Origin of the sequence: Streptomyces sp. NPDC048481 (assembly GCF_043200075.1) — a bacterium.
Taxonomy (GTDB): Bacteria; Actinomycetota; Actinomycetes; order Streptomycetales; family Streptomycetaceae; genus Streptomyces.
Genome location: NZ_JBICXC010000004.1, coordinates 452,036 through 562,839, shown reverse-complemented (window position 1 = coordinate 562,839; position 110,804 = coordinate 452,036). Strand labels below are relative to the sequence as shown.

The 110,804-nt window shown below is 74.4% G+C and carries 107 protein-coding genes, 1 pseudogene and 1 riboswitch (1 of these 109 cut by a window edge); of the genes and pseudogenes, 52 read left to right on the top strand and 56 right to left on the bottom strand.

Annotated elements, in window-relative coordinates; all coding sequences use genetic code 11:
* Nucleotides 1-66: 66 nt before the first annotated feature.
* The gene (locus ACGFSH_RS16600) at nucleotides 67-924 is read right to left on the bottom strand and encodes an EamA family transporter (protein ID WP_393349022.1); all 858 of its coding nucleotides are present in this window, start codon (nucleotides 922-924) and stop codon (nucleotides 67-69) included.
* 136 nt (nucleotides 925-1,060) lie between these two features.
* On the opposite strand from ACGFSH_RS16600, the gene ACGFSH_RS16595 reads away from it, so the two are divergent.
* Nucleotides 1,061-1,645, top strand: a complete 585-nt coding sequence (locus ACGFSH_RS16595; protein WP_393349020.1) for a helix-turn-helix domain-containing protein — start codon at nucleotides 1,061-1,063, stop codon at nucleotides 1,643-1,645.
* Nucleotides 1,646-1,657: 12 nt separating this feature from the next.
* Here the strand turns inward: ACGFSH_RS16595 and ACGFSH_RS16590 are convergent, their stop codons facing one another.
* Nucleotides 1,658-2,941 (bottom strand): cation diffusion facilitator family transporter, encoded by a 1,284-nt coding sequence (locus ACGFSH_RS16590; protein ID WP_393349019.1) that lies wholly within the window; start codon nucleotides 2,939-2,941, stop codon nucleotides 1,658-1,660.
* Between the two features lie 73 nt (nucleotides 2,942-3,014).
* Between ACGFSH_RS16590 and ACGFSH_RS16585 the strand changes: the two genes are divergently transcribed.
* On the top strand, nucleotides 3,015-3,362 hold the full coding sequence (locus tag ACGFSH_RS16585) for an ArsR/SmtB family transcription factor (protein WP_393349017.1): 348 nt from the start codon (nucleotides 3,015-3,017) through the stop codon (nucleotides 3,360-3,362).
* 48 nt (nucleotides 3,363-3,410) lie between these two features.
* Here the strand turns inward: ACGFSH_RS16585 and ACGFSH_RS16580 are convergent, their stop codons facing one another.
* Nucleotides 3,411-4,619, bottom strand: coding sequence for a 4-hydroxybenzoate 3-monooxygenase (locus ACGFSH_RS16580; RefSeq protein ID WP_393349015.1), 1,209 nt, complete (start codon nucleotides 4,617-4,619; stop codon nucleotides 3,411-3,413).
* A 47-nt stretch (nucleotides 4,620-4,666) separates the two neighbouring features.
* Complete coding sequence (locus ACGFSH_RS16575; RefSeq protein WP_393349013.1) at nucleotides 4,667-5,074, bottom strand: CoA-binding protein; 408 nt, start codon at nucleotides 5,072-5,074, stop codon at nucleotides 4,667-4,669.
* Between the two features lie 195 nt (nucleotides 5,075-5,269).
* Between ACGFSH_RS16575 and ACGFSH_RS16570 the strand changes: the two genes are divergently transcribed.
* The 5 genes from ACGFSH_RS16570 to ACGFSH_RS16550 all read left to right on the top strand — a co-directional run bounded on the left by ACGFSH_RS16570 (nucleotide 5,270) and on the right by ACGFSH_RS16550 (nucleotide 11,701).
* A complete protein-coding gene (locus ACGFSH_RS16570) occupies nucleotides 5,270-6,016 on the top strand; it encodes a hypothetical protein (RefSeq protein WP_393349011.1) in 747 nt (248 codons plus the stop codon).
* Complete coding sequence (locus tag ACGFSH_RS16565; RefSeq protein WP_393349009.1) at nucleotides 6,013-6,576, top strand: SixA phosphatase family protein; 564 nt, start codon at nucleotides 6,013-6,015, stop codon at nucleotides 6,574-6,576. The genes ACGFSH_RS16570 and ACGFSH_RS16565 overlap by 4 nt, the downstream gene beginning before the upstream one ends.
* A 133-nt stretch (nucleotides 6,577-6,709) precedes the next feature.
* Complete coding sequence (locus tag ACGFSH_RS16560; RefSeq protein ID WP_393349007.1) at nucleotides 6,710-7,336, top strand: YigZ family protein; 627 nt, start codon at nucleotides 6,710-6,712, stop codon at nucleotides 7,334-7,336.
* Between the two features lie 181 nt (nucleotides 7,337-7,517).
* Nucleotides 7,518-8,681, top strand: coding sequence for an exonuclease SbcCD subunit D (locus ACGFSH_RS16555; protein ID WP_393349005.1), 1,164 nt, complete (start codon nucleotides 7,518-7,520; stop codon nucleotides 8,679-8,681).
* Nucleotides 8,678-11,701, top strand: a complete 3,024-nt coding sequence (locus tag ACGFSH_RS16550) for an AAA family ATPase (RefSeq protein WP_393349003.1) — start codon at nucleotides 8,678-8,680, stop codon at nucleotides 11,699-11,701. The genes ACGFSH_RS16555 and ACGFSH_RS16550 overlap by 4 nt, the downstream gene beginning before the upstream one ends.
* Here the strand turns inward: ACGFSH_RS16550 and ACGFSH_RS16545 are convergent.
* Complete coding sequence (locus tag ACGFSH_RS16545; RefSeq protein ID WP_329407623.1) at nucleotides 11,662-12,108, bottom strand: Lrp/AsnC family transcriptional regulator; 447 nt, start codon at nucleotides 12,106-12,108, stop codon at nucleotides 11,662-11,664. The genes ACGFSH_RS16550 and ACGFSH_RS16545 overlap by 40 nt on opposite strands.
* Nucleotides 12,109-12,237: 129 nt before the next feature.
* Here ACGFSH_RS16545 and ACGFSH_RS16540 point away from each other — a divergent pair, with 129 nt between their 5' ends.
* Nucleotides 12,238-12,726 carry a rhodanese-like domain-containing protein gene (locus ACGFSH_RS16540; RefSeq protein ID WP_393349001.1) on the top strand — a complete coding sequence of 163 codons (489 nt, stop codon included), beginning with the start codon at nucleotides 12,238-12,240 and terminating at the stop codon, nucleotides 12,724-12,726.
* Between the two features lie 32 nt (nucleotides 12,727-12,758).
* On the opposite strand, the gene ACGFSH_RS16535 is transcribed toward ACGFSH_RS16540, so the two are convergent.
* The 3 genes from ACGFSH_RS16535 to ACGFSH_RS16525 form a co-directional block, all read right to left on the bottom strand.
* A complete protein-coding gene (locus ACGFSH_RS16535) occupies nucleotides 12,759-13,553 on the bottom strand; it encodes an ATP-grasp domain-containing protein (protein ID WP_393348999.1) in 795 nt (264 codons plus the stop codon).
* Nucleotides 13,554-13,626: 73 nt separating this feature from the next.
* Nucleotides 13,627-15,318, bottom strand: coding sequence for a DUF885 domain-containing protein (locus ACGFSH_RS16530; protein ID WP_393348997.1), 1,692 nt, complete (start codon nucleotides 15,316-15,318; stop codon nucleotides 13,627-13,629).
* Nucleotides 15,319-15,387: 69 nt separating this feature from the next.
* Nucleotides 15,388-15,879 carry an Lrp/AsnC family transcriptional regulator gene (locus ACGFSH_RS16525; protein WP_393348995.1) on the bottom strand — a complete coding sequence of 164 codons (492 nt, stop codon included), beginning with the start codon at nucleotides 15,877-15,879 and terminating at the stop codon, nucleotides 15,388-15,390.
* Nucleotides 15,880-15,939: 60 nt separating this feature from the next.
* Between ACGFSH_RS16525 and ACGFSH_RS16520 the strand changes: the two genes are divergently transcribed.
* On the top strand, nucleotides 15,940-17,229 hold the full coding sequence (locus ACGFSH_RS16520; protein WP_393348994.1) for a trans-sulfuration enzyme family protein: 1,290 nt from the start codon (nucleotides 15,940-15,942) through the stop codon (nucleotides 17,227-17,229).
* 168 nt (nucleotides 17,230-17,397) lie between these two features.
* Here ACGFSH_RS16520 and ACGFSH_RS16515 read toward each other — a convergent pair whose 3' ends face one another.
* Nucleotides 17,398-18,837 carry a GNAT family N-acetyltransferase gene (locus ACGFSH_RS16515; protein WP_393348992.1) on the bottom strand — a complete coding sequence of 480 codons (1,440 nt, stop codon included), beginning with the start codon at nucleotides 18,835-18,837 and terminating at the stop codon, nucleotides 17,398-17,400.
* Nucleotides 18,838-19,148: 311 nt separating this feature from the next.
* Entirely contained in the window at nucleotides 19,149-20,591 is a 1,443-nt protein-coding gene (locus ACGFSH_RS16510; RefSeq protein ID WP_393348990.1) for a PLP-dependent aminotransferase family protein, read from the bottom strand.
* Between ACGFSH_RS16510 and ACGFSH_RS16505 the strand changes: the two are divergent.
* A pseudogene (locus ACGFSH_RS16505) lies at nucleotides 20,582-21,475 on the top strand (EamA family transporter); the annotation flags it as partial. The gene ACGFSH_RS16510 and the pseudogene ACGFSH_RS16505 sit on opposite strands and share 10 nt — an antisense overlap.
* A gap of 66 nt (nucleotides 21,476-21,541) precedes the next feature.
* On the opposite strand, the gene ACGFSH_RS16500 reads toward ACGFSH_RS16505, so the two are convergent.
* Nucleotides 21,542-22,372: an alpha/beta fold hydrolase gene (locus ACGFSH_RS16500; RefSeq protein ID WP_393348988.1), complete on the bottom strand. Its 831-nt coding sequence runs from the start codon at nucleotides 22,370-22,372 to the stop codon at nucleotides 21,542-21,544.
* A 133-nt stretch (nucleotides 22,373-22,505) separates the two neighbouring features.
* The gene (locus ACGFSH_RS16495) at nucleotides 22,506-23,159 is read right to left on the bottom strand and encodes an NADPH-dependent F420 reductase (RefSeq protein WP_393348986.1); all 654 of its coding nucleotides are present in this window, start codon (nucleotides 23,157-23,159) and stop codon (nucleotides 22,506-22,508) included.
* Nucleotides 23,160-23,452: 293 nt separating this feature from the next.
* Here ACGFSH_RS16495 and ACGFSH_RS16490 point away from each other — a divergent pair, with 293 nt between their 5' ends.
* Nucleotides 23,453-24,205 carry a GntR family transcriptional regulator gene (locus ACGFSH_RS16490; RefSeq protein WP_393348984.1) on the top strand — a complete coding sequence of 251 codons (753 nt, stop codon included), beginning with the start codon at nucleotides 23,453-23,455 and terminating at the stop codon, nucleotides 24,203-24,205.
* Nucleotides 24,206-24,373: 168 nt separating this feature from the next.
* On the opposite strand, the gene ACGFSH_RS16485 is transcribed toward ACGFSH_RS16490, so the two are convergent.
* The 3 genes from ACGFSH_RS16485 to ACGFSH_RS16475 form a co-directional block, all read right to left on the bottom strand.
* The gene (locus ACGFSH_RS16485) at nucleotides 24,374-25,531 is read right to left on the bottom strand and encodes an ROK family transcriptional regulator (RefSeq protein ID WP_393348982.1); all 1,158 of its coding nucleotides are present in this window, start codon (nucleotides 25,529-25,531) and stop codon (nucleotides 24,374-24,376) included.
* A 99-nt stretch (nucleotides 25,532-25,630) separates the two neighbouring features.
* Complete coding sequence (locus ACGFSH_RS16480; RefSeq protein ID WP_393348981.1) at nucleotides 25,631-26,299, bottom strand: response regulator; 669 nt, start codon at nucleotides 26,297-26,299, stop codon at nucleotides 25,631-25,633.
* A gap of 32 nt (nucleotides 26,300-26,331) precedes the next feature.
* Nucleotides 26,332-27,501 (bottom strand): sensor histidine kinase, encoded by a 1,170-nt coding sequence (locus ACGFSH_RS16475; RefSeq protein ID WP_393348979.1) that lies wholly within the window; start codon nucleotides 27,499-27,501, stop codon nucleotides 26,332-26,334.
* A 108-nt stretch (nucleotides 27,502-27,609) separates the two neighbouring features.
* Between ACGFSH_RS16475 and ACGFSH_RS16470 the strand changes: the two genes are divergently transcribed.
* The 3 genes from ACGFSH_RS16470 to ACGFSH_RS16460 are packed head-to-tail and all read left to right on the top strand — an operon-like array spanning nucleotide 27,610 to nucleotide 29,730.
* Nucleotides 27,610-28,539: an ABC transporter ATP-binding protein gene (locus tag ACGFSH_RS16470; RefSeq protein WP_393348977.1), complete on the top strand. Its 930-nt coding sequence runs from the start codon at nucleotides 27,610-27,612 to the stop codon at nucleotides 28,537-28,539.
* Complete coding sequence (locus tag ACGFSH_RS16465; protein ID WP_393348976.1) at nucleotides 28,536-29,261, top strand: ABC transporter permease; 726 nt, start codon at nucleotides 28,536-28,538, stop codon at nucleotides 29,259-29,261. Before ACGFSH_RS16470 ends, ACGFSH_RS16465 begins: the two co-directional genes overlap by 4 nt.
* Before the next feature lie 58 nt (nucleotides 29,262-29,319).
* Entirely contained in the window at nucleotides 29,320-29,730 is a 411-nt protein-coding gene (locus ACGFSH_RS16460) for a hypothetical protein (RefSeq protein WP_393348974.1), read from the top strand.
* 82 nt (nucleotides 29,731-29,812) lie between these two features.
* On the opposite strand, the gene mug is transcribed toward ACGFSH_RS16460, so the two are convergent.
* The 8 genes from mug to ACGFSH_RS16420 form a co-directional block, all read right to left on the bottom strand.
* Nucleotides 29,813-30,358 carry a G/U mismatch-specific DNA glycosylase gene (gene mug / locus ACGFSH_RS16455; protein ID WP_393349179.1) on the bottom strand — a complete coding sequence of 182 codons (546 nt, stop codon included), beginning with the start codon at nucleotides 30,356-30,358 and terminating at the stop codon, nucleotides 29,813-29,815.
* Nucleotides 30,355-31,797: an adenylosuccinate lyase gene (gene purB / locus ACGFSH_RS16450; protein WP_393348972.1), complete on the bottom strand. Its 1,443-nt coding sequence runs from the start codon at nucleotides 31,795-31,797 to the stop codon at nucleotides 30,355-30,357. Before purB ends, mug begins: the two co-directional genes overlap by 4 nt.
* A gap of 163 nt (nucleotides 31,798-31,960) precedes the next feature.
* On the bottom strand, nucleotides 31,961-32,752 hold the full coding sequence (locus tag ACGFSH_RS16445) for an SGNH/GDSL hydrolase family protein (RefSeq protein WP_393348970.1): 792 nt from the start codon (nucleotides 32,750-32,752) through the stop codon (nucleotides 31,961-31,963).
* A 107-nt stretch (nucleotides 32,753-32,859) separates the two neighbouring features.
* Nucleotides 32,860-33,873, bottom strand: coding sequence for a hemolysin family protein (locus ACGFSH_RS16440; RefSeq protein WP_393348968.1), 1,014 nt, complete (start codon nucleotides 33,871-33,873; stop codon nucleotides 32,860-32,862).
* Nucleotides 33,870-35,204 (bottom strand): hemolysin family protein, encoded by a 1,335-nt coding sequence (locus tag ACGFSH_RS16435; protein WP_393348967.1) that lies wholly within the window; start codon nucleotides 35,202-35,204, stop codon nucleotides 33,870-33,872. The genes ACGFSH_RS16440 and ACGFSH_RS16435 overlap by 4 nt, the downstream gene beginning before the upstream one ends.
* 186 nt (nucleotides 35,205-35,390) lie before the next feature.
* Nucleotides 35,391-35,816, bottom strand: coding sequence for a GNAT family N-acetyltransferase (locus ACGFSH_RS16430; RefSeq protein WP_393348965.1), 426 nt, complete (start codon nucleotides 35,814-35,816; stop codon nucleotides 35,391-35,393).
* An 87-nt stretch (nucleotides 35,817-35,903) separates the two neighbouring features.
* A complete protein-coding gene (locus ACGFSH_RS16425) occupies nucleotides 35,904-38,471 on the bottom strand; it encodes an ABC transporter permease (protein ID WP_393348963.1) in 2,568 nt (855 codons plus the stop codon).
* Between the two features lie 4 nt (nucleotides 38,472-38,475).
* Complete coding sequence (locus ACGFSH_RS16420) at nucleotides 38,476-39,321, bottom strand: ABC transporter ATP-binding protein (RefSeq protein WP_393348961.1); 846 nt, start codon at nucleotides 39,319-39,321, stop codon at nucleotides 38,476-38,478.
* 143 nt (nucleotides 39,322-39,464) lie between these two features.
* On the opposite strand from ACGFSH_RS16420, the gene ACGFSH_RS16415 reads away from it, so the two are divergent.
* Nucleotides 39,465-39,731: an antitoxin gene (locus ACGFSH_RS16415; protein ID WP_393348959.1), complete on the top strand. Its 267-nt coding sequence runs from the start codon at nucleotides 39,465-39,467 to the stop codon at nucleotides 39,729-39,731.
* Between the two features lie 4 nt (nucleotides 39,732-39,735).
* Nucleotides 39,736-40,110, top strand: coding sequence for a fic family toxin-antitoxin system, toxin component (locus tag ACGFSH_RS16410; protein WP_393348957.1), 375 nt, complete (start codon nucleotides 39,736-39,738; stop codon nucleotides 40,108-40,110).
* 22 nt (nucleotides 40,111-40,132) lie between these two features.
* Here the strand turns inward: ACGFSH_RS16410 and ACGFSH_RS16405 are convergent, their stop codons facing one another.
* Nucleotides 40,133-40,912, bottom strand: a complete 780-nt coding sequence (locus tag ACGFSH_RS16405) for a class I SAM-dependent methyltransferase (RefSeq protein ID WP_393348955.1) — start codon at nucleotides 40,910-40,912, stop codon at nucleotides 40,133-40,135.
* A 111-nt stretch (nucleotides 40,913-41,023) separates the two neighbouring features.
* Complete coding sequence (locus ACGFSH_RS16400; RefSeq protein WP_393348953.1) at nucleotides 41,024-41,710, bottom strand: esterase/lipase family protein; 687 nt, start codon at nucleotides 41,708-41,710, stop codon at nucleotides 41,024-41,026.
* Between the two features lie 118 nt (nucleotides 41,711-41,828).
* Here ACGFSH_RS16400 and ACGFSH_RS16395 point away from each other — a divergent pair, with 118 nt between their 5' ends.
* Nucleotides 41,829-44,045, top strand: a complete 2,217-nt coding sequence (locus ACGFSH_RS16395; RefSeq protein ID WP_393349177.1) for a LuxR C-terminal-related transcriptional regulator — start codon at nucleotides 41,829-41,831, stop codon at nucleotides 44,043-44,045.
* A 491-nt stretch (nucleotides 44,046-44,536) separates the two neighbouring features.
* On the opposite strand, the gene bioD is transcribed toward ACGFSH_RS16395, so the two are convergent.
* The 3 genes from bioD to bioB are packed head-to-tail and all read right to left on the bottom strand — an operon-like array spanning nucleotide 44,537 to nucleotide 47,794.
* Nucleotides 44,537-45,259, bottom strand: a complete 723-nt coding sequence (gene bioD / locus ACGFSH_RS16390; RefSeq protein WP_393349176.1) for a dethiobiotin synthase — start codon at nucleotides 45,257-45,259, stop codon at nucleotides 44,537-44,539.
* 2 nt (nucleotides 45,260-45,261) lie between these two features.
* Entirely contained in the window at nucleotides 45,262-46,551 is a 1,290-nt protein-coding gene (locus tag ACGFSH_RS16385; protein WP_393348951.1) for an adenosylmethionine--8-amino-7-oxononanoate transaminase, read from the bottom strand.
* Complete coding sequence (gene bioB, locus ACGFSH_RS16380) at nucleotides 46,544-47,794, bottom strand: biotin synthase BioB (RefSeq protein ID WP_393348949.1); 1,251 nt, start codon at nucleotides 47,792-47,794, stop codon at nucleotides 46,544-46,546. Before bioB ends, ACGFSH_RS16385 begins: the two co-directional genes overlap by 8 nt.
* Nucleotides 47,795-47,942: 148 nt before the next feature.
* Between bioB and ACGFSH_RS16375 the strand changes: the two genes are divergently transcribed.
* A complete protein-coding gene (locus ACGFSH_RS16375) occupies nucleotides 47,943-49,070 on the top strand; it encodes an 8-amino-7-oxononanoate synthase (RefSeq protein WP_393348947.1) in 1,128 nt (375 codons plus the stop codon).
* Between the two features lie 96 nt (nucleotides 49,071-49,166).
* On the opposite strand, the gene ACGFSH_RS16370 is transcribed toward ACGFSH_RS16375, so the two are convergent.
* The gene (locus ACGFSH_RS16370) at nucleotides 49,167-49,400 is read right to left on the bottom strand and encodes a DUF397 domain-containing protein (RefSeq protein WP_393348946.1); all 234 of its coding nucleotides are present in this window, start codon (nucleotides 49,398-49,400) and stop codon (nucleotides 49,167-49,169) included.
* Between the two features lie 9 nt (nucleotides 49,401-49,409).
* Nucleotides 49,410-50,270: a helix-turn-helix domain-containing protein gene (locus ACGFSH_RS16365; protein WP_393348944.1), complete on the bottom strand. Its 861-nt coding sequence runs from the start codon at nucleotides 50,268-50,270 to the stop codon at nucleotides 49,410-49,412.
* Between the two features lie 225 nt (nucleotides 50,271-50,495).
* On the opposite strand from ACGFSH_RS16365, the gene ACGFSH_RS16360 reads away from it, so the two are divergent.
* Complete coding sequence (locus ACGFSH_RS16360) at nucleotides 50,496-50,978, top strand: ATP-binding protein (protein WP_393348942.1); 483 nt, start codon at nucleotides 50,496-50,498, stop codon at nucleotides 50,976-50,978.
* Nucleotides 50,979-51,030: 52 nt separating this feature from the next.
* Here ACGFSH_RS16360 and ACGFSH_RS16355 read toward each other — a convergent pair whose 3' ends face one another.
* A complete protein-coding gene (locus ACGFSH_RS16355) occupies nucleotides 51,031-51,504 on the bottom strand; it encodes a C40 family peptidase (RefSeq protein WP_393348940.1) in 474 nt (157 codons plus the stop codon).
* Between the two features lie 3 nt (nucleotides 51,505-51,507).
* Nucleotides 51,508-51,684, bottom strand: a riboswitch (cyclic di-AMP (ydaO/yuaA leader).
* 391 nt (nucleotides 51,685-52,075) lie between these two features.
* The gene (locus ACGFSH_RS16350; RefSeq protein WP_393348938.1) at nucleotides 52,076-52,381 is read right to left on the bottom strand and encodes a hypothetical protein; all 306 of its coding nucleotides are present in this window, start codon (nucleotides 52,379-52,381) and stop codon (nucleotides 52,076-52,078) included.
* A gap of 245 nt (nucleotides 52,382-52,626) precedes the next feature.
* Here ACGFSH_RS16350 and ACGFSH_RS16345 point away from each other — a divergent pair, with 245 nt between their 5' ends.
* From ACGFSH_RS16345 to ACGFSH_RS16310, 8 genes are all read left to right on the top strand, one after another.
* Nucleotides 52,627-52,905, top strand: a complete 279-nt coding sequence (locus ACGFSH_RS16345) for a type II toxin-antitoxin system Phd/YefM family antitoxin (RefSeq protein WP_393348936.1) — start codon at nucleotides 52,627-52,629, stop codon at nucleotides 52,903-52,905.
* A gap of 263 nt (nucleotides 52,906-53,168) precedes the next feature.
* On the top strand, nucleotides 53,169-53,471 hold the full coding sequence (locus ACGFSH_RS16340) for an urease subunit gamma (RefSeq protein ID WP_393348934.1): 303 nt from the start codon (nucleotides 53,169-53,171) through the stop codon (nucleotides 53,469-53,471).
* A gap of 14 nt (nucleotides 53,472-53,485) precedes the next feature.
* On the top strand, nucleotides 53,486-53,797 hold the full coding sequence (locus ACGFSH_RS16335; RefSeq protein ID WP_393348933.1) for an urease subunit beta: 312 nt from the start codon (nucleotides 53,486-53,488) through the stop codon (nucleotides 53,795-53,797).
* Nucleotides 53,790-55,511 (top strand): urease subunit alpha, encoded by a 1,722-nt coding sequence (locus ACGFSH_RS16330; RefSeq protein ID WP_393348931.1) that lies wholly within the window; start codon nucleotides 53,790-53,792, stop codon nucleotides 55,509-55,511. Before ACGFSH_RS16335 ends, ACGFSH_RS16330 begins: the two co-directional genes overlap by 8 nt.
* Nucleotides 55,512-55,536: 25 nt before the next feature.
* The gene (locus tag ACGFSH_RS16325; protein ID WP_393348929.1) at nucleotides 55,537-56,211 is read left to right on the top strand and encodes an urease accessory protein UreF; all 675 of its coding nucleotides are present in this window, start codon (nucleotides 55,537-55,539) and stop codon (nucleotides 56,209-56,211) included.
* A gap of 166 nt (nucleotides 56,212-56,377) precedes the next feature.
* Nucleotides 56,378-57,055, top strand: a complete 678-nt coding sequence (gene ureG / locus ACGFSH_RS16320; protein ID WP_393348928.1) for an urease accessory protein UreG — start codon at nucleotides 56,378-56,380, stop codon at nucleotides 57,053-57,055.
* Nucleotide 57,056: 1 nt separating this feature from the next.
* Nucleotides 57,057-57,815: an urease accessory protein UreD gene (locus ACGFSH_RS16315; protein WP_393348926.1), complete on the top strand. Its 759-nt coding sequence runs from the start codon at nucleotides 57,057-57,059 to the stop codon at nucleotides 57,813-57,815.
* A 116-nt stretch (nucleotides 57,816-57,931) separates the two neighbouring features.
* Nucleotides 57,932-59,530, top strand: coding sequence for an alpha/beta hydrolase (locus ACGFSH_RS16310; RefSeq protein WP_393348924.1), 1,599 nt, complete (start codon nucleotides 57,932-57,934; stop codon nucleotides 59,528-59,530).
* Between the two features lie 82 nt (nucleotides 59,531-59,612).
* Here the strand turns inward: ACGFSH_RS16310 and ACGFSH_RS16305 are convergent, their stop codons facing one another.
* The 6 genes from ACGFSH_RS16305 to ACGFSH_RS16280 form a co-directional block, all read right to left on the bottom strand.
* The gene (locus ACGFSH_RS16305; protein ID WP_393348922.1) at nucleotides 59,613-60,347 is read right to left on the bottom strand and encodes a lysophospholipid acyltransferase family protein; all 735 of its coding nucleotides are present in this window, start codon (nucleotides 60,345-60,347) and stop codon (nucleotides 59,613-59,615) included.
* A gap of 139 nt (nucleotides 60,348-60,486) precedes the next feature.
* The gene (locus tag ACGFSH_RS16300; protein ID WP_393348920.1) at nucleotides 60,487-61,746 is read right to left on the bottom strand and encodes a PP2C family protein-serine/threonine phosphatase; all 1,260 of its coding nucleotides are present in this window, start codon (nucleotides 61,744-61,746) and stop codon (nucleotides 60,487-60,489) included.
* A gap of 77 nt (nucleotides 61,747-61,823) precedes the next feature.
* Nucleotides 61,824-64,511, bottom strand: a complete 2,688-nt coding sequence (locus tag ACGFSH_RS16295) for a SpoIIE family protein phosphatase (RefSeq protein WP_393348918.1) — start codon at nucleotides 64,509-64,511, stop codon at nucleotides 61,824-61,826.
* A gap of 109 nt (nucleotides 64,512-64,620) precedes the next feature.
* On the bottom strand, nucleotides 64,621-65,850 hold the full coding sequence (gene rocD, locus ACGFSH_RS16290; RefSeq protein WP_393348916.1) for an ornithine--oxo-acid transaminase: 1,230 nt from the start codon (nucleotides 65,848-65,850) through the stop codon (nucleotides 64,621-64,623).
* Nucleotides 65,847-66,668, bottom strand: a complete 822-nt coding sequence (gene ddaH, locus ACGFSH_RS16285) for a dimethylargininase (protein ID WP_393348914.1) — start codon at nucleotides 66,666-66,668, stop codon at nucleotides 65,847-65,849. The genes rocD and ddaH overlap by 4 nt, the downstream gene beginning before the upstream one ends.
* A gap of 156 nt (nucleotides 66,669-66,824) precedes the next feature.
* A complete protein-coding gene (locus tag ACGFSH_RS16280; RefSeq protein WP_393348912.1) occupies nucleotides 66,825-67,310 on the bottom strand; it encodes an Lrp/AsnC family transcriptional regulator in 486 nt (161 codons plus the stop codon).
* A 79-nt stretch (nucleotides 67,311-67,389) separates the two neighbouring features.
* Between ACGFSH_RS16280 and ACGFSH_RS16275 the strand changes: the two genes are divergently transcribed.
* Genes ACGFSH_RS16275 through ACGFSH_RS16260 form a run of 4 tightly spaced genes read left to right on the top strand, consistent with a single transcriptional unit; the run spans nucleotide 67,390 to nucleotide 71,484 of the window.
* Nucleotides 67,390-68,154: a LytR/AlgR family response regulator transcription factor gene (locus ACGFSH_RS16275; RefSeq protein ID WP_393348910.1), complete on the top strand. Its 765-nt coding sequence runs from the start codon at nucleotides 67,390-67,392 to the stop codon at nucleotides 68,152-68,154.
* A 2-nt stretch (nucleotides 68,155-68,156) separates the two neighbouring features.
* Nucleotides 68,157-68,555, top strand: a complete 399-nt coding sequence (locus ACGFSH_RS16270; RefSeq protein ID WP_393348908.1) for a hypothetical protein — start codon at nucleotides 68,157-68,159, stop codon at nucleotides 68,553-68,555.
* Entirely contained in the window at nucleotides 68,552-70,282 is a 1,731-nt protein-coding gene (locus tag ACGFSH_RS16265) for a cation acetate symporter (protein WP_393348906.1), read from the top strand. The genes ACGFSH_RS16270 and ACGFSH_RS16265 overlap by 4 nt, the downstream gene beginning before the upstream one ends.
* Complete coding sequence (locus tag ACGFSH_RS16260) at nucleotides 70,279-71,484, top strand: sensor histidine kinase (RefSeq protein ID WP_393348904.1); 1,206 nt, start codon at nucleotides 70,279-70,281, stop codon at nucleotides 71,482-71,484. The genes ACGFSH_RS16265 and ACGFSH_RS16260 overlap by 4 nt, the downstream gene beginning before the upstream one ends.
* Here ACGFSH_RS16260 and ACGFSH_RS16255 read toward each other — a convergent pair whose 3' ends face one another.
* The 5 genes from ACGFSH_RS16255 to ACGFSH_RS16235 all read right to left on the bottom strand — a co-directional run bounded on the left by ACGFSH_RS16255 (nucleotide 71,485) and on the right by ACGFSH_RS16235 (nucleotide 75,987).
* Nucleotides 71,485-71,655 carry a hypothetical protein gene (locus tag ACGFSH_RS16255; protein WP_329407527.1) on the bottom strand — a complete coding sequence of 57 codons (171 nt, stop codon included), beginning with the start codon at nucleotides 71,653-71,655 and terminating at the stop codon, nucleotides 71,485-71,487. It lies immediately after the preceding gene.
* 62 nt (nucleotides 71,656-71,717) lie between these two features.
* Nucleotides 71,718-72,668 (bottom strand): cytochrome c oxidase assembly protein, encoded by a 951-nt coding sequence (locus tag ACGFSH_RS16250; protein ID WP_393348902.1) that lies wholly within the window; start codon nucleotides 72,666-72,668, stop codon nucleotides 71,718-71,720.
* A 113-nt stretch (nucleotides 72,669-72,781) separates the two neighbouring features.
* Nucleotides 72,782-73,807, bottom strand: coding sequence for a 6-phosphofructokinase (locus tag ACGFSH_RS16245; RefSeq protein WP_393348900.1), 1,026 nt, complete (start codon nucleotides 73,805-73,807; stop codon nucleotides 72,782-72,784).
* Nucleotides 73,808-73,997: 190 nt separating this feature from the next.
* Nucleotides 73,998-74,726, bottom strand: a complete 729-nt coding sequence (locus ACGFSH_RS16240) for a type 1 glutamine amidotransferase (RefSeq protein WP_393348898.1) — start codon at nucleotides 74,724-74,726, stop codon at nucleotides 73,998-74,000.
* 22 nt (nucleotides 74,727-74,748) lie between these two features.
* Nucleotides 74,749-75,987: a MurT ligase domain-containing protein gene (locus ACGFSH_RS16235; protein ID WP_069772720.1), complete on the bottom strand. Its 1,239-nt coding sequence runs from the start codon at nucleotides 75,985-75,987 to the stop codon at nucleotides 74,749-74,751.
* Nucleotides 75,988-76,145: 158 nt separating this feature from the next.
* Here ACGFSH_RS16235 and def point away from each other — a divergent pair, with 158 nt between their 5' ends.
* Nucleotides 76,146-76,685 carry a peptide deformylase gene (gene def / locus ACGFSH_RS16230; RefSeq protein WP_393348896.1) on the top strand — a complete coding sequence of 180 codons (540 nt, stop codon included), beginning with the start codon at nucleotides 76,146-76,148 and terminating at the stop codon, nucleotides 76,683-76,685.
* A gap of 34 nt (nucleotides 76,686-76,719) precedes the next feature.
* On the opposite strand, the gene ACGFSH_RS16225 is transcribed toward def, so the two are convergent.
* Nucleotides 76,720-77,361, bottom strand: coding sequence for a TetR family transcriptional regulator (locus tag ACGFSH_RS16225; RefSeq protein ID WP_393348894.1), 642 nt, complete (start codon nucleotides 77,359-77,361; stop codon nucleotides 76,720-76,722).
* 179 nt (nucleotides 77,362-77,540) lie between these two features.
* Here ACGFSH_RS16225 and ACGFSH_RS16220 point away from each other — a divergent pair, with 179 nt between their 5' ends.
* The gene (locus ACGFSH_RS16220; protein WP_393348892.1) at nucleotides 77,541-78,767 is read left to right on the top strand and encodes an acyl-CoA dehydrogenase family protein; all 1,227 of its coding nucleotides are present in this window, start codon (nucleotides 77,541-77,543) and stop codon (nucleotides 78,765-78,767) included.
* A 62-nt stretch (nucleotides 78,768-78,829) separates the two neighbouring features.
* Here ACGFSH_RS16220 and ACGFSH_RS16215 read toward each other — a convergent pair whose 3' ends face one another.
* From ACGFSH_RS16215 to ACGFSH_RS16195, 5 genes are all read right to left on the bottom strand, one after another.
* On the bottom strand, nucleotides 78,830-79,066 hold the full coding sequence (locus ACGFSH_RS16215; RefSeq protein ID WP_028807142.1) for a DUF6213 family protein: 237 nt from the start codon (nucleotides 79,064-79,066) through the stop codon (nucleotides 78,830-78,832).
* 25 nt (nucleotides 79,067-79,091) lie between these two features.
* Complete coding sequence (locus tag ACGFSH_RS16210; protein WP_393348890.1) at nucleotides 79,092-80,477, bottom strand: NADP-dependent succinic semialdehyde dehydrogenase; 1,386 nt, start codon at nucleotides 80,475-80,477, stop codon at nucleotides 79,092-79,094.
* A 76-nt stretch (nucleotides 80,478-80,553) separates the two neighbouring features.
* Nucleotides 80,554-81,027, bottom strand: coding sequence for an NUDIX domain-containing protein (locus ACGFSH_RS16205; RefSeq protein WP_393348888.1), 474 nt, complete (start codon nucleotides 81,025-81,027; stop codon nucleotides 80,554-80,556).
* Nucleotides 81,024-82,562, bottom strand: coding sequence for an ATP-dependent DNA ligase (locus tag ACGFSH_RS16200; RefSeq protein ID WP_393348886.1), 1,539 nt, complete (start codon nucleotides 82,560-82,562; stop codon nucleotides 81,024-81,026). The genes ACGFSH_RS16205 and ACGFSH_RS16200 overlap by 4 nt, the downstream gene beginning before the upstream one ends.
* Nucleotides 82,563-82,677: 115 nt before the next feature.
* Entirely contained in the window at nucleotides 82,678-83,760 is a 1,083-nt protein-coding gene (locus ACGFSH_RS16195; protein WP_393348884.1) for an NAD(P)/FAD-dependent oxidoreductase, read from the bottom strand.
* 70 nt (nucleotides 83,761-83,830) lie between these two features.
* Between ACGFSH_RS16195 and ACGFSH_RS16190 the strand changes: the two genes are divergently transcribed.
* The 5 genes from ACGFSH_RS16190 to ACGFSH_RS16170 all read left to right on the top strand — a co-directional run bounded on the left by ACGFSH_RS16190 (nucleotide 83,831) and on the right by ACGFSH_RS16170 (nucleotide 88,373).
* Nucleotides 83,831-84,403, top strand: coding sequence for a helix-turn-helix domain-containing protein (locus tag ACGFSH_RS16190; protein WP_393348882.1), 573 nt, complete (start codon nucleotides 83,831-83,833; stop codon nucleotides 84,401-84,403).
* Nucleotides 84,404-84,489: 86 nt separating this feature from the next.
* Nucleotides 84,490-85,461 (top strand): NADPH:quinone oxidoreductase family protein, encoded by a 972-nt coding sequence (locus tag ACGFSH_RS16185; RefSeq protein ID WP_393348880.1) that lies wholly within the window; start codon nucleotides 84,490-84,492, stop codon nucleotides 85,459-85,461.
* Complete coding sequence (locus ACGFSH_RS16180) at nucleotides 85,458-86,642, top strand: acyl-CoA dehydrogenase family protein (protein ID WP_393348878.1); 1,185 nt, start codon at nucleotides 85,458-85,460, stop codon at nucleotides 86,640-86,642. Before ACGFSH_RS16185 ends, ACGFSH_RS16180 begins: the two co-directional genes overlap by 4 nt.
* On the top strand, nucleotides 86,621-87,730 hold the full coding sequence (locus ACGFSH_RS16175) for an acyl-CoA dehydrogenase family protein (protein ID WP_393348876.1): 1,110 nt from the start codon (nucleotides 86,621-86,623) through the stop codon (nucleotides 87,728-87,730). Before ACGFSH_RS16180 ends, ACGFSH_RS16175 begins: the two co-directional genes overlap by 22 nt.
* Before the next feature lie 448 nt (nucleotides 87,731-88,178).
* Entirely contained in the window at nucleotides 88,179-88,373 is a 195-nt protein-coding gene (locus ACGFSH_RS16170; protein WP_256909477.1) for a hypothetical protein, read from the top strand.
* A 21-nt stretch (nucleotides 88,374-88,394) separates the two neighbouring features.
* Here the strand turns inward: ACGFSH_RS16170 and ACGFSH_RS16165 are convergent, their stop codons facing one another.
* The 4 genes from ACGFSH_RS16165 to ACGFSH_RS16150 form a co-directional block, all read right to left on the bottom strand.
* Entirely contained in the window at nucleotides 88,395-89,636 is a 1,242-nt protein-coding gene (locus ACGFSH_RS16165) for a phosphodiester glycosidase family protein (protein WP_393348874.1), read from the bottom strand.
* A gap of 222 nt (nucleotides 89,637-89,858) precedes the next feature.
* A complete protein-coding gene (locus ACGFSH_RS16160; protein WP_393348872.1) occupies nucleotides 89,859-90,404 on the bottom strand; it encodes a GNAT family N-acetyltransferase in 546 nt (181 codons plus the stop codon).
* Nucleotides 90,397-91,587, bottom strand: a complete 1,191-nt coding sequence (locus ACGFSH_RS16155; RefSeq protein ID WP_393348870.1) for an NUDIX domain-containing protein — start codon at nucleotides 91,585-91,587, stop codon at nucleotides 90,397-90,399. Before ACGFSH_RS16155 ends, ACGFSH_RS16160 begins: the two co-directional genes overlap by 8 nt.
* Before the next feature lie 111 nt (nucleotides 91,588-91,698).
* Nucleotides 91,699-92,910, bottom strand: a complete 1,212-nt coding sequence (locus ACGFSH_RS16150) for a globin domain-containing protein (RefSeq protein ID WP_393348868.1) — start codon at nucleotides 92,908-92,910, stop codon at nucleotides 91,699-91,701.
* 258 nt (nucleotides 92,911-93,168) lie between these two features.
* Here ACGFSH_RS16150 and ACGFSH_RS16145 point away from each other — a divergent pair, with 258 nt between their 5' ends.
* Nucleotides 93,169-94,116: a UTP--glucose-1-phosphate uridylyltransferase gene (locus ACGFSH_RS16145; RefSeq protein WP_393348866.1), complete on the top strand. Its 948-nt coding sequence runs from the start codon at nucleotides 93,169-93,171 to the stop codon at nucleotides 94,114-94,116.
* A gap of 15 nt (nucleotides 94,117-94,131) precedes the next feature.
* Here ACGFSH_RS16145 and ACGFSH_RS16140 read toward each other — a convergent pair whose 3' ends face one another.
* The gene (locus ACGFSH_RS16140) at nucleotides 94,132-94,599 is read right to left on the bottom strand and encodes an RrF2 family transcriptional regulator (protein ID WP_393348864.1); all 468 of its coding nucleotides are present in this window, start codon (nucleotides 94,597-94,599) and stop codon (nucleotides 94,132-94,134) included.
* 278 nt (nucleotides 94,600-94,877) lie between these two features.
* On the opposite strand from ACGFSH_RS16140, the gene ACGFSH_RS16135 reads away from it, so the two are divergent.
* The 5 genes from ACGFSH_RS16135 to ACGFSH_RS16115 all read left to right on the top strand — a co-directional run bounded on the left by ACGFSH_RS16135 (nucleotide 94,878) and on the right by ACGFSH_RS16115 (nucleotide 101,106).
* On the top strand, nucleotides 94,878-96,083 hold the full coding sequence (locus ACGFSH_RS16135; RefSeq protein ID WP_393348862.1) for an NAD(P)/FAD-dependent oxidoreductase: 1,206 nt from the start codon (nucleotides 94,878-94,880) through the stop codon (nucleotides 96,081-96,083).
* Nucleotides 96,084-96,265: 182 nt separating this feature from the next.
* Nucleotides 96,266-96,709, top strand: coding sequence for a hypothetical protein (locus ACGFSH_RS16130; protein WP_393348860.1), 444 nt, complete (start codon nucleotides 96,266-96,268; stop codon nucleotides 96,707-96,709).
* A gap of 313 nt (nucleotides 96,710-97,022) precedes the next feature.
* The gene (locus ACGFSH_RS16125; protein WP_393348858.1) at nucleotides 97,023-99,230 is read left to right on the top strand and encodes an RICIN domain-containing protein; all 2,208 of its coding nucleotides are present in this window, start codon (nucleotides 97,023-97,025) and stop codon (nucleotides 99,228-99,230) included.
* 47 nt (nucleotides 99,231-99,277) lie between these two features.
* A complete protein-coding gene (locus ACGFSH_RS16120; RefSeq protein ID WP_393349174.1) occupies nucleotides 99,278-100,519 on the top strand; it encodes an RICIN domain-containing protein in 1,242 nt (413 codons plus the stop codon).
* Between the two features lie 29 nt (nucleotides 100,520-100,548).
* Nucleotides 100,549-101,106, top strand: coding sequence for a hypothetical protein (locus ACGFSH_RS16115; RefSeq protein WP_393348857.1), 558 nt, complete (start codon nucleotides 100,549-100,551; stop codon nucleotides 101,104-101,106).
* Here the strand turns inward: ACGFSH_RS16115 and ACGFSH_RS16110 are convergent.
* Nucleotides 101,087-101,728 carry a DUF6629 family protein gene (locus ACGFSH_RS16110; protein ID WP_393348855.1) on the bottom strand — a complete coding sequence of 214 codons (642 nt, stop codon included), beginning with the start codon at nucleotides 101,726-101,728 and terminating at the stop codon, nucleotides 101,087-101,089. The genes ACGFSH_RS16115 and ACGFSH_RS16110 overlap by 20 nt on opposite strands.
* Before the next feature lie 264 nt (nucleotides 101,729-101,992).
* On the opposite strand from ACGFSH_RS16110, the gene ACGFSH_RS16105 reads away from it, so the two are divergent.
* Both ACGFSH_RS16105 and ACGFSH_RS16100 read left to right on the top strand, forming a co-directional pair.
* Nucleotides 101,993-102,349, top strand: a complete 357-nt coding sequence (locus ACGFSH_RS16105) for an STAS domain-containing protein (protein ID WP_393348853.1) — start codon at nucleotides 101,993-101,995, stop codon at nucleotides 102,347-102,349.
* A complete protein-coding gene (locus ACGFSH_RS16100; RefSeq protein ID WP_393348851.1) occupies nucleotides 102,346-103,275 on the top strand; it encodes an anti-sigma factor RsbA family regulatory protein in 930 nt (309 codons plus the stop codon). Before ACGFSH_RS16105 ends, ACGFSH_RS16100 begins: the two co-directional genes overlap by 4 nt.
* A gap of 30 nt (nucleotides 103,276-103,305) precedes the next feature.
* On the opposite strand, the gene ACGFSH_RS16095 is transcribed toward ACGFSH_RS16100, so the two are convergent.
* Nucleotides 103,306-105,120 carry a protein kinase gene (locus ACGFSH_RS16095; RefSeq protein ID WP_393348849.1) on the bottom strand — a complete coding sequence of 605 codons (1,815 nt, stop codon included), beginning with the start codon at nucleotides 105,118-105,120 and terminating at the stop codon, nucleotides 103,306-103,308.
* 247 nt (nucleotides 105,121-105,367) lie between these two features.
* Here ACGFSH_RS16095 and ACGFSH_RS16090 point away from each other — a divergent pair, with 247 nt between their 5' ends.
* The 6 genes from ACGFSH_RS16090 to ACGFSH_RS16065 all read left to right on the top strand — a co-directional run.
* Complete coding sequence (locus ACGFSH_RS16090; RefSeq protein WP_393349172.1) at nucleotides 105,368-107,026, top strand: FAD-dependent oxidoreductase; 1,659 nt, start codon at nucleotides 105,368-105,370, stop codon at nucleotides 107,024-107,026.
* Between the two features lie 145 nt (nucleotides 107,027-107,171).
* Nucleotides 107,172-107,516 (top strand): hypothetical protein, encoded by a 345-nt coding sequence (locus tag ACGFSH_RS16085; protein ID WP_393348848.1) that lies wholly within the window; start codon nucleotides 107,172-107,174, stop codon nucleotides 107,514-107,516.
* Between the two features lie 211 nt (nucleotides 107,517-107,727).
* Nucleotides 107,728-108,378, top strand: a complete 651-nt coding sequence (locus ACGFSH_RS16080; RefSeq protein ID WP_393349170.1) for a class F sortase — start codon at nucleotides 107,728-107,730, stop codon at nucleotides 108,376-108,378.
* A 136-nt stretch (nucleotides 108,379-108,514) separates the two neighbouring features.
* Nucleotides 108,515-109,669 carry a SchA/CurD-like domain-containing protein gene (locus ACGFSH_RS16075; protein WP_393348846.1) on the top strand — a complete coding sequence of 385 codons (1,155 nt, stop codon included), beginning with the start codon at nucleotides 108,515-108,517 and terminating at the stop codon, nucleotides 109,667-109,669.
* Between the two features lie 73 nt (nucleotides 109,670-109,742).
* Nucleotides 109,743-110,186, top strand: a complete 444-nt coding sequence (locus ACGFSH_RS16070; RefSeq protein WP_329407474.1) for a cupin domain-containing protein — start codon at nucleotides 109,743-109,745, stop codon at nucleotides 110,184-110,186.
* Nucleotides 110,183-110,804 carry the 5' end (the start) of a beta-ketoacyl-[acyl-carrier-protein] synthase family protein gene (locus ACGFSH_RS16065; protein WP_393348844.1) on the top strand. It continues 647 nt past the right edge of the window, so 622 of the gene's 1,269 nt are visible here — the first part of the coding sequence; it begins with the start codon at nucleotides 110,183-110,185; its stop codon lies beyond the right edge, outside the window. The genes ACGFSH_RS16070 and ACGFSH_RS16065 overlap by 4 nt, the downstream gene beginning before the upstream one ends.

Sequence of the window (110,804 nt, the reverse complement as noted above, 5' to 3'; positions counted from 1 at the left end):
GGCTCCCCGGCGGGCATGCCGGCCGCGGTGGCGTGCGGCGGGCGGCCCCCGGGCGGGACAACCCGGCTAGCCGGTGGCCAGCAGCAGGGTGCCGAGCAGGGCCAGTCCCGCGCCCGCCGCCTGGACCGCGCGCAGCCGTTCGCGCAGGAAACCGCGCGCCGCCAGAGCCGTCACCACCGGATACAGCGAGGCCAGCACGGCGGCCACCGTGACCGGCCCGTGCTGGGCGGCGACGGCGTAGGTGCCGTTCGCGGCGACGTCGGCGAGACCGACCAGCCCGTACGCGGGCAGCGAGGCCAGGGGCAGACCGCCCTCCGGCAGCGCGGGCGCCCCGCGCCGGACGGCGACGTACAGCGCGGCGCCGCCTGCCGCCACGTTGGTCACGCGCTGCACGAACAGGGCGAGGAACAGCCCGGTGACGGTCGTGGAGGCCTCGGTGATCAGCACGAACACCGTGCCGAAGCCGAGCGCCGCGACCAGCGTGAGCAGCACGGCCCGCCGCTGCACCGGCGCGCCCCGCAGCTGCGGACCGCCCGCGAGGACGACCCCGACGACGGCGACCGCGATGCCCGCGACCTGGACGAGGCCCGGCCGTTCGCCGAGGACCAGCCCGACCGAGACCGGCACGGCGACGCCGAGCGCGGCGAGCGGGGACACGACCCCCATGGGACCGAGCGCGAGCGCCTTGTAGAAGGAGAGCAGGGCGACCGGCCCGACCAGCCCGGCGGCGACCGCGAACCACAGCCTCGGGCCGGCCTCGCTCCAGCCGCCGGTGACGACCACGACGCCGCCGAGGACCAGGGCCGCGATCGACTGCGAGACGACCACCACGGTGAGGGCCGGGGCGCGCCGGGTCAGCAGACCGCCGCCGAAGTCGGCCAGGCCCCACAGGAGGCTGGTGGCCAGGGCGAAGAGTGCTGTCACGGGTCCCTCGCAGTACAGTTCGGTGCACGATCGGGTGCACCACACCGTAGTTCAGGAAAGTGAACTCTGTCATCCATCATGTTGGACTCCGGGTTCCTGGCGGAACCGGATGGAAAAGGGCGGAACAGGAAGCCACGTGTCGGACCTCGACCTGCTGACCCAGTCCCTGGCGCGCAACGTCAAACGGTGGCGCACCGAGCGCGGCTTCACCCTCGACGCGCTCGCGGCGCGCGCCGGGGTCAGCCGCGGCATGCTGATCCAGATCGAGCAGGCCCGCACCAATCCCAGCCTCGGCACGGTCGTCAAGATCGGCGACGCGCTCGGCGTCAGCATCACCACCCTGCTCGACTACGAGCGCGGCCCGAAGGTCCGCATCGTCCCCGCCGACCAGGCGGTGCGGCTGTGGCACACCGACGCGGGCAGCTACAGCAGGCTCCTCGCGGGGGCGGAGGCGCCGGGTCCGCTGGAGATGTGGGACTGGCTGCTGATGCCCGGGGAAAGCAGCGGTTCGGACCCGCATCCGCTCGGCACCGTCGAGATCGCCCATGTCACCGCCGGCGAGCTGACCCTCACCGTCGACGGCACCGAGCATCACGTCCCGGCCGGCGCGAGCGTCACGTTCGAGGCCAACGCCGCGCACCGGTACGCCAATCTGGGCGAGACCCCCATGCGGATGGTCCTGACGGTCTCGGTGCCGCCGCCGGCGCCCGCCCCGCACTAGACGCCCGAGCGTTCACCCTCGCGTCCGCGCGGCCGGCTCTCCTGGGCGCGCGTCCGCCTGCCGTCCCCGCGTCCGCGCCGGGCCGTGGTGGGCGAGGAGGAGGTGTGGGTCGCCCTCGCCCGGCGCCGGCGCCGGGTCCGCGTGGACCAGTGCGGCCGTCAGGCGCGGCACGGCGTGCAGAAGCGCGTGCTCGGCCGCGACGGCGATCCCGTGCGCCTGACGCACCGTCGCCTCCCCGTCGACGACGACCGCAACCTCGGCCCGCAACCGGTGCCCGATCCAGCGCAGCCGCAACTCGCCCACTCCGCGCACCCCTTCGACCTCCCGCACCGCACGCTCGGCCCGGTCCACCAGGGCGGGGTCGACGGCGTCCAGCACCCGCCGGAACACCTCCCGCGCCGCGTCCCGCAGCACCAGCGCGATCAGCGCGGTGATCGCCAGCCCCACGACGGGGTCCGCGAGTCGCCATCCCAGTGCCGATCCGCCCGCGCCCAGCAGCACCGCCAGCGAGGTGAACCCGTCGGTGCGCGCGTGCAGCCCGTCCGCGAGCAGTGCGGCCGAACCGATCGAACGGCCCACCCGGATCCGGTGCCGTGCGACCCACTCGTTGCCCGCGAAGCCCACCAGCGCCGCCACGGCGACGGCGCCGACATGGTCGACGGGGCGCGGATGCAGCAGCCGTGCGACGGCCGCCCACCCCGCGAAGAGCGCCGACGCCGCGATCGTCAGCACGATCACCAGCCCGGCGAGGTCCTCGGCACGGCCGAAGCCGTAGGTGAAGCGGCGGGTGGCCGCCCGGCGGCCCAGCACGAAGGCGATCCCGAGCGGCACGGCCGTCAGCGCGTCCGCCGCGTTGTGCACCGTGTCGCCGAGCAGCGCCACCGACCCGGACAGCACGACCACCACCGCCTGCGCGACGGCCGTCGCCCCCAGCACCGCCAGCGACACCCACAGCGCGCGCATGCCACGGGCCGACGACTCCAGGGCCGCGTCCAGCTTGTCGGCGCTCTCGTGGGAGTGCGGGGTGAGCACGTGGGCGAGGCGGTGGCGCAGACCGCCGGGGGAGAGGGGGGAACGCGGGTGCGGGTGCGGGTGCGGATGCGGATGCGAGGGGTCGGGACGGTCGTGCGCGGGGGCGTCCGCCGGGGTGCCGCCGTGCCCTCCCGCGTGCGCGTGGCCGTACGCGTGCGGGCGCCCGGGATCGGGCGGGCCCGGATGCCCGTACGCGTGCGTGTGCCCGTGGCCGGGCGGGCTCGTGCGGTCGTGTCCCGGTGCGTGGTCGTGCCGGTCGCCCACGTCGGTCCCCTTCCGTGCGCGCAGGTGGACGCGGCCGCGCCCGGACGGCCATTATGTGCATATGAGCGCACGCATGCACCTCTCAACTGCGCACCATGCGCATCCGCGCACGCCCGGCGAGGAGCAGTTCGCGCTCGCCGCCGAGCTGCTCGCCCTGCTCGGCGACCGCACCCGGCTCACCCTGCTGCACGCTCTCGCCTCCGGTGAGGCCGACGTGAGCACCCTGACCGAGCGCTGCGAAGCGGCACGCCCGGCGGTCAGCCAGCATCTCGCGCGGCTGCGGCTGGCCGGGCTGGTGAACACCCGCAAGGAGGGCCGCCGGGTGATCTACTCGCTCTCCGACGGCCATCTGCGCCGCCTCGTCGACGAGGCGCTGAACGTGGCGGACCACCGGCTCGCCGACCGCCCGGCGCACGACTGACCTGCTGCACGCGTGCGCGGCGTGCGGCGGGGCCGGGGTGGTCGCGCGTCAGTAGCGTTCAGCGGCGCCGAGGTACTGCTCCGCGAACGCGGCCGCGGCGGCCGGGGACGTGAACAGGCGGCGCAGCCGGGCGAACGTCGTGCCCGCGCGGAACGGGTCCGCGGCCGCGCTCCCGTGGAAGACCTCGGACAGCCACTGCGAGAACTCCTGGTAGTCCCACACCCGGCGCAGACAGGCCTCCGAGTAGCCGTCCAGGCCGCTCCCGTCGCCGTGCTCCAGACGGGCGACGAGGGCGTCGCCCAGCAGGAACGCGTCGTGCAGGGCGAGGTTCATGCCCTTCGCCGCTATGGGCGCCACGAGGTGGGCCGAGTCGCCGGCCAGGAAGAGCCTTCCGTAGGTCATCGGCTCGACCACGTAGTCGTGCAGGTCGAGCACGCGCTTCTCGATCAGGGGGCCCTCCGTGAGCGGAGGCGCGTCCGCCGCCTCCAGCCGTCGGCGCAGCTCGGACCAGACCCGGTCGTGGGGCCAGTCGTCCGGGTCGTCACCGGGCGGGCACTGGAGGTAGTAGCGGGTGACCTCGGGGCTGCGGGCCATGTGCCCGGCGAACCCGTCCGGATGGACGCCGAACAGCACGCAGTCGCCGGAGGGCGGGGCCTCGGCGAGCAGCGCCAGCCAGCCTATGCCGTAGTCGTGACGGGCGATCCGTGCCTGTCCGGGTGGCAGCGCGGCCCGCGACGCACCGCGCGGGCCGTCCGCGCCGACGACGAAGTCGCAGGTCAGCGAGTGCCGTTGGCCCGTCTCGGGGCAGGTGTACGTGACGGACGGGCGAGCGGTCTCGAGGTCGTGCAGGGCGACGTCGCGCACCGAGAAGCGGGCGTCGCCCCCGCGCACGTCGACGTACTCGCGGACCAGGTCCGTGACGAGCAGCGGCTGCGGGTACACCCAGTGATGACGGCCCGTCAGTTCCGTGTAGGGGAAGCGGTACCGCTCGCCGCCGAAGCGGAACTCGCACGACGAGTGCCGCTCGGCGCGTTCGGAGAGGTCGTCCGCGAGGCCGCGGCGCTGCAATGAGCGCACCGCCCACTCCTCGACGACTCCGGCCCGGGGCCGCCGCTCAATGAACTCGCGGCTCTCCGCCTCCAGTACGACACAGTCGACGGAGGCGGCCCGCAGGATGTTGCCGACGGTGAGACCCGCCGGGCCCGCGCCCACGACGACGACCGGGACGTGGCGGGGGGAAGGGGAGTCGGTGGTCACGCGCCCATTATGGGCGGGCGGTTGCGGCCGCCTCGCGGGGCGGTGCGTCAGGCCAGGCGGGGGATCTCGATCGCGGGGCAGCGGTCCATGACCATGTCGAGACCGGCGGCCCTGGTGCGGTCGTAGGCGGCCTCGTCGACGACGCCGAGCTGGAACCACACCGCCCGAGCGCCCTTGGCCACCGCCTCGTCGGCCACGGCTCCCGCCAGGTCGCTGTTGACGAAGACGTCGACGACGTCCACCTCGAAGGGGATGTCGGCGAGCGAGGCGTATCCCTGCTCGCCGTGCACGGCCTCCGCCTTCGGATGGACGGGCACCACCCGCTTGCCGAAGCGCCGGAGCACCTCGGCGACCCCGTACGCCGCGCGCCCCCGGTTCGTCGACAGGCCCACCACGGCCCACGTGTCACCGGTTGCGGTGAGGATCTTCCGGATCGTCGCCTCGTCGCCGTACACCGGCAGCCTCCTTGGCAGTCTGGCAGTGATTTGCCAGTCTGAATTGGTCAGAATCGTTCATGAACGGTCGAAATAACTTCTGCATCGAACAGGATCCGACGCGGGCTTCAACAGTGTGCGACGGATCCTGATTCCTGACCCCGCCTTTGCGGCCCCTGCCTGCGGATTCGCCCGCGTCCGCCTAGGCTCGGGCACGTGCTGCGCCTCATCGACGCCCGAACCGGCGAACCCGCCCTCGCCGCCCCCGTCCGGCGGGGCCTCACCCGTGTAGAGGCCCACGCCTCGGGATACGGGGCCGCGTCGCTCAGGGTGCTGCTCGTCGCGGATCTGCTGGTGCGCGCGCTGGAACTGGGCGGCACGCCCGCCTGGCTCCTGCTCACCGGAGACCGCGACCAGGCCGAACTGCGGGCCGGCGCGACCGCCCTCGGCATGCACCCCTTCGAGGACGGCCGGGACCTCGGAGCCGGTGTGGGCGAGGCGCAGATCCTGCGCGTGGTCGGCGAGGACGCCCCGACCCCCGACGACGGGCTGCGGATCGCGGTCGCACCGGCCGAGGGCGCCGTGCCCGGGGCCGCGGAGCGAAGAGCGGCGCCGGACGCCGACCCGGCCGTCCTGCGTCTCGCGCTGCTCTCCGCGCCCCGCACACAGCCGCTCCGGCTCGACGCGACGGCGCTGGCCGAGGCCCGTGCCACCCTCGCACGCTGGCGGCGGACCGTCGCCGACTGGGCGCGGCAGCCGTCGCGACCGGTCCCCGAGGAGCTTCGCGCACGGCTGCGCGCCGCCTGGGAGGACGACCTCGACGTGCCCGAGGTGCTGCGCGTGCTGCGGTCGGTGCGTGACGCCGGCCCCGACCTCCCGGCGGGCGCCCGCTTCGAGACGTACGCCTACGCCGACCGCCTGCTCGGCCTGGAACTCACCCGCGACCTCGGAGCCCCGGCATGACCGCGCCCGGCGCAGGATCGCCGGACGGCGGGGCGCCGGACGGCGGCGCCCCGCGGCGGCTGATCGTGCTGCGGCACGCCAAGTCGGCCTGGCCGCACGGCGTTCCGGACCACGAGCGGCCGCTCGCCCCGCGCGGCCTCAGGGACGCTCCGGCGGCCGGCCGCGCGCTCGACGAGGCCGGCTGCCGCCCGGACCTCGCCCTGTGCTCCACCGCCGTCCGCGCCGGCCGGACCTGGGAACTGGTCCACGCCCGCTGGGAATCGCCGCCCCCCGTGCGCTTCGATCCGCGGCTCTACGGGGCGGACGCGGCCGCCCTCCTGGACGTCGTCCGCGAGACGCCCGACGAGGTCGGCACCCTGCTGCTGGTCGGGCACAACCCCGGCCTCGAGGAACTCGTCCTCGACCTGGCTGGGGAGGCCCTCGGCGACGCGCTCGACCAGGTGCGGCTGAAGTTCCCCACGTCGGCCCTCGCCGTCCTGACCTGGCACGGCCCTCACTGGAGGGCGCTGACACCCGGCACGGCCCTGCTCACCTCGATGACCGTGCCCAGGGGCGCCTGACCGGCGCGCGGAGGCGGCCGGCCGGGCCGCCCGTGATCATGGCCGTCTTCGCGATCGTCGCCGCCGGCCCCCGTAGCGGCCCGCGGATCACCGCGCGCGAGTCGGCGCTCCGGTCACCGCATAGGCTGACCGGATGCAGGACGAGTACCGCACCGTCGCCCGCGCGGGCGTGCACGAGACCGAGGTCAACCGGTCCCGTTTCCTGTGCGCCCTCGCCCCGGCCGCCACCGAACGGGAGGCTCAGGACTTCCTCGCCTCCGTCCGCAAGGAGCACGCCGACGCCACCCACAACTGCTGGGCGTACGTCATCGGCGCCGACGCCGCCGTGCAGAAGGCGAGCGACGACGGCGAGCCCGGCGGCACGGCCGGCGTCCCGATGCTGCAGATGCTGCTGCGCCGCGACATGCGCTACGTCGTCGCCGTCGTCACCCGCTACTACGGCGGCGTCAAGCTCGGCGCCGGGGGCCTGATCCGGGCGTACGGCGGCGCGGTCGGCGAGGCGATCGACTCCCTCGGCGTCCTCACCCGCCGCCGCTTCCGGCTCGCCACGGTGACCGTCGACCACCAGCGCGCCGGCAAGGTGCACAACGACCTGCTCGCCACCGGACGCCAAGTGCGCGACGTCCGTTACGGCGAGGCCGTGGCCATCGAGATCGGCCTGCCGGACGCCGAGGTGGCCGCCTTCCGCTCCTGGCTGGCCGACGCGACCGCGGGCACGGCCGGCTTCGCGCTGGGCGACGAGGCCTACGGGGACGTGTGAGCGGGACGGACGACGGACGACGGGTGCGGGTGGCCTGCGGTCGGTGGTGTGTGTGAGGTGCGCCGCGTTCGACGGCGGGGTGGGTGACATATCCGAAAAGTCCATATGTGGCGGCCGTCATGACGGTGCGATACGGGAGTAACCGCCCGTGCTGTCGGACCCGGCCGTTAGTCTCGGGATCATGAGGCTCCTGCACACTTCCGACTGGCATCTCGGCCGGGCGTTCCACCGGGTGAACATGCTCGGCGCCCAGGCCGAGTTCATCGGTCACCTCGTCGCCACCGTGCGTGAGCGCGAGGTCGACGCGGTGGTCGTGTCGGGGGACGTGTACGACCGCGCGGTGCCGCCGCTGGCCGCGGTCGAGCTGTTCGACGACGCCCTGCACCGGCTGGCCGCTCTCGGGGTGCCCACGGTGATGATCTCCGGCAACCACGACTCCGCCCGCCGGCTCGGCGTCGGGGCCGGCCTCATCGGGCGCGCGGGCATCCACCTGCGCACGGATCCGGCCGCCGCCGGCACGCCCGTGATCCTGACGGACCCCTTCGGCGACGTCGCCTTCTACGGCCTGCCCTACCTCGAACCCGCCCTGGTGAAGGACGAGTTCGGCGTGGACAGCGCCGCCCACGAGGCCGTCCTCGCCGCCGCGATGGACCGGGTCCGCGCCGACCTCGCCGCCCGCGCGCGGGGAACGCGCTCCGTCGTCCTCGCCCATGCCTTCGTCGCCGGCGGCGAGCCCAGCGACAGCGAACGCGACATCACCGTCGGCGGCGTCGCCTCGGTGCCCGCCGGCGTCTTCGCCGGAGTCGACTACACGGCGCTCGGCCATCTCCACGGCTGCCAGACGATCACCGAGCGGGTGCGCTATTCGGGCTCCCCGCTGCCCTACTCCTTCTCCGAGAGCGCGCACCGCAAGACCATGTGGCTGGTCGACCTCGGGGCCGGCGGGGAGATCACCGCCGAGCGCGTCGACTGCCCCGTGCCCCGCGCGCTGGCCCGCATCCGGGGAACCCTGGAGGAACTGCTCGCCGACCCCGCGCTCGCCCGCCACGAGCAGGCGTGGGTCGAGGCCACGCTCACCGACGCCGTCCGCCCAGCCGACCCCATGGCCCGCCTCGCCGAGCGGTTCCCGCACACCCTCAGCCTCGTCTTCGCCCCCGAGCGCGCACCCGACGACCCCGGTGTGTCCTACGCCCGCCGCCTCGCCGACCGCAGCGACCAGGAGATCGCCGAGGACTTCGTCGCCCACGTGCGGGGGGCGGGGCCCGACGCGCGCGAGCAGGGCGTGCTGCGCGACGCCTTCGACGCGGTCCGCGCGGACGACATGGCCGGGGAGGTGGCGCGGTGAGGCTGCACCGGCTCGACCTGACGGCCTTCGGCCCCTTCGGCGGCGCCCAGAGCGTCGACTTCGACGAGCTCTCCGCCGCCGGCCTCTTCCTGCTGCACGGGCCCACGGGCGCGGGCAAGACCTCCGTCCTCGACGCCGTGTGCTACGCCCTGTACGGCTCGGTGCCGGGCGCCCGGCAGAACGGCCAGGGCACGAACCTGCGCAGCGACCACGCCGCGCCCGGCACGCGCACCGAGGTCACCCTGGAACTCACCGTCGCGGGACGCCGGCTGGAGATCGCCCGGCAGCCGCCCTGGGAGCGGCCCAAGAAGCGCGGCGCCGGCACCACGGTCGACAAGGCCCAGAGCCTGCTGCGCGAGTACGACACCGCCACCGGCGCCTGGAAGGACCTCAGCCGCTCCCACCAGGAGATCGGCGAGGAGATCACCCAGCTGCTCGGCATGAGCCGCGAACAGTTCTGCCAGGTCGTGCTGCTGCCCCAGGGCGACTTCGCCCGCTTCCTGCGCGCCGACGCCGAGGCGCGCGGCCGGCTGCTGGGCCGTCTCTTCGACACCGGGCGGTTCGCCGAGGTCGAGAAGCGGCTGGCCGAACGGCGGCGGGCCACCGAGGCACGCGTGCGCGAGGGCGACGCCGCGCTGCTCGCGGAGGCCCACCGGATGCAGCAGGCGGCCGGCGACGCCATGGAGCTGCCCGAGCTGGCCCCCGGCGAGCCGGGCCTGGCCGGCGCGGTGCTCGCCGCGGCCGCCGTCGCCCGCAGCACCGCCCGCGAGCTGCTGACGACCGCGCACTGCGGCCGCCTCGCCGCCGAGTCCGCGCAGGCCGCGGCCGAGCGGGAGCTGGCCGACGTCCGCGAACGCGACCGGCTCCAACGGCGGTTCGCCGAGGCGCGCGAGAGGGCCGAGGCGCTGCGGGAGCGGGCCGGAGCCCACCGGGAGGCGCAGACGCGCATGGAGCGGGCGCGCAAGGCGGAGACGGTGGCCCCGGCCCTGGACCTGCGCGAGGCCGCCGACGCCGAGCACCGGGAGGCGGCGGCCCGCGCCGCCCGCGCGCGTGCCCGGCTCCCCGAGCCGTTCGCCGACTCCGGCGCCGCCGGGCTCGCCGCGGCCGCCCGCCGGGCCGCCGAGGAGCTGGGCGGTCTGGAGTCCGCCCGCCGGGGCGAACGGCGCCTCGCCGACCTCGCGGCGGAGCGGGCGGACCTGGACCGGCGGGAACGCGACGACGAGGACGTCCTGACGGAGGCCGAGACCTGGCTCGCCGGCTGGGACGCCGTCCGCACGGATCTGCGCGCCCGGATCGAACACGCCCAGGAGGCCGCCGCCCGCGCCGAACAGCTCGACGGGCGGCGCGAGCCCGCGCGCCGGCGCCTGGAGGCCGCCCGGCGGCGCGACACGCTGACCGGCGACCTCGACGCCGCGCGACAGGCCGCCCTCGCCGCACGCGACCGGACGCAGTCGGCCCGCGAGCACTGGCTCGACGTCAAGGAACAGCGCCTCAGGGGCATCGCCGCCGAACTGGCCGCCACCCTCGCCGACGGCGAGCCCTGCACGGTCTGCGGCGCCACCGAGCACCCCGCGCCCGCCCGCAAGGACGCCGGGCACGTCGGCCGCGAGGCCGAGGAGCGGGCGCTCGCCGCCTACCGGCGCGCCGAGGAGAGCCAGGCCGAGGAGGAGCGTGCGCACGGCCTCCTGCGGGAGGCGCTCGCCGCCGCCACGGCCGAGGCCGGCGACGCCCCATCGGACCGGCTCGCCGCCGAGGCCCAGGAGGCGGAGCAGGCCTATGCGCAGGCCCGCGCGCAGGCCTCGGCGCTGCACCCCGCGCGCGAGGAACTGCGCCAGGCCGAGCAGGAGCACGAGCGCCGTGCGCAGGCCCAGCGTGAGGCGGCCGTCAGGTCCGCTTCCCGGGTGGGCCACCGTGAGCGCATGGAGCGCGAACGGCTCGCTCTGGAGGAGGAGTTGACGAGGGTGCGCGGGGCGGCGGACAGCGTCGGCGCGCGGGCCGCCGAGCTGGAGAGCCGGGCCGCCCGGCTCACCGAGGCGGCCGAGGCCGCCCGCGCCGCCGAGGAGAGCGCCGAGCGGCTCAAGGCCGCCGACGGCCGCCTGGACGAGGCCGCGTTCCGGGCCGGCTTCGACACGCCGCAGGCCGCCGCCGACGCCCTCCTCGACGCGACTGCCCACCGCGAACTGCAACGCCGCCTCGACGCCTGGCAGTCGGAGGAGGCCGCCGTACGGGCCGCCCTCGCCGAACCCGACACGGTGGCGGCGGCCGGGCTGCCGCCCGCCGACCTCGCGGCCGCCGAACGCGCCGCGGCCGAGGCGGCCGAACGGCTGCGCGCGGCCGCCTCCGCCCAGGACGCCGCCGCCCGCCGCTGCGCCCAGCTCGACGAGCTGTCCGCGCGCGCGCAGAGCGGCGTCCGCCGGCTCGCCCCGCTGCACGAGGAGTACGACCGGGTGGCCCGGCTGGCCGGTCTCGCCGCGGGCACCTCCGCGGACAACGAGCGCAAGATGCGCCTGGAGGCGTACGTCCTGGCGGCCCGGCTCGAACAGGTCGCCGCCGCCGCGACCGCCCGGCTTCAGCGCATGTCCTCCGGGCGCTACACGCTGGTCCACTCCGACGACCGGGCCGGGCGCGGCCGCAGCGGGCTCGGACTGCACGTCGTCGACGCCTGGACCGGCCGGGAGCGGGACACGGCCACGCTCTCGGGCGGCGAGACGTTCTTCGCCTCGCTCGCGCTGGCGCTGGGCCTCGCGGACGTCGTCACCGACGAGGCCGGCGGCGTCCGGCTCGACACCCTCTTCATCGACGAGGGCTTCGGCAGCCTCGACGACCAGACGCTCGACGAGGTCCTCGACGTCCTGGACTCCCTGCGCGAACGCGACCGCAGCGTCGGCATCGTCAGCCACGTGGGCGACCTGCGCCGTCGCATCCACGCCCAGCTGGAGGTCGTCAAGGGCCGCTCGGGGTCGACGGTGCGGCTGCGGGGCTACCGGCCGAGCGGGCGGCGGGGGAGCGGCGAGGAGTAGACCACGCTCGTGGTGACCGACCCGAGCGCGCCGATCCGGCCCGACACCTCCTCCAGGTGGCGCATCGACCGGGCGGTCACCTTGATCACGAAGCAGTCGTCGCCCGTCACATGGTGGGCCTCCAGGATCTCGGGCGTCACGGCCACCAGGTCGTGGAACGGCTTGTAGTTCCCGTTCGGGTAGCGCAGCCGCACGAACGCCAGGATCGGCAGGCCCAGCCGCTCGGGGTCCACGACGGCCGCGTACCCCTGGATGACACCCGCCTCCTCCAGCCGTCGCACCCGCTCGGTGACGGCGCTCGCCGACATCGCCACGGCACGCGCCAGGTCGGCGAAACTGGCCCGTCCCTCGCGCTGGAGGACCTCGAGGATGCGCCAATCGGTGGCGTCCGGGGAATACGCGGTCATCCCCGATGATTAGCAGGGGATTCCCCGGTCCGGCAAGGTCCACGCCGGGGAACGCCCCTTCAGGGAGCCCGTCGGCGACCATAGATTTTCGGTCGTCGACCACCATCCCCCGACGGAAGAGGCCCCGCGATGACCGCCGCCCCCAGCGTGACCGACGTCAACCCCGTCCTGCGCGTGGCTCCCGCGTCCCCCGCCCGGGCCGCCGCCCACTTCCGGGCGAGCCTCGCCTTCCACGCCGACGTCTCCGACGTGGCCGCGGCCCTGGCGGCCGGCGGCGACCCCGGCTTCGTCGTCCTGGACTGCCGCTCCACCGAGGCCTGGGACCAGGGCCACGTCCCCGGCGCCGTGCACCTGCCCACCGCGCTCATCCCCGAGCAGGCCGGACGGCTCCTCGACTCGGACGTGCCGGTGGTGACGTACTGCTGGGGCCCCGGATGCAACGGAGCCACGCGCGCCGCCCTCACGCTCGCCGAACTCGGCTACCGGGTCAAGGAGATGCTCGGCGGCTTCGAGTACTGGGCGCGCGAAGGCTTCGCCTACGAGACGTGGCAGGGCCGCGAGCAGCGCGACGCCGACCCGCTCACGGCCCCCGTGGACGCGGCGGACTGCGGCTGCTGACCGCCGCGGCCCCGCCCGGCCGGCCGGTCCCGTCAGTCCCGTACGACCGCGGGGACCGGCCGCAGGAAGCGGCGGTCCGCCGCCGGGACGTCGCGCTCGGGGCGGGCCGCGTGCAGGACGACGTCCAGCGCGGCGTCCGCGTCGCACGCGTAATGGCCGCTCGCCCAGGCGGCGTTGGCCTCCACGACGGCCCACCCGGCGCCCTCGACGAGCCCGACGTCCACGACGACCGCGCTCGGCAGACCCCTCCCGGCGAGCCGGCCGGCGAACGCGAGCACCTCGGCGCGGCGCGCGTCCCGCTCCAGGGGGACGACGTCCAGGTCGCCCCCGGTGGCGTAGCGGCTGCCGGTGCGCACCTCGCCGTCCCGGACGAACAGCCGGTACTCGGCGGCGAACGTCACGATGTCGCTGACCAGCACCGGTTCCGTGCCGTCGACCGCGTCCGGGCCGGGCAGCCCGCTGCCGTCCCGGTACACGCGCGCGGGGAAGCTCTTGTCGTTCGGCGGCTTCACGAACGCGGGCCGGCGCAGTGCGCGCGCCCGCGCGACGGTCGTGAACTCCACCTTGCGCAGAGTGAGTTCGTACGGCAGCCGGGCCAGCCAGTCCGGTGGCGCCTCCAGCAGGCCGAGGCCCAGCCCGCCCGCCACGGCGTCCGCGAACAGCGGGCCCGAGTACAGCGACGCGGCCGGGTCCGCGGGCGACCGCGGCGGCACCCGCCAGTCGCGCAGCGTCTCCACGCGCACCCCTCGCCGCCGGGCCGCGTCCGCGAAGGCGTGGCCCGTCGCGGTGACGCGTGGGGAGAGGAACAGGGTCCGCGAGGTGCTCATGGGGACGAGCGTGCCGCACGGACGGCCCGCGGGGACAGCGGATTTGTGCCGCCCCGCGGGCCCGGCGGCCGGGTCAGAGCCGGGCCAGCTCGTCCACCAGGTCGTCGAGGCCGAGCGAGCCCTGCGAAAGGGCCGCCATGTGCCAGGACTTGAGGTCGAAGGCGTCCCCCCTGCGCTCGCGGGCCTTCTCCCGGCCCAGCAGCCAGGCCCGCTCGCCGAGCTTGTAGCCGATCGCCTGGCCGGGGATGGACAGATAGCGGGTCAGCTCGCTCTCGACGAAGTCCGCCGGACGGCTGCTGTGCCCGCCGAAGAACTCCTGCGCCAGGTCCGGCGTCCAGCGCTCGCCCGGGTGGAACGGCGAGTCCGCCGGGATCTCCAGCTCCAGGTGCATGCCGATGTCGACGATGACCCGCACCGCGCGCATCATCTGCGCGTCCAGGTACCCCAGCCGCTGCTCGGCGTCCGTGAGGAAGCCCAGCTCGTCCATCAGCCGCTCCGCGTACAGCGCCCAGCCCTCGGCGTTGGCGCTGACGATGCCGACCGTGGCCTGGTAGCGGGAGAGGTCGCCGGCGACGTGCGCCCACTGCGCCAGCTGGAGGTGATGGCCGGGGACGCCCTCGTGGTACCAGGTGGAGACGAGGTCGTACACCGGGAACCGGGTCTCGCCCATGGTCGGCAGCCAGGTGCGGCCGGGCCGGGAGAAGTCCTCCGAGGGGCCCGTGTAGTAGGGGGCGGCCGCACTGCCCGCCGGGGCGATCCTCGACTCCACCTTGCGCACCCGCTCGGCGAGTTCGAAATGGGTGCCGTCGAGCGACTCGATGGCCTGGTCCATCAGACCTTGCAGCCAGTCCCGCACCTCGTCGACGCCCTCGATGTGCCGGCCGTGCCCGTCGAGGTGCGCGAGCGCCTCCCACGGCGTACGGGCCCCCGGCAGGATCTTCTCGGCCTCCTTCCGCATCTCGCCCAGCAGCCGGTGGTACTCGGCCCAGCCGTACGCGTACGCCTCGTCGAGGTCGAGGTCGGTGCCGTTGTAGAAGCGCGCCCAGCGGGCGTACCGCTCCCGGCCCACGGTGTCCGGCGCGCCCTCGGCGGTCGGCGCGTACACGTCGCGCAGCCAGTCCCGCAGTTCCACGACCGCCGCGGTGGCCCCGCGCGCCGCCTCGTCCAGCTCGGCGCGGCGCGCCTCGGGCCCCGGGGCGACGAAGCCCTCGAACCAGGCGCGGCCCTCGTCGTCCGGGTCCGACCACTGCGTGAGCTGCTCGACGAACGTGGCGGTCGGCCGCGGGGCCGCGTACAGCTTGCGCTCCAGGCCGAGCGCCAGGGACTCCCGGTAGCCCGCGAGCGCCGCGGGCACCGCGCGCAGCCGCTCGGCGATCGCCGCCCAGTCCTCGTCGGTCTGCGTGGGCGTCACCGTGAACACCTCGCGCACATGGTGCGCCGGCGTGGCCATGTTGCCGACGGCGCGCAGCCCCTCGTCCGCCTCGTGCACCGCGAGTTCGGCGGTCAGGCGCTCGCGCAGCAGGCGGGCGCACCGGCGTTCGATGTCACTGTCCGCGCCGGGCCCGCGCTCCGCCTCGTCGAGCCTGGCCAGGGTGTCGCGCGCGAGTCGCGCGAGCGCCTCCTGCCCCCTGGGCGAGTAGTCGGGCAGACGGCTCGAACTCTCCTGCACGCCGAGGTAGGTGCCGGTCACCGGGTCGAGGGCGATGAGACCGTCGACGTAGGCGTCGGCGATCTCGCGGGGCAGCGGGTTGTTGGTCTGTGACATGCGCCCCATCCTCGTACGGGCCGGCGGCGCACGTCACGGCGTTTGTCCTGAAGCCGTCGTCGGCGCACGTCACGGCGTCTGCTGCGACCCCGTGGACGGCAGCAGCGGCCCGCAGTCCCACTGCTGGAATATCAGCCGCGTCTCGACCCGGGCGACCTCCCGGCGCGAGGTGAACTCGTCGAGGACGAGCCGCTGAAGATCGGCCATGTCGGCGACGGCGACATGGACGAGATAGTCGTCGGGCCCGGTGAGGTGGAAGACCGTCAGCGCCTCCGGCAGCGCCCGGATCCGCTCCACGAACGGCCCCACCAGCTCCCGGCGGTGCGGCCTGACCTGCACGGACAGCAGCGCCTGGAGCCCGCGCCCCAGCTTGGCCGGATCGAGCCGCAGCTGATGCCCGAGGATCACACCGCTGCGGCGCAGCCGCGTCACCCGGTCCAGGCACGTCGACGGCGCGACGCCGACCTGCGCGGCGAGGTCGCGGTAGGTGGTCCGGGCGTCGTTCTGCAGCAGCCGCAGCAGCTGGAGATCGACCGGGTCGAGTACGACGGATTCGGCCATCGGCCGAACGTAGCACGGTGGGTCCGCCACGCGGCCCGTGCGATGTTCACCCTGCGGTCCATGGACTCATCCGCTGCGAGCACGCACGCGTACGACGGCGTACGCACGTCTGGAGCGCCCCGCGCACTGGCCACCGAGGCCGTGCACGCCGGCCGGGACGACCTGGCCCGCCAGGGCCTGCACGCCCCGCCCATCGACCTGTCGACCACCTACCCCTCGTACGACAGCCGCGCCGAGGCGGCCCGTATCGACGCCTTCGCCGAGACCGGCGCGGAACCGGACGGACCGCCCGTCTACGGCAGGCTGGGCAATCCGACGGTCGCCCGGTTCGAGACGGCGCTGGCCCGGCTCGAAGGCGCCGAGAGCGCGGTCGCCTTCGCCAGCGGCATGGCGGCGCTCACCGCGGTGCTGCTGGCGCGCGCCTCGGCAGGGCTGCGGCACGTGGTCGCCGTCCGTCCCCTCTACGGCTGTAGCGACCATCTGCTGACGGCGGGGCTGCTCGGCTCCGAGGTCACCTGGACCGACCCGGCCGGGATCGCGGACGCGCTGCGGCCGGACACCGGGCTGGTCATGGTCGAGACGCCGGCCAATCCCACACTGGCCGAGGTCGACCTGCGGGCCGTCGCGCACGCCTGCGGCTCGGTCCCGCTGCTCGCCGACAACACCTTCGCCACGCCCGTGCTGCAACGCCCCGTCGAACAGGGCGCGCGGCTCGTCCTGCACAGCGCCACCAAGTACCTCGGCGGCCACGGGGACGTCCTGGGCGGCGTGGTCGCCTGCGACGAGGAGTTCGCCGGGGTGCTGCGGCGGATACGGTTCGCCACCGGCGGCGTCCTCCACCCGCTGGCCGGCTATCTGTTGCTGCGCGGTCTGTCGACGCTCCCGGTGCGGGTGCGGGCCGCCTCCGCGACCGCCGCCGAACTGGCCCGGCGGCTGACCGCGGACCCGCGCGTGGCGCGCGTGCACTATCCGCGCATCGGCGGCGCGATGATCGCGTTCGAGGTGCACGGCGACCCGCACGAGGTGATCGCCGGAGTCCGCCTGATCACCCCGGCCGTCAGCCTCGGCAGCGTCGACACGCTCATCCAGCACCCGGCGTCCATCAGCCACCGCATCGTCGACGCGCACGAGCGCCGCGGCGCGGGCGTGAGCGACCGGCTGCTGCGGCTGTCGGTGGGCCTGGAGGACGTCGAGGACCTGTGGGCCGACCTGCGGGAGGCGCTCGGCGCGACGACGGGCACAAGCGGCACCGCACGCGCGGGCACGGGCACGGGGACAGGGACGGGCGCTGCGGCGGCCGGTTCCGCAGAGGTGATCCCCTCGCCGGCGCGCGGAACCGCCTCCGTCTGACCCCGGCGAGCGGGCGGGCGCCGGGAGGCCGGGAGGCCCGGCAGGCCGCGGGAATCCGGGCCGGCGGAGGATCCGGAACGACGGGAGAATGCGGGAGGGCCCGGCGACGTGACGTCGCCGGGCCCTCACCCGTCCGGCCACGGTGCGGCCGCCGTAGTCCCGGCCGTCTCAGTCGCGTGCGACCCGCTCGTCGCGGCGGGGCGAAGCCGTCCGGGCCGTCGGAGCCCCCTGCGCCGCCTTCGTCGTCTCCAGCCGGGCGGTGACGACCAGGGTGCCCTCCTCGATCTGGTAGTCGAGCGGCAGGCCGAGGCCGCGCATGGCGGCGACCATGCCGGTGTTCGAGGCCTGCGTCACGGCGTACACGCTCTCGCATCCCGCCTCGACGGCCATCCCCACCAGCCGGCCGAGCAGTTCGGCGCCCACCCCGCGCCGCTGCCACCGGTCCTCGACCAGCAGCGCGATCTCGGTCTCGTCGCCGTCCCAGAGCAGATGGCCGAGGGCGACGATGCGGCCGGACGCCGTCCGCACGGCGAGGGTGCGGCCGAAGCGCGGGCTGAGCAGATGGCCGAGATAGCGGTCCACGTCGCCGACCGGCCCGTGGTAGCGCATTGCGAGGGTGCGGGCCGAGCACCGGTCGTGCATCGCCCTGGCCGCCGCCAGATCACCGGTGTCGGCCCGCCGCACGGTGATGTCGCCGCCCTCGGGCAGCGTCAGCGCGTCCTGTCCGCGCGGGATCCGCGGTCCGAGCCGGGCGTCCAGCTCCACCAGGGCACGCGCACGGGCGAACTCGGTCGGCGTGAAGGGCAGATGGGGCCGCTCCACGGTGATCACGCCGCCCTCCGGCGCCCGCAGCCTCATCACGGTGTCCTCCAGGACGCCCTCCACGGGCACGCCCTCCGGGCCGCGGTCCCTGGCGCCCGGCGCGGCGGGCAGCGAACGGATCGTGCAGCGGCCCAGCAACTGCCGCAGTGCCAGGGGAAGTTCGGCGGCGTCCAGCGCGGTGCGGGTGGCCAGGCCGAGGACCCTGGTGGGCACGTCCACCAGGTCGTGGGCGTCGGCGCGCTCGATCCAGGTGCGGCCGCCGCCCGCCAGGGAGACGGCCCGGCTGATCCCGGCGGCCGCGAGGGCGCCCGGCGCGCGCAGCAGGAACTCGTCCACCGTGTCCTCGCCGAGTGGATGGGTCTGAAGGCTGAGGATGTCCACGCGGTGGGCGGCGAGCGCGGCGCAGAGCGCGGCCAGCGACCCCGGGGCGTCCTTCACCGTCGTCCGCATCCGCCACAGGACGCTGCCCTCGCCGGCCCCCGGGGACAGCTCCGACGGCCCGGCCTGCGGCTCCTCGGAGTGCGGCCGGGCGTCGGTATCCCCGGCGGGCGGCGCGTGCCCGTGGCGCCGTGCCCACCAGGTGTGGAACCCGGCCGTGGCGACGAGCAGGGCGGCGGAGACGCTCAGCAGCACGGGCCCGTCCGGCCCGTGTCCCACCAGGTTGGCCACGCCGTCGGCGACCGCCACGGCGGTGAAGAGCGCGGCGAGCTCCACCACGTCCCGTCGCCAGTGGTGCACGGGGCGTCCGTTCCGCGCGCGCTTCATGTCGGAGATGTCTCGGGTCATGCGGCCACTGTGGAGGAACCGTGTTGCGTGATCACGAACGGGTTGTGACTGATGGGTAAAGGCTACGAATGCCCGCTTTGTTGACCCTTCCACGATCTGGGCGCGTCCCGGCCGCGACGACGGTGCCGCGCACCGGGGGATGACGCCGGTGCGCGGCACGGTGACGAGGGTACGGGACGCCGGACCACCGCCCCGCGCGTCCGGGCCGGAGCAGCTCGGCGACCGGCACGGTGCCGGCCTGCCCGCACAGGCACACCGTCAGCTCCCCGCCGCCGCCGTCGATGTCCCGCCGGGCCGAAGGGGTCCGGCTGTCACTTTCCGGCGGCCTCCCTCATCAGCCGCACGCCCTCCCGGACGCGCGCGGGCGACAGATGCGCGTAGCCGAGCACGAGACGCGGTCCCGCCCCGGCCTCCTCGCGTCCGGCACGCGCGTGTGTGTAGTCGGCCAGCGCGCGCACCCCGACGCCGGCCGCGGCCACCCGCTCCAGGAACCGGGGCTGCGGCCCGTACCGGGGCGGAAGCTCGGCGATGACGTGGAGGCCCGCGGCGATCCCCGACACCCGCGCCCCCGGGAAGTGCTCGGTCAGGGCCGCCACGAGGGCGTCACGCCGCTCCCGGTAGGCGCGTTGGCACCGGCGCAGCTGGCGGTCGTAGTCGCCGCGCTCCACGAACCGGGCGAACAGCGCCTGGTCGAGGGCGGGATGGCCGAGGTCCGACGTCCGCTTGCGTGCGACGACGTGCTCGGCCAGCGCCTCGGGGACGAGCAGCCAGCCGAGCCGCAGCCCCGGCGCGAGGGACTTGCTGACCGACCCGGTGTAGGCCACGCGCTCCGGGTCCAGGCCCTGGAGCGCGCCCACGGGGGCACGGTCGTAGCGGAAGTCGCCGTCGTAGTCGTCCTCGATCACGAAGCCGTCCACCGACCGCGCCCAGTCGAGCAGTTCGGCACGTCGTCGCGCGGAGTACGCGATGCCGGTGGGGAACTGGTGGGCCGGCGTCGTCGTCACGGCCCGTACGCCGGACGAGCGCAGCGCCGCCAGGTCGGTGCCCTCGCCGTCCAGGGGCAGCGGGACGGCCCGTACGCCCGCCGCCGCGTACAGCGCGCCGTGCTGCGGACTGCCGGGGTCCTCGACACCAACGGCCTCCGCTCCGCGCGCGTGCAGCGCGAGCCCGAGCAGCGCGGTCGCCTGGGCGACGCCGGAGACGATCACGAGGCGCTCGGGGTCGGCGACCACGCCCCGGCGGCGGGAGAGGAGTTCGGCGAGCGCCGTGCGCAGCCGCGGCAGCCCGCGCGGGTCGGGGTAGCCCAGGTCGTGGTGGGGCAGCTCGGCGAGCACGCCCCGCTGCGCCGCCGCCCACGCCGCGCGCGGGAAGAGCGACAGGTCCGGCGTGCCGGGCACGAAGTCGGTCCGGGCGCCCGGCGGGCGCGGAGCGAGGTCGCGCGCACGGGGACGGGCGGCCCGCGCGGCGCCGCCCACCCAGGTACCGGCGCCACGGCCGCTGCGCAGATACCCCTCCGCGGTCAGCTGCTCGTAGGCCTCGGTCACCAGACCGCGCGACACCCCCAGATCGGCGGCCAGGTCCCGGCTCGACGGCAGCCGGGTGTCCTGGGCGAGCCGCCCGGAGCGCACCGCCTCGCGCAGCGCGGCCTGGAGCGCGCGGCCACGCGTGCGCGGCGGGGCGGCGGCCGCCGGCAGCAGCACCTCCCAGGCCGCGGTCCCGGACGGCCGCGCGGAATTGGTCCCCGATGACGTCATGGAAGTGGACCTTAAACCGGGCCGCCGCCGCTTCTAGCGTCGCCCTCATGAACACCACCGTCCTGCGCGGCTCCCTGCTCTGCGCGCTCGCCTGCGTCCTCGTCGGCGGGTCCTTCACCGCCAACAGCGTCCTCGGCGCCTACCCGTACGCCGGCGGGCAGACCTTGCGCTACGGCCTCGCCTGTCTGCTCCTCGCGCCCCTGGCGGGGGCCGGCGCCGGGGCCCGGCTGCGCGCGCTGAGCCGGCGTGCATGGGCGCGTCTGGCGCTGCTCGCGGCGGTCGGGATGGTCGGCTTCAACCTGGCGGTGCTGTCCGCCGAGCGCTCAGCGGAACCGGCCGTCCCCGGCGTCCTCGTGGGCTGCGCCCCCGTCGTGGTGGCGGTCGTCGTCCCGTTCGCGGCCGGACGGCGGCCCAGGCGCACGGTGCTGTACGGGGCTTCGCTGGTCGCCGTCGGCGCGTTCACCGTGCAGGGCTGGGGCCGGTCGGACGGCGCGGGCATCGCCTGGTCGGTCTGCGCGCTGGCCGGTGAGGTCGGCTTCGCGGTGCTGGCCGTGCCCGTCCTGCGCCCGCTGGGTCCGCGGCTGCTGTCCGCCACGGTGTGCGGGCTCGCCGCCGCCGAGTCCGCGGCCGTCGGCCTGCTGTCGGACGGCGGCGGGTGGCTGCGCCGGCCCGACGGCGCGGAGACCGCCGCCCTGCTGTGGCAGGCGGCGGTCGTCACCGTCGTCGGGTTCGTGTGCTGGTACATGGGCATGCAGCGGATCGGTGCGGAGCGGGCCACGCTCTTCTCCGGCCTCATCCCCGTCGCCGCCGCCTGCACCGCGCCGCTCGTGGGCGCCGGCTCCTACGGCCCCGCCCAGGCCTTGGGCAGCGCCCTCGTCGGGGCCGGCGTCGTCCTGGGGGCGAAGGCCGGGGCAGGCGCGGGGGCGGGGGCGGCGGACCGTGCGGCTGCCTCAGCGGCTGCCGTCGAGGATCACGCGGGCCACGAGCGCCGGGTCGTCGTTCATCGGGCAGTGGCCGCAGCCCGGCAGCCGCACCAGGCGCGCGGCCGGAATGACCTGCTTCACGCGGACGCCCTGACGGCGCACGAGCAGCCAGTCGCGGGTGCCCCAGCCGACGGTGACGGGCACGCCGGGCAGGTCCTCGGTGAAGCGGATCGAGATGCCGGCCTCGAGGGTCTGGTCGAACCCGGTGGCGCGGGCCAGGGCCAGCGTCTCGGCGACCACGGCCTCGGGTGAACGGCGGGCGGGGCGTGCGTAGATGGTGCTGGTCAGGGCGGTGCGGCCGGCCGCGGTGCTCGCCAGCCGCTCGACGAGGGGAAGCGGCAGCCGGCGGGAGATCCCCCGCATGGCGGCCAGGACGCCGAAGGCGTAGCGGCGTTCCGCCTCCGACCAGAACCCGGCCGGGGACAGCGCGGTGACGGTCCGCACCAGCTTCTCGCGGGCGAGTTCCAGGGCGAGCAGTCCGCCCAGGGAGTTGCCCGCCACGTGGGGCCGGTCCAGCTCCATCGCCTGGCAGAAGGCCCCGAACACCGCCGTCGTCGTGGGCAGGTCGTAGGCGAGGCCGTCCGGCAGGGCGGGGGACGCGCCGAAGCCCGGCAGGTCCACGGCGATCACGTCGCGTTCGGCGGCCAGGATGCCTGCCACCGGGTCCCATGCCTGGCGGTGGTGGCCGATGCCGTGCAGCAGGAGCAGCGGTTCGCCCCTGCCCGCGCGCGTATAGGACACGGTGACCGGCAGCGGGCCGCCGGGGGAGGGGACCGTGAAGGAGACGGTGGCGGACATGGAAGCTCCTCGTCTGGACAGGCCGGTGGACGCCGTAGACAGCTTGTCAGCAATTACTACCGGCGGGTAGCCCCCGGCCGGGTGATCCCGGCGAGCGCCCGCCCCGCGCCTTCCTCCCCGCCGCCCGTCCGGCTCAACGGGCCCGGCGCAGCTCCAGGTTGAAGTCCGCGTGACCGAACCGGCGCATGAGGTCGAGCCACAGCGGCAGCCACATCTCCACACCGCGCGCCGCCCGGATCCCGCCCAGGTCGATCACCCGGCCGGCGGGCCAGCCGAACTCCCCGAGCAGTGCGGTGACGCGGCTCTTGGCGTCCTCGTCGTCCCCGCACACGAACACCTGGTGCTCCCCGGGCACGCGCGCGGGATCCACCATCACCCGGCAGTTGACCGTGTTGAGGGACTTGACCACGCGTGCCCGGGGGAACGCCCGCTGGATCTGCTCGCCCACGCTGTCCGACTCCACAGGCGACAACCGCGCCTCGCCGTCCTCGAAGGCCAGCGGGTTGGACACGTCGAGCACGACCTTGCCGTCGAGGTGGGTCGCCCCGGCCGACTGGAGCGCCGCCACGGCCACCCGCCCGGACACGGCGTTCACGACGGCCTCGGAGGCCGCGGCCGCCTCCGCGAACGTCCCCGTGCTCGCACCCGCCCCCGCCGCGCGCGCCCACTCCGCGGCCGCCGGATTGTCCTTCGTGCGCGAACCCAGGACCACCGAGTGCCCCAGCCGCACCAGCGCGCCGCCCAGCGTGCGCCCGACCTCGCCCGTACCCAGCACCGCGTACCGCACAGCCGACCTCCCGTGTCGCCGGACCCGGCGCAGCGCCGGACCCGGTCACCGTAATTCCCGACAGGCGCCCGGGGGCGGCTTGACGGCGGGAGCGTTCCCGGAGTGTCACGGGGGCACCCGTGCCCGAAACTTTCGTAAACGCTTTCCCCCAAGAGCCACTTGGGTCGACGGGGTCCCGGGATTGGTATTGACCAAGGATGGGGGGCGTCCTATGGTCGCAGAGAAGTGCAACAACCTTTAATAAACAAGGGCACGAAAAAACGCTGCCGACCACGGCGATCGCGGAGGACAGGGTGGGGACCACGCAACTGGAATCGGTATCGGAGCCGAAGTACTGGCATCTGAGGACGGTGCTCAGCGAAGCGCTCGACTCGGAGTTCACCGTGGGCGAGATCCTGCCCAACGAGCGCGAGCTGGCCGCCCGCTTCGGAGTCGCCCGCGCGACCCTGCGCCAGGCCCTGGACCAGCTCGAACTGGAAGGCAGGCTCCAGCGCCGCCGCGGCGTCGGCACGACCGTGGCGCCGCCGCGGACGGGCGTCGCCGTCGGCACCGAGCGGCAGTCGTGGCCCGGCACGGGCGACGACGCCTGGCAGCCCGTCGACAGCACCCTCGCGGCCCCGCCCGCGGCCGTCGCCACCGCCCTGGAGACCGCGCGCCACCAGGCCGTGCACATCGTGCGCCGGTCGCGCGTGTCGGACGGCCGGCCCGTCGCCGCGGAACTGCTCTACGTCCCCCTGAGGTCGGCCCCCGAGGAGACCGGGAGCGACGCCCACGGCGACGCGGCACGCGCGCGTGCGGTGCTCGGCGAACTCCAGCGCCTCGAACTGCAGGGCCAGGACCGCTCGGTGGAGCTCGGCTCGGCCGGCGCGGACGACGCCAGGGAGCTGGACCGGCTGCCCGGCGCACCCGTCCTCGTGGTCACCACCCGCTTCTTCGCCGAGGGCCGCACCGCGGCGCTCTCCGTCGCGACGTACCGCGCCGACACCTGCCGGCTGACGTTCGGCGCGTCGGGCGGCGTGGAGATACACCACGGACCCCGGGGGTGAACGGCCTCCCGAACGTCCGTCCGTGACGGGCCGCGAGGGGCGGGCGCGAGGGGCGGGCTCCCGAACGGCCCGCACCCCGCCGCACGCCCGCCCGCTCTCCGGGCGGACGGCCCGCACCGCGGCCCGGAACTCCTCCGGCGCCGCCGCGCGTCCCCCGGTGACGGGGCTTCACCGCCGCGCCGTGACCGTGCCCTCCACCGCGAACAACTGCTCCTCCACATGGTCGAGGGCCAGCCGCAGCGCCCCGGTCGCCACCGCCGCCTCGCCGAGCATCGACAGGGCCACCTTCGGCGGCCGCAGACAGTAGCGGGCCAGCTCGTCGCGCAGCGGCTCCAGCACACCGTCCAGGCCGGCCGCCCAGCCGCCGACCACCACCAGCTCCGGATCGACGGCCAGCACCAGCGCCGCCACATCGTGCACGAGCCGCTGGATGAAGCGGTCCACCGCGGCCCGGGCCCGCCGGTCGCCCTCCCGGGCCTGGGCGAACACCGCGGCGACCGCCAGCTCGTCCAGCGGATGCAACGGCTCGTCCGTGGTGGACAGCAGCGTCTCCGGCGTCACCTCGCGCCCCAGCAGGTGCAGCGCGCCGATCTCCCCGGCCGCCCCGCCGAAACCCCGGTGCAGACGGCCGCCGATCAGCGAGCCGGCGCCCGGACTGAGCCCCGCCAGCACGAAGACCACGTCGTCGGACTCGGTGGCGGAGCCCTTCCAGTGCTCGGCCACGGCCGCCGCGTTGGCGTCGTTCTCCACCAGGACCGGGCACTTGAAGGAACGGCTCAGCCGCTCGCCCAGCCGCAGCCCCGTCCACTCCGGCAGCGCGGTGCCCAGCCGCACCGTGCCGTCCGCCTCGACGATCCCCGGCGTGCCGACCCCGACCGCCCGCAGCGAACTGCGCGGCACGTCCGCCCGGCGCAGCAGCTCCGCGACCGCGCCGCGCAGCCGCTCCAGCCGGTCGTCGGCCGGCGCGGACTCCTCGACCACCCTGGACTGCGCGCCCAGCACCCGCCCGTCCAGATCGGCCAGCAGCGCGGCCACCCGGTGCGAGCCGATCTCCAGACCCAGCAGATGACCGGCCTCGGCCCGGAACCGGAACCGCCGCGCGGGCCGTCCCTGCCGTCGGGCCACGCTCTCGTCGGCCGCCTTCTCGACGACGAGCCCCGCCCCGATGAGGTCCTCCACGACCCCCTCGACGGTCGGCCGGGACAGGCCCGTCGCGCGGGTGATCTCCGTGAGCGTCGCGCAGTCCGCCGCACGCAGCGCGTGCAGCACCACCGCGGAGTTGATCCTTCGCAACAACGAGGGATCCCCGCCCGTCAACCGCCCCAAGGTGCGTCCTTCCAGCTCGAGCCCGTGCTGGGGCGGATCGTACTCGGCAGGGCGGACCCGGGCGAGTGCCGCCTTCGTACCGAAGTCGTCACGCACCGTTCAGCCAGGGGCCACGAACCCGGATTCGTACGCGGTGATCACCGCCTGGGTGCGGTCGCGCGCCCCCAGTTTCGTCAGCACCGCGCTCACATGCGACTTCACGGTCTCGGCCCCCACGGTGAGCCCGGCGGCGATCTCCGCGTTGGACAGCCCGCGCGCCATCAGCCGCAGCACCTCTGCCTCCCGGCCGGTCAGCCGGGCCCGCTCCAGCACGTCGCGGGCCGCGAGGTTCGCCGCCCCGCCCCCGCCGCCGTACTCGGCGGCCAGGCGTCGCACCGAGGCCGGGAAGAGCAGCGACTCGCCTTCGGCGACTAGGCGCACGGCGTGCACGATCTCGGCGGGCCGGGCCCGCTTCAGCAAGAACCCGTCCGCGCCCGCGCGCAGCGCCTCGTACACGTACTCGTCGTTCTCGAAGGTCGTCACGACCAGGATCTTGGGCGGCCTGTCCACCGTGCGCAGCACCGCGCGCGTGGCCTCGATGCCGTCCATCAGCGGCATCCGGACGTCCATGGCGACGACGTCGGGCCGCAACCGCCGCACCAGCGGGATCACCGCCGCCCCGTCCGCCGCCTCGCCGACCACCTCGATGCCGGACTGCGCCTCCAGCACCGCCCGCAGGCCCGCGCGCACCAGGGGTTCGTCGTCGACGAGGAGTACGGTCACCGGCATCGGTCGACCCTAGTGCCGTGACCGGAAACGGGTCACCGGCTCGGGATCGACTCGGCGGGCAGCTCCGCGTGGACCCGCCAGTCGCCCGCGTCCGGCCCCGTCGAGGCCCGGCCGCCGAGCAGCGCCGCGCGCTCCCGTATGCCCCGCAGCCCGCTGCCCCGCCCGGGGCCGGGCACGGGACCGGAGAGCGGGTTGCGCACCTCCAGGCTGAGGACGCCGTCGGCGACCCCGACGCGCACCCGGACCGGAACGGGCCCCGCGTGCCGCAGCACGTTCGTCAGGGACTCCTGGAGGATGCGGTATCCCTCACGCGACACCGGCCCCGGCACCCTCTCCAGCGGCCCCGTCACCTCGGCGTCGACCTCCGCGCCCGAGGCCCGCGCCGAGTGCAGCAGGCGGTCTGCCTCCGCCAGCGTCGGACGAGGGCTCAGGGGCCGCTCGGCCTCCCGCAGCACGCCCAGTACCCGCTCCAGGTCCTCCAGGGCGGCCCGGCCGGTCTCCTCGATCGCCGCGAGCGCCCGGTCGGTGAAGGCCGGATCGCCCGTCGCCCTCGCCGCGCCCGCCTGCATCACCGCCACGGTGAGCGCGTGCCCGAGCGAGTCGTGCAGCTCCCGGGCGATCCGGTTGCGCTCCAGGAGCTGTTCGGTGCGAGTCTCCAGGACGGCGAGCCGTTCCGCCGCCGACGGGCCCAGGAGCCGCCGCGCGAGGGAGGCGGCCGCCTCGCCGAGCGCGACGACCAGTGCGCACAGGACGAGCAGGGGAAGCGGCGTAAGGAGCGCCGACCACCAGTGCGCCCCGAACGCCGGGAGACCCGGGAGGCCGGCGTCCGCACCGCCGCGAGCGCTCCGGACCAGTTCGACCACCGCGACCGGCAGCCAGACGCAGGCGAACGCGGTCACCACGCCGAGCGCCATGCGCACTTCCAGCCACAGCACCGTGCGGAGCCGGTCCCGCCAGGTCGCCGACGGAGCCACCGAGAACCCCGGCTCCCGCTCGTCCGGCGTGAGCAGCACCTGCGCCTGCACCCCCTCGCCCCTGCGCACGGCGGGAAAGAGCCCGACCGGGACGAGCGCGAGAGCGGGCACCCAGGGCTGCTCGGGCGCGACGAACATCCAGACGCTCACGATCAGCATCGGCACCCACAGGTGCAGCAGTCGTGTGTACGTCTTCCCCCGCAGCAGCGGGCTCAACAGGCGGCCCATGCGGACATGGTGGCAGGTCCCACCGACAACGGGCCTCCCCCGGGCGGGGGAGAGGAACTCCACGCGCGGGGGAGGGCCGCGCCCCGGCCGACGGCCAGGGTGGTGGGCATGACCAGCATCGACGTCCACCGGCTCACCAAGGAGTACGGCCCCCGGCGGGCCGTGGACCGGCTCACCTTCCAGGTCCTGCCCGGCCGCGTCACCGGCTTCCTCGGCCCCAACGGCGCGGGCAAGTCCACCACCTTGCGTCTCCTGCTCGGCCTCGACCGGCCGACCGCCGGCACCGCCACCCTGGCGGGCCGCCCTTACGCCGCCCTCACCGAACCCCTCCGCCACGTCGGCGCCCTGCTCGACGCCGAGGCGGCCCACGGCTCACGGACCGGGCGCGACCACCTGCTCGCCCTCGCCGCGAGCAACCGCCTGCCCGCCGGCCGGGTCGACCGGGTGCTGGAGGAGACCGGACTGGCCCCGGCGGCCCGGCGCCGGGTCAGGACGTACTCCCTCGGCATGCGTCAGCGGCTCGGCATCGCCGCCGCACTGCTGGGCGACCCCGCGGTCGTCCTGCTCGACGAACCCGCCAACGGCCTGGACCCCGAAGGCATCGTCTGGATCCGCGGGTTGCTGCGCCGGCTCGCCGGGGAGGGCCGCACCGTGCTGGTCTCCAGCCACCTCATGAACGAGACCGCGTCCTTCGCGGACCACCTCGTCGTCCTCGGCCGGGGCCGCCTGCTCGCCGACACGCCCCTGCGCGACTTCATCGACGCGCGCGTGCACCCCGGCGTCCGCATCCGCACGACGGATCCGGCCGCCCTGAAGGACGTCCTCGCCCGGCACGGCCACACCGCCGTCCACGATCCCGACGGGACCTGGACCGTGCGCCACGCGCGCGTGGACGACATCGGCCCGCTCGTCTGCGCGGCGGGTGTCCCGCTGCTCGAACTCTCGGCGCAGGAAGGCACGCTCGAGCAGGCCTACCTCGCTCTCACCGCCGCCGACGCCGAGTTCGCGTCCCGGCCCCACGAGGAGGCCCGAGCATGAGTTCCCCGGCGTTCACACCCGCACTCCACGCCGAGTGGATCAAGATCCGCACACTGCGCGCGCAGATCGGTGCCCTGGCCGCCCTGCCGCTCGCCACGGTCGCGTTCTCCGCACTGGCCGGACTGGACGACGGCGGCGGCGACGCCCTGTTCTCGGCGTTCTTCGGCGTGACCCTCGGGCAGATCGCGGCGATCGCCTTCGGCACGACGGCCGTGTCCGCCGAGTTCCGTGCCGGAGCCCTGCGCCTGTCACTGGCCGCGGTGCCCCGCCGGGGCCGCTGGTTCGCCGCCAAGCTGACGGCGATCGGCCTGCCGGTGTTCGCCGTCGGCCTGGTCACCGGACCGGCGGCCCTGACCGTCGCAGCGGCGACCGCGGGGCCGGGGGAACAGGCGGCGACCCCGGCGGAGTGGGTGCGCGGGACGGTCGGCTGCGCCCTCTACCTGACGCTGATGGCCCTGCTGGCGGCCGGTCTCACCACGGTCCTGCGCAGCGGGGTCGGGACCCTGAGCATCCTCGTGCCCTTCCTCCTGATCGTGTCCTTCGTCATCGGCGACGTGAACGGCAACGCCGCCGACCTGCTGCCCGACCGGGCCGGTCAAGTCGTCCTGCACAGCGGGTGGGACGGTCTTCTGGGGCCGTGGGCCGGGCTCGCGGTGACCGCCCTGTGGACGGCGGCGGCGGTCGCCGCCGGCGCGTGGCGGGTGCGGGTGCGGGACGCCTGAGCGGGCGGGCGCGCTGACGGGCCGCCAATTGTCAGTGGCGGCCGGTTTACTGGATCACATGGACATCGCCCACGGTCTGGCCGCCGTCGACCTGCTGAGCGTCCGAGCCCTGCCCGCGGAGGGGTATCTCGTGGCGGAGTTGCAGACCAGCGGCGACTTCTTCGACGAGGGCCGCAGCGCGTGGGAGGAGACGGAGGAGCAGTACGAGGCCGACCGGGACGGACTCACGCAGCGGCTGACCGACCGCTGGGGGCCGCCGCACCTCGTGAGTCTGGCGAGCACGCTGGAACGCTCCCTGGAGGGCGAGCACATACCCGAGCCGTGGGTTTCGCTCAGCGGTCACGTTCCGGACGTGCACCTGTGGCAGGTGCCCGGCACCCCGCGCTGGCTGGCCCTCGGCGTCTCCCAGTGGGACACGGAACTGCCCTTCCAGCTCCTGCTGGTGGTGACGGAGACCGGCCCTCCCTGACCGTCGCGCCGACCGCCGTCGGCCCCGCGCCACCGTCGCTCCCGGCGCCGTCGGCCCCGCGCCGCCGTCGCTCCCGTCGCGGTCAGTCCTGCGCCGCCGCCCGCAGCCGGGCGAACTCCTGCGCCATCGTCGCCGTCGTCCAGTGCGCGTTCAGACCGCTGGGGTTCGGCAGCACCCACACGCGGGTGTCCCCGATGAGCCGCTCCTGCGGTCCCACCGCGGCCTTGCGGTCGTCGAACGCGGCCCGGTAGGCGGTCACTCCGACCACCGCCAGCCAACGCGGCTTCAGCGCCGTCACCTTCTGCTCCAGCAGCCGGCCGCCCTCGCGGTACTCCTCGGCGCTCAGCTCGTCCGCCCGGGCCGTGGCCCGCGCCACCACGTTGGTGATGCCGAGCCCGTAGCCCGGCAGCTCCCCCTGCTCGGCCGGCTTCAGCAGCCTCGGCGTGAAGCCGGACAGGTGCAGCACGGGCCAGAAGCGGTTGCCGGGGCGGGCGAAGTGGTGGCCGGTCGCCGCCGTCATCAGGCCCGGGTTGATGCCGCAGAACAACACGCGCAGGCCGTCCGCGACGACGTCCGGTACGAGACGGTCGCGGGCGGCCTCCAGCTCCGCCTGGGTGAAGCGTGTCAGAGGATCGCTCCCGGGGTGTAACCGGCGGCCTCGGGGCGCTGCTTGACGATCTCCTCGATCCGGCCGACCACGACGGCGACCTGCGCGGCCGCGGCGCCCGTGAACGACAGCTTGTCCGCCATCAGCGCGTCGAGCTGGGCCCGGTCGAGCGGCAGCCGCTCGTCCGCCGCCAGCTTGTCCAGCAGCTCGTTGCGCTCGGCGCCCCGCTCGCGCATCGCCAGCGCCGAGGCCACGGCGTTCTCCTTGATGGCCTCGTGCGCGACCTCGCGGCCGACGCCCGCGCGCACCGCGCCCATCAGCACCTTGGTGGTGGCGAGGAACGGCAGGTAGCGGTCGAGCTCGCGGGCGACGACGGCCGGGAAGGCGCCGAACTCGTCGAGGACCGTCAAGAACGTCTCCAGCAGGCCGTCGAGCGCGAAGAACGCGTCCGGCAGCGCGACCCGGCGCACCACGGAGCAGGACACGTCGCCCTCGTTCCACTGGTCGCCCGCCAGCTCGCCGGTCATCGACGCGTAGCCGCGCAGGACGACCATCAGGCCGTTGACGCGCTCGCAGGAGCGGGTGTTCATCTTGTGCGGCATGGCGGAGGAGCCGACCTGGCCGGGCTTGAAGCCCTCGGTGACCAGCTCGTGCCCGGCCATCAGCCGGATCGTCTTCGCCAGTGAGGAGGGCGCCGCGGCGAGCTGCACCAGGGCCGTCACGACCTCGTAGTCCAGCGAGCGCGGGTAGACCTGGCCGACCGAGGTGAACGCCTGCGAGAAGCCCAGGTGACCGGCGATCCGGTCCTCCAGCTCGGCCAGCTTCGCGGCGTCCCCGCCGAGCAGGTCCAGCATGTCCTGGGCGGTGCCCACCGGGCCCTTGATGCCGCGCAGCGGGTAGCGGCCGAGCAGTTCCTCGACCCGGCCGTAGGCGACGAGGAGTTCGTCGGCGGCGGTCGCGAACCGCTTGCCCAGGGTCGTGGCCTGCGCGGCCACGTTGTGCGAGCGGCCGGCCACGACCAGCTCGCCGTACTCGCCGGCCAGCCGGCCCAGGCGGGCCAGCACGGCGACGGTGCGGTCGCGGACCAGTTCCAGCGAGAGGCGGACCTGCAGCTGCTCGACGTTCTCCGTCAGGTCGCGGGACGTCATGCCCTTGTGGACCTGCTCGTGCCCGGCGAGGTCGTTGAACTCCTCGATGCGGGCCTTGACGTCGTGCCGGGTGACCTTCTCGCGCTCGGCGATCGAGGTCAGGTCCACGGTCTCGAGGACACGCTCGTAATCGGCGATCGCCGCGTCCGGCACCTCGATCCCGAGGTCCTTCTGAGCCCTCAGCACGGCGAGCCAGAGCTGACGCTCCAGCTTCACCTTGTGCTCGGGCGACCAGAGCGTGGCGAGCTCGGTCGAGGCGTAGCGTCCGGCGAGGACGTTCGGGATGCGGGGCTTGGCGGCAGCGGAAGTCACGTGACCGGATTCTACTGGCGCTTCGTGCAGGCCGGCGCCGCGGTCCCGTTCGGCGGAACCTACGAGACCGCCGTCACGCGGTACGGCCGTCCCCGCTGCCGGCCCGACGACCGGCCGTGCAGCCCGCTCGCCCGAGGGTGTGGCCCCCGCCCGGCCGGGACGGTCAGACCGTCGGCCCCTCGTACGGCAGCAGGTCGGGCCGCTTGGGCGGCAGGCCGTCGCCCGAGGAGCGGCCCGTGAGGCGGCGGCCGATCCACGGCAGCAGGTGCTGCCGGGCGAACCGCGCGTCGGCGACCCGGCGGGCGGCCCACCCCGGGGGCGGCGTCGGCGCCATCGGCACGTGCCATTGCGTGCCGTCCGGTTCGTGCGGATCGTGCCCGAGGGTCTGCCAGACGGCCTCGGCGACCCGGCGGTGCCCCTCCGCCGTCAGATGCAGCCGGTCGACGTCCCACATGCGCGGGTCGCTCAGCGACGGAGCGCCGTACAGGTCGACGACGAGCGCGTCGTGGCGCGCGCCCAGCTCCTCGACGCACGCGAACAGCTCCTCCATGCGCGGCCGGAACCGCTCCAGGACGGGACCCTGGCGCCCGGGGCTGCGCATGAGGACCAGCTGCTTGCAGGACGGCGCCAGCCGCTCCACGGCCTCCGTGAGCAGCCCCTTGACCCGGCCCATGTCGCACTTGGGCCGCAGGGTGTCGTTGAGGCCGCCGACCAGGGTGATCACGTCCGCGCCCATCGCGGCCGCCACCGGGACCTGCTCCTCGACGATCTGCCCGATCAGCTTGCCGCGCACCGCCAGGTTGGCGTACCGGAAGCCCGGTGCGCGGGCGGCCATCCGCGCGGCGAGGAGGTCCGCCCAGCCCCGGTAGGTGCCGTCGGGCAGCAGGTCGGACATGCCCTCGGTGAAGGAGTCGCCGACGGCGACCAGGCTGGTGTGTGCGGGGTTCGTCTGCATGGCGACACAGATGGTAGCCCGAGTCGCATACCCGGCGGTCGGTCGCCTCCGCCGGGCACACGTCCCCGCCGGTGCGCCGCCCGGCGCCCGCTCCCGCCGGTGCGCCGTCAGGCCCGCTGCCCGAACAGCTCCCGCAGCACGTCCTCCATGGTCACCAGTCCGGCCAGCCGGCCGTCTGACCCGAGGACGGCCGCCAGATGCGTGCGGCTGCCGCGCATGGCGGTCAGAACGTCGTCCAGCGGGGTCGTCCCCCGCACGCGCGCGATGGCCCGCATGTCCTGCGGCCGGAACGGGACGTCCCGCGGCGAAGCGTCCAGCGCGTCCTTCACGTGCAGGTACCCGACGATGCGCCGGCCCTCGTCCACCACCGGGAACCGGGAGAACCCGGATTCGGCGGCGAGCCTCTCCAGGCCCTCGGGAGTGACGCCCACGCGCGCGTGGACGACCCGCTCCAGCGGCAGGACGACGTCGCGCACCGGGCGGCGGCCCAGCTCCAGGGCGTCGTGCAGCCTTTCCTGGGCGCGGTCGTCGATCAGTCCGGCCTCGCCCGCGTCGCGGACGATCTGCGCCAGTTCCGCGTCCGAGAAGGTCGCCGTGACCTCGTCCTTCGTCTCGATCCGCAGCAGCTTCAGCAGGCCGTTCGCGAAGGCGTTGATCGCGAAGATCACCGGCCGCAGTCCCCGGGCGAGGGCGACCAGCGGCGGGCCCAGCAGCAGGGCGCTGCGCACCGGCTCGGCGAGCGCGAGGTTCTTGGGGACCATCTCGCCGAGCAGCATGTGCAGATAGGTGGCGAGGACCAGCGCGATCACGAAGGAGACCGCGTGACCGGCGCCCTCGGGCACGCCCACGGTGTGGAACACCGGCTCCAGCAGGTGCGCGATGGCGGGCTCGGCGACCACGCCGAGGAGCAGCGTGCACAGCGTGATGCCGAGCTGGGCGGCCGCCAGCAGGGCCGACACATGCTGCAGCCCCCACAGCACGCTGCGGGCGCGCCGGTCGCCCTGCTCGGCGTGAGGATCGATCTGGGAGCGGCGTACGGAGATCAGCGCGAACTCGGCGCCGACGAAGAAGGCGTTGACGACGAGGGTCGCCAGGGCGATGAGCAACTGGACGGCGATCACGTGTCGGCCCCTTCCACGGGGGTGTCGGCGAGCGGTGCGTGGAGCAGCACCCGGGCGGCCCGGCGGCCGGAGGCATCCACGACGTCCATGCGCCAGCCGGCGACCTCCAGGGTGTCGCCGACGGCCGGTATCCGGCCCAGCTCGGCGGCGACCAGACCGGCCAGCGTCTCGTAGGGGCCCTCCGGGGCCCGCAGGCCGACGCGGGCGAGCTGGTCGGTGCGGGCGGAGCCGTCGGCCGAGTACAGGGTGCGGCCGTCGTCGTCGGATCCCGCGGGGGCGAGGTCGGGCGTCTCGTGCGGGTCGTGCTCGTCGCGCACCTCGCCGACGACCTCCTCGACGATGTCCTCCAGCGTCGCCACGCCCGCCGTGCCGCCGTACTCGTCGATGACGACGGCCATCGTCCGCTTGCCGGACAGCCGGTCCAGCAGCCGGTCCACGGTGAGGGACTCGGGCACCAGCAGGGGTTCGCGCATGATCTCCGCGACCGGCACGCGCGGGCGCCGTCCGGCGGGGACCGCCAGCGCGTCCTTGATGTGCGCGGTGCCGACGACCGCGTCGAGGCCGCCGCGGTACACCGGGAAGCGGGACAGCCCCGTGGCTCGCGTGGCGTTGGCGACGTCCTCGCAGGTCGCCGACGCCTCCAGCGCGATGACCTGCACGCGGGGGGTCATCACGTTCTCCGCGGTCAGATCGGCCAGGTTCAGGGTGCGCACGAACAGCTCGGCGGTGTCCGCCTCCAGCGCGCCCTCCCTGGCGGAGTGCCGGGCGAGGGCCGCGAGTTCCTGAGGGCTGCGCGCGGCGGCCAGTTCCTCGGTGGGCTCCACGCCGAAGAGGCGCACGATCCGGTTCGCGGTCTCGTTGAGATGGCTGATGAAGGGCCGGAAGGCGGCGCTGAACCAGCGCTGCGCGTTGCCCACGCCCTTGGCGACCGTCAGCGGGGAGGAGATCGCCCAGTTCTTGGGCACGAGTTCGCCGACGACCATCAGGAACACGGTCGACAGGGCCGTGCCCAGCACCAGCGCCACGGAGCTCGCGGCGGTGTCCGACAGGCCGAGCGACTCCAGCGGCCCGGAGATCAGCTTGGCGATCGACGGCTCGGACAGCATGCCGACCACCAGGTTGGTGACCGTGATGCCCAGCTGGGCGCCCGAGAGCTGGAAGGTGAGGTTGCGGACGGCCTTGAGCGCCCCGGCCGCGCCGCGCTCGCCGCGCTCCACCGCCCGTTCGAGTTCGCCGCGTTCGACGGTGGTCAGGGAGAACTCGGCGGCCACGAACGCGCCGCACGCCAACGACAGCAGGATCGCCACCAGGAGCAGCAGCACTTCGGTCATCGGGTCACCTCCGTCCCAGGATCGGGCAGGGCGGGCGGCAGCGCGCGATGTCGCGTGCGGGGACGTGTGCGGGGAGGCTCGCCCATGGGCGGACGCTCACACCTTTCATGACGTGGGGACCGCGCGGTGATCCACGCGGCCCCTCCAGGGTAAAGGATCGGCAAAGCGGAGCCGGTGGCCCCTTGATCAGTCGGCGAGCGGCTTCACCCAGCGCCGCCACTTCTCCTCGGGCGCGTACCCCGCCGCGCTCCAGGCATGATGCGCCGTCTCGTTGCGGGTGAGCACCATCGCGTCCCCGCGGCGGCCGCCCAGCCGCACGAACCGCTCCTCCGCCGCCGCGAGCAGAGCCGAGCCGACGCCCCGGCGCCGCCGCCCGGGGTGCACGGCCAGCCGGTACAGATGGCACCGCCACCCGTCGAAACCGGCGATCACCGTCCCGACCAGCTCGCCGTCCTGCTCGGCCAGGATCAGCGCATGGGGGTCGCGGGCGACGAGGCGCTCCACCCCGGCGCGGTCGTCGCTGATGCTCGTGCCCTCGGCGGCCGACTTCCAGAAGGCCAGCACGGTGTCCAGGTCATCGGGTGTCGCGGCCCGTATCCGCAGATCAGACATGCGCCGATCCCACCACGGGGCGGCCGCCCGGACGGGGGATTCCACCATCCGGACGGCCGCCTTCGGCCCCGGCCGGGGCCCGGCACGTCAGTCGTGCGCGATCGCGGCCAGCACGTTCAGCCGGGAGGCGCGCAGCGCGGGCAGCAGCGCCGCGACGACGCCGACGACCGCCGACCCCACCACGACCGCCACGATCGTGCCCCACGGGACGGCCAGGGCCTTCATGCCCTGCAACTCCAGGACCTGCTGGATGCACACGCCCCACACCAGGCCGAGCGCCAGCCCCAGCACCGCGCCGAACACCGCGATCACGACCGACTCCAGCCGGATCATCCGGCGCAACTGCCGCCGGCCCAGCCCGATGGCCCGCAGCAGCCCGATCTCCCGGGTCCGCTCCACCACCGACAGCGCCAGCGTGTTGACGACGCCGAGCACCGCGATGACGATCGCCAGCCCGAGCAGCGCGTACACCAGGTAGAGCAGCACGGCGATCTGGTCGTGGACGAGCTTCTTGTAGTCGGCCTGGTCGCGGACCTGCACCTGCGGGTACGCGTCCAGGGTCTTCTCCAGCCGCGGGCGCAGCCCGTCCGCGTCGGTGCCCGGGCGCGCGTTGACGTAGAGCGCGATGTCCTGCCCGCCGGGCACGTACTTCTCGACGGTCGCGATCCCGAAGAACAGCCCGCCCTGCGTGCCGAACCCGTCGGCCCCGTCCTGGTCGGTGAGAGCGCCCACCTTCAGCTTCGCCGTCCGGTCGCCGGGGAACTCCACCGGGAGCACGCTGCCGAGCCGCACCCCGTGGTCGCGGGCGAAGTCCACGTCCATGCCGACGGCGCCGTCGGCGAGCGCGCCCGCGGTGTCGCCCTCGGCGTAGACGAGGTGCGCGACGTCGTCGACCCGGTCGTCGTAACCGCTCGCGGTGGTCTCCACGCGCTTGCCGTCCGGCAGCCGCACGGCGACCGGCGCGAACCGCTGCCGTACGACCAGCCCGACGCCGTCGGTTCCGCGCACCGCGTCGGTGACCTCCGCGGAGAACGGGACGTAGTTGGAGCTCTGGACGACGTAGTCGGCGCCCAGGGTCTTGTCGATCTGCTGGTCGAACGACTTCGACATCGAGGCGCTCGCCACCGACATCCCGCCCACCAGGGCCAGGCCGACCATCAGCGCGGCGGCCGTGGCGCCGGTGCGGCGCGGGTTGCGCAGGGCGTTGCGCTGGCTCATCCGGCCGACGGTCCCGAACAGCGCGGGGAAGGCGCCGCCCAGGACCCTGATCACCGGCCGGACCAGGAGCGGCCCCGCGATGACGGTGGCGACCAGCGTGAGCACCACGCCCAGGCCCAGCAGGGACGCCGCCGACGACGTCTTCGAGGAGGCCGTGCAGCCGGCGAGCGCGGCCGCGCCGAGCGCTCCCACGACCGCGCCCACCACGGCGCGCACCCGCAGCGGCCGGCCGGTCCCGGCGACGTCCGCGTCGGCCAGGGCCGCCATCGGCGACACGGTCGCCGCGCGCCGGGCGGGCAGATAGGCCGCCACGAAGGTCACGCCGACGCCGACGACGTACGACGCCACCGGGGTGCCCCAGCCGACGACCATCTCCGTCGTCTTCAGGTTCATGCCGAAGGCGCTCATCAGCTTGATCAGTCCGGCCGCGAGGCCGATGCCGGCGGCCAGGCCGAGCGTGGAGCCGACCAGGCCCAGCAGCACCGCCTCGGTGAGCACCGACCGGCGCACCTGGCGGCGGTCGGCGCCCAGCGCGCGCAGCAGGCCCAGCTCCCGGGTGCGCTGGGCGATCAGCATCGAGAACGTGTTGACGATCAGGAACACGCCGACGAGCACGGCGATGCCGGCGAAGCCGAGCATCACGTACTTGATGACGTCGAGGAAGCCGCCGAGCGCCTCCGCGGACGACTTCGCCTGCTCGTCGGCCGTCTTCACCTCGTAGGGACCCGGGCCGACGGCGGCGGCGACGCGCTTCTTGAGCACCGCGTCGCCGGTGCCCGCGGCCGCGTCGACGGAGATGCTCGTGGCCTTGCCCGCCGCGCCCAGCAGCTTCGCGGCGGCCGTCTCCGGGGCCAGGTAGACCAGGGCCGCGCCGGGGTTGGTCGTGGTGAAGGTGGCGATGCCCACGACCTCGACCTTGAACGAGCCCGGCTGGGCCATCACGGTGAGCGTGTCGCCGATCGCCACGTGCTTGCGGTCGGCGGTGTCGGCGTCCAGCATCGCCTCGCCCGCGCCCCGCGGCGCGTGTCCGGAGGTCAGCTTCACCGGGCTGCGGTGGGTGACGAACCAGTCCGTGGCGATGGTGGGCGCGCCCGTGGTCGGCCCTACGGACTTGTTCGCGGAGTCGACGACGGTGATGTTCTGGACGCTGACGTCCGCGTGGGCGGCGGCCACGCCGGGCACGCCGGCCAGCCGCTGCGCCAGCGAGGCGGGCACGGTCTGCACCGCGCCGGTCGGCACGGACGAGGTCAGGTCCTCCTTCGGCTGCACCGTGACGTCCGGGGCCGTCGACGCGAAGAGCCGGTCGAAGGTGCGGGTCACCGTGTCGGAGAAGATCAGGCTGCCCGCGACGAACGCCACCGACAGGACGACGGCGAGCGCGGACAGCAGCAGCCGTCCCTTGTGCGCGAGGAAGCTTCTGAGCGTGGCCTTCAGCACCGGATCACTTCTCCCCGGAGCCGGCGCCGACGGCGGCGGGATCGCTGCCGTCCCCGCCCTCGCCCTCGGACTGCGCGCGGATCACGTCGAAGCGTTTCATCCGCTCCAGCACCGCCTCCGCCGTCGGCTGCCGCATCTCGTCCACGATGCGCCCGTCGGCGAGGAAGAGCACCAGGTCGGAGTGGGCGGCGGCGCCCGGGTCGTGGGTGACCATGACGACGGTCTGGCCCAGCGCGTCGACGGCCTCGCGCAGAAACGCGAGGACCTCGAGGCCGGCCCGCGAGTCCAGGTTGCCGGTCGGCTCGTCGGCGAAGATCAGCTCGGGGCGGGAGGCGAGCGCGCGGGCGCAGGCCACCCGCTGCTGCTGGCCGCCGGACAGCTGGGAGGGCCGGTGCTTGAGCCGGTCCCGCAGTCCGAGGGTGTCGATGACCTGGTCCAGCCAGGCCTGGTCGGGCTTCTGGCCCGCGATGTCCATCGGCAGGGTGATGTTCTCCGCCGCGTTCAGCGTGGGGATCAGGTTGAACGACTGGAACATGAACCCGATCCGGTCGCGCCGCAGCCGGGTCAGCTCCCGGTCCTTCAGCCCCGTGATCTCGGTCTCGCCCAGCCACACCTGACCGGCCGAAACGGTGTCGAGCCCGGCCAGGCAGTGCATCAGCGTGGACTTGCCCGACCCGGACGGGCCCATGACGGCGGTGAAGCGGCCGCGCGCGACGTCCACGTCCACGGCGTCCAGGGCCAGCACCGTCGTCTCGCCGGAGCCGTACGCCTTGGTCAGACCCCGGGCGCGGGCCGCGATCCCGCCGGCCGCGGCCAGGCCGGGGACGTGCTCCGCAGCAGGTGTGGACAAGGCTGCCTCCTCGCTCGATGGACGTACGACTGCGATCGGTGACCGTGCCCGCCGAGCGTAGTGTGACCCGGCGCACAGCCGGTAACTCTTTTCGAAGCCGGCCGCCCTTGCCGCTGCTAGCGCTTCGGCGCTAGCTTCGAGGTATGGCGAAGACCCAGCTGAACGTACGCGTGGACGAGGGCACGGCCCAGGTCGCCCGCGAGCGCGCCACGGCCCGCGGCATGAGCGTCAACCGCTACATAGAAGAGCTGGTCAGACAGGACGCCGGGGAGATCGGCCACACGTTCGTCGAGGCCGCCGGAGACTTCATGAAGCAGTACGAGGCGCTCTTCGCCGAGGAGTTCGGCGCGGAACGCGAGGGCCGCCGGGGCGCGGCGCGCGAGAGCGGCACGCGCGAAGGTCGCCGCTGATCCCTTGAGCGACCTCCGTATCGACCTCGCCTGGCTCCTCATGCTCGCCGAACAGAACACTCCCGGGGACCCCCAGGTCACCGACTGGGGCGCGCTGGTCGCGGCGGTGGCGCGCCACCAGGCCGAGATATTCGACGTCCCCGTCTACGACGACCCGCAGGCACGCGCCGCCGCGCTGCTGCAACTCCTCATCCACGTCCCGGCGCTGGAGCGCTCCAACGCCCTGTTCGCGTGCGCCGTCGCCTACGCCTACCTGGTGGCCAGCGGGCTGAAGATCGCCACCTCGCCCGAACAGGTCCGCGATCTCGCCCGGCTGGTCAAGAACGGAGACGCGTCGGTGTCGGAGATCGCGGGCGAGCTGCGCCGCTGGAGCCTGTGACGGGCCCGCTCCCCGGCCCGTGTCACGCCCGGCCGGGCTCCGCGGGCCGCCAGGCGGCGCCCGTCACGCAGTAGGAGAACGGCAGTCGCGGGCCGCGTTCCGGCAGCATCGCGCGCCGGTAAGGACCCAGCTCGAACCCGGCGTCCCGCAGCGCGCCGACGGCGTCGCGGGTGAGCCGGCAGCCACCGGCCAGGCGCGGCCACACCGTGCGGTCCAGAGCCCGCTGAGCGAGGAGCATCGCCGGGCCGCCGCCGGGCCCGTGCTCGAAGAACCGCAGTTCGCCGCCGGGCCGCAGCACCCGCCGTATCTCGGCCAGCGAGCGTTCCACGTCCCGCACGCTGCACAGCACCAGCGAGAGCACCGCCGCGTCGAACGCCTCGCTCTTGACCGGCAGGGCTTCCGCCGCCCCCGGCACCACGTCCACGGGCACCTCGGCACGCAGGGCCGCCTCCCGCGCCCACCGGCGGAGCCCGCGCTCCGGTTCGATGGCGACGACCTCGGCCACGCCCGCCGGATAGTGCGCGAAGTTCAGTCCGCTGCCCGCGCCGATCTCCACGACCCGGCCGGAGAGCCCGGCGAGCAGCCGCTCGCGCACCCCGGCGAGGCCCGCGCGGGTCTCCGCGGCCGCGCCCAGCCGGGCGTAGCAGCGGGCGAACAGCGGATGGCGGACGTCGTCGCCGCGCACCGAGCCGGATCCGGAACGCCCGCCTTCCGCGCCGAGGCCGTACCCCGGCCCGGGAGCGGCGCCGGGGGCAGGGCCGGGCGCTGAGCTGGAGCTGGAGTCGTGGGGCCGTGACGACATGGCGACCTCCGGGGCCGGGCGGCGACGGGCCTACCGGGATTCTCCCCCGTGCGGACCCGTCGCATCCCCCGCAGGCGGCCGCGACGGCGTACGCCGCATCCGCCCCGCGCCTCACCGCACGAAGTCGCGCACCTTCTCGTAGACGCCGTGGTCGTTGTTCATGGCGTCGTGCGAGACGCAGCCCACGCCGACGTTGACGGCGCCGCTCAGCAGGGCGGAGGAGTCCGGGTCGATCGCCGCGTCGCAGTTCGACCAGTACGCGGCGTAGTTCACCGCGCCGGGCGTCTCGTCACCGGAGTTGAGCGCGGTGAGGAACGAGCTGCCTGGCGCCATCTGGGCGCAGGAGGTGTACAGCCAGCTGCACAGCGAGGCCAGCGAAGTGCCGTGGTTGACGCCCGCGACGGACACGAAGTCGTCCACGAACGCCGTCCCGCCGAGGTTCTTGAGGTAGTAGCGCGAACTCAGCGCCCCCAACGAGTGCACGATCACGTCTACCTTGCTCGCGCCGGTCCTCGCCAGCACGTTCTTGATCTCGGTGTTCAGCTGGGCGGCGGTGGTGGCGTTGGACTGGGTCCAGCTGTAGGTCCAGGCGTCCAGTTCGGCGGCCGAGTAGCCGTCGGCCTCGAAGTCGGCGACCCAGTCGTCCCAGCTGCCGCCGTCGCTGCTGAGACCGTGGACGAAGACGATCGGGTCGTGGGCCGCCGCGTGGGCCGTGGGGGCGGTGAACGACAGTGACAGAAGGAGCGAAGAGGCCGCGGCCGTGAGGACCGCGGCGATGCGACGCTTGTGGCGCTGCATGGTGCCTCCTGAAACGGGTGGGGTTGCCAGGAGTGTCCGGGCGGCCCCCCGAGCGCCGCATCGGTGAAGTCGCCGGTCTTTACGGTTCAAGTAACCCGCCAGTAACGTCGGTTGGGTGGTGACCCCGGTGAACCCCCCACCCCTCGGCGGCACTTCGTCACCGGCGCTCGCCGGCCCCGGCCCGCGCCCGGTCGCCGCGCTGCCCGACGGCGTCCGGGTCCGCCTGCTGCGCCTCGTCCACGGCGACCCGCGGGCCGCCGTCGAAGCCGCGGGCCGGCTCACCGAACGGCAGGCCGCCGGTCTCGACCCGCTGCCGACCGAACCCGTCGAACTCGCCCCCGGGCGGCTGTCCGCCCACCGCCGGGAGGTGCGCGCACTGCCCGAGGACACCCGCCTGGTGCTGCTGCTGGCCGCGGCCGACCAGTACCCGGTGGCCACCCACGCCTTCCAGCGGGCCGTCGCCGCCGTACGCCTCGACATCCGCCCGCTGGAGGCCGCGGAGGCGGCGGGCCTCGCGTACGCGACGGCGGGCGGGGTCGGCTTCCGGGACGCCTGGACCCGCATCGCCGTCTACGAGACGGCCGCGCCGGCCGACCGGCGCGACGCCCATCGGCTGCTCGCCCGCGTGCTGCACGGCCCGGCCGAGGCGCCACGGCGCGCCTGGCAGCGGGGCGCGGGAGCGCTCGGCCCGAGCGCCCGGCTCGCCGGGGAACTGACGGCGGCCGCCGCCGCGGCGCGGTCCGCGGGCGACCCGGCTCTCGCCCGCGCCCTCGCCGAACGAGCCGCGGCGCTCGGCGCCGACGCGCGCGCCCGCCCCGCGCTGCTGGCCCGGGCCGCCGCCGACGCCTGGCTCGCCGGCGAGGCGGACCGCGCCCGCGCCCTGGCCGCCCGCACCGACGCCGACGCCGATGCCGACGTCGTCGCCGGCGTCCTCGCGCTGCGCACCGGCCACGCGGGGGAGGCGTTCGACGCACTGCTGGCCGGGGCGGTACGGGCCGCCGCCGCCCGCACCGCCCGGTCCGGCCCGGCCGCCTCCGCCGCCCACCTCCTCGCACGGGCCGCCGAAGCGGCCGTCCACACCGGCGATCTGCGCCGCTGCCGGGAAGCGCTGCCGGCGGCACGGGAGTGGGGGATCGATCCGCCCGGCGTACTGGGCGGGCTCGCCGCGGCCGTCGACGGACGCTACGAGGACGCCCGCGACCTGCTGGAGGCCACCGCCGGACGGTGCGGGCCGGGCGGCGACCCCACGGACCTGCTCCACGCGGTGATCGCCGCCCTCATGCTCGGCGACCACACCCGGGCCGCCACCGCCGCCGTGCGGGCCGCGGCCGCCGCCCGCGCCCGGGGCGTCACCGTCCTCGTGTCCCAGGCCATGGAGTACCGCGCCTACGCCGACTTCTGGACCGGCCGCCCGCACGCCGCCGAGGCCGCCGCCCTGGACGCCCTGCGCCAGGCGTACGCCACCGGACAGGACAACGGCGCCTGCCATCTGCAGGCCGCCCTCGCGATGTTCGCCGCCCTCACCGGCGACGGGGAGCTGTGCCGGGAGCGGGCCGCGGCCGCCGGCTCCCACGCCCTCGCCCACGGCCTGGGCCTGCCCGCCGCGCTGGCGCAGTGGGCGCTCGCCTTCCTCGACCTCGTCACCGGCCGCTACGACGCCGCCGCGGCCCGGCTGCGCGCCCTCGCCGCCGCCGGGCCCGGCCACGGCCACCGGGCCGTCCGTCACCTCGCCACCCCGCACTACGTGGAGGCGGCCGTCCGCACCGGCGACACCCGCGTCGCGCGCGCCGCGCACGCCGACTACGACCGCTGGGCCCGCGCCGTGAACAGCCCCGACGACCTGGCCCTCAGCGCCAGGTGCCTTGCCCTGCTCACCCCCGGGGCCGACGCCCTCCGGCATTACGCCGCGGCCCTCGACCTGCACGCGGACGGCGACCGCGCGTTCGAACGCGCCCGCACGGAACTGCTGTTCGGCAGCGCGTTGCGCAGGCTCCGCCGCCGCACGGAGGCACGCGACCGGCTGCGCAGCGCCCTTCAGGCGTTCGAGTCGTTCGGCGCCCCGCACTGCGCGGAGGGCGCCCGTGCCGAACTGCGCGCCCTCGGCGCACCGCCCGGCCGGGCGCAGGCGGACACCCGCCCGACGAACCGCCTCACCGCGCAGCAACTGCTCATCGCGCGGATGGCCGCCGACGGCGCGACGAACCGGGAGATCGCCGCCCGCCTGGCCCTCAGCCCGCGCACCGTCGACCATCACCTGCGGGGCGTCTTCACCCGCCTGGACATCCGCTCCCGGATCGCCCTGGTGCGCCTGCTGGCGGACACCGACGGCCCCTGAGCCCCCCGGCGGCAGCCCGCCGTCGGCCCTGACCGGGCCCGGGATCCGGGCGGTGCCGTCGTGACGCCCGAGGGGAGGGCCCCTGGGTTCCCGAGCCGGTCCGGGATCGTCCTGGTGCGCCTGCTGGCGGACACCGACGGCCCCTGAGCCCCCCGGCGGCCGCCCGCCGTCGGCCCTGACGGGGCCCCGGGATCCGGGCGGTGCCGCCATGACGGCCGAGGGGAGGGCCCCTAGGTTCCCGAGCCGGTCCGGGAGCGTCCTGGTGGGCCGAGGCGGCCGCCCGCCGTCGCCCTTGACGGACCCCGGGACCGGCGACACCGCCATGACGCCCGGGGGAAGGGCCCCTGGGCTCCGGTCCCGGATCGTCCTGGTGGGACTGCCGGCGGACACCGGCGGGCCCTGAGGGCTTCGGCGGCAGTCCGCCGTCGGCCCTGACGGGCCGGGCCCCGGGTTCCGGCGGTGCCGCCGGGGCGTCCGGGGGAGGGAGCTCCCTAGGTTCCCGAGCCGGTCCGCTTGCGGAAGGTCTCCGCCTCCCATGTGCCGTCCAGCCGCGGCGCCAGCCAGCCGCGGGCCGCGACGCGGAAGGCGGCCGGGGGCAGCGCGCCGGAGCCCGCGGGCAGCGCCCCCAGCAGCGGGGCCCCGGCCACCTCGGGCAGGTCGGTGACGTTGCAGCGCGACGCCAGGTCCGGGGCGTCGGGCCAGCTGCCGATGACGACGCCCAGCAACTCCAGTCCCCGGCCGCGCAGTTCACGGGCCGTGAGTTCCGTCGTGTTCAGGGTGCCCAGTCCGGCCGTGGCCACGACCAGCACGGGCGCGCGCAGCGACTGCGCCGCGTCGGCCAGCGTGCCGCCCGTCTCGTCGAACCGCACGAGCAGCCCGCCCGCCCCTTCGACGAGCACCAGGTCGTGCTCCGCGGCCAGCTTCTGCGCCGCCTCGGCCACGTCCTGCGGCCGTACCGGCGCCAGCCCCGCCCGGCGCGCCGCCGTGCCCGGCGCCAACGGCTCGGGGTAGCGGGCTAGTTCGGCCGTGGTGAGCGGCCCCGCGAGCCGCCCGACCTCGTCGGCGTCCCCGCGCTCGTCCGGCCGGACGCCGGTCTGGGCGGCCTTCAGCACGGCCACCGACCGGCCCGCCGCCAGCGCGCAGGCGGCCACCGCGGCGGTCGTGACGGTCTTGCCGACCTCCGTGCCCGTCCCCGTGATCACCAGGATCGGCATGTTCATCCCTCCCGCGCCGCGGCGCACACCGCGCGCGCGATCCGTGCCACGTCGACGTCGCCGGTGACGTACGGGGGCATCGTGTACACCAGGTCGCGGAACGGCCGCAGCCAGACGCCCTCGCGCACGGCGGCGTCGGTGGCGGCCCGCATGTCCACGGCGTGGTCGAGCTGGACCACGCCGACGGCGCCGAGGACGCGCACGTCCCGCACCCCGGGCAGCTCCCGGGCCGGCGCGAGCCCGTGGCGCAGTCCGGTCTCGATCCGCTTGACCTCCGCGAGCCAGTCCTGGCCGAGCAGCAGCTCGATCGAGGCGCAGGCGACGGCCGCGGCGAGCGGATTGCCCATGAACGTCGGCCCGTGCGCCAGCACCGGCACCTCGCCCCGCGAGATGCCCTCGGCCACCCGGGACGTGCACAGGGCCGCCGCCATCGTCAGATAGCCGCCGGTCATGGCCTTGCCGACGCACATCACGTCCGGTGTGACGGCGGCGTGCCCGGCCGCGAACAGCGCGCCCGTGCGGCCGAAGCCGGTCGCGATCTCGTCGAACACCAGCAGCACGCCGTGCGCGTCGCACGCCTCGCGCAGCACCCGCAGATACGCCGGGGAGTGGAAGCGCATCCCGCCCGCGCCCTGCACGACCGGCTCCACGACGACCGCGGCCAGTTCGTCGGCGTGCCGCTCGATCGCCGTGCGCAGGGTCTCGGCGTACGCCTCCTCGTACTCGGCGGGCGGGGCGTCGACGAAGACCTGACGGGGGAGCACGCCGGTCCACAGGTCGTGCATCCCGCCGTCGGGGTCGCACACGGACATCGGCTGCCAGGTGTCGCCGTGGTAGCCGCCGCGCCAGGTCAGCAGCCGCTGCTTGGCCGGGCGGCCCAGCGAACGCCAGTACTGGAGGCACATCTTCACGGCGACCTCGACCGACACCGAGCCCGAGTCGGCGAGGAACACGTGCTCCAGACCCTCGGGCGACATGTCGACAAGGAGCTTCGCCAGCCGGACGGCGGGCTCGTGGGTGAGCCCGCCGAACATCACGTGGCTCATCCGCCCCAGCTGCTCGCGCACGGCCTCGTTGAGCACGGGGTGGTTGTAGCCGTGGATCGCCGACCACCAGGAGGCCATGCCGTCGACCAGTTCCCCGGAGCCGTCCGCCATCCGCAGCCGGACCCCGCTCGCCGACTCCACGACCAGCGGATCGACGCGCCCGGGCATCGGACCGTACGGGTGCCACACGTGGCGCCGGTCCAGCTCCAGCAGTTCGGGCACGCCCAGGGGCGACGGCTCAGGCATTGGGCGCGAGATCGGTGCCGGCGCCACGGCGGCGCACGGCGACCAGATCGGTACGGGCCTCGCCGGCCGCGGACGCGACGGCCGCCGGAGCGGAGGCGGGCTCGGCGGCCGCGGCCGTGCCGCAGACCCCGCCGTCCTCGTGCGCGCCGCAGCCGGAGCCCTCGTGCCCGCCGCACCCGGCGGACTCCTGCGAGCCGCAGCCGCCGTCCCCGTGGGATCCGCAGCCCCCGCCCGCCGTCGCCCGGTGTCCGGGCAGCGTGACCTGCTCCGCGCCCTCCACCTCGAACCCGGCGTCCGCGATCATCTCCAGGTCGGCCTTGCCGGCCTGGCCCTCGGTGGTGAGGTAGTCGCCGAGGAAGATCGAGTTGGCCAGGTTCAGGGCGAGCGGCTGCATGGTGCGCAGGTGCACCTCGCGGCCGCCCGCGATGCGCACCTCGACGTCCGGGCACACGAACCGGACCATGGCCAGGATCCGCAGACAGCGCTGCGGGGTGAGGTTCCACTCCTTGGCGAGCGGGGTGCCCTCCACCGGGATCAGGAAGTTGACCGGGACCGAGTCGGGGTCCAGCTCGCGCAGCGAGAAGACGACGTCCACCAGGTCCTCGTCCGACTCGCCCATGCCGGCGATCAGCCCCGAGCACGCCGACAGGCCCGCCGCGTGCGCCTTGGTGACCGTGTCCACCCGGTCGGCGTAGGTGTGGGTGGTCGTGATGTCGCCGTACGTCGCCTCGGACGTGTTGAGGTTGTGGTTGTAGGCGTCGGCGCCCGCCTCGCGCAGCCGCTCGGCCTGGCCGTCGGAGAGCAGGCCCAGACAGGCGCACACCTCTACGCCCTCGTTCTGCTCCTTGATGGCCTTGATGGTGCCGGCCACCCGGTCGACGTCCCGGTCCGTCGGGCCGCGTCCGGACGCCACCAGGCAGACGCGCTTGGCGCCGCCCGCGAGGCCGGCCGCCGCGGCCCTGGAGGCCTCGTCCGGCTTGAGCCACGTGTACTTCAGGATCCCGGCGGTGGAGCCGAGCCGCTGGGAACAGTAGGAGCAGTCCTCGGGGCACAGGCCCGACTTCAGGTTGACCAGGTAGTTGAGCTTCACGCGGCGCCCGAACCAGTGCCGGCGCACCTTCCCGGCCGCGGCCACCACGTCCAGCACGTCGTCGTCGGAGGTGGCCAGCACGGCCAGCGCTTCCTCGCGGGTCGGCAGCTCGCGCCGAAGCCCCTTGTCCACCAGCGTGTTCAGCAGGTCCATGAGAGCCGATCCTGTCCTACGGACCCGCTCCGGGCCAAGGTAGGGATCACACAACACACCCGGTTCGACGTGTGGGTATTGCCACACCGAAGTCAGCCATTGCTGCCGCTAGTGTCTGTCCGCTACCTACAAAAGCCCCGGAGGACCCATGGCGTTCGGCTGGATCGACGAACAGGCGGAGCTGCGCCGCCGGGCCGGGCTCGTGCGGACGCTGCGGCCCCGTCCGGCCGACTCGCCGCTGCTGGACCTCGCGAGCAACGACTACCTGGGCCTGGCCCGTCACCCCGAGGTCGTGGCGGGCGCCGTGGCGGCGGCCCGCACCTGGGGCGGCGGGGCGACCGGCTCCCGGCTCGTCACCGGCACAACCGAGCTGCACGGCGAACTCGAGCGCGAGCTCGCGGAGTACTGCGGCTTCGAGGCGGCCCTCGTCTTCTCCTCCGGATACGCGGCCAACCTCGCGGCGGTGACCGCGCTCGCGCCGCACGGCTCGCTGATCGTCTCCGACGCCGGCAACCACGCCTCGCTCATCGACGGGTGCCGGCTGGCCCGCGGCGCCGCCCAGGTCGTCGCGCACGCCGACCCGGACGCGGTCCGCAAGGCGCTCGGCACCCACGACGGGCCGGCCGTGGCGGTGTCCGACACGGTCTTCTCGGTCGACGGCGACGCCGCCCCGCTGGCCGCCCTCGCCGCCGCCTGCCGTGAGCACGGCGCGGGCCTGGTCGTGGACGACGCCCACGGGCTCGGCGTGCTGGGGGAGGGGGGCCGGGGGGCCCCGTACGCGGCGGGTCTGGCGGGGGACGACGACGTGGTCGTCACGGTCACGCTGTCCAAGTCCCTCGGCAGCCAGGGCGGCGCCGTGCTGGGGCCGGCCCGGGTGATCGAGCACCTGGTGAACGCGGCCCGCACCTTCATCTTCGACACCGGCCTCGCCCCGGCGGCGGCGGGTGCGGCGCTGGCCGCCCTGCGGCTGCTGCGGCGGGAGCCGGAGCGCGCCTCGCGCGCGCGTGCGGTGGCGGGCGAGCTGCACGCACGCCTGACGGCCGCGGGCCTTCAGGCGGTGCGCCCCGACGCCGCGGTCGTCTCCGTGCGCGCGCCGTCCCCGGAGCAGGCCCTGCGGTGGGCGGCGGACTGCCGGTCGGCGGGCCTGGCCGTGGGGTGCTTCCGTCCTCCCTCCGTGCCCGACGGAGTCTCGCGACTGCGGCTGACCGCCCGTGCGGACCTGTCCGGGGCCGAGCTGGAACGCGCTGTCCGGGTGATCGGCGAGACCCGGCCGTGAGTGCGCGTCACCCGGCCGTGGTCCCGCGGGACACGGCCGGGCTCAAGCGGGCCGCGGGGTGCGGCCGGGAACCGGCCGACAAGGTTGTCGCGCCGGTCAGCGCAGCGCGGACGTGAAGCCCGTCCAGCTCTCGGGGGAGAAGAGCAGAGCGGGTCCGGCCGGGTTCTTGGAGTCGCGCACGGCGAGCAGGCCCGCCCACGGGCCGGAGTCCGGCCGGGCCGTCTCGACGCAGTTGTTGGCTCCGGTGCTGTAGCTGCTGCGCAGCCACCGCGTCTGCGGGAAATCGTCGGAATCGGTAGGGGAAGGTACGTTCCGCGAAATTGCGGACATGGTGCCTCCTTATGCGCCGGCTGCTGTCGCGGCGAGGTAATCCGATGAGTCCTCGGGCGAAAGGGCGTGTGCCCGGAGGGCGTTGAAGGCCTCGGTGTAGGCCTGGAGGTCTTCTTTCCGTTCGAGATAGAGGCTACTCGTCAAGTGGTCGAGAACAACCACGTCCAGATCAGAAGTGCGCGAAAATGAGAAGATAACGAAAGGGCCGGTTACCCCGATATGGGCACCGGCCGAGAACGGCAGAATCTGGAGCCGCACCTGGGGCAGCCGGGCGGCCTCCGCGAGCCGGCCGAGCTGGCGGGCCATCACCTCGGGGCCGCCCACCTCCCGCCGCAGCACCGCCTCGTCGAGCACCGCGCTGAGTTCCAGCGGCGGCTGCGCGCGCAGCACGTCCTGCCGGGCGAGCCGCACCTCCACCAGGGTGTCGAGCTGCTCCTCCTCGACGCCCTCCACGGCCGCGCTGGTCACCGCGCGCGCGTACTCGGGCGTCTGCAGCAGACCGGGCACCACGCTCGTCTCCAGCGTGCGCATGGCACTCGCCTGCGCCTCCAGACTGATGAAGTCCCGGTAGGCGGGCGGCAGCACCCCGCGGTAGGCATGCCACCAGTGGTCGCGGTCCCCGCCGCCGCCCGCGCCCGCCAGTGCCAGCATCAGATCCCGCAGCCGCTGGTCGGTCACGCCGTAGGCGTCGAGGAGTAACCGCACATCGGCCGGTTTCGATCCACTGGTGCCCGTCTCGATGCGGCTCACCTTGGACTGGTGCCAGCCCACGAGCCGGGCCGCCTCGCCACTGGTGAGGCCCGCCCGGGCGCGTAAACTGCGCAGTTCGGCGCCGAGCTTGCGGCGGCGCACCGCGGGACCGTGCTGCACAGGCTCCTCCTCACCCCTCGCGGGACTTCGTGCGGGCCGACCAAATACGCTCTGCCGTCGCAGAGTTCACCGCATCGGGCGACAGATATATGCATATCTTGGTGGATCGCCACCCGTGACCGGCGCGGTAATGGCAGTCTGGCGAAGAAGCACCAGTCCGGGACCGTACTCGAACCACACGCACCGTGTCGGACCCCGGTCCCGTGGGAAAGGGACGACGTCGCCATGGCAGATCACCTGGAAGCATCCGTCACTCTGCCGAGCGATCCCGCCTCGGTCTCCACGGCCCGCGGATTCGTGCTCGACATCCTGGCGGAATGGGGTCTGCCGGCGGACACGGAGGCGGCCGACACCGTCCGGCTGATCGTCTCGGAACTCGCCACGAACGCCGTACAGCACACCTTCGGGCAGTCACCCACCTTCACGGTGGGTCTCGCCCTCGACCGTGACGAACACCTGCGCGTCGGGGTCACCGACAGCCACCCGCGTTTCCCCAAACGGCTGCCGGCCGCCGTCCAGCAGGACAACGGCCGGGGCATGGTGATCATCCGCTGGCTGACCGCGGAGTGCGGCGGCAGGCTCAGGGTGCGGCCCACCCGGGAGGGCGGCAAGACGGTCACCGTCGAACTGCCCTGGACCGCTCCGGCCGCGGAGCCGGTGGCCGGAGCGCTCGCGGCTCCGGCGGAGGGCGAGATCCCGGGGCGATGACGGCGCGTCAGGACGTCGTGCGCCGCCCCGGGAGACCCGGCGGACCGGCGGTTCAGCGCACCCGGCCGTACCAGACGCTCTTGGTCCAGATCTTCTGGAGCTTGACCACGTCGCCGGTCTTCGGCGAGTGCCAGATCTTGCCCTTACCCGCGTAGATCCCGACGTGGTACACGTTCGACCCCGAGTGGAAGAAGACCAGGTCGCCCGCCTTGCGGCCGGACGCCGAGATGTGCTTGGTCTTGTTGTACTGCTGGGCCGCCGTGCGCGGCAGCTTCTTGCCGGCCTTCTTGTACGAGTACAGCGTGAGCCCCGAGCAGTCGAACCGCTTCGGCCCGGTGGCCCCGTACCGGTACGGGGCGCCCTTCTTGGACGCGGCGATCTGGAGCGCCTTGGTCGCCGGTGTGGCGGCCGCGGCGTCCGAGGCGAGCCCCGGGACCACGATCGAGCCGCCCACGGCGGCGATGGCGAACGCCGAGGCGGTACCGGCCCGGGCCATGAGCGACGGGACACGATTGAGCGCAGTCATGCGCAACCCTTCGTCAGCCGCCTGTGAAGGATGACCTGTCGGATTCGGGCTGGCGAAGTTGCCCGGCCGCGGATGCGGCTTCACCCCAAGGGCTGCTCGGTCCGACGGCTCCTCGCGGAGCCGGCCGGGCCGGCGACCCGTCGTGCTTGGGTCCTCCACTCCTGCCGGTGCACTTCTGTCGACCGGTCATCCGGGCGGCGGCAGGACTCGGCGTCCGCCCGGACCGCCCCGCCGCTTGTGGCGGGGGCTTGTCGTCAGTCAGGGATCTTGGCTCACGGATGTCCGAAAATCCCAACGGAACCGAGGATTTGTGGGGTTACTCACCACTCACCCGTTCGGGTGAACACTCTGATGGGTGATCAGGTGCCGGACCTCCGTAGTGGCTCTCACCAGCCATAACGTGGTCGATTTCGCTCGCCGGGCGTCTCTCCGCGCAACTTTTCGGTGTCCGGGCGAACAGTGGACGTTCTGCCGAACGGGGGTACGTCTTCTGGGTCGTTTGGTCTCCGGCCCGGCCGTCACGCGCGCACCCCGTGACGGCCGGCGGGAGACGCGCCGGGCCGAAGCGGGGTCAACTCCCGGCGAGCGGGGGCAGCGTGACGCGCGCCGTGCGGCGCTCCCCGTCCAGGACCCGCAGCGCCCGCGCCAGCGTCGGCGCGTGCAGCTCGCTCTCGCCCCGCTGGTGCATCAGCGTCAGCGCGTCGCGCAGCGCCGCCGCCTTGGCCACCAGCGCCTGGGCGGCGCGCAGCCCGCGGTAGGTGTCGCCCTGGTGGGCGGGATTGATGCGCCCGAGCAGGTCGACGACGTCCAGGTATCCGTCGATCAGCTCGGCCTCGGCGCGCGTCAGCGCGGGGAGCGGCGGCAGTTCGGGCACCATCGTCGCCTCACCCCCGGCCCTGGGACTCGGCGGACGTGCCGCGGCCCTGAGGGCCGGCCGGCGTCCCGCGCCCGGAGCCCGTGCGTTCGGTGAATCCGGGCAGGACATCACGGGCTGACGGTGGTCGGTGCATCGGTGCCCCCTCCTTCTGCGCCCGGCCTGCGTCGCCGGCCTCCCGCGGCCGGCCTCTGCGTCTGGCGCATCCGTAAAAAATGTACAGGACGTACGTGACGTTAGAATGAGACATGGCCTACGAGATTCCGGTGACGCAAGCGAGGGCAGAGCTCGCCGATCTGATCAACCGCGTGGTGTACGGCGGCGAGCGCGTGGTCGTGACGCGGCACGGCAAACCCCTCGTCGCCCTGGTCTCCGCCGCCGATCTGGAGCGCCTCGACGAACTCGACCGGCCGGCGGAGCAGCCGGTGGTCGGCTCGGTCACCGCCGTGCGCGAGGTCGCGTCCGCTCCCCGCGAGCAGCACCGCTTCGGCGTCACGGCGGAGTACCGGGGGCCGGGCCCGTCGTAGCCGCTCCACGCAGCCCCTCCGTATACGGCGGCCACCGCCCCCGCCTCCCTCCGGGTGGCCTTCGGACGGCCCGGACGCCGTCCGGCGACGTCCCCGGCCGTCTCGCGTCTGCGCTCCGCAGATGCGCTCCCCGACACGCACCGCTCGGTTAACGTGCTCGAAACGCGCTCCCACTAGCCTGCCGATCCAGCCACCAGGGGCTTTCTCCCGTGGCCGCGGCAGCCGGGCCCCGCACGGCCCGCAGCGAGGATGTGAGGTGGGACGTGCAACTGACCCCGCACGAGCAGGAGAGGCTGCTGATCCACGTGGCGGCGGACGTCGCCGGGAAGCGCCGGGACCGCGGCCTCAGGCTCAACCACCCCGAGGCGGTGGCCCTCATCACCTCGCACATCCTGGAGGGCGCGCGGGACGGCCGGACGGTCGCCGAGCTGATGGCCTCCGGCCGCAAGCTGCTGACCCGAGACGACGTCATGGAGGGCATCCCCGAGATGATCCACGACGTCCAGGTCGAGGCCACCTTCCCGGACGGCACCAAGCTCGTCACCGTCCACGACCCGATCGTCTGACGGGGGAGGCCGCCGTGATTCCCGGAGAGATCCTCTTCGCCGAGGACGCGATCGTGTTCAACGAGGGCCGTGAGATCACCCGGCTCACCGTGCTCAACGCCGCCGACCGGCCCGTCCAGGTCGGCTCCCACTACCACTTCGCCGAGGCCAACCCCGGTCTGGAGTTCGACCGCGCGGCCGCCCGCGGCAAGCGGCTCAACGTCGCCGCCGGCACCGCCGTGCGCTTCGAGCCGGGCATCCCCGTCGACGTCGAACTCGTCGGCCTCGCCGGAGCCCGCGTCGTCCCCGGTCTGCGCGGCGAGACCGGAGGCCCCCTCGATGCCTGAGATCTCACGGCCCGCCTACGCCGACCTGTTCGGCCCCACGACCGGCGACCGCATCCGGCTCGCCGACACCGACCTGCTGATCGAGATCGAGGAGGACCGCTGCGGCGGCCCAGGGCTCGCCGGCGAGGAGGCGGTGTTCGGCGGCGGCAAGGTCGTCCGCGAGTCGATGGGGCAGTCGCGTGCCACGCGCGCGGACGGCACGCCCGACACCGTCGTCACCGGAGCGGTCGTCGTCGACCACTGGGGCGTGGTGAAGGCGGACGTCGGCATCCGCGACGGGCGGATCACCGGCATCGGCAAGGCCGGCAACCCCGACACCATGGACGGCGTCCACCCCGGCCTGGTCATCGGCCCCGAGACCGAGATCATCGCCGGCAACGGGCGCATCCTGACGGCCGGCGCGGTCGACGCGCACGTGCACTTCATCTGCCCCCAGATCGCCGACGAGGCCCTGTCCTCGGGCGTCACCACCCTGGTCGGCGGGGGCACCGGGCCGGCCGAGGGCTCCAAGGCGACCACCGTGACCCCCGGCCCCTGGCACCTCGCCCGGATGCTGGAGGCGATGGAGCAGTACCCGCTGAACGTCGGCTTCCTCGGCAAGGGCAACACCGTCTCGCAGGACGCCATGCTGTCGCAGATCCGGGGCGGGGCGCTGGGGCTGAAGCTGCACGAGGACTGGGGCTCGACCCCGGCCGTCATCGACGCCTCGCTGACCGTCGCCGACCGGACCGGCATCCAGGTGGCCATCCACACGGACACCCTCAACGAGGCCGGGTTCGTGGGCGACACGCTCGCCGCGATCGCCGGACGCGGCATCCACGCCTACCACACCGAGGGCGCGGGGGGCGGGCACGCGCCCGACATCATGACCGTCGTCTCGGAGCCGCACGTCCTGCCCAGCTCGACGAACCCGACGCGCCCCTACACGGTGAACACCGCCGAGGAACACCTCGACATGCTGATGGTGTGCCACCACCTCAACCCGGCCGTGCCGGAGGACCTGGCGTTCGCCGAGTCCCGGATCCGGCCGTCCACGATCGGCGCCGAGGACGTCCTGCACGACCTCGGGGCCATCTCGATCATCTCCTCCGACTCCCAGGCCATGGGCCGGGTCGGCGAGGTGATCCTGCGGACCTGGCAGACCGCGCACGTGATGAAGCGGCGGCGCGGCGCGCTCCCCGGGGACGGCCGGGCCGACAACCACCGCGTCCGCCGCTACATCGCCAAGTACACGATCAACCCGGCCCTCGCGCAGGGCCTCGCCCGCGAGATCGGCTCCGTCGAGAGCGGCAAGATCGCCGACCTCGTGCTGTGGGAGCCGGCGTTCTTCGGCGTCAAGCCGCACCTCGTCCTCAAGGGCGGGCAGATCGCCTACGCGCAGATGGGCGACGCCAACGCCTCCATCCCGACGCCGCAGCCGATCCTGCCGCGTCCGATGTACGGCGCGATCGGCCGGGCGCCCGCCTCCAACTCGTTCAACTTCGTGGCGCCGCTCGCGATCGAGGACGGACTTCCCGAACGGCTCCAGCTGGGCAAGAAGTTCGTCGCCATCGACTCCACGCGTGCGGTGACCAAGGCGGACATGCGGGAGAACGACGCCCGCCCCCGGGTCCGGATCGACCCGGACAGTTTCGCCGTGCACATCGACGGCGAACTCGTCGAGGCGACGCCGGCCGCCGAACTGCCCATGGCCCAGCGCTACTTCCTGTTCTGACCGGCGTGGAGCAGAGGACATCGACGTGACAGCGGCAGCACTTCTCGTCCTGGCCGACGGCCGCTTCCCCGCCGGAGGGCACGCGCACTCCGGCGGGGCGGAGGCTGCGGTGAAGGCGGGCCGGATCACCGACGCGGCGAGCCTGGAGGCGTTCTGCCGCGGCCGGCTGCACACGGCGGGACTGGTCGCCGCGGCCCTCGCCGCCGCGGCGGCCGCCGGGGCGGACCCGGCCCTGCTCGACGCGGCGGCGGACGCCCGCACGCCGTCCCCCGCGCTGCGGACCACCTCCCGCAGACTGGGCCGGCAGCTCCTGCGGGCCGCCCGCGCCACCTGGCCGGGCGGCGAACTGGACGCCGTGGCACAGCGGTTCCCCAAGGGCGCCCACCAGCCCGTGGTGCTGGGCCTGACGGCGCGGTCGGCCGGCCTCGCACCGGCCGACGCGGCGTACTGCGCCCTGTACGAGAGCGTGAGCGGACCGGCCACCGCCGTGGTGCGGCTGCTGAGCCTCGACCCCTTCGAGGCGACGGCGGTACTGGCCCGGCTCGCGCCGGAGCTGGACCGGCTGGCGGACCGGGCGGTGGCGTCCGCGGCGGCGGTGCCCGCCGAGGGCGCCGACGCGCTGCCCGCGGCGTCCGCGCCGCTGCTGGAGATCGGGGCGCAGGCGCACGCGGCGTGGCCGGTACGGCTGTTCGCCTCGTAGCCCTTCTCGCCCGCCGCCCGCCGCCCGCCGCCCCCCGCCGTCGTCCCGTCCCCTCCCCTTCCGATCCGATCCCGGGGGCTTCGCCCCCCCCCAGGCCCCCGTTCGGCCCCGAAAGGGCCACGTCCCCGAACGCCGGACGGGCTGACCAGACCAGGAGCCGTCAGCCATGCACCTCGACCACACCCCGCACGGTCCCGCCGCCGTCGGCGCCGACGCCCGCCGGCCCGACGGCTCGCGCCGCGCCCTGCGCATCGGACTGGGCGGCCCCGTCGGCTCCGGCAAGACGGCCACCGTCGCCGCCCTGTGCCGCGCCCTGCGCGACCGGCTGTCCTTGGCCGTCGTCACCAACGACATCTACACCCGCGAGGACGCCGAGTTCCTGCTGCGCGAGGCGGTGCTGCCTCCGGAGCGGATCACGGCCGTGGAGACCGGCGCCTGTCCGCACACCGCCATCCGCGACGACATCTCCGCCAACCTCGAAGCCGTGGAGGACCTGGAGGACGAGGTCGGCCCGCTGGACCTGATCCTCGTCGAGTCCGGCGGGGACAACCTCACCGCCACCTTCTCCAAGGGGCTCGTGGACGCGCAGATCTTCGTCATCGACGTCGCCGGCGGGGACGACATCCCCCGCAAGGGCGGGCCCGGCGTCACCACCGCCGACCTGCTCGTCGTCAACAAGACCGACCTCGCGCCCCACGTGGGCTCCGACCTCGCCCGGATGGCCGCCGACGCGAAGGCCCAGCGGGGTGAACTGCCCGTCGTTCTCCAGTCGTTGCGCGGTGAGAACGGGGTCGCCGACGTCGCCGCCTGGGTACGGGCGCGGCTCGCCGCCTGGACGGCGTGACATGGGCGGGGTGCACGCCACCGCCCGGATCGAGGCGCGCGCGGACGCGCGCGGCGGGACCTCGCTGCCCGTCCTGGAGAGCGACGGACCGCTCGCCCTGCGGCGCACCCGGGGGACCGGCGCCGAGGCGCGCGTCCTGCTCGTCGGGGCGATGAGCGGCCCCCTCGGCGGCGACCGCTTCGCCGTGCGGGCCGACGTGGGCGACGGCGCCCGGCTGCGGGTGGGCTCGGCCGCCGCGACCATCGCCCTGCCCGGACAGACGAAGGACGCCGCCCGCTACGACGTCTGCCTGCGCGTCGCCGACGACGGTGAACTGCACTGGCTGCCCGAGCCGTTGATCTCCGTCCGGGGCAGCGACCTGACCGTCGTCACCCACGTCGAACTCGGCGCCGGGGCGCGGCTGGTGTGGCGGGAGGAACAGGTGCTCGGGAGGGCGGGGGAGGAGTCCGGCCGCCTCACCGCACGCCTGGTCGTACGGATCGCGGGCCGCGTCGTGCTGGACCAGGAACTGGCCTGCGGACCCGGTGCACCCGCCGGCTGGGACGGCCCGGCCGTGCTCGCGGGACATCGCGCCGTCGGTCAACTCGTTCTCGCAAGCCCGGAGTTCGCACAGCGCCCGGTGGAGCCCGCGATGCTCGGGGAACACGCCTGTGTCATGCCGCTGGCCGGCCCCGCAGCGCTGGTCACCGCCGTCGCGCCCGACGGACTGCGGCTGCGGCGCGTGCTCGACGAGGCGCTCGCCCACCTGCCCATCCGTTGAGCGGTACTTCTCTTTCCGGTTATCGGATTGGCAAAGAAGGTCAACGACACCTTTTCTCAGGAGCCTCACAGCCGCAAGGATCCTGACTGCCGCCATAAAAACAGGGGAGTTTGCACTTGAAGGACATACGACCGAACAAGCGCATCGCAGCGCTGGGCTCGGCGGGCGCACTCGTCACCGCGACCCTGATCGCCGGTGCCGTCGCGGCGCCCACGGCCGGCGCGGCCAGCGGCCGCCCGGGTCAGGACCGCGAGGCCCGGGGCGCCGCCGTCGCCGCCGAACGCGCGGCGAAGGCAGGCATCGACTGGCAGGCCTGCCCGGCCGACTGGGGCCTGGAGAAGCCGATCCAGTGCGGCTGGGTCACCGTCCCGCTGGACTACGCCCGGCCGAACGGCAAGAAGATCAAGCTGGCCGTGGACCGCATCGGCAACACGGGCACGGCGAAGCAGCGCCAGGGCGCGCTCGTCTACAACCCGGGCGGTCCCGGCGGCTCCGGCCTGCGCTTCCCGCGCCGCGTCACGACCAAGGCGCCGGTGTGGGCCAACGTGGCCAAGGCCTACGACTTCGTGGGCTTCGACCCGCGCGGCGTCGGCCACTCCGCGCCCATCACCTGCACCGACCCGCAGGAGTTCGTCAAGGCGCCCAAGGCCGACCCGGTGCCCGGCAGCGAGGCCGACAAGCTCGCCCAGATCAAGCTCGCCCGCGAGTACGCCGACGGCTGCTACGAGCGCAGCGGCGAGATGCTGCCGCACATGACCACGCCGAACACCGTGCGCGACCTGGACGTCATCCGGGCCGCCCTCGGCGAGAAGAAGCTCAACTACCTCGGCGTCTCCTACGGCACCTACCTCGGCGCGGTCTACGGCACCCTCTTCCCGGGCCACGTGCGCCGGATGGTCGTCGACAGCGTCGTCAACCCGTCCCGCGAGAACATCTGGTACCAGGCCAACCTCGACCAGGACGTCGCCTTCGAGGGCCGCTGGAAGGACTGGCAGGACTGGGTCGCCAAGAACGACGCGGCCTTCCACCTCGGCACCACCCGTGCCGACGTCCAGAACAAGTGGCTGCAGCTGCGCGCCGCCGCGAAGAAGAACCCCATCGGCGGGGTCGTCGGCCCGGCGGAGCTGATCTCCTTCTTCCAGAGCGCCCCGTACTACGACTCCTCGTGGGTCCCGGTCGCCACCGTCTTCAGCAAGTACTTCGCGGGAGACACCCAGGCCCTCGTCGACGCCGCCGCGCCGGACATGACCGACACGGCCGGCAACATCTCCGCGGAGAACGGCAACGCCGTCTACACGGCCGTGGAGTGCACCGACGCCAAGTGGCCCACCAGCTGGCGGAAGTGGAACGACGACAACACGCGGCTCAACAAGGACTACCCGTTCATGACCTGGGCCAACGCGTGGATGAACCTTCCGTGCGCCTACTGGCCGGTCAAGCAGCAGACCCCGGTGGACGTCACCACCCACAAGGGCCTGCCGCCGGTCATGATCGTGCAGTCGACCGACGACGCCGCCACCCCGTACGAGGGCGCCGTCCAGCTGCACCGCCGCTTCAAGGGCTCGCGCCTGATCACCGAGAAGAACGCGGGCTCCCACGGTGTGACCGGGCTGGTCAACACCTGCATCAACTCCCGGGTGGACGCCTACCTCCTCACCGGGAAGCTGGACCGCGCGGACGTGACCTGCGCGCCGCACGCCACGCCCACGCCGTAAGCACCCCCGGCAGGCAGTGAGGGGCGGCCGGAGCGATCCGGCCGCCCCTTCGGCGTCGCCCAGAACCTCTCCTGATGTGCCGTCAGTCCTGCCGCGTCCGCCGGAACGGACGCGGCCGCTCCCGCTTCTCGGCCCTGGCCTCGGCCTCCTGAGCCTTGGCGACCGCCGCGTACTGGTCCACGTACTCCTGCCCCGACAGCGTCAGGATCGCGTACATGATCTCGTCGGTGATCGCCCGCAGCACCGCCTTCTCGTTCTCCATGCCGAGGTAGCGGGAGAAGTCGAGCGGCTCGCCGAAGCGGATCGCCACGGGGTGCAGGGTCGGGATCTTCTTGCCGGGCGGCTGCGCCTCGAAGGTGCCGATCATCGCGCAGGGGATCACCGGCGCACGGGACTTGAGGGCCATCACCGCGACGCCGACCTTGCCCTTGTAGAGGCGGCCGTCGTGCGAGCGGGTGCCCTCCGGATAGATGCCGAGCAGCTCGTCCTTCGCCAGCACGCCCAGCCCTTCCCGGATGGCCGCCTGGCCGGCCTCCTTGCCCGAGCGGTCGACCGGGATCTGGCCGGCGCTGCGGAAGAAGGCCGCGGTCAGCCGTCCCTTGACGCCGGGACCCGTGAAGTACTCGGCCTTGGCGAGGAAGGTGATGCGGCGTCTGAGGATCGCGGGCATCAGGAAGTGGTCCGAGAACGACAGGTGGTTGCCCGCGATGATGGCCGCTCCCGAGTCCGGCACATGCTCCAGGCCCTCTATGCGGGGGCGGAAGAGGAGTCTCAGCAGCGGCCCCAACACCACGTATTTCAGGAGGTAGTAGAACAAAGGGAGTCGCTCCTCGTGTCCGGCGGATCGGCTCGCCGCCGTGTTCCAGCAGGTCAACCGGCATGGCGTGGGGTGTCAGTGTAGGGGCAGGCGGCGACCGCCGGAACCGTGCCGATCCGGCCCGCTCAGGCCCGTCCCGTCACAGTCGCACGACGACCAGGGCGGTGTCGTCGGTCGCGCCGCCGGTCGGCAGGAGTTCCCACAGGACCGCGTCGGCGAGGGCCTCGGGCTCGGCGGCGCGATGCCGGGCCAGGGCGTCGGCGAGGCGGTTCAGACCGGTGTCGATATCCTCCCGCCGCCGCTCCACCAGCCCGTCGGTGTACAGGGCGAGGGTCGCGCCGGTGTCGTACGAGGTGCTCGCCTCGGTCCTCGGAACCGGGTCGGGGAGGGCGTCGAGCGGCGGGTCGGTGGCCCGGTCGAGGAACTCCACGCGCCCGTCGGCGTGGACGAGGACCGGCGGCGGGTGCCCGGCGCTGCTGTAGGCGATGGTGCGGCGGTCGAAGTCGATGAACGTGGTGACGGCGGTGGCCGACTCGGCGCCGTCCACGACGTGCGCGTACCGGCCGAGCACGTTGAGCGCCTCGGCCGGGCCCTCCGCGACCCGGGAGGCCGCGCTCAGCGCGCTGCGCAGCTGGCCCATCACCCCGGCGGCCGCCAGGCCGTGTCCCACGACGTCGCCGACGGACACGCCGATGCGGTGTCCGCCGACCAGGTCGACCAGGTCGTACCAGTCCCCGCACACGTTGAGCGCGCCGACCGCCGGCCGGTAGCGCACGGCCGCCCGGTGGTGACCCACGTGCAGCCGGGCCGGGAGCATCGCCTCCTGAAGGGCGAGGGCCACCTCGCGTTCACGGGCGTGCGCCAGGCGCAGCCGCTCGTTGAGCTCCTGGAGCTCGCGGGCCCTGGTGTACAGCTCGGCCTCCAGGACCCGGCCCCGGCTGCCGGGCCGCGCCCCGCTCCCGTGCCCGTCCGCCGCCCGCCCGCCGCGCGCCCGGATCAGCTCGGTGACCTCCTCGACGCGGTGCGCCAGCAGGACCACCGACCCGTCCGGGCCGAGGACCGGCGCGTTGACCGGGCTCCAGTAGCGCTCGTCCCACTCGCCGGGGCGCTCGGCGGACTCCACGTCGTAGCGCTGCAACGCCATCGTGTCCCGCTCGCCGGTGGCCAGCACCCGGCGCAGCGAGGCCTCCAGGTTGCGCATGCCTTTCGCGGAACCGTCGTCGGGGTTGTCGGGGAAGACCTCGAAGAGGTGCCGGCCGACCATCTGCTCGCGGCTGCGGCCCGCCACCCGGAGGAACTCGGCGTTGACGTCCGCGTACACCAGCTCGGGCGTCAGCAGCGCCACCATGCCGGGCAGGGCCTGGAACACCGCCGCGTAGTCGATCGCCGTGTCGTTCATGGCTCGCGCCCCATCCGCCGGTTTCGCGCCATTTTCTCATGGTGTGCGGCTCATCGGCTCGGCGTCGGCCGCGACGGTCATCCGTCGGGGCAGATGAGCGACTGCTCCGCCCAGATGACCTTGCCCTCGGGCAGGAACCGGGTGCCCCAGCGCCGGCTCACCTGGGAGACCAGCAGCAGCCCGCGGCCGCCCTCGTCGGTGGCGCGCGGATGGCGCAGGTGGGGCGCGGTGGCGCCGCCGTCGAAGACCTCGCAGACCAGGGTGCGCTCGCGGATCAGCCGCAGCCGGATCGGTCCGCTCGCGTACCGGATGGCGTTGGTGACCAGCTCGCTGACCACCAGCTCCGTGGTGAACGACAGTTCCGCGAGCCCCCACTCCGCCAGCCGGCGGCTCGCGGTCTTGCGGGCCTCGGCGACCGCGGCCGGCTCGGCGGGCAGCTCCCAGTCGGCGACCCGGTCCGGGCTCAGCCGCCGGGTGCGGGCCATGAGCAGCGCGACGTCGTCGTGCGGCCGGGCCGGCACGAGGGCGTCGATCACGGTCCGGCAGCGCAGGTCCAGCGCGCCCGCGGACCGCTCCAGCGCGCGCCGCAGCCGCTCCCGGTCGCTGTCCAGCGCCCACTGCCGGCCGCGGGCCAGCAGCCCGTCCGTGTGCAGCGCGAGGGTGGCGCCCTCCGGGAGGATCACCTCGGTCGACTCGAACGGCGGACCGCCCGCGCCGAGCGGCGGCCCCTGGGGCAGGTCGACGAAGGTGACGGCGCCGTCGGGGGCGACCACGGCCGGGGCCGGATGGCCCGCCGCCGCCATCACGCACCGCCCGTCGACGGGGTCGTACACCACGTACACGCACGCGGACCCCGCCGCCCGGGCGCCCTCGGCCCGGGGGCCCGCGGTCACGTCCTCCTCCTGGTCCATGCGGGCCACCTGGTCGTCGAGGTGGGCGAGGATCTCCTCGGGCCGCAGGTCGAGGGCGGCGAGGGTGCGCACGGCGGTGCGGACCCTGCCCATCGCCGCCGCCGCGTCGATGCCGTGTCCGGGCACCTCGCCGACCACGAGGGCGACGCGGGCCCCGGACAGCGGGATCAGGTCGTACCAGTCGCCGCCGAGCCCGGTCAGCTCGTCGGCGGGCCGGTAGCAGGCGGACACCTCCACCGCGTCCTGCTCGGGCAGCCGGCGGGGGAGCAGGCTGCGCTGGAGCACCAGCGCCGCGTCGCGCTCCCGCGTGTAGCGGCGGGCGTTGTCGACGCAGACGGCCGCCCGCGAGACGAGGTCCTCGGCCAGGGCGAGGTCGTCCTCGTCGAAGGGCTCGCGCCGGCCGTCCCGCAGGAACGTGGTGACGCCGAGGGTCGTGCCGCGGGCCCGGACCGGCACGATCAGCGCGCTGGGCGGCTCGGCCCCGGCCGGCAGCCGGGGCAGCCAGTCCTCGGCGGCCGGGTCCAGCCGGTCGGCCCGCCAGGGCCGCCCGCCGACCAGACAGCGCACCGGCGGCGAGTCACCCCGGTGGACGACCACGGGCGGCCCCTCCTCCTCGCCGTCCCCGTCCCCGTCACCGCCCAGATCCGGGAGCCCGTCCCCGACCCCGTCCGCACCGCCGGGCGGTCCCGTGTCCTCGTGCCGGTTCTCGCCCGGAACCCGTGCTCCGCCGCGGTCCCGGTCGGCGTCCCGCCCCGGACCGACACCCTCGCCCCCGCTTCCGGACCACTCCCGGTCCCGGACCCCGTCCTGGTCCCGGCCGCCGTGCGGGAGCCCGCCCTCGCCCTCGGACCCGCCCCCGGGCTCGTCGTCCTCGGGGGCGCCGGCCGTCCGGTGGCCCGCTCTGCGCAGACGGACGCGGCCGCCTGGTCCGTCCGTCGTCGGGACCGGTGCGGGCTCGGCGCCCCGCAGGACCCGCTCCGGCAGGTCGACGGCGACGACGTCGGCGAACCCGGGCACGGCCGCGTCGGCGAGCTCCTGAGCGGTGCGGCCGATGTCCAGGCTCCTGCCGATGCGCCGGCTCGCGCCGTCGAGCAGCGCGAGCCGCCGCCTGGCGCGGTGGCGGTCGGTGATGTCGACGACCGTGTAGTAGACGCCCATCGGACGGCCGTGGTCGTCCTCCAGCCGGGTGAACGACAGCATGTGCGCGGTCTCGCGGTGCGGCGCGGCGCGGACGTGCCCCACGTGCTCGTAGCCGACGACGGGTTCACCGCTCTCCAGTACCTGCCGCATCCGCGCCTCGATGGCCTCGGAGTCCAGACCGGGCTGCACGTCGGCCATCCGCAGCCCCAGCCGCAGCTCGGGCGGGCCGCCGCCGAACGCGGAGAGGGCCTCGTTGGACCACACGTAGCGCAGGTCGGTGTCCACGATCGCTATGCCGATCGGGGCGCCGGCGACCATCTGCTCCAGGACGGAGCGGCTCATGCTCCAGCCGTGCGCGTCGCCCATCTCGTTGAGCATCACCAGCCAGCGCGCCCGGCCGCCCGGCTCGTGCGCCGAGGTGATCCGGGCCATGACCGGGACCGGCCGGCCGTCCCGGCGCAGGGCGGACAGCAGCCCGGCCCAGCCGCCCTCCCGCCGGCACCGCTCCAGAACGTCGGGGACCCGTCCGGCGTCCCCGTGCGCGAGCAGGCGGGACAGGTCCTCGCCCACCGCCTCGGAGGCCGGGTAGCCCAGCAGGCGCTCGGCGTCCCTGGTCCAGCTCGTGACCACGCCCCGCGTGTCCAGCAGCAGGGGGGCGGTGTCCGCCACGTCGAACCGCCGGCGGGCAACGTCGTCCTCATCGTGTGCGCCCACGTCGACCTCTCTGTCGCCGAGAGTGGTCTGCCACCTCCTGACCCAGTCCTCACACTGCCCGCACGGCAGCGGCCGGGCCACCCGAGCGCCGGCCGCGCCGCACCGCCGTTCAGGCCCCCCGCGTCAGCACCTTCTCCAACGAGGCGAGCGCGTCGACCAGTTCCTCGGCCGTGATCGTCAGGGGCGGGGCCAGCCGGATGGTCGAGCCGTGGGTGTCCTTGACCAGCACTCCCTCCCGCATGAGCAGCTCGCTCACCTCGCGGCCGGTGCCGAGCGCCGGGTCGACGTCGACGCCCGCCCACAGCCCCCTGGCCCGGAAGCCGACGACGCCCCTGCCGACCAGCCCGGACAGCCCGTCCCGCAGGACGACGCCCAGCTCGGCCGCCCTGCGCTGGAACTCGCCCGTCTCCAGCAGCTCCACCACCGCCGTGCCGACGGCCGCGGCCAGCGGGTTGCCGCCGAAGGTCGAGCCGTGCTCCCCCGGGTGCAGCACCGACAGCACCTCCCGCCGGGCCACCACCGCGGACACCGGCACGATGCCGCCGCCCAGCGCCTTGCCCAGCAGCAGGACGTCGGGGGTCACGCCCTCGTGGTCCACGGCCAGCGTCCGGCCGGTGCGTCCGAGGCCGGACTGGATCTCGTCCGCGACGAACAGGCAGTTCCTGCGCCGGGTCAGCTCCCGCACCCCGGCCAGGTAGCCGTCGTCGGGCACGACCACGCCCGCCTCGCCCTGGATGGGCTCGATCAGCACCGCCGCCGTCGTCTCGTCGACCGCCTCCTCCAGCGCGGCCAGGTCGTTGTACGGGACGACGCGGAAACCCGGCGTGAACGGTCCGAATCCGGTGCGGGCCGTCTCGTCCGTGGAGAAGCTCACGATGGTCGTCGTGCGCCCGTGGAAGTTGTCCGCGGCGACCACGATCGTCGCCCGGTCGGCCGGCACGCCCTTGACGTCGTACGCCCATTTGCGCACCACCTTGACGGCGCTCTCGACCGCCTCCGCGCCCGTGTTCATGGGCAGGACCATGTCCAGGCCGGTCAGCCGCGCGAGCCGCTCGGCGAACCCGGCCAGGCGGTCGTTGTGGAACGCGCGGGAGGTGAGCGTGAGCCGGTCCAGCTGGCGGTGGGCCGCCTCGATCAGCGCCGGATGACGGTGGCCGAAGTTGAGGGCCGAGTAGCCGGCCAGCATGTCGAGGTAGCGGCGGCCCTCGACGTCCTCCACCCACGCGCCCTCGGCGCTCGCGACGACCACGGGCAGCGGATGGTAGTTGTGCGCGAGCACGGGCTCCTCGGCGCGGATCAGAGCGGCGGAGGAGCGGACGGGCACGACGGGTGCGGTCATGAACGGATCTCCTGGGTGCAGCACTTGATGCCGCCGCCGGCCTTCCGGAACTCCGAGAGGTCGACGGGGACGGGGACATAGCCGCGCTCGCCGAGCCGCGCGGCGAGCGTCTCGGCCTGCGGCGCGATGAAGACATGGCGACCGTCGGAGACCGAGTTCAGACCGAACGCCATGGCGTCGTCGCGCGTGGCGAGGACCGCGTCCGGATACAGTCCGGCGAGCACCGCGCGGCTGCCGGCGGAGAACGCCTCCGGGTAGTAGGCGATGTTTCCGTCGTGTCCGCCGTCGAGGACGAACAGCGCCGTGTCGAGGTGGTAGAAGTGCGGGTCCACCAGGGTCAGGCTGATCACCGGGTGGCCGAAGAACTCCTGCACCTCCCGGTGCGCCTCCCGCGTGGTGCGGAACCCGGTGCCGGCCAGCACGTAACGGCCGGTCCACACCAGGTCCCCCTCGCCCTCGCAGACGGACGTGGGCCGGTGGACCTCGTAGCCCGCCGCGCGGAACCAGGTGTCGTAGTGGTCGGACTCGGGCCGCCGCTCGGGCGCGTGGAACAGGGAGCCGAAGACCCGGCCCGCGACGACCACGGCCGAGTTGGCGGCGAACACCATGTCGGGCAGACCGGGGGCCGGCTCCACGGTGTCCACCGTGTGGCCGTGATCGCGGTAGGCGCGGATCAGCGTCTGCCACTGCTCCTGCGCCAGGTCGACGTCGACGGGGCTGTCGGGACGCATCCAGGGGTTGATCGCGTACTGCACGGCGAAATGCCGCGGTTCGCAGACGAGGAAGCGCCGGGGGCGCCGCACACGGGTCTCGGACACAGAGGGGGTCCTCCGTTTCCCTGCGGGTGTCGACTGAGGGTTGACACCACGGTAGGAACTGACAGGCACGCACGACAAGCGAGGAGCATTGCGTGTCCGCGCAGTAATGCTGCGTGATGATCCGTGCAAACGCAGGCTTGCTGCGCCCCCGGAGGTTTATTCGGGAGCGGGCTGGGTCGCGCCCGCCTCCGGGCTGTCCGGCAGCAGGTGGGACAGGACCATCACGCTGATCGTCTTGCGGATGAACGGCTCGGCCCGGATCCGCTCCAGCACGTTCTCGAAGTGCTCCACGTCCCGCGCCCGCACATGCAGCAGGGCGTCCGCGCCGCCGGTCACCGTCATCGCCGCGGCGATCTCCGGATGGTTGCGCACCACCTCCGCCAGCCGCCGGGGAGGCGCGGCGCCCTCGCAGTACACCTCCACGTACGCCTCGGTGCGCCAGCCCAGCGCCGACGGCTCCACGGTCGCCGTGAACCCCGTGATCACCCCGGTCTCCCGCAGCCGGTCCACCCGGCGCTTGACGGCCGTCGACGACAGACCGACCGCGGTGCCGATCTCGGCGAAACTCGTCCTGGCGTTCGCCATCAGAGCGTTGATGATCTTCCGGTCGAGTTCGTCGAACGGGGCGGGCGCGCTGCTCATGCGGGCACTGTAGGACAGCACGGCCGCCCGCACCCCCGTACATGTCCAGCGGCGCCGATCGCCCCTACACTCCACCTTCATGCTGCGCGCCCTCGCCGTCGACGACGAACGTCCCTCGCTGGAAGAGCTGCTCTACCTGCTCACCGCGGATCCCCGCGTCGGCAGCGTGGAGGGCGCCGGCGACGCGACCGAGGCGCTGCGCCGCATCAACCGGGCCCTGGAGTCCGGACCGCACGGCCCCGAGGCCGTCGACGTCGTCTTCCTCGACATCCAGATGCCCGGCCTCGACGGACTCGACCTCGCGCGCCTCCTCACCGGCTTCGCGCGACCGCCCCTGATCGTCTTCGTCACCGCCCACGAGGACTTCGCCGTCCAGGCCTTCGACCTCAAGGCCGTCGACTACGTCCTCAAGCCCGTGCGCAAGGAACGCCTCGCCGAGGCGGTCCGCCGGGTCGTCGAACGCAGGACCGCCGAACTGCGCGGCGCCGCCCCGCCCATCCCCGTGCACGAGCCCGACCCGGACCACATACCCGTCGAACTCGGCGGCGTCACCCGCTTCGTCGCCGTCGACGACATCACCCACGTCGAGGCCCGGGGCGACTACGCCCGCCTGCACACCGACCGCGGCAGCCACCTCGTCCGCATCCCGCTGTCCACACTGGAGGAGCGCTGGCGCGCCCGCGGCTTCGTCCGCATCCACCGCCGCCACCTCGTCGCCCTGCGCCACATAGGCGAACTGCGCCTGGACGCGGGCACGGTGAGCGTCCTGGTCGGCGGCGAGGAACTCCAGGTCAGCCGCCGTCACGCGCGCGAACTGCGCGACCTGCTGATGCGGAGGCCGTAGCCGTGCCCCACCAGGACCCCGCGGAACGCCGCGTCGTCGTCACCGGCCCCGCCCGCCGCAGCCTCCCGCACGCCCGGCAGCGCTCCCGCGGGCGCCACCCCCAGTCCTCCGGCCACCACCGCCCGCGCACCGAGATCGACGAGCAGACCACCCTCGGCCACACCTACGTCCGCTCCCTGATGCGCTCCCAACTGCGCGCCGCCCTCGCGGTGTTCGCCGTCCTCGCCCTCCTCGTCGGCCCGCTGCCCCTGCTGTTCGCGGCGATGCCCGACGCCCACCGCCTTCAGTGGGCGGTCCTCGGCTTCTGCCTCTACGCGCCGCTCGTCCTGCTCGCCCGCTGGTACGTGCGCCGCGCCGAGCGCAACGAACGCGACCTCGTGCGCCTGGTCGAGGACCGGTGAACCCGGCCTTCGCCGTCCCGGCCGTGGCCCTGGTCGTGGTCGCGACCGTGCTCGTCGGCGCGTTCGGCCTGCGCATCTCCCGCACCACCTCCGACTTCTACGTCGCCTCCCGCACCGTCGGCCCCCGCCTCAACGCGGCCGCCATCAGCGGCGAGTACCTCTCCGCCGCCTCCTTCCTCGGCATCGCCGGCCTCGTCCTGGTGCAGGGCCCCGACATGCTCTGGTACCCGGTCGGCTACACCGCCGGCTATCTGGTGCTGCTGCTGTTCGTCGCCGCCCCGCTGCGCCGCTCGGGCGCCTACACCCTCCCCGACTTCGCGGAGGCCCGCCTCGCCTCGCAGGCGGTCAGACGGCTCGCGGGGGCCTTCGTCGTCGGAGTGGGCTGGCTCTACCTCATACCCCAGCTCCAGGGCGCGGGACTGACGCTGACGGTGCTGACCGGCGCACCCGACTCGCTCGGCGGCATCATCGTCGCCGTCGTGGTCACGGCGACGGTCGCCGCGGGCGGCATGCGCAGCATCACCTTCGTGCAGGCTTTCCAGTACTGGCTCAAGCTCACCGCGCTCCTCGTGCCCGTCCTGTTCCTGGCGCTCGCCTGGCACGGCGACGGCGCCCCCCGCGGCGCCTTCGATGAACCGCCCGCCTTCCGCGACCAGCGGGTGGTCCGCGTCGACGCCACCCTCGACCTTTCACTGGAGCGCCCGCTGACCGTCACGGTGGACGGCACCGTCGACGGCCACCCCTACGAGGGCGCCGTCCTGCGGCTGCCCGCGGGCTCCCACCACATCGAGCAGGGCGCGCGCCTCACCTTCGCCCGCGGCGCCGCCGTCCCCGCCGCCGAGCGCGGCAGCAACGGCGGCATGTCGACCTCCCTGGCGGCCGGCCGCGAGGAACGCCCGCTGTACGCCACCTACGGGCTGATCCTCGCCACCTTCCTCGGCACCATGGGCCTGCCGCACGTCGTCGTGCGCTTCTACACCAGCCCGCACGGGGTCGCCGCCCGCCGCACCACCGTCGCCGTCCTCGCACTGATCGGCGCCTTCTACCTCCTGCCCCCGCTCTACGGCGCCCTCGGCCGCCTCTACACCCCCGAACTGGCCCTCAGCGGCGACGCCGACGCCGCCGTCCTGCTGCTGCCCGACCGGGTGATCGGCGGCCTCGGCGGCGACCTGCTCGGCGCACTGGTCGCCGGGGGCGCGTTCGCCGCGTTCCTGTCCACGGCGTCCGGGCTGACGATGGCCGTGGCGGGCGTCCTCACGCAGGACGTGCTGCCCACCCGGGGCGTACGGCACTTCCGGCTGGGCACCGGGCTCGCCATGGCCGCGCCCCTCGCGGCGAGCTTCCTGGTCGGCGGCCTGCCGGTCGCCGACGCGGTCGGGCTGGCCTTCGCGGTGTCGGCGTCCTCCTTCTGCCCGCTGCTGGTCCTGGGCATCTGGTGGCGGCGGCTGACCCCGCCCGGCGCGGCCGCCGGAATGCTGGTGGGCGGCGGGTCGGCCTTCGTCGCCGTCGCGGCGACCATGGCGGGCCTGCCCGGCACGGGTTCCGTGCACGCCCTGCTCGCCTGGCCGGCCCTGTGGTCCGTGCCGCTCGGCTTCCTCACCATGGTCCTGGTGTCCCTGGCCACCCCGGGGCGCGTCCCGGCCGGCACGGCGGCGATCCTGGCCCGCTTCCACCTGCCGGAGGAACTGCGCACCGACGAACTGCGGGCCGCGGAGGCGAGGGCGTGAGCGGCTTCCTCGCGGGTGTGTGCATCGCGATCCTGCCGTTCCTCGCCGCCGGCTTCTGGCTGGGCCGCCGCACCGCCCGCCCGCAGAGCCTGGGCGGCCTGGGCACCCCCGTCGAGCACGCCACCTTCCAGACCCTGCACACCGCCTCCCTCGCCTCGCCCCCGCTGCGGGCCGGCCTCACCGAGGAGACGGCCCGCAGATCGGCACGCCGGCTGCGCACCCTGCTCGGCACGGACGCGCTGTGCCTGACCGACCAGCAGGAGGTGCTGGCCTGGGACGGAGTGGGATCCCATCACCGCACCGAGATCATGGAGCGGCTGGCCGGCCCGTTGGAGAGCGGCCGGGGCGAGGCCTTCCGCCTCACCTGCGAGCACGCCGACTGTCCCGCGCGCTGGGCCGTGGTGGCCCCGCTCACCGTCGACGACCGGGTGCACGGCGCCCTCGTCGCGTGCGCGCCCCGCGAGTCCGCCGTCCTGGTCCGGGCGGCCGGGGAGGTGGCCCGCTGGGTGAGCGTCCAGCTGGAGCTGGCCGACCTCGACCGGTCCCGCACCCGGCTCATCGAGGCCGAGATCAAGGCCCTGCGCGCCCAGATCTCCCCGCACTTCGTGTTCAACTCGCTCGCCGTGATCGCCTCGTTCGTGCGCACCGACCCCGAGCGCGCCCGCGAACTGCTCCTGGAGTTCGCCGACTTCACCCGTTACTCGTTCCGCCGGCACGGCGACTTCACCACCCTCGCCGACGAACTGCACGCCATCGACCACTACCTGGCCCTGGTCCGGGCGCGCTTCGGCGACCGCCTCGCCGTCACGCTTCAGATCGCCCCCGAGGTCCTGCCGGTGGCCCTGCCGTTCCTGTGCCTGCAACCGCTCGTGGAGAACGCCGTCAAGCACGGGCTGGAGGGCAAGGCGGACAAGTGCCACATCCGGATCACCGCGCAGGATGCGGGCGCCGAGGCCCTGGTCGTCATCGAGGACGACGGCGCCGGCATGGACCCGGTCGTGCTGCGCCGCATCCTGGCCGGCGAGGCCAGCCCGTCCGGCGGTATCGGCCTGTCCAACGTGGACGACCGGCTGCGCCAGGTCTACGGCGACGACCACGGCCTCGTGATCGAGACCGCGCTCGGGGCGGGCATGAAGATCACCGCCCGGCTGCCGAAGTACCAGCCGGGCGTCCACTCGGCGGGCCGGCTCGCCCCCGGCTGATCAGCCCGTTCTCGTCACCACCAGGGCGAGCGTGATCAGCCCCAGCACGACCCAGCCGAACCACAGCCAGCCGTTGCTGCCGAGCGCCACCGTGTAGGCGGTCACCATGACGAGCCCGCCGACGGTGAGCACCCCCATGGTCTTCGTGGAACTGTCCGTGGTTCCGGCCATCGCGACACCCTCCTAGGGGCCGCCCCTGCGCAGGGCGTGTCCCCCTCCATGGTGCCCCGCCTTCAGCGCCCGCGTGCGTCGAGTGACGCAAGATAGGCGTTGTACGCCTCCAGCTCCTGGTCCCCGTCGCGGTCCGCGGCGCGGTCCTTGCGCCTGGCCTGCCGCTGCTCGGAGCCGTACCACTGGAACAGCAGCGCTATCAGCACCAGCACCGAGGGGACCTCGCTGAACGCCCACGCGATGCCTCCGGCCGCGTTCTGGTCGGAGAGCGCGTCGATGCCGAGCGAGGCGGGCGGATGCTCGAACGTCGAGACCATCGGCTGCGACGCCATCATCAGCGCGATGCCGAAGAACGCGTGGAACGGCATGCCCGCGAACAGCTCCAGCATCCGCATCAGGTAGCCCGGCCGGTTCGGCCCCGGGTCCACGCCGATGATCGGCCAGAAGAACACCACGCCGACGGCCAGGAAGTGCACCATCATCGCCAGGTGCCCGGTCTTCGACCCCATCAGGAAGTCGAACAGCGGCGTGAAGTACAGCGCGTAGAGACTCGCGATGAACAGCGGGATGGTGAACGCGGGATGCGTGACGATCCGCATGTACCGGCTGTGCAGCAGCATCAGCAGCAGCTCGCGCGGCCCCTTGCGGCCCCGGCCGGCGGCCGGCAGCGCGCGCAGCGCGAGCGTCATGGGCGCGCCGAGCAGGATCAGGATCGGCGACAGCATGCTGATCACCATGTGCTGCACCATGTGCACGCTGAACATGACCATGCCGTAGTCGTTCAGCCGGGTGCACATCACCAGCGCGACGGTCAGCACGCCCACGACGAACGACACCGTCCGCCCGGCCGGCCAGGAGTCGCCGCGCCGGCGCAGCCGCAGCACGCCCCAGCCGTACAGGCCGAGGCCCACCACGCAGGCGACGAGGAAGAACGGGTCCGCCGACCAGTGAAGACCGCGTCCCAGCGTGAACGGCGGCAGATCCATGGTCATGCCGTGCCCGCCGTGATCCATTGCGCCGGCTCCTGATTCGTGGGGGGTTGTACGTTTCCTGCCGCCCCAAGAGTAGAGCCGCCCCCGGCGATCACTGTCACCGGGGGCGGCCCGCCGTCGTGGCCCGACGCGCGCTACAGGACGGTCTCGGCCTCCTCGTACCGCTGCGCGGGAACCGTCTTCAGCGTCTCGACGGCCTCGGCCAGCGGCACCATGACGATGTCCGTGCCGCGCAGGGCCGTCATGTGGCCGAACTCGCCCCGGTGCACGGCCTCCACCGCGTGCCAGCCGAACCGGGTGGCCAGCACCCGGTCGTAGGCGGTCGGCGTGCCGCCGCGCTGCACATGGCCGAGGATGACCGGGCGGGCCTCCTTGCCGAGCCGCGACTCCAGCTCCAGGGAGAGCTGGCGGGCGATCCCGGCGAACCGCTCGTGCCCGTAGACGTCCTTGCCGCCCTCGTCGAAGGCCATGCCGCCGGGCGCGGGCTTGGCGCCCTCCGCCGCGACGACGATCGCGAACCGCTTGCCCGCCTCGAACCGCGCACCGACCCGGCGGGCCAGCTCCTCGATGTCGAAGGGCCGCTCCGGCACGACGATGGCGTGCGCGCCGGCCGCCATGCCGGAGTGCAGCGCTATCCAGCCGGTGTGCCGTCCCATGACCTCGACCACCAGCACCCGCTGGTGCGACTCGGCGGTGGTCTTCAGCCGGTCGAGGGCCTCGGTCGCGACGCCCACGGCCGTGTCGAAGCCGAAGGTGACGTCGGTGACGGCGATGTCGTTGTCGATCGTCTTGGGCACGCCCACGATCGGCAGCCCGTTGTCGGACATCAGCCGGGCCGCCTTGAGGGTGCCCTCACCGCCGATCGGGATGATCGCGTCGAGGCCGAGTTCCTCGACATGGCCCCGGGCGCGCTCCACACCGTCCCGCAGATGCGAGGGCTGGACGCGGGAGGAGCCGAGGATCGTGCCGCCGCGGGCGAGGATGCCGTTCACCGCGTCGAGGTCGAGCTTGAGGTAGTCGCACTCCAGGAGGCCCTTCCAGCCGTCCCGGAAGCCGATGACCTCGTCGCCGTGGTCGGCGACGGCGCGGTGCACGACGGACCGGATGACGGCGTTCAGGCCGGGGCAGTCGCCGCCGGACGTGAGGACACCAATGCGCATAGCCCGAAACAACCTTCTTCACGAGGGCCGGTCCGGACCACGCTGTCCGGCTCGAATCCCCGCCACCCTAGCGTCAGGAGGGGGCGGGGCCGAAGCACGCGTCCGCCTGCTGGACGCGCCTGCTCACCTGTGCGGACGCGGCGTCATACGGGCTGCCGCCGGCGTCCGGGAAATCAGGTGAACATACAGGTCACGCGGGCTGCTGGGCGGCCGCGATGCGCTCGTTGCGCAGCGCCTCGTACCAGTGGTCGTCGATCGGCGGGAGCGCGTTGACGTCGAGGGCCAGCTTCAGCAGCAGGTCCGCGATCAGCGGGTTGCGCGCCAGCACCGGGCCGTGCATGTAGGTGCCGAACACGGTGTCGTTGTACGCGCCCTCGGTGCCGTCGCCGGTGCCGTTGCCCTTGCCGAGCGTGACACGGGCCAGGGGGCGGGCGGTCGGGCCGAGGTGGGTGATGCCCTGGTGGTTCTCGAACCCGGTCAGCGGGGGCAGGCCGAGCCGCGGGTCGATGTCCCCCAGGACGTCGCCGACGCAGCGCTCGCCCTCGCCGCGCGTCGTCGTCACGTCCAGCAGGCCCAGACCCGGCTCGCGCTGGCCGAGGTCGTTGACGAACTCGTGGCCGAGGATCTGGTAGCCGGCGCAGACCGCGAAGACGATCGCGCCGTTGTTCACCGCCTGGTACAGGTGGCCGTCACGGCGCAGCCGCTCCGCCGCGAGCCGCTGCGGCCGGTCCTCGCCGCCGCCGATCAGGTAGATGTCGCCGGAGGTCGGGATCGGCTGGTCGCTGCGCACGTCGAGCCGGGCCACGTCCAGCCCGCGCTGGCGGGCCCGCCGTTCGACCACGAGGGCGTTGCCCTGGTCGCCGTAGGTGCTCAGCAGGTCGGGGTAGATCCACACCAGCCGCAGTTGGTTGTCGCTCATGGGAATGGGATCGTCCTTCGGGTCAGTTGCCGACGCGGCGGCGGAGGTCCTGGAACGCGGTGTAGTTCGCGATGACCTCGATCCGGCCCGGCGGCGCCTGCTGCACGGCCTGGTCGAGGTTCTCGCACACCTGGAAGTGCTGGTTGGCGACCTCCAGGCGCACCGCCAGGTCCAGCTTGCGGTCGCCGACGACGAAGATCGGGTGACCGGTCAGCCGGGTGTAGTCGACGTCCCACAGCCAGGAGGTGTCGGTGCCGTCGGCGCCGCGCGCGTTCACCGAGAGGATCACCGGGGTGGGCGGCGGATCGATCAGGCTGAACGTCTCGAGCCAGCCCGCGGGGTTCTTCGCCAGCAGCAGGCGCAGGTCGCGGCCCTGGAACTGGACGACGTCGTAGCGTCCGGCGACGGCCTGCACCGCGTACATCCGCTCCAGCGCCACCTGCGGCGGCACCCCGAAGACGGCGGCCACGGCGGCGGAGGAGGCCGCGTTGGCCTTGTTGGCGCGGCCCGGCAGCTGGAGGTGGATCGGCCAGGCCGAACCGTGCGGGTCGAGGACGTGGTCGCCGCTGAGCGCCCAGCTGGGCGTCGGGCGGCGGAAGCCGCACTCGCCGCAGAACCAGTCGTCCCCGGGACGCTGCATGACGCCGCCGCAGGACGGGCACGACCAGGCGTCGTCCTTCCACATCTGCCCGGCGGCGACCCAGACCACGTTGGGGGAGGACGAGGCCGCCCACACCACCAGCGGGTCGTCGGCGTTGGCGACGACGACCGCCTTGGAACCGGCGAGGCCCTCGCGCCAGTTCTCCGCGAGCATGCGGGTCTCGGCGGCGCGGTCCAGCTGGTCGCGGGAGAGGTTGAGCAGCGCGATGCACTTGGGGGCGGTGTCCCGGGCGACGCCCGCGAGGTACTTCTCGTCGACCTCGATGACGCCGTAGCGGGCCTCGGAGCCGCCCGCGAGGGCGGAGGTGATGCCGGCCGGCATGTTGGCGCCGAGCGCGTTGGACACGACCGGCCCGGCGGCGCGCAGCGCCTCGGCGATCAGCCGGGTGGTGGTCGTCTTGCCGTTGGTCGCCGAGACGAGGACGACGTCCAGGTTCTGGGCGAGCCGGGCGAGGAGGTCGGGGTCGAGCTTGAGCGCCACCCGGCCGCCGATCACCGAACCGCTGCCGCGCCCCGCGGCGCGCGACGCCGCCGCGACCGCCTTGCCGGCGGTCACGGCGATCTTGGCCCGCGGCGTGAGCGGGTCCGAGTTGCCTGCCATCAGTTCTCGATCCTCCTTGCGTACGCGCCGCGCCTCTGCCGTACGGCAACGTGGTAGGTGGTCAGCCTATCGAGATCCCCCCGCACTCCCGAATCCCGGGACCGCCTCCCGCCCGTGGACGGCATGCGCGTGTCACGGAGGACCGTACCCTTGCCGGCATGCGACACCGCTCCATCCCGGGCGCCCGCGGGCGCGTCCGGCCCCTCACCCTGCTCGGCGATCCCGTGCTGCGCGCCCGCTGCGAGGACGTCACCGACTACGGCCCCGAACTGGCCCGGCTCGTCGAGGACATGTTCGCCACGATGTACGCGGCCCGCGGCGTCGGCCTGGCGGCCAACCAGGTCGGCGTGCCGCTGCGGGTGTTCGTGTACGACTGCCCGGACGACGACGACGTCCGCCACCTGGGCCATGTGGTGAACCCGACGCTGGTCGCGGCGGGCGGCCTCGTGCTGCGCGGTCCGGAGGGCTGTCTGTCCCTGCCGGGCCTGGAGGCGGGGACGGAGCGTTACGACGAGGCGGTGGTCGAGGGCTTCACGACGGCGGGCGAGCCGGTCACCGTGCGCGGCACCGGGTTCTTCGCCCGCTGCCTCCAGCACGAGGCCGACCATCTGGACGGCCGGGTGTACGCGGACCGGGTGACGGGCCTGCGCGGGCGCAGGCTGGCCCGTCGGGTGCGCCGGGCGGCGTGGAGCGGCTGAGCCCGCGGGCCGGCCGGCCCGGTGTCCCGGTGGTTCAGAAGCCGGGACCGCCGACCCGGTCGCCGGCCGCGGCGAGGCGGCCCCACAGCAGGTCGGCCAGGCTGCGCACCAGTTCCGCGCGGGTGCAGGGCCGTTCGCCCAGCCACCAGTCGCCGGCCGCGTGCATCATCCCGACGATGCCGTGGCCCCAGACCCGCGCGAGCTGCTGGCTGCCGGGCCCGAGGTCGACCCGGTCCTCGATGACCTGGGCGAGTTCCTCGCCCATCCGGCGCAGCAGCGGGGCGGAGTGCTTGCCGACGTCGAACCCCTGCTCGCCGGCCGCGCCGTCGGAGGGGTGCATCAGGAACCGGTACACCTGGGGCCGGGCCTCGATGGCGGCCAGGTAGGTGTCGAGCGTCGCCTCGACCCGTTCCCGGCGTTCCGCCGGGGCGTCGAGGGCGGCCCGCAGCGAGTCGAGCAGCGCGTCGGTGTGCCGCTTGGCGAGGGCCGCGTACAGTCCCCCCTTGTCGCCGAAGTGGCGGTAGAGGATGGGCTTGGTGATGCCGGCCTCGGCCGCGATGGCGTTCATCGAGGCCTGTGGGCCGTCGCGGAGCACCACCCGGTCGGCGGCCTCCAGCAGTTCGCGCCGTCGGCGGTCGGCGGACCGCTGTTGCTCGGTCCGCTGCGTGGTGTCCATGTGCTCTCCCCACCCGTGCTTGTTCGGTGACGCCTGCGCAAACTAACACCTGACAGCAGCCTGACATCGAACGGGCCGCAGGGCTCCGGGCCGTCATCAGGAGTTGACTTTTCCTACCGACCGGTAACAGACTCTCGAGTTACCGCTAGTAACACGCACGTTCCGCCGCTGGAGGGGACATGGCCGAGTTCACCATGGAGCTCAACGACGAACAGAAGGAGGTCCGGGACTGGCTGCACGGCTTCGCCGCCGATGTCATCCGCCCCGCGGCCGCCGAATGGGACGAGCGTGAGGAGACTCCCTGGCCGGTCATCCAGGAGGCCGCGAAGGTCGGCATCTACTCCCTCGACTTCTACGCGCAGCAGTACTTCGACCCCACCGGGCTCGGCATCCCGATGGCCATGGAGGAGCTGTTCTGGGGCGACGCGGGCATCGCCCTGTCCATCGTGGGCACCGGGCTGGCCGCCGTGGGCGTGCTCGCCAACGGGACCGAGGAGCAGATCGGCACCTGGATCCCGCAGATGTACGGCGACGCCAACGACGTCAAGGTGGCCGCCTTCTGCTCCTCCGAGCCCGACGCCGGCTCCGACGTCGCCTCCCTGCGCACGCGGGCCGTCTACGACGAGGCCAAGGACGAGTGGGTGCTCAACGGCACCAAGACCTGGGCGACCAACGGCGGCATCGCCAACGTGCATGTCGTCGTCGCGGCGGTCGACCCCGACCTGGGCTCCAAGGGCCACGCCTCCTTCATCGTCCCGCCGGGCACGCCGGGACTGACCCAGGGCCAGAAGTTCAAGAAGCACGGCATCCGCGCCTCGCACACCGCCGAGGTCGTCCTCGACAACGTGCGCGTCCCCGGTTCCTGCCTGCTGGGCGGCAAGGACAAGCTGGACGAGCGGCTGGCGCGGGCGCGCGAGCGGGCGAAGTCGGGCGGTGAGCGCGTCAAGAACGCGGCGATGGCGACGTTCGAGGCCTCGCGGCCGGCGGTCGGCGCCATGGCCGTCGGCACGGCCCGCGCCGCCTACGAGGTCGCCCTCGACTACGCCAAGACCCGTGAGCAGTTCGGCCGCCCGATCATCGACAACCAGGGCGTCGCCTTCCAGCTCGCCGACATGCGCACCCAGATCGACGCCGCGCGGCTCCTCGTCTGGCGCGCCTCGTGGATGGCGGTCAACGGCAAGCCGTTCACGGCGGCCGAGGGCTCGATGTCGAAGCTGTACGCCAGCGAGACCGCGAAGAAGGTCACCGCGCAGGCGATCCAGATCCTCGGCGGCAACGGCTACACCCGCGAGTACCCGGTGGAGCGCATGCACCGCGATGCCGCGATCTACACCATCTTCGAGGGCACGAGCGAGATCCAGCGCCTGGTGATCGCGAGGACGCTCTCCGGGATGCCCATCCGGTAGGGCCGCGGCCGCGGACGGGCGGGTGCGCGGGGGCCGGTCGCGCCGGGCGGCGGAGCGGACCGCTACGGCGCGCCCCCGCTGCTGTGCGCGATGCAGGCCACGTCGATGCGGTCGGCCAGCTTGGCCAGTTCGATGGTCAGGGCGGCCACCGTGTCCTCGTCCAGTCCGTCCGCGCCCGCCTCGACGAGGTGCAGCCACCGCCCTCCCAGCGTCCGGAGCAGCTTGCTCACGTCGGCCGCGGCCACCTGCAAGGTCCCGCGGTCGTCGACGATCAGAGGCAGAGTCACTTCGCGGTTCACACCCGGGATCGTAACCGCGCGACGCTCACGCACCGTGCCAAACCGTGGTGATGTTGCAGAACTCCCGGATTCCGTGCCCCGACAGCTCACGGCCGTACCCGGACCGCTTCACCCCGCCGAACGGGAAGCCCGGATGGGACGCCGTCATCCCGTTGACGAAGACCCCGCCGGCCTCCAGATCCCGGACGAAACGGTCGACCTCGGCCTCGTCGCGCGTCCACACGTTGGAACTCAGCCCGAACGGCGAGTCGTTGGCGATGAGGACCGCCTCGTCGACATCAGCCGCCCGGTACAGCGTCGCGACCGGCCCGAACGCCTCCTCCCGGTGGATGCGCATCTCGCGCGTGACACCGGCCAGCACCGTCGGCGGGTAGTACCAGCCGGGCCCGTCGGGGCGTTCGCCCCCGCACAGCACGGCCGCCCCGGCACGCCGGGCGTCGTCCACCAGTTCCTCCAGGTCCGCCCGGCCCTGTTCACTGGCCAGCGGACCCACCTCCGTGTCCTCGGCCAGCGGGTCGCCGACCTTCAGGGCCGCCATGCCCGCCACGAACCGCTCGGCGAACGCGTCGTACACGTCCGTGTGAACGATGAACCGCTTGGCGGCGATGCACGACTGGCCGTTGTTCTGCACCCGCGCGGTCACCGCGACCTGCGCGGCCCGGTCGACGTCCGCCGAGGGCATGACCACGAACGGGTCGCTGCCGCCCAGCTCCAGCACCGTCTTCTTGATCATCTCCCCGGCGGTGGAGGCGACCGCCCGCCCGGCCGGCTCGCTGCCCGTGAGGGTCGCCGCCTTCACCCGCTCGTCGCGCAGCAGTGCGTCGATCGCGCCGGAGCCGACCAGCAGCGTCTGGAAGCAGCCCTCGGTGAAGCCCGCCCGGTGGAACAGGTCCTCCAGGTACAGGGCGGTCTGCGGGACGTTCGAGGCGTGCTTGAGCAGCCCCACGTTGCCCGCCATCAGCGCCGGCGCGGCGAACCGGACCACCTGCCACAGCGGGAAGTTCCAGGGCATCACCGCGAGCACCGGGCCCAGCGGCCGGTAGCGGACCAGGGCCCGCGAGCCGCCGGAGTCCTTCACGTCGGCGGCGGCCGGCTCCTCGTCGGCGAGCAGCTCCTGCGCGTGCTCGGCGTACCAGCGCATCGCCTTGGCGCACTTCGCGGCCTCCGCGCGCGCCTGCTTCACCGGCTTGCCCATCTCGGTCGTCATGACCCTGCCGATGTCGTCCTGGTCCTCGTCGAGCAGGTCGGCGGCCCGGTTCAGCAGCCGGGCGCGTTCGGCGAACGACGTCGTCCGATACGTGCGGAACGTGGCCTGCGCGAGCTGGAGCCGGCGTTCCAGCTCCTGCTCGTCCATGGCCTCGTACGTCTTGAGCGTCTCGCCGTTCGCCGGGTTCACCGTCGCGATGGGCATGACCGACCTCCTGAAGAGCTGGCTGTGCTTCGACCTTCCCGCGCCGGGCCCGGGCCCGCAACGCGTGCGCGTCCGCTCAGACCGAGTGCTCCGCCAGCCGGTCGAGAAACGCGGCCTGCGCCGTGACGATCACCTCGCGCGCCCGCTCCAGCCCGAACCAGGCCACCCGGTCGAGCTCCGGGAACTCCTGGACGCGCCCCGAACGCGGCGGCCACTCCATGGCGAACGTGCCGGGCACGACGGACGCCGGGTCCAGGTCGGCCTCGACCGCCCACGCGGTGACGGTCTTGCCGCCCGCCTGCCGCACCTCGCCCAGCGCGATCGCCTCGCCGTCCGGCGGCGCCAGCCCCAGCTCCTCCTCGAACTCGCGCCGGGCCGCGTCCCAGGCCGTCTCGCCGGGCCCGTACTCGCCCTTGGGGACGGTCCACGCCCCGGCGTCCTTCCTCGCGAAGTACGGGCCGCCCATGTGGCCCAGCAGCACCTGCGGTCCGTCGCCGGTGCGGCGGAACAGCAGCAGGCCCGCGCTGCGCCGGGGAGCCGCCGCCGTCACGGACGCACCTGCGGGTGGGCGGCGAGCAGCGCCTCCACCGTGTCCGCCTCCTCGGGGCGCTTGTCCTCGCGGTAGCGCAGCACGCGGGCGAACCGCAGGGTGACGCCCGCCGGGTAGCGGGTCGAGCGCTGGAGTCCGTCGTAGGCGATCTCGACGACGAGTTCGGGCCGCACGGTCACGACGTGCCCCTTCTCTTCCACGGCCAGCTCCCGCAGGCGCTCCGTCTGCCAGGCGAGCATCGCGTCGGTCATGCCCTTGAACGTCTTGCCGAGCATCACGAAGCCGCCGTCCGCCGAGCGTGCGCCCAGGTGCAGGTTGGAGAGCCTGCCGGTGCGCCGGCCGTGGCCCCACTCGGCGGCCAGCACCACCAGGTCGAGGGTGTGCACGGGCTTCACCTTCAGCCAGGACGCGCCCCGCCGCCCCGCGCTATACGGCGCGTCCAGCGCCTTGACCACCACTCCCTCGTGGCCGCGCAGCAGGGTCTGCCGGGAGAATTCCTCCGCCGCCTCGACGTCGTCGGGGCCGGACACGAGGGCGCGGCGCACCCGCATCGGCTCGGGTGTCAGCCGGGCCAGCTCCGCGTGGCGTTCGGCGAAGGGCAGATCCAGCAGGTCGCGGCCGTCCACGGACAGCACGTCGAAGAACACCGGGGAGACGGGCACCGCCTCGGCCGCCGCAGCCACGTCCACCCGGGAGCCGACGCGGCCGGCGGTCTCCTGGAAGGAGCGGGGGCGCCCCGACCCGTCGAACGCGATGACCTCCCCGTCCAGCACGAAACGCGAGCCCGCCAGCCGCCGTGCCGCCTCGGTCACCTCCGGCAGCCGGTCGGTGATGTCGTCGAGCGTGCGCGTGTAGAGGCGGACGTCGTCGCCGTCGCGGTGCACCTGGACGCGGATGCCGTCCAGCTTCTCCTCCACGGCGCAGACGCCGAGCCTGCCGACCGCCTCGGCGACCGTGGACGCGGTGTGCGCGAGCATGGGCAGCACCGGGCGGCCGACGGTGAGCCGGAACGCCTCCAGCGCCGCCGGCCCCTCGCCGAGCAGGGCCTGCGCCACCGTCTGGAGCGACCCGGCCAGCATCACCGCCCGGCGCACGTCGGCCGCGGGCGCGCCGGTGGCCTGGGCCAGGCCCTCCACGGCGACGGCGTCCAGCGCGCCCTGGCGGACCTCGCCGGTGAGCAGGCCGAGCAGGAAGCGCTGCTCCTGCTCGGTGGCGGCGCCCATCAGCCGCTCGACCAGCCGCACCCGCTCGGCCTGCGAGCCGGGGCCGGCGACCCTGCCCAGCTCGCCGAGGAGGGCGTCCACCTCGCGCACCGTCAGGGTCGCCGATCCGGCCGGGGCGACCGGGCGGCCCAGCACCTTCCAGCCGACGCCCAGGCGGCCCTGGGGCAGCCGTCCGGCCAGATACGGGATCACCACGGGCACGTCGTCCGGTTCCGCCTCCCGGAAGAGTCCGGCGAGCAGGGCGATCTTGCGGGAGCGCGCCGAGGTGGCGGCGACCTCCCGGGACACGTCGGCGAGCCGGGTCAGCAACATGCAGCCATGGTGCTACGCCCCACCGACAACGACACCCGGACGGCGCTGCCGGTGGACACCGTCACGCCAGGGCCGCGGCGGGGCCGGGGGGGGTGCCGGGAGGGCCCCGAGGGGATCACCGGCGGCCTGCCGCGTCGAGGTCCGTCATCAGCAGTTCCATGTTGATCGCCGCCCCCGCGCGGTAGCCGCGGCTGGCCGCGTTCACGATCTGCTCGGCGAAGCCGGCGGCGTTGCCGACCGCCCACAGTCCGGGCACGCTCGTCAGACCGCGTTCGTCGGTCAGCGGGTACTCGCCGAACGGCGTCCGGTCCGTCCTGGCCCCCAGCCGGACCGCGAGCTGCGTCCTGGGCACGGGCCGGGGCGCGACGAACAGCACCTCGCGCGCGTGCTCCCCGCCGTTCCCGGCGAGCCGGACCCCGGTGAGCCGGTCCTCCTCGACCACCAGTGCGGCCACCTCGCCCCGGACGACGTCCACGCCGGCCGTGTCCAGCCTGCGGCGGTCCTCGTCGGTCAGCTCCTCCTCGCCGACCGTGTGCAGGAAGAGCGTGACGTCCTTGGACCACTGGGAGACGATCAGCGCCTGGTGGACGCTCATCGGGGTCGTGGCGAGCACGCCGAAGGCCCGGTCGCGGACCTCCCAGCCGTGGCAGTAGGGGCAGTGGAGCACGTCCCGGCCGAAGCGCTCGGCCAGGCCCGGCACGGGCGGCAGCTCGTCCGCGAGCCCGGTCGCGAGGACGAGCCGCCGCGCGTGCACGGTGCGGCCTCCCCCCGCGCGGGCGTCCCCGGCGAGCCGGACGGCGAAACCGTCGCCGCCGTCGCGGGTCACGTCCACCACCCGGTCGCGGACCAGCTCGACGCCGTACCGTGCGATCTCCTCGCGGCCGGCGGCGAGGAGGTCGGCCGGGGCCATGCCGTCCCGCGACAGGTACCCGTGCAGATGGGCGGAGGGCGCGTTGCGCGGCTCGCCCGCGTCGACGACCAGGGTCCGGCGTCGCGACCGGCCCAGGACGAGCGCGGCCGACAGCCCCGCCGGGCCGCCGCCGACGACGACCACCTCGTACCGCCCGCCCCCGTCGGCCCGCGCGCCCGCCGGGGCGTTCCCGGCGCCCCCGGCCCGCTCGCGGTCCCCGGCGCCCTCGATGTGCCGGTCGTGTTCGGTCCGTCCGGTGTTCCCGGTCTGCTCGGTCATGGTGACCACCTCCGCCGTCACCGTCGCCGCACGGGTGCGGGATTGACAAACTTCTTTGCCGGTTCCGCAATATGGGGGCATGACTACGGATGACGTGCTCGCGGAGGTCGGCCCGAGGCTCAGGCGGCTCAGGAAGGAGCGGGAGGTGACGCTCGCGGCGCTGTCGGAGTCGACCGGCATCTCCGTCAGCACCCTCTCCCGGCTGGAGTCCGGGCTGCGCAGGCCCAGCCTGGAACTGCTCCTGCCGATCGCCCAGGCCCACCAGGTGCCGCTGGACGAACTGGTCGGCGCGCCCCCGGTGGGCGACCCCCGCGTGCGGAGCAGGCCGCTGGTGCGGCACGGGCGCACCTTCTGGCCGCTGTCCAGGCAGCCCGGCGGACTCCAGGCCTTCAAGGTGCTGGTGCCGCAGAGCGACGAGCAGCCGGAACTGCGCACCCACGAGGGCTACGAGTGGCTGTACGTGATGTCCGGGCGGCTGCGGGTGGTGCTCGCGGAGCACGACGTGGTGATGACGGCGGGGGAGGCGGCGGAGTTCGACACCCGGGTGCCGCACTGGTTCGGATCGACGGGGGAAGGGCCCGCGGAGTTCCTCAGCCTCTTCGGGCCGCAGGGCGAGCGGATGCACGTGCGGGCGCGTCCGTCGCGCAGGTGACGCGCGCAACTGTTCCCCCGGGGGCAAGCGACCGCTTAGTATGCAGTCGACCAGGGTTCGACGACGCAGTCCCGTGGAGGCTCCGCATGCAGGCATGGCAGGTGCACGAGAACGGCGAGCCGAGCGAGGTGATGCGGCTCGCGGAGGTGGATCGGCCCACGCCCGGCGACGGCCAGGTCCTGCTCCGGGTGCGTGCCGCCAACGTCAACTTCCCGGACGCGCTGATGGTCCGGGGCCAGTACCAGGTGCGGCCCCCACTGCCGTTCACCCCGGGCGTGGAGATCTGCGGCGAGACCGAGGACGGCCGCCGGGTCCTCGCCAACCCGGCCCTGCCGCACGGCGGCTTCGCCGAGTACGCCGTCGCGGACGCCGCCGCCCTCCTTCCCGCCCCCGGCTCGCTCGACGACGCCGAGGCCGCCGCGCTGCACATCGGCTACCAGACCGGGTGGTTCGCCCTGCACCGCAGGGCGCGCCTGGAGGCCGGCGAGACGCTTCTCGTGCACGCCGCCGCGGGCGGCGTCGGCAGCGCCGCCGTCCAGCTCGGCAAGGCGGCGGGCGCGACCGTCGTCGGCGTCGTGGGGGGCGCCGAGAAGGCCGCCGTCGCCCGGGAGCTGGGCTGCGACGTGGTGATCGACCGGCGCGCCGAGGACGTCGTCGCCGCCGTCAAGGAGGCCACCGGAGGCCGGGGCGCCGACGTGGTCTTCGACCCCGTCGGCGGCGAGGCCTACACCCAGTCCGCGAAGACGGTCGCCTTCGAGGGCCGCATCGTGGTCGTCGGCTTCGCCAGCGGGACCATCCCGAGCCCCGCGCTCAACCACGCCCTCGTCAAGAACTACTCGGTCCTCGGTCTGCACTGGGGCCTCTACAACACCAGGAACCCCAAGCTGGTCCAGCACTGCCACGAGCAGCTCACCGACATGGCCGCCCGGGGCGCGATCCGGCCGCTGGTCAGCGAGCGCGTGGCCCTCGACCACGCCGCGGCCGCCGTGCAGCGGGTCGCCGACGGCGTCACCACGGGCCGCATCGCCGTCGTACCGCAGAACGGAGCCGCCGCATGACCGACGCAGCCGAACTCACGCGCCGTACCGCGCAGTTGCTGGCCGACCATCCGCCCGCGACGACCGCGCGGAAGGACTTCCTCCAGGCCCGCTTCGACGCGGGCCTGGCCTGGGTTCACTACCCGCAGGGTCTCGGCGGCCTCGGCGCGCCCCGCTCCCTCCAGGCCGTCGTGGACGCCGCACTGGAGGCCGCCGGCGCCCCGGACAACGACCCCCGGCGCATCGGCATCGGCCTCGGCATGGCCGCCCCGACGATCCTCAAGTACGGCACCGAGGAGCAGAAGCAGCGCTTCCTGCGGCCCCTGTGGACGGGCGAGGAGGTCTGGTGCCAGCTCTTCAGCGAACCCGGCGCCGGCTCCGACCTGGCCGCCCTCGGCACCCGCGCGGTCCGGCAGGACGACGGCGACTGGATCGTCGACGGCCAGAAGGTGTGGACGTCCAGCGCCCATGTCGCCCGCTGGGCCATCCTCATCGCCCGCACCGACCCGGGCGTGCCCAAGCACGCGGGCATCACCTACTTCCTGTGCGACATGACCGACCCCGGCGTCGAGGTCCGGCCGCTGCGCCAGATCACCGGCGAGGCCGAGTTCAACGAGGTCTTCCTCACCGGCGTCCGCATCCCCGACTCCCGCCGCCTCGGCGAGGTCGGCGACGGCTGGCGGGTCGCGCAGACCACGCTGAACAACGAGCGCGTCGCCATCGGCGGCATGCGGCTGCCCCGCGAGGGCGGCATGATCGGCCCGGTCGCGAAGACCTGGCGCGAGCGGCCCGAACTGCGCACCCACGACCTGCACCAGCGCCTGCTGAAGTTGTGGGTCGAGGCCGAGGTCGCCCGGCTCACCGGCGAACGCCTGCGTCAGCAGCTCGCCCAGGGCCAGCCCGGCCCCGAGGGCGCCGGCATGAAGCTCGCCTTCGCCCGCCTCAACCAGGAGATCAGCGGCCTGGAGGTGGAACTGCGCGGCGAGGAAGGCCTGTTTTACGACGACTGGACGATGCGCCGCCCGGAGCTGGTGGACTTCACCGGCCGGGACGCCGGGTACCGCTACCTGCGCTCCAAGGGCAACAGCATCGAGGGCGGGACCAGCGAGGTCCTGCTGAACATCGTCGCCGAGCGCGTCCTGGGCCTGCCCTCCGAACCGCGCACCGACAAGGACGTCGCATGGAAGGACCTGGCCCGGTGAACACACAGCCCGACCTGCTGTACTCGGAGGAGGAAGAGGCGCTGCGCGCCGCCGTCCGGGACCTGCTCGCCGACCACTGCGACGCGCCCGGCGTCATCGCCCGCACGGAGTCCGGCGCCCCGCACGACCTGGCGGCCTGGAAGGCGCTCGCCGACGGCATGGGCCTCGCCGGCCTGCTGGTGCCCGAGGCGCACGGCGGCCAGGGCGCCACCCACCGCGAGGCAGCCGTCGTCCTGGAGGAACTGGGCCGGGCGGTCGCCCCGGTGCCGTATCTGACCAGCGCCGTCGTCGCCACCGAGGCGCTGCTGGCCTGCGGGGACGACGAACTCCTCGGCCTGCTCGCGTCCGGGCGGACGATCGGCGCGCTCGCCGTCGGCCTGCACCTCGCAACCGGCGCCGCCCACCCGGTCGCGCGCGTCGAGAACGGCGTCCTGAGCGGGGAGCTGACCGGGATCGCGGACGCGGCCGTCGCCGACGTCCTGCTCGTGCCCGGCGACGACGGCGCCCTCTACGCCGTGCGCGCTCAGGACGCGACCGTCAGTCCGCAGACCTCCTTCGACCTCACCCGGCCCCTCGCCACGGTCACCCTGGCCGACGCGCCCGGCCGCCGGCTCGGCGACGCCGGGCCCGCCGTGCGCCGTGCGCTGCGGGCCGGCGCCGGTCTGCTCGCCTCCGAGCAACTCGGCCTCGCCGACTGGGCGTTGACCGAGACCGTGCGCTACCTGAAGGAGCGCAAGCAGTTCAACCGGCCCGTCGGCGGCTTCCAGGCGCTCAAGCACCGGCTGGCCCAGCTCTGGCTGGAGGTCGTCAGCCTCCGCGCCGCCGCCCGGGCCGCGGCCGACGCGCTCGCCGCCGGGGAGCCCTCCGACGAGGCGTCCGTCGCGGTCGCCGTCGCCCAGGCCTATGCCACGCCCGTGGCGGTCCGGGCCGCCGAGGAGGCGCTCCAGCTGCACGCCGGCATCGGCATGACCTGGGAACACCCCGTCCACCTGTATCTGAAGCGGGCCAAGGCCGACTCGATCGCCTACGGCACGGCGGGCGCCCATCGCACGGCGCTGGCCGAACTCGTCGACCTGTCGGCCCCCTGACGGTGACCCGGGAAGAAGCCCGCCCCGACCGGGCGGGCTTCTTCGTGCGCCCGTGCGCGCCGCCGCGTCACGGTCGCCCGACGGGGCGCGCACGGCCGACTCCGGGCGGAACGTGGGTCGTTCGCGGCCCGTCGGGCCGCTCCGGCGAGCGGGTCCGCCGGGGTGTCCGGCTGCCGCCCGCCCCCCACGCGTATCTCCCGCGGCCCGCGCCCCCCGGTGGGGGAGCGGCACGGGCCTCTCGGCCCCCGCCACACCCCCCGCCGCCTCACCGCCCCGCGCCCGGCTCGCGGCCCGTACCCGCCGCGCCGTCCCCGCGGCCGCCGGACGCCGTGACGTCCGTCTGACACCACTCGTTCGGCGGACGGCCGCACCGCACGGAGGAACCCTCCTTTACGCCACACTTACGGCCGAACGCCGCGAAAGCGGACGTGGGCGGAGGAGGTTGACGGTGGCCATTTCGATTTCCGCGGTGCTGTTGCTGGCGGTCCTGGCGATGATCTTCACGCGCAACGGCGGCCTGAAGGTCTCCCACGCGCTGGTCTGCCTGCTGCTCGGGTTCCTCCTGGCCGGCACCAGCATGGCGCCCACCATCCACAGCGGGCTCACGGCGACGGCGGACATCGTCGGCAGCCTGCGGCCGTGAGCCCGCGCGAGGGCGCCGACGTCAGCGGACGAAGACCCCGATGCCGTTCGGCACGGGCCGTTCCGATCCGTCGGACGGATGGTTGCGCACCGTCACCCGGGCCGCGCCCGGCCGACGGGCCACCAGCGTCGACGACCCGCCGCCGTCCAGGCTGAAGCCCTCGCCGGCGCCGAGGTCCCGCAACGCGGCGGCGACCTCCGCCACGGTCAGGCCCCTGCGGTACGCGGCGGACCCGTCCAGCGCCAGCAGGAACACCCGCCTCCCACCGGCCGCGATGCCCACGGCGGTGCGCACGGCCGACGCCGAGGTGTCGAGACCGGGCAGCGGCCGACCGCCCGACAGGAGCGGGTACCCGCCGACGGCGAAGGCGTACGAGGAGCGCGACGCGGAGCGCAGTCCGTAACGGACCGTCACCCGCTGTCCCGGCGCGAGCCGCTTGAGGCGCTGCGCGCCCGCCTCCCGCCCGAGGAGGACCGTGGTCCCGGCCGCGACGGCGCCGCCGCCGGGCGTGACCGAGGCGGAGACGACGCGGCCCCTCCTGAGCGTCACCTCGTACGTGCGCGCGCTGCACGCCCCGGCCCGTGCGGTGTCCGTGCCGCAGGTGGCCCGCCGGCGTGAGACGCCGCCCCAGTCCGGGGTGTACGCGCCGACCGAGTTCTCCGGCAGCGCGAACTGGTTGACTCCGCCCAGCGCAAGCCGACGTCCCGAGACGGCGTACGAACCGTCCAGGGTCAGGCTGTCCAGCCGGGCCCTGCCGTCCGTCCCCACGCCGACCACGGCCCTGGTGTCCGTGCCCGGCGGCAGCGGGGGCCCGAACCGCTGCCCGTCGGGGACGGCGCCCTTGAGGGCCCGCCCGTTCGCGACGGCCGGTCCGACGCTCGATCCGGTCGCCTCCACGCCCGGGTGCTGCGCCGCGGAGATGTCGAAGAAGTCGCCGTTGACGCCGGCGACGGCCTGCTGCCGGTCGGCCAGCGCGGACAACGGCGCCCGGGCGGCCACCGCGCCCGGGTACAACAACCCCAGGTGCACACGGGGGTTGGCGAGATCGACGTCGAGCACGTGCGCGTGCGCGGTCCCGGTCGCTCCCCGCAGATCGAAGTGCCGGTACGACACGCCCGCCGCCACGGCGGTCGCGCTGCCGCCCGCGGCGACGGCGCCGGCCGGGGCCGTCCCCGCGAGCGTCGCGGCGGCCGTGGCGCCCAGCGCGACGAGCAGCAGCAGGCGTTTTCCGCGTACCCCGGACCGCCGGTGACGCCGCGTCATGGACCCCCCTGGGTTGATCGGGGCGCAACTCTCTCATGACCTGCGGGAACGACCTGCGGGGAGTCGGCGTGAAGACCACGGAACGGGTGAGGAAACCCACGATTGCGAGTGGCGTGCTGAGCCGTTCGGCCGCGCCGCACGGCGGGTTGTGCTAGGCCGACCGTGACGGAGCGCGCGTTCCCCGACCGTGACGGAGCGCGCGTGCCGCGACGGCGGCGGGCCTCAGCTCACGGGCGCCGGCCGGTCCGTGGACGGCGCCGCGTAGCAGTCGAGCAGCACGCTGCGCCCCGGACCCCACTGCTGGACGACGCTGCCGAGGGCGTGCCAGCCCAGCCGCTCGTAGAACGCGGCGGCCGGGTCGGCGGCGACCACGTCCAGGACCGGATGCAGACCGCGGGCCCGCGCCGCTCCGACGGCCCGCTCCAGCAGGGCCGCGCCGATCCCGTGGCCTCGGGCGGCCGGTGAGACGTACAGCCGGCTGACGACCGCGGGCGCCGGCCGGCCCGGACGACTGCTCCAGGCCGCCGCCGCGGCGTCCCCCTCCTCGGCCGCGCACAGAGCGGCATGCCCGACGACCCGCCCGTCCAGTTCGGCCGTCCAGGCCGCGAGGAGCGCGGGCGGCGTCAGCCAGACGGCGGGTCGTGCGGGCCAGCCGACGGGGTAGCCGCTGTGCTCGTGGACCAGGGCCAGCGCCGCCACGCACGCGTCGAGGTCGGCCGGCAGGCGGGGCCGCACGGCGGCGGAGGGGCGGGCCGCGGGGTCAGTCATCGTCGCCCGCCTCGGGGGCGAAGGCGGCGAAGCGGGCCGGGGCGTGATCGATCGGCAGGTCCGGACGCCATGCGGTGAGGGACTGGGCGCTGCACACGAACAGCGACGGCGGCAGCCGGTCCAGCGGGTACCAGCGCCAGTCGCCGACGCTCTCGCCGGGCTGGTCGGCGGGCTCGCCCTCCCAGGCCGTGACGACGGCGCCGACCGTCATCCGCACGACCCCGTCGACATGGTCGAGGAGCGTGCCCAGGAGGCGCACGTCCGAGGGGGCCGCCCGAAGGCCGGTCTCCTCGCGCAGTTCGCGCACGACCGTCTCGCGCAGTGACTCCCCGGGCTCCACCGTGCCGCCGGGCAGCTCCCAGGTGCCTCCCCGGTGCCGGCCGAGGAGCAGTCCTCGCTCATCGTGCAGGATGGCGCCGACGCCGAGCGTCGCGTGCGCGGCGGGCGGGCGGCCCGCGCGGGGGCGGGTCCGCACGCGCCGCGGCCGCCGCGCCCGGTAGACGCGGTAGGCGGCCGCGTTGCCGGGGTCGGGCGAGAGCACCGGCACCACGTCCTCCACCACCAGCCCGTGGTCGGTGAGCAGCGCCTCCCACACCTCGGGGGCGGGCACCCACATGTGGACCGTCGTCTCCCCGCCGCCCGCGAACCGCAGGGTCTCGGGCCGCGCGGCGAGTTGCGGACTCGGCCCCTCGCCGAGGGAGTCGGTGTGCAGCGCGGAGAAGCAGAGCGTGCCGCCGGGTGCGAGGGCGGTCGCCAGGGCGGGGAACAGCCGGCGCGGGTCGACGAACGGCACCGCGTTCACGGAACAGATCACGTCGTACGGCGGCGCGTCCCGCAGGTGCGCCACGGCGTCGGCGTGGATCAGGCGCAGGCCGGGCACGGAGCCGTAACGGGCCCGGGCCCGCTCGATCTGACCCGCCGACGAGTCGACGGCGTCCACGACCGCGCCGTGCGCGCGCACCAGGCGGGCGGCGTGCCGGGCCGTGCCGCACCCGAGGTCCAGCACGCGCCGCCCCCGCAGCTCGCCGAGGAAGGAGTCGTCCGGCCCGGCGCCCGGGAACCCCCAGTCGATCCGCTCCGCGTCGTCCAGGACGGTGCCGCGCCGCAGATGGTGCGCCGCGTAGGCCTGCCAGGCCGCGGCGTTGGCCGGTTCGGGTCCGTCGGGAGCGAGGGGACGGGACATGGGCGGGCGCCTCCAACAGGATCCGGGACCGGGCGGTACGGCATTCTCGCCGACCGGAGGGGCCCGTGTCCGCTCAGCGCACGGGAGCGCCGCCGATGCGCGCGGGGCGCGTCACTTGCTCAGCCAGAGGTCGGGGCCGAACACCTCGTAGTGGACGGCGGCCGGACTCAGCCCGCGGGCGAGGAGGTCGCCGCGGACCGCCCGCATGAACGGCAGGGGGCCGCAGAGGTAGGCGGTGGTGTCCGGGGGCAGCGTCAGAATGCCGACGTCGGCACGTCCCTCGCGCACGTGCACGCGGGACCCTGTCGCGGGCCGCGCGCCGGCCTCGTACCACAGGTGCACGGTGGAGTGCGTGAGCCGTTCGGCCAGTTCGGCCTGCTCGTCGCGGTGCGCGTGGTGGGCGGGGGAGCGGTCGGCGTGGACGACGGTGACCCGTCGGTGCGGGGAGACGTCGGCGAGGTGGTCGAGCATGGACAGCAGGGGCGTGACGCCGATCCCGGCGGAGGCCAGCAGAAGGGGGCTGTCGTCCTGCGGGAGGACGAGGTCGCCGAACGGCAGGGAGACGCGCAGGACGTGTCCGGGCCGGGCGTGGGCGTGCAGCCACGTCGAGACCTCGCCCTCGGGGAGGCCGCCGTCGGCCGGGCGCTCGCGCTTGACGGTGATGCGCCAGGTCTTGTGACCGGGGGCGGCCGAGAGGCTGTACTGGCGTATCTGCCGTGCGCCGTCGGGCAGTTCGACCTGGACGCTGACGTACTGGCCGGGGGCGAACGGCTCGGTGGGCAGTCCGTCGGGGCGGCGCAGCACGAAGGAAGCGGCGCCCACCGCCTCCTCCGTGCGCTCGGCGATCTCCATCTCGCGCCAGACCTGCCCGTCGTCGACCTGCGCCCGGGCGTACAGGCGGGCCTCCAGGGCGATGAGGGCGTTGGCCATCAGCCAGTACACCTCGTCCCAGGCGGCCGCGACCTCGGGCGTCACGGCGTCGCCGAGTACCTCCGCGACGGCGCCCATCAGATGGCGTCCGACGACGGTGTACTGGTCGGAGGTCACGCCGAGCGAGGCGTGCTTGTGGGCGATGCGGCCGAGGACGGCGTCGGGACGCTCGCCCGGCCGTTCCACCAGCACGGTGGCGAAGGCGGCGACGGCGCCGGCGAGCGCCTGGCGCTGCGCGCCGCTGGCCTGGTTCGCCCGGTTGAACAGGTTGCGCAGCAGGGCCGGGTGCTCCTCGAACAGGCGGCGGTAGAACAGCTCGGTGATCGCGCCGAGGTTGGCTCCCACAGCCGGAAGGGTGGCTCGGACGATCGGGACGGAAGGCGCGGAGAGCATCGCGGTCCTCTCGGTATCAGGATGCACAGCACGAGCTGTGCGCGGCGGCGGGCGGCCCTGGCTGCATCGTAGATAACTTGCATCTGGGATACCAATTTAGATAGGGGTCGGACGCGTGTGCCGTGCGTCACGGGGTCCTTGGGCGGGGCGGCACGGCGTCGCGCGCCGCCGGTCCGGTCGGCGGGGGCGGCCGGGCGTTGGTAGCGTCCGCCTGAGCCGGGCCGGCCGGCCCGGCGCCGCACGACCGAGGGAGACGCGATGTCCCCGACGATCCGCAGGGCCGTCATCCCCGCCGCCGGCCTCGGCTCCCGTCTGCTGCCGCTGACCAAGGCGACGCCCAAGGAGATGCTGCCGGTCGGCGACAAGCCGGTCATCGAGCACACCGTGCGCGAACTGGTGGACTCCGGCATCACGGACATCACCATCGTCGTCTCCGGCGGCAAGTCGCTGATCCAGGACCACTTCCGGCCCAGTCCCGTCCTGGTCGAGCAGTTGCGGGCGGGCGGCAAGGCGCACTACGCCGACGCGGTGGAGGAGGTCGCCGATCTGGCCCGCCGGGGCCACATCACCTATCTCGACCAGTACGGCCCCTACGGCAACGGCACCCCGGTGCTCAACGCCGCCCGCGTCTTCGGTGACGAACCGGTGCTGGTGCTGTGGCCCGACGACGTCTTCGTGGCCGAGGTCCCGCGGGCCCAGCAGTTGATGCGCGCCTACGAACAGACCGGCTGCCCGGTGCTCGCCCTGCTGCCGATGGCCCCCGCCGACTCGCGGCGCTACGGCGTGCCGATCGTCAAGGAGGACCTGGGCGGCGGCCAGTTGCGCATCACCGGGCTGGTCGAGAAGCCCGAGCCGGCCGCGGCCCCTTCGGCGTACGCGGCCATCGGCGGCTATGTCGTGACCCCGGGCATCATCGACGAACTGCGTGAGCAGACCCGCCGCTGGTACGAGCACCGGACCGGCGAGATCTACCTGACCGACGCCATCAACGCCTACGCGGCCACCCGCGCGGTGTACGGACAGGTCATCGAGGGCCGCTGGTACGACACCGGCAACCCGGCCGACTACCTCGTGGCCCAGATGGCGTTCGCCCTCGCACACCCCGAGTACGGCCCGGTGCTGCGCGGCCTGGTCGCCGGCCTCGACGCCGGGCGGGGGGCGCCCGCCCGGGCGGAGGGGCGGCCGGCGCCTGAGCCCGGCCCCTGACCCGGGTGTGGGCCGTCAGCCCAGCGCGGTGCGCACCACCTGACGGACCATCGGGGAGCGGTCCAGCTCGGTCCTGATGTCGGAGAGGCTCTGGGCCGCGAGCGCCTGCCGCCATGCCTGCTCCGCCCGGCGCATGGCCGCGTTGACGGCGCAGACGCCGGTCGGCGGCGGTGACAGCTCGCCGATCCTGCCGGAGCAGCGGATCTCGGTGCACTGGAAGGCCCCGGCGTCCCCCTCGATGGCGTCCACCACGTCCAGCAGGCTGATCGCCTCCAGCGGCCTGGCCAGCCGGAAGCCGCCGCGCGGCCCCGGCACCGAGTCCACGAGCCCGGCACGGGCGAGCTGCTGCAACTGCTTGTTGAGGTAGGACGCCGACAGGCCGTGGGCCTCGGCGAGCTGGCCGCTGCCCACCGGGCCGCCGCCGATCATGTCGAGGTTGACGAGCGTGTGCAGCGCCCATTCGACGCCTTTGGCCATTCGCATATTACGGACATTACCTGTCCAGGATCCGGCTCGGCCAATAGTCGCTGACCTGCGGCTCCTCGTCGCCGACGGGGTGGCGGGCTCGAGTAAATCTTGACATTCAATATCCAGGATATGTAATGTCCAGAATTGCCGATGCGGGTCCGCGAGGTCTGCGAGGTCTCAGGTCTGCGGACGTGGTCCGCGGGTCCGGCGGTCGTCCGGGAGAGGCCGTCGGGGCGGCCGCCCCCTTTCCGGGACGCATCGGCTCATCACTCGGCTCGAGAACGGAGATCCCCATGAAGGACGTGCTGATCGTCGGCGGCGGCTTCGCCGGCGTGTGGAGCGCGGCAGGCGCCGTGCGCGTGGCGCGCGAGGCGGGCGCCCCCGGCGAGGACATCCGGGTGACGCTGGTCAGCGGCGGCGACGACCTGGTCGTCCGCCCCCGTCTGTACGAGGACGCGCCCGACGGCATGCGGGTCGCCCTGGACCGCGTCCTCGGCCCGATCGGCGTGCGCCGGATCGCGGCGACCGTCACGGGCGTGGACACCGCCGCGCACAGCGTGCGCGGCGTCGGACGGGAGGGCGAGGAGCTGGACCTGGCCTACGACAGGCTGGTGCTGGCCGCCGGCAGCCGGCTCGTGCGGCCCCGTTTCCCCGGCGCGCGGGAGGTCTTCGACGTGGATACCCTCGCCACCGCCGCCGCACTCGACGGCCACCTGCGGCGACTGCCCGCACAGGCCGAGTTCCCGGGCCGCTGGACCGCCGTGGTGGTCGGCGCGGGCTTCACCGGCCTGGAGGCCGCCACCGCGCTGAGCGAACGGCTCCGCGCGCTCGCCGCGACCGAGGGCGCCGCGGAGGAGGTCCGGATCGTCCTGGTCGACCGGGCCGACGTCCTGGGCCCCGAGCTGGGACCGGGCCCGCGGCCGGTGATCGAGGACGCCGTGGACGAGCTGAAGATCGAGCGGCGCCTGGGGCGCACCGTGACCTCGGCGACCAGGCGCGACGTCACCCTTTCCGACGGCGAGGTGATCCCCGCGGCGACCGTCGTCTGGACGGCCGGGATGGCCGCGAGCCCCCTCACCGCCCAGATCCCCGGCGAACGCGACCGGTGGGGACGGCTGAGCGTGGACGCGCACCTGCGGGTCGTCGGCGTGCCCGACGTCTACGCGGCCGGCGACACCGCGAACGCGCCCGCGGACGACGGCCGTTCCACCACGCAGTCCTGTCAGCACGCGCTGCCCATGGGCAAGTTCGCCGGCCACAACGTGGCTGCCGATCTGCTGGGCCGCGACCTGCTGCCCTTCGCGCCCGACCCCTATGTCACCTGCCTCGACCTCGGCCCCGCCGGAGCCGTCTACACCGAGGGCTGGGACCGCCGGGTCGCGCTGACCGGGGCGGAGGCCAAGAAGCTCAAGCAGGACATCAACGGGCTGTGGATCTACCCCCCGACCGACGACGCCGAGCGGCTCCTGGACCAGGCGGGCCGCTTCTCGAACGGCTGACGGCGGCCCGCTCGCCGGCCCACGGAAGCCCGGCCCGCCCTCGGACGGCACCCGGCCGGGGCGGCGGGGCTGACGGGGTGACAGAAAGGCGGTCGCCGGGCGGTGGGAGAATGCGGGGGAGGTCCACGCCGCCGTGGCGGCCGGCAGCCCGTGCGCGCGGGGGACCGGAAGGAGGCGTCGCGGTGATCGAGTGGGTGTCCCTGAGGACCGGCGCCAGACCCGTGCCCCAGCCCGTCGCCAACCCGGTCGTGTGGGTCACGGCCTTCGGCGGCGCGTCGCTCCTGGTGGCGGCGCACAACGCGCTGGTCGGCTCGGACCGCCCCGGATGGGCGCTGGCGGCGGTGTCCCTGCTGGCGGCGCTGCTGGGGCTGTGCGCCCGGTTCACGGCGGCGCCGGGCACGGCCGTGCTGTGCTGGCTCATCCTCAACGGCTTCGCCGTGCCGCCGGCCGGCACGCTCACCTGGACCGGGCCCCGCGACACCTTCTGGCTCACCTGCCTGTGCTCCGCCGCCCTGGTCGGCACGGTGCTGGCGCGCGTCGTCCACGCCCGTGCCGCCTACCGCCGGGTCGCGGGCCGGGCGGCCCCGCCCGCCTCGGAGCTCGACGACGGCCGCTTCGGCCTCTGACGGGCCGTCCCGGCGAGCCCGATCCCGGAGCCGGTATGGACCGGACCCTTGACACACTGATTGCTCACTCCTTAAATCACGTAATGAACTAAGCCTCGTCGACGGTTGGTTCGCGTCTCTCCGACAGGCCGTCACGGTGGCGCGCCGGCGGCTCAGGACGGCTCAGGCCCTGATCGCCCGCGCCCCCGTGACCGTCCCCGACCGTCCCCCGCCCGTCGTCAGATCTGTCATGAGCATGCCTACGCGGACCTGTCCGGGGGCTCGTGCCCATGCCTCGCCGTCCCGGTCCGCCCCACCCCCCACGGGAGAACACATGTTCCGGTCCCCACGACCATCCCTCGCCGCCCCCTGGATCGCGGCCTGCGCGGCCGCCGCCACGGTCGTCGGCGTCCTCACCGGCGTCCAGCCCGCCCGTGCAGCGGCCGAAGCCGCCGCCGCCCTGCCCACCGGCTGGTCCACGGTGGTCAACAGCGGCAGCGGCAAGTGCCTGGACGCCCGGTCCGCCGCGACCGCGAACGGCACCGCGGTGCAGCAGTACGCCTGCAACACCACCACCGCCCAGCAGTGGAGCTTCACCTCCACCGGCGACGGCTACGTGCGGATCGGCAACCGCAACGACCCCCAGCAGGTCGCGGACGTCAGCGACGTCTCCACCGCCGACAACGCGGCCGTGCACCTGTGGACGTACGCCGGCGGCGCGAACCAGCAGTGGCAGGCCGTGGACGAGGGGGCGGGGGCGTACCACTTCGTCAACCGCAACAGCGGCAAGTGCCTCGACGTGCCGTCCGCATCGACGGCCGACAGCGTCCAGCTCGTGCAGTACGCCTGCAACGGCACCGCGGCGCAGCGCTTCCAGGTCGCGCCCGTGAGCACCGCGCCGGGAGACGTCGACCTCGGCCCCAACGTGGTCGTGTTCGACCCGTCCATGCCGTCGTCCACCATCCAGAGCCGGCTGAACTCGATCTTCCAGCAGCAGGAGACCAACCAGTTCGGCTCCCAGCGCTACGCGGTGATGTTCAAGCCGGGCACGTACAGCAACGACGTCAACGTCGGCTTCTACACCCAGGTGCTGGGCCTCGGACAGTCGCCGGACTCGGTCACGGTCAACGGCGCCGTGCACGTGGAGGCCGACTGGTTCCCGCCGCAGAACGCCACCCAGAACTTCTGGCGCGGTGCCGAGAACCTGTCGGTCAACCCCGTCGGAGGCACCGACCGGTGGGCCGTGTCGCAGGCGTCCGGATACCGGCGCATGCACGTGCGCGGCAACCTGGAGCTGAGCGACGGCGGCTGGTCCAGCGGCGGGTTCATGGCCGACAGCAGGATCGACGGCCAGGTGCGCTCCGGCACCCAGCAGCAGTGGCTCACCCGCAACTCCCAGCTCGGCTCGTGGACCGGCTCCAACTGGAACATGGTCTTCGTCGGCAGCCAGGGCGTGCCCGGCAACAGCTTCCCCAACCCGCCCTACACCACCGTGAACCAGACCCCGAAGGTCCGGGAGAAGCCCTTCCTGTACGTCGACGCGGCCGGCGCCTACAAGGTGTTCGTGCCGTCCGTGCGGACCGCCTCCTCCGGCGTCAGCTGGGCCGGCGGGACCGCGGCCGGCGCCTCGCTCGGCCTCGACCAGTTCTTCGTCGTCAAGCCCGGAGCGACCGCCGCCCAGGTGAACGCCGCTCTCGCCGACGGCAAGAACCTGCTGGTCACCCCCGGCGTCTACCACCTGAACCAGACCCTGCGGGTGACCCGCCCGGACACCGTCGTCCTCGGCCTGGGCCTCGCCACCTTCGTCCCGGACAACGGCGTCACCGCCATGACCGTCGCCGACGTCGACGGCGTGAAGATCGCGGGCGTCCTCTTCGACGCCGGGACGACCAGCTCGCAGTCCCTGCTCGAACTCGGCCCGGCCGGCTCCGCCGCCGACCACTCGGCCGACCCCACGTCCCTGCACGACGTGTACTTCCGGGTGGGCGGCGCCGCGGTGGGCAGGGCGGCCACCAGCCTCGTCGTCAACAGCGACGACGTGATCGGCGACCACATGTGGATCTGGCGCGCCGACCACGGCAGCGGGGTCGGCTGGAACACCAACACCGCCGACACCGGACTCGTCGTCAACGGCGACGACGTCACCATGTACGGCCTGTTCGTGGAGCACTACCAGAAGCACCAGACCGTCTGGAACGGCAACGGCGGCCGGACGTACTTCTACCAGAACGAGATGCCGTACGACCCGCCGAACCAGGCGGCCTGGATGAACGGCGCCACCCAGGGCTACGCCGCCTACAAGGTCGCGAACTCGGTGACCAGCCACCAGGCCTACGGGCTGGGCAGCTACTGCTACTTCAACGTCAACCCCGCGGTCACCGCGGAGCACGCCATCGAGGCGCCGAACAACCCGAACGTCCGCTTCCAGAACATGGTGACCGTCTCGCTCGGCGGCACCGGCACCATCCGGCACGTCGTCAACGACCGCGGCGGACCCTCAAATCCGGCATCCAACGTGGCGAACCTGGTGAGCTACCCGTGAGGCGGCTCGCGGCACGACTGCTCGGCCTGACGGCCCTGCTGGCGGCGATGCTGGGACCGACCGTCCCGGCCCACGCCGGCCCCACCGCCCCCGCGGCGGCCCAGGCGTCGCCCTTCAAGGTCCTCGCCCTGCACAGCGGGACCTGGGACGCCGCGCACATCGACTTCGTCGACGAAGCCGACCGGTGGTTCCCGCGCACCGCCGCGGCGAACGGCTTCACCTACACCTCCAGCACCGACTGGGACCTGCTCGCGAACGGCGGCGTGAACGCCTACCAGGTCGTCCTGTTCCTCGACGACGCCCCGCAGTCGGCGGCGCAACGAGCGGGCTTCGAGCGGTACATGCGGGCCGGAGGCGCCTGGATGGGCTTCCACGTCTCGGCGTTCACCACCGACGCCCGGTCCTGGCCCTGGTACTACGACCAGTTCCTCGGCAGCGGCGACTTCCGCAGCAACACCTGGGGACCGACCACCGCCGTGCTGCGCACCGAGGACCGCGCCCACCCCGCCACCGCCGGGCTGCCCGCCACGTTCACCTCGGCGGTCAGCGAGTGGTACAGCTGGTCCAACGACCTGCGCGAGGAACCGGACATCAAGATCCTGGCCTCCGTCGACCCGTCGAGCTTCCCGCTCGGCACGGACCCCGGCCAGTCCTGGTACAGCGGCTACTACCCGATCCTGTGGACCAACACCAGGTACCGGATGCTGTACGCCAACTTCGGGCACAACGCCATGGACTACGCCACGAACACCAGGCTGTCCTCGACGTTCGCGAGCGCCGAGCAGAACCGCTTCCTGATCGACGGGCTCAAGTGGCTCGGCGGCGCCGGCGGCGGCACCGCGCCCCCCGACCCGATCCCGCAGACGACGTGGTACTCACTGGCCGACACCGCGAGCGGCGACTGTGTGGACGCCCGGTCGGCCGCCACGGCCGACGGCACGGTGATCCAGCAGTACACCTGCAACGGGACCACGGCCCAGCAGTTCCGGTTCCGCCCCACCGACAGCGGCTACGCCCGGATCGAGATCCGCGGCAACCCGCAGCAGGTGGTGGACGTCACCGGCGTCTCGGGCGCCGACGGGGCGCCCCTGCAACTGTGGTCCTACGGCGGTGGCGGCAACCAGCAGTGGCTGCCCGTGCCGGAGCCGGGCGGCGGATACCGCTTCACCGCACGGCACAGCGGCAAGTGTCTGAGCACCACGGGCGGCTCGGCCGACGGCGTCGCCCTGGTGCAGCGCACCTGCGACGGCTCGGCCGCCCAGACCTTCCGTCTGACGCCACACTCCTGAGGCCCCGTCACCTCGGCCACAATGGGGCGATGACCGGATCCGGCACCGCCCCGACCACCCGCACCGCGCGCAGGCGCGTCCCCGCCGTCGTCCCGTCAGCCGTCCTCGCTCTGGCGGCGGCGGTGACGGGCGGGTGCGCGCAGTCCGCCGACGACGACGCGGCCCCGCCCGCGTCGTCGCCCGGTTGGGAGGGCAAGGACGACCAGGAGAAGGCGTTGCGGCGGGCCGACCGCGCGCTCGACGCCGTCGAGCCCGAGGGCGCCGCTCTGCTCGACGCCGGCACGGCGAACGCGATCCGGGGGTTCGACCGGACGTTCGCGGGCACGGCCGACGGACCCCGGGCCCTCACCCTCGCCTGTCAGGCGCCCGTGCCGCACACCCTGACCGTGACCCTGGAGCGGGGTACGCGGCGCGACGCGGGCGAGGTGCGGTGCGGCGACCGCGAGGGCGACCGGTTCGACGTCCCCGCGGGCGTCGCGTTCACGGTCCGCATCACGCCCGCCCCGCTCGACGGCATCGTCCTGTGGCGCCTGAACGCCGTCACCCCCGGCGAGTGCGAGGACGACGTCACGGGGTGCGCGCCGTGAGCCCGCGCGCGGCGGGCCGGCGACGGACCCAGTCGAACAGCAGCACCGACCACACCGCCGCGAAAGCGCACCAGGTCGAGACGAACTCGAGGCGCCACAGCGCGAAGCACATCGCTGCGCCCGCGCCGGCCACCACCCCCAGCACCAGCAGTCGCCGGTCGCCGGAGAGCAGCAGCGAGCCGACGGTGGCCAGCAGGTAGCCTGCCACCAGCAGCGGCGGATGCGGCACGTCGAGGCGGTAGCCGACGGTGTGGCCGCGGATCTCGGCCGTCACCGGCCCGGTGGCGATCCCGTACGCGAGCACGGCGGCCGTGGCCAGGCCGACGGCGAGCGCGCACGCCGGCCCCCGACGCCGCGCCCCGTCCGGTGCGGCCGCCCACACGCCCGCGGGCACCCACACGGCCAGCAGCGGCAGCGCGACGACCGCCCAGGCGACCGTGGCGGCCCCGTCGCCGCCGCCCGCGTGCCACACCGCCGCCTCGATGAGCTGGTGCGCGCCGAGCAGCAGCGGCAGCGCGGCGAGGGGCAGGTCCCTGCCGTCGCGCACCCGCGTCACACAGGCCACCCCGACGGCGGCCACTCCCGCGCCCGCCACCAGATCGGCCGTCGCACTCCAGCACATCGCGTCACCCCCGGTCGGACCATGTCACCGTGCGGGTCACGCTACTTCGCGCGCGAGGAGTCCACCGGCGCGTCGACGGACGCCGGACGGAGGCCCGGCGGACCCCGGGGGAAGCCGTGCCGGGTCGAACGCGGTCGAACGCAACCCCCGGACACGGCGGCGGCGACGCCGGGGCCCGCGTTAGGCTGACAGGGCGGGCGGCGGCCGTCCGGGGGCGGGACCCCGGTGCGGCGGGACGACCCGAGGACATCAAGGAGGACACGGGTGGCGGACCCCTCGCAGAGAGCCGGCGGGAGCGAGCCGGTGCGCGGCGGGGCCGCGCTGGAGGTCGGCCCGCTGGCCGGCCGGCCCGGCATTCGTGCCAGGGGTGAGATCAGCGAGATCACCCGCTCGCCGTGGGAAGCCGCGCTGGCGGGCCTCGCCCGGCGCCACGAAGGCGTGTCCTACGTCGAGCTGTCGGAAGTCGGGTTCGTCGACGTGGCCGGAGTCGCGGCGCTCGCCGTCACCGCGCTGCGCCTGCCCGGCGGTCGCATGGTCGTCGAGCATCCGCCGCCGCAGGTGCCGCGCGTGCTGGGCCTGTTCTGGCCGGGCCTGCACCGGATCGAGGTGGCGCCGCGATGAGCACGGTCGTGACCGACGAGGCGTTCGACCATCCCGCGCTGTTCTACCGCGGCGAGCGGGAGTACGTGGACCGTACGGTGTCGTTCGTCCGGGAGGGCCTGGACCTCGGCGAGCCGGCGGCGGTGGCCGTGCCCGGCCCCCGTCTGGAACTGATCAGGACGGCGCTGGGCGACGACGCCGAGGACGTCCTGATGCTCGACATGACGATGGCCGGCCGCAACCCGGGCCGGATCATCCCCGGAGTGCTCCGCTCGTTCGCCGACGCCCATCCGGACACGCGCGCGCGGATCATCGGCGAGCCGGTCTGGGCGGGCCGCAGCGCGCTGGAGTACCCGGCGTGCGCGCAGCACGAGGCGCTGATCAACGCGGCCTTCGAGGGCCGCGCGGTCACCATCCTGTGCCCCTACGACGAGGAGCACCTGGACGAGACGGCCCTCGCCGACGCGGCGGTCACCCACCCGGTGATCGTGTCCCGTGACGGACGCCGGACCAGCGACGTCTACGACTGGCGCTCCGTCGTCGACCGCTACAACGAGGCGCTGGAGCCCGCGGCGGACGCGGCGGTGCTCTCCTTCGACGCCGGCAACCTGTACACGGCCCGCGCCTTCACGGTCGAGCAGGCCGGCCGGCTCGGCCTCGGCGGGCAGCGGCTCCAGGACGCCGAACTGGCGGTGGCGGAGCTGACCACGAACAGCGTGGTGCACGGCGGCGGACACGGCACGCTCGCGGTCTGGGCCGAGGCGGGCCGACTCGTGTGCGAGGTCCGCGACTCCGGCCGGCTGACGGACCCGCTGGCCGGCCGCAGGCCGCCCGCCCGGGGCCAGATCGGCGGGCGCGGCCTGATGCTGGTGCACTACGTGGCGGACCTGGTGCGGCAGCACACCGGCGACGACGGCACGACGGTCCGCTTCTACCTGACCTGTTGAGCCGCCCCGCCCGTCGAGTTGCCCCGCCCGTCAGTCCTGCGCGCGCAGCGCCGCCCAGGTGGCCTTCGTGACGACGCCGCTGGCCTTCAGCCCCCGGTCGCTCTGGAAGCCGCGGACGGCCGCCTCGGTGTCCTCGCCGAAGGAGCCGTTGACGCCGGAGGCGCCCACGCCGTAGCCGCGTTCGGTGAGCATGCACTGCGCCTGCCGCACCCGCTTGCCGGTGTCGCCGAGGCTCGTGCGGCCACTGCCCGCGTAGTACGCGCAGTGGGCGATCCAGGGCGGCGTGCCCGGCTCGAGGGGCGTGGCGTCGGGGGAGGGGCTCGGGGAGGCGGAAGCGGAGACGTCACCGGCGGGGGCGGAGGGCGCGCTCCCCGGGCCGGCCGCCGGGGGCGAGGACGCGGAGCGGGACGGCGCGGCGTCCTCCTCGGCCGTGACGACGTCGGCCCGCCCGTTCGACGAACCCGCGACGGAGGCACGTTCCCTGGCGCTGGACGAGGGCGTGCCGCCGCGGACGCCGGTCGCGGGAATCCCGCCCGCGTCGCTGCCGTACGGCGATTCGGAGGCCCGTGGCGAGGCGGTCGGCGGGTCGTCGTCGTGCATGAGGGAGAAGGCGCCGGCCGCGACCGCGCACAGGACGGCGACCGAGGCGAGGGCCGCGACCCGCCTGCGCCGCGCCCGGGGCCCGGCCGCCGGCGCGGGCGACGCCGCCACGGCGGCGGACTGCGCGCCCGCCGGCGCCGGGGCCCCTTCCGGGGAGGCGTGGCCGGACGGCGCCGGGGTCCCCGGCCGGGGCCCGGACGGCGGCTCCGCGGGCCCGGCCGCCCGCCCCGCCCGGTGCTCGGCGGGGCGCAGGCCGGCGGCGCGTTCGACGGGAAGACGGTACAGGGTCTCGTAGGCGTGCTGCCGGGCCTGCACCGCGCTGCGCAGCGGCTCCGGCCAGCCGGCCGCCGCGGCGCGGGCCCCGACCGCGTCGATCAGGTCCCGCGGGGCGGGGCGCAGTCCGGGTTCCTTGGCCAGACAGGCGGTCAGCAGCGCGCCCAGCTCCGGGTCGGCCGCCGCCACCGCGGCCGTCACCTCCGTGTTCGGTTCCTCGAAGGCCACCCGGTGCATCACGTCCACCCCCGTGCCGTCGCCGAACGGGGCCCGTCCGGTCGCCGCGTAGAGCAGCGTGCCGGCCAGCGAGAACACGTCGGAGGCCGTGTCGCAGTGACCCGTCCTCAGGTACTCCGGGGACATGTAGGCCGCGGTCCCCACCCGGTTGCCGGTGCCGGTGATCGCGCTGGCGTCCAGCGCCTTGGAGATGCCGAAGTCGATGACGTACGCGCCCTGCGCCGACACCAGCACGTTGGACGGCTTCAGATCCCGGTGGACCACCTCCGCCGCGGCGAGCGCGGTCAGCGCGCGCGCCAGCTCGGCGGTCAGCCGCCACACGGCGGCCGTCGGCAGCGCCCCGCCGCCGCGCACCGCGTCGGCGAGATCGAGACCGGGGACGTACTCGGTGGCCATCCACAGCAGCCGGTCGTCCCAGCCGGTCCCGCGTAAGCCGGGGGCGTGCGGCGGACCGAGCCGGCCGTGCACCGCCGCCTCGCGTTCGAAGCGGCGCTGGAAGCGGACGTCCTCGGCGTACTCCGGACGGATCACCTTCACCGCGAAGAGGCCGGGCGCGTCGTCGGCGGCCCGAGCCAGATAGACGCGGCCCATCCCGCCGCTGCCGAGGAGCGCCACCGGCACGAAGGGCCCGACCCGGTCCGGGTCGCCGGTCCGCAGGGGTGAGGCCCCGGTCCGGCGGAGCGCGGCGGCCTCTTCCGCCGTGGAGTTCGGTGGGGACGGCAGCTGGTCGGACACGGAACTCCCGAAGTGATGTTCGTCGTAACTCAGTTCGCACAGGGCGGGAGATCGAGGCTAGCCGAGCCGGGCCCCGTGCTCAGCGTTTCTCGCGGTTCCGTCCGCCCGGCGCGGCCGGCGGCGGACCCGCCGGCTGCACGACGCAGGCGGGTGAAGCCTGAGGAGCCGTCAGCTCCACGGGGCATGCATGAGGATCTCCGCCGTATCCGGCCGGGTCGGCGGAATCGACGCGCTGGAGGCGAACGTGATGAAGGAACGAGAAGAACCGACCGGCCCGCCCGTCCTCAGGGTCCCGGTCCTCATCGTCGGCGGGTCCCTGGTCGGCCTGGCGACCTCGCTGTTCCTGGGCAGGCTCGGCGTGCCGCACCTGCTGGTGGAACGGCACGCCGGCACCTCCATCCACCCCCGCGGCCGCGGGAACAACGTCCGCACGATGGAGCTGTTCCGGGTGGCCGGCGTCGAGCGGGACATCCAGGACGCGGCGGCCACCCTCGCCGACAACCACGGCATCCTTCAGACGCCCACCCTGGTCGGCGACGCGGGCGAGTGGCTGTTCCGCGACATCGACCCGGGCGGCGGACTGGCCCGCTTCAGCCCCAGCTCCTGGTGCCTGTGCAGCCAGAACGACCTGGAGCCGGTCCTGCTCGACCATGCCCGGCGGCTCGGCGGCGACCTGCGGTTCTCCACGGAGCTGATGTCGTTCGAGACCGACGCCGACGGCGTCACCGCCGTGGCGAAGAGCCGCGAGACGGGTGAGCACATCACCGTGCGCGCGGACTACCTCGTCGCCGCCGACGGCCCGCGCAGTCCCGTCCGCGAACAGCTCGGCATCGGCCAGAGCGGGCCGGGCGACCTGTTCCACAACGTCAGCCTGACGTTCCGCTCCCGCCGCCTCGCCGACGTCGTGGGCGACCGCCGCTTCATCGTCTGCTACCTGACCAGCCCGGACGCCGACGGCGCGCTGCTGCCGGTGGACAACCGCGAGAAGTGGGTCTTCCACGCCCCCTGGCACCCCGAACGGGGGGAGACCCTGGAGGAGTTCACCGAGGAGCGGTGCGTCGAGCACATCCGGCGGGCGGTCGGGGTGGCGGACCTCGACGTGGAGATCACCGGCAGGGCGCCGTGGCACGCCGCGCAGCGGGTCGCCCGCAGCTACCGGTCCGGCAGGGTGTTCCTGGCCGGCGACTCGGCCCACGAGATGTCCCCGACCGGTGCCTTCGGGTCCAACACCGGGATCCAGGACGCCCACAACCTCGCCTGGAAGCTCGCCGCGGTGCTCGACGGCTGGGCGGGGGAGGGGCTGCTGGACACCTACGACGCCGAGCGCCGGCCCGTCGCGGAGGCCACCAGCGCCCGTGCCGCCGTCAGGTCCGCCGAGCACAGCCACCCCGGGTTCGCCGCGCCGGCCGGCTCCGGAGGGGGCGGCCCGCAGCGCGGCATCCTCAACGTGGCCCTCGGCTACCGCTACCCGAAGGGCGCCGTCGTCGGCGCGGACCCCGAGGTCCCGGTCGTCCCCGAGGGCCTCGACCTGAACGGCGGCCCCGGAAGCCGGGCGCCCCACCTGTGGGTGCGCCGCGGCGGCGAGCGGATCTCCACCCTCGACCTCTACGAGCGGACCCTGGTCCTGCTCAGCGACGCCGGGGAGCCGGGCGGCTGGCACGAGGCCGCGGGGCGGCTGGCCGCGGAACTCGCCCTTCCGCTCCGCTCGTACCGGGTGGGAACGGAGGACGGCGCCGACCTGGTCGCGGAGGGCGGCGCCGACTGGGCGGGGCGGCACGGCACGGCCCGCGGCGGCGCCGTGCTGGTCCGGCCCGACGGATTCGTGGCCTGGCGTGCGCAGGGCCCGGACCGGGAGGCCGAATCGACGCTGCGCCAGGTCCTGACCGCCGGACTCTCGCTCTCCTGAAGGTCCCGCGAGGCCGCGCGCTTCACCCGTGTGAACGCCCCGAGTGGTGCCGCGGTGCACACTGTCTGACGGTGGATCACGTCCCGGACGGGCCCGTCGAGCTGACGTCGTGTCGGCTGCCCGGTCGTGACGGAAGGACCATCAGATGCGATCTGCTCGCACCACCCCGGCCGCCCCGGCCGCCCTCGCGCCGGGCGCTCCCGGCGCCCACGCGGCCGACGGCGGCCGGGACCACGACGGCTCGTCCCACGGCGAGGACGCCTCCTCCACCGGCACGGGCGGCGGCTCCCGGTCCGGCGAGCGCGACCGGCACGACGGCGACGGCCGGAAGGACGAGCCGGACGGGTCCTACGGCCGCACGCACACGGGCGGCGCCCTCGCGGGCCCCTACCTCGCCGCCGGCGGACCCGGCGCCCTCGCCCCGACCGGCGCCGGCCCGCACGCCTCGCGCCGCCCCGAGACGGTGAGGGCCGCCGCAGGCGCGGCCTGACCCCTGCCGGCCGCGACCGCGAAGCCGCGGCCGCCGCGCGCCCCGCGCGGCGGCCCGGTCCGCCTCCCGCGGCCCCGCCCCGCACCCGCCGCGCGCCCGAGTGAGGTAATCCCCGATGGCAGTCCCCCCGTCCTCCTCTCCTTCCCCCTCCGGCCCCTCCGGCGGTGAGCCGGGATCCGCCGAAGAAGGGGGCTCCCGCACCGGCCTGATGATGATCTGCGCCTCGATCGCCGTGGTCGTGGCGCTCGGCCTGGCCGGCGGCAACGACGCCCCCTCCGGATCGGCCAGCCCGCCGCACGCCCCGCCCGCCGCCTCGGCCCCCGCGAACCCCGCACCGGACGGCCCCGCGGGGGACGCGCCGGAGGCGCAGGCCCCGCCGGCGTCCGACGGCCGAGCGGTCGGAAAGCACCTGCCGCGCTCCCGCCCCGTACGCCTGCTCATCCCCAAGATCGCCGTCGACGCCCCCTTCACCGACCTCGCCATCGGCCCCAGCGGACGGCTGAACCCGCCCCCGGCGAGCGACGTCAACCTCGTCGGCTGGCACGCCAAGGGCGCCTCCCCCGGGGAGACGGGCACCGCGATCATCGCCGGACACGTCGACACCAAGACGTCCCCGGCCGTCTTCGTGCGCCTCGGCGAACTGGCCAAGGGCGACCTGTTCCACGTGATGCGGGCCGACGGCACCCGGGCGACCTTCCGGGTCGACAGCGTGGAGACCTTCGCCAAGGACGACTTCCCCAGCGAACGGGTGTACGGCGACACCGCGCAGGCCCAGGCCCGTCTCATCACCTGCGCGGGCGACTACGACCGCCAGGTCAAGGACTACACGGACAACCTGGTCGTCTTCGCTCATCTCGTCTGACGTTCACCCGGCCGGTCACCCGCGTAGTTCATCCGACTCGCGCGCTCGCGGGGACGGGCACAGGATCGAGGAACGCTGACGTCGCATCACCGCGGCCGACGTTCACTTCCCCCTCCGTGAAGGAGATGTGCGCAGGATGACCACCACGTCCGAACGTGTTGCAGGCTCGCGGACGCGACAGGCGTCGCAACGCGTCTCCCAGTCCGTGTTCGACGGCTCCCGCCTTCGCGTCGTCCTCCTGGTCGACGTCTACGACGGAGCTCAGCAGCAGTTCCTGGAGGCCTACGAGCAGCTCTGCAACCAGGTCGCGTCCGTCCCCGGACATGTCAGCGACCAGCTGTGCCAGTCCATCGAGAACCCCTCCCAGTGGCTCATCACCAGCGAGTGGGAGAGCGCCCCGCCGTTCCTCGCCTGGGTCAACAGCGAGGAGCACGTGCGGATGGTGGAGCCGCTGCACAGCTGCGTGCGCGACACCAGGTCGCTGCGCTTCCACGTCGTCCGCGAGACGGGCGGCCCGGCCCCCGGCGACCAGGGCAAGCGCCGCCTGCAGTCGTCGCCCCGCATCGGCGACGGCATGATCCGGCACGCGCTGACCTTCACGGTCAAGCCGGGCAGCGAAGACATCGTTGCCAAGATCCTCGCCGACTACGCCTCGCCCGAGCCGCAGGTCGACGACACCACCCGGCTGTGCCGCACCTCGCTGTTCATGCACGGCAACCGCGTCGTGCGGGCCATCGAGGTGCGGGGCGACCTGCTGTCCGCGCTGCGCCACGTCTCCCGCCAGCCCGAGGTGCGGGCCGTCGAGGAGGCCATCAACCCCTACCTGGAGCAGGACCGGGACCTCAACGACCCCGAGTCCGCGCGGGTGTTCTTCACCCGGGCCGCGCTGCCCGCCGTCCACCACGTGACGGCGGACCGGCAGGACGAGCGGGCCGAGCGCTACGCCCTGTGCTACCCGACCCGGCCGGACCGCGGCATGAAGCTGGCCGAGCTGCTCGCCCGGCAGGACGAGGCGGCCGCGGACGACCCGGGCAACCCGGTCCTGCGCAGCACGATCTTCCAGCGCGACGACGTCGTCGTCCGGCTGATCGACGTGCGCGGCGGGCTCGACGGCGCCCACCCCGTGCAGGCCCTCGGCCTGGCCGACCCGGAGCAGGTGGCCGAGCTCACCCTGCTCCAGGACGACGCGGGCGCGCCCGACCGGTCCGCCGCGAAGGACGTCCGGCTCGCGCGGTTCCTGGAGCTCGCGCGCATGGACCTCGTCACCGACCGCCGGTCGCCCGAGGCCTGATCCCCCATCACGTGGGCGGGGGCGGGCCCCCCGCCCCACCCACGCCGGCGCAGTACACCATCGGAGGAACGTCGTGATCACATCCCGTCCCAGAGTCGTGGATCTCAGCGAGGTCGAGCCCAACACCCGCCGCGGCGGCGACCTGCGCGCCATGCTCACCCCCGCCACGGTCGGCTCGACCAGCGGTTTCATGGGCGTCGCCCTCATCAAGCCGGGCGACCGCATCGCCGAGCACTACCACCCGTACTCCGAGGAGTTCGTCTACGTGGTGTGCGGACAGCTGGAGGTGGACCTCGACGGCGAGGCGCAGGCCCTCCAGCCCGAGCAGGGGCTGATGATCCCCGTCGGCATGCGGCACCGCTTCCGCAACGTCGGCAACGTCGAGGCCCGCATGGTCTTCCACCTCGGTCCGCTGGCGCCCACCCCGCCGCTCGGCCACGTCGACACCGAGGAAGCCGACGCCGAGCCGGTGGTGATCGGCTCCGAGGCGGCCGCACGACGTCAGGTGCGGTCATGACCAGACGCGTCGCGGTCACCGGCATAGGCATCGTCGCCCCCGGCGGCATAGGCGTGCCGGCGTTCTGGAAGCTCCTGGCCGAGGGGCGCACGGCGACGCGCGGCATCACGTTCTTCGACCCGGCCGGCCTGCGCTCGCGGATCGCCGCCGAGTGCGACTTCGACCCGGCGGCCCACGGCCTGGACGCCCGCGACGCCGAACGGTGCGACCGCTACATCCAGTTCGCCATGGTCGCCGGAGACGAGGCGGTCCGCGACGCCGGTCTCGACCTCGCGGCCGAGAACCCCTGGCGGGTCGGCGTCTCCCTGGGCACCGCGGTCGGCGGCACCACCCGGCTGGAGAAGGACTACGTCCTCGTCAGCCACGGCGGGCAGCGCTGGGACGTGGACCACCGCGAGGCGGCCCCGCACCTGCACCGCGCGTTCACCCCCAGCACGCTGGCCTCCACGGTGGCGGAGCGCTTCGGGGCGCGCGGCCCGGTGCAGACCGTCTCCACCGGCTGCACCTCCGGACTGGACGCGGTCGGCTACGCCTTCCACACCGTCGAGGAGGGCCGGGCCGACATCTGCATAGCCGGCGCCTCGGACTCGCCGATCTCCCCGATCACCATGGCGTGCT

Bases quoted from the DNA above. Each gene is read 5' to 3' on its own strand.
- ACGFSH_RS16585 (WP_393349017.1), top strand. From the start codon at position 3,015: ATGCACCTCTCAACTGCGCACCATGCGCATCCGCGCACGCCCGGCGAG.
- ACGFSH_RS16565 (WP_393349009.1), top strand. From the start codon at position 6,013: ATGACCGCGCCCGGCGCAGGATCGCCGGACGGCGGGGCGCCGGACGGC.
- ACGFSH_RS16560 (WP_393349007.1), top strand. From the start codon at position 6,710: ATGCAGGACGAGTACCGCACCGTCGCCCGCGCGGGCGTGCACGAGACC.
- ACGFSH_RS16555 (WP_393349005.1), top strand. From the start codon at position 7,518: ATGAGGCTCCTGCACACTTCCGACTGGCATCTCGGCCGGGCGTTCCAC.
- ACGFSH_RS16545 (WP_329407623.1), bottom strand. From the start codon at position 12,108: ATGACCGCGTATTCCCCGGACGCCACCGATTGGCGCATCCTCGAGGTC.
- ACGFSH_RS16540 (WP_393349001.1), top strand. From the start codon at position 12,238: ATGACCGCCGCCCCCAGCGTGACCGACGTCAACCCCGTCCTGCGCGTG.
- ACGFSH_RS16535 (WP_393348999.1), bottom strand. From the start codon at position 13,553: ATGAGCACCTCGCGGACCCTGTTCCTCTCCCCACGCGTCACCGCGACG.
- ACGFSH_RS16530 (WP_393348997.1), bottom strand. From the start codon at position 15,318: ATGTCACAGACCAACAACCCGCTGCCCCGCGAGATCGCCGACGCCTAC.
- ACGFSH_RS16525 (WP_393348995.1), bottom strand. From the start codon at position 15,879: ATGGCCGAATCCGTCGTACTCGACCCGGTCGATCTCCAGCTGCTGCGG.
- ACGFSH_RS16520 (WP_393348994.1), top strand. From the start codon at position 15,940: ATGGACTCATCCGCTGCGAGCACGCACGCGTACGACGGCGTACGCACG.
- ACGFSH_RS16515 (WP_393348992.1), bottom strand. From the start codon at position 18,837: ATGACCCGAGACATCTCCGACATGAAGCGCGCGCGGAACGGACGCCCC.
- ACGFSH_RS16510 (WP_393348990.1), bottom strand. From the start codon at position 20,591: ATGACGTCATCGGGGACCAATTCCGCGCGGCCGTCCGGGACCGCGGCC.
- ACGFSH_RS16500 (WP_393348988.1), bottom strand. From the start codon at position 22,372: ATGTCCGCCACCGTCTCCTTCACGGTCCCCTCCCCCGGCGGCCCGCTG.
- ACGFSH_RS16480 (WP_393348981.1), bottom strand. From the start codon at position 26,299: ATGCCGGTGACCGTACTCCTCGTCGACGACGAACCCCTGGTGCGCGCG.
- ACGFSH_RS16475 (WP_393348979.1), bottom strand. From the start codon at position 27,501: ATGGGCCGCCTGTTGAGCCCGCTGCTGCGGGGGAAGACGTACACACGA.
- ACGFSH_RS16470 (WP_393348977.1), top strand. From the start codon at position 27,610: ATGACCAGCATCGACGTCCACCGGCTCACCAAGGAGTACGGCCCCCGG.
- ACGFSH_RS16465 (WP_393348976.1), top strand. From the start codon at position 28,536: ATGAGTTCCCCGGCGTTCACACCCGCACTCCACGCCGAGTGGATCAAG.
- ACGFSH_RS16460 (WP_393348974.1), top strand. From the start codon at position 29,320: ATGGACATCGCCCACGGTCTGGCCGCCGTCGACCTGCTGAGCGTCCGA.
- ACGFSH_RS16445 (WP_393348970.1), bottom strand. From the start codon at position 32,752: ATGCAGACGAACCCCGCACACACCAGCCTGGTCGCCGTCGGCGACTCC.
- ACGFSH_RS16435 (WP_393348967.1), bottom strand. From the start codon at position 35,204: ATGACCGAAGTGCTGCTGCTCCTGGTGGCGATCCTGCTGTCGTTGGCG.
- ACGFSH_RS16430 (WP_393348965.1), bottom strand. From the start codon at position 35,816: ATGTCTGATCTGCGGATACGGGCCGCGACACCCGATGACCTGGACACC.
- ACGFSH_RS16415 (WP_393348959.1), top strand. From the start codon at position 39,465: ATGGCGAAGACCCAGCTGAACGTACGCGTGGACGAGGGCACGGCCCAG.
- ACGFSH_RS16405 (WP_393348955.1), bottom strand. From the start codon at position 40,912: ATGTCGTCACGGCCCCACGACTCCAGCTCCAGCTCAGCGCCCGGCCCT.
- ACGFSH_RS16400 (WP_393348953.1), bottom strand. From the start codon at position 41,710: ATGCAGCGCCACAAGCGTCGCATCGCCGCGGTCCTCACGGCCGCGGCC.
- bioD (WP_393349176.1), bottom strand. From the start codon at position 45,259: ATGCCGATCCTGGTGATCACGGGGACGGGCACGGAGGTCGGCAAGACC.
- ACGFSH_RS16385 (WP_393348951.1), bottom strand. From the start codon at position 46,551: ATGCCTGAGCCGTCGCCCCTGGGCGTGCCCGAACTGCTGGAGCTGGAC.
- bioB (WP_393348949.1), bottom strand. From the start codon at position 47,794: ATGGACCTGCTGAACACGCTGGTGGACAAGGGGCTTCGGCGCGAGCTG.
- ACGFSH_RS16375 (WP_393348947.1), top strand. From the start codon at position 47,943: ATGGCGTTCGGCTGGATCGACGAACAGGCGGAGCTGCGCCGCCGGGCC.
- ACGFSH_RS16370 (WP_393348946.1), bottom strand. From the start codon at position 49,400: ATGTCCGCAATTTCGCGGAACGTACCTTCCCCTACCGATTCCGACGAT.
- ACGFSH_RS16360 (WP_393348942.1), top strand. From the start codon at position 50,496: ATGGCAGATCACCTGGAAGCATCCGTCACTCTGCCGAGCGATCCCGCC.
- ACGFSH_RS16355 (WP_393348940.1), bottom strand. From the start codon at position 51,504: ATGACTGCGCTCAATCGTGTCCCGTCGCTCATGGCCCGGGCCGGTACC.
- ACGFSH_RS16350 (WP_393348938.1), bottom strand. From the start codon at position 52,381: ATGGTGCCCGAACTGCCGCCGCTCCCCGCGCTGACGCGCGCCGAGGCC.
- ACGFSH_RS16345 (WP_393348936.1), top strand. From the start codon at position 52,627: ATGGCCTACGAGATTCCGGTGACGCAAGCGAGGGCAGAGCTCGCCGAT.
- ACGFSH_RS16330 (WP_393348931.1), top strand. From the start codon at position 53,790: ATGCCTGAGATCTCACGGCCCGCCTACGCCGACCTGTTCGGCCCCACG.
- ureG (WP_393348928.1), top strand. From the start codon at position 56,378: ATGCACCTCGACCACACCCCGCACGGTCCCGCCGCCGTCGGCGCCGAC.
- ACGFSH_RS16315 (WP_393348926.1), top strand. From the start codon at position 57,057: ATGGGCGGGGTGCACGCCACCGCCCGGATCGAGGCGCGCGCGGACGCG.
- ACGFSH_RS16300 (WP_393348920.1), bottom strand. From the start codon at position 61,746: ATGAACGACACGGCGATCGACTACGCGGCGGTGTTCCAGGCCCTGCCC.
- rocD (WP_393348916.1), bottom strand. From the start codon at position 65,850: ATGACCGCACCCGTCGTGCCCGTCCGCTCCTCCGCCGCTCTGATCCGC.
- ACGFSH_RS16280 (WP_393348912.1), bottom strand. From the start codon at position 67,310: ATGAGCAGCGCGCCCGCCCCGTTCGACGAACTCGACCGGAAGATCATC.
- ACGFSH_RS16275 (WP_393348910.1), top strand. From the start codon at position 67,390: ATGCTGCGCGCCCTCGCCGTCGACGACGAACGTCCCTCGCTGGAAGAG.
- ACGFSH_RS16255 (WP_329407527.1), bottom strand. From the start codon at position 71,655: ATGGCCGGAACCACGGACAGTTCCACGAAGACCATGGGGGTGCTCACC.
- ACGFSH_RS16250 (WP_393348902.1), bottom strand. From the start codon at position 72,668: ATGGATCACGGCGGGCACGGCATGACCATGGATCTGCCGCCGTTCACG.
- ACGFSH_RS16245 (WP_393348900.1), bottom strand. From the start codon at position 73,807: ATGCGCATTGGTGTCCTCACGTCCGGCGGCGACTGCCCCGGCCTGAAC.
- ACGFSH_RS16240 (WP_393348898.1), bottom strand. From the start codon at position 74,726: ATGAGCGACAACCAACTGCGGCTGGTGTGGATCTACCCCGACCTGCTG.
- ACGFSH_RS16235 (WP_069772720.1), bottom strand. From the start codon at position 75,987: ATGGCAGGCAACTCGGACCCGCTCACGCCGCGGGCCAAGATCGCCGTG.
- def (WP_393348896.1), top strand. From the start codon at position 76,146: ATGCGACACCGCTCCATCCCGGGCGCCCGCGGGCGCGTCCGGCCCCTC.
- ACGFSH_RS16225 (WP_393348894.1), bottom strand. From the start codon at position 77,361: ATGGACACCACGCAGCGGACCGAGCAACAGCGGTCCGCCGACCGCCGA.
- ACGFSH_RS16220 (WP_393348892.1), top strand. From the start codon at position 77,541: ATGGCCGAGTTCACCATGGAGCTCAACGACGAACAGAAGGAGGTCCGG.
- ACGFSH_RS16210 (WP_393348890.1), bottom strand. From the start codon at position 80,477: ATGCCCATCGCGACGGTGAACCCGGCGAACGGCGAGACGCTCAAGACG.
- ACGFSH_RS16200 (WP_393348886.1), bottom strand. From the start codon at position 82,562: ATGTTGCTGACCCGGCTCGCCGACGTGTCCCGGGAGGTCGCCGCCACC.
- ACGFSH_RS16190 (WP_393348882.1), top strand. From the start codon at position 83,831: ATGACTACGGATGACGTGCTCGCGGAGGTCGGCCCGAGGCTCAGGCGG.
- ACGFSH_RS16185 (WP_393348880.1), top strand. From the start codon at position 84,490: ATGCAGGCATGGCAGGTGCACGAGAACGGCGAGCCGAGCGAGGTGATG.
- ACGFSH_RS16180 (WP_393348878.1), top strand. From the start codon at position 85,458: ATGACCGACGCAGCCGAACTCACGCGCCGTACCGCGCAGTTGCTGGCC.
- ACGFSH_RS16175 (WP_393348876.1), top strand. From the start codon at position 86,621: ATGGAAGGACCTGGCCCGGTGAACACACAGCCCGACCTGCTGTACTCG.
- ACGFSH_RS16165 (WP_393348874.1), bottom strand. From the start codon at position 89,636: ATGACGCGGCGTCACCGGCGGTCCGGGGTACGCGGAAAACGCCTGCTG.
- ACGFSH_RS16160 (WP_393348872.1), bottom strand. From the start codon at position 90,404: ATGACTGACCCCGCGGCCCGCCCCTCCGCCGCCGTGCGGCCCCGCCTG.
- ACGFSH_RS16155 (WP_393348870.1), bottom strand. From the start codon at position 91,587: ATGTCCCGTCCCCTCGCTCCCGACGGACCCGAACCGGCCAACGCCGCG.
- ACGFSH_RS16150 (WP_393348868.1), bottom strand. From the start codon at position 92,910: ATGCTCTCCGCGCCTTCCGTCCCGATCGTCCGAGCCACCCTTCCGGCT.
- ACGFSH_RS16145 (WP_393348866.1), top strand. From the start codon at position 93,169: ATGTCCCCGACGATCCGCAGGGCCGTCATCCCCGCCGCCGGCCTCGGC.
- ACGFSH_RS16140 (WP_393348864.1), bottom strand. From the start codon at position 94,599: ATGCGAATGGCCAAAGGCGTCGAATGGGCGCTGCACACGCTCGTCAAC.
- ACGFSH_RS16135 (WP_393348862.1), top strand. From the start codon at position 94,878: ATGAAGGACGTGCTGATCGTCGGCGGCGGCTTCGCCGGCGTGTGGAGC.
- ACGFSH_RS16125 (WP_393348858.1), top strand. From the start codon at position 97,023: ATGTTCCGGTCCCCACGACCATCCCTCGCCGCCCCCTGGATCGCGGCC.
- ACGFSH_RS16120 (WP_393349174.1), top strand. From the start codon at position 99,278: ATGCTGGGACCGACCGTCCCGGCCCACGCCGGCCCCACCGCCCCCGCG.
- ACGFSH_RS16115 (WP_393348857.1), top strand. From the start codon at position 100,549: ATGACCGGATCCGGCACCGCCCCGACCACCCGCACCGCGCGCAGGCGC.
- ACGFSH_RS16110 (WP_393348855.1), bottom strand. From the start codon at position 101,728: ATGTGCTGGAGTGCGACGGCCGATCTGGTGGCGGGCGCGGGAGTGGCC.
- ACGFSH_RS16100 (WP_393348851.1), top strand. From the start codon at position 102,346: ATGAGCACGGTCGTGACCGACGAGGCGTTCGACCATCCCGCGCTGTTC.
- ACGFSH_RS16090 (WP_393349172.1), top strand. From the start codon at position 105,368: ATGAAGGAACGAGAAGAACCGACCGGCCCGCCCGTCCTCAGGGTCCCG.
- ACGFSH_RS16085 (WP_393348848.1), top strand. From the start codon at position 107,172: ATGCGATCTGCTCGCACCACCCCGGCCGCCCCGGCCGCCCTCGCGCCG.
- ACGFSH_RS16080 (WP_393349170.1), top strand. From the start codon at position 107,728: ATGATCTGCGCCTCGATCGCCGTGGTCGTGGCGCTCGGCCTGGCCGGC.
- ACGFSH_RS16075 (WP_393348846.1), top strand. From the start codon at position 108,515: ATGACCACCACGTCCGAACGTGTTGCAGGCTCGCGGACGCGACAGGCG.